Source organism: Ktedonobacter sp. SOSP1-52 (assembly GCF_016587395.1).
On the sequence record NZ_BNJH01000005.1, the window covers coordinates 942744 to 1058086 of the forward strand.

A 115343-nucleotide genomic window follows, 5' to 3' on the forward strand; every position below is an offset into this window, starting at 1 on the left:
TTTTCAAGGGGGAAGAGGTGTTTTGGGACGTCTCATGGGGAATCCTCCTTTGCATCTTTTTTGGCTGGAGCATCCACCTCTAGAGGAGAGATAGAGATCAAGGTTAAATGGAGGTCGCGCACTTTACTGAGCAATCCATGTAGCGCGGCCTGATCGACCACTTCCCCTGTAAGCACTGTTTCCCCGTTCGCCTCATGTATCATCTTCAGTCCACCCAACCAGGACGACCAGCGCTGGTCGAGTTGCTCCTTGAGACGAATCCGGTAGGCTGGCATGGCTCCTCCTTCCGCGAATGACTTACCGCTCCCAGCGGCATGCGATGGGAATGCACATAGTAAGCATAGCCTATCCCTTCTGCATAGCGGGGGACCCAAAAGGAGTATTTTAAGGATTACTTGTTGGGGGAAAATGAGTAAGCTTGGTGGAGCGTATGCTTGCCAAGCTTACTCATTCCCCCATTCATCATGATTGACAGATCTGCTCAGGTTGATGCTTACTTTATATGCAGTATAAAAAGGGAAAGAGGGAGAAAGCGAAATGAGTCGCCAAAACACGGTCCTGGCGCTGGTAAGAAGCCAGGGGAAGTTCTTGTTGGTGAAGCATCATGGGCCGGAGGAGAGTGCCTGGTGGTTGCCCGGTGGGGTTGTCGAGCCAGGGGAGACGCTGTTAGAGGCCTTGCGACGGGAAATGCTTGAGGAGACTGGCCTGCGCATCACAAGCCAGCCATACCTGGCCTTCGTCGTTGAACTCCAGCGTAAGACGGAACAAGGCCTGCAAGAGGCTGGCTTTGGCTTCCATTTTGTCTGCGAGGTCAGCGGCCAGTTTCAGTTTGCTGACCCGGATGGCCTGGTGCAGTCTGCGCACTGGGTCGATGAAGTGGAGGTCGTGCCGCTCCTCAGTGTGCAGACCTGGTACGATTGTGAACCCCTGCGCCGCTGGCTCTCGGGCGAGGCGGGCGCCGGGGCTGTTTATATAACAAGAATCAAGTGACATACGTATGGCTAATGATGTGTGCGCGCTGTCACCTGAGATGATTGTTGGTGACTGGTAGTAGGCGTGAAGAGTGGTTCTTAACACATTCTCGGTGAAGCTAGCCTGGTCATGGGCATGCAGAACTCTCTGGCGCAGCAACTCAAATCCAGCGCGGCCATATCCCATCCTTTTGATACGCTTGAGCTTGTTGACATGATCCTCAACCAATCCGTTCTGGTTTCCCATCGTTCGCGAAGATAGGAGAGGTGGGGATCAACTCCCATCTTGCGCCGAATGGGTTGTCGCTCGGGAAATGCACTATGCCTCAGCCAGCGAAATGGACCCTGACTGAAACCGTTGCCTGGGCCCTTTGCCTGTATATGCCTTGACACGTATATGCTCTGCGGAGTATACTAAGACTATGGAACCTGTGTTCGAAATCATTGCGGAGCCGAACTGCCGCGCGATAAGGAAGATAAGGAGAAAACGACGCGGCCCAAACCGCGAACGTGACAAAGGAGTAACGAAATGAAAATTAAAGTGACCAGCGTATACGTGGACGACCAGGACAAGGCTCTGCGCTTCTATACGGAGGTACTGGGCTTTGCCAAGAAGGCCGATTTTAGTCAGGGCCCATTTCGCTGGCTGACCGTGGCCTCGCCTGAGGAACCGGACGGCACTGAGCTGCAGCTGGCGCTGAACGACAACCCCGCGGCCAAATCGTATCAACAAGCGATCTTTCAACAAGGCCAGCCCGCGGCCATGTTCTTCACCGACGACGTCAAGGGCGACTACGAGCGGATCAAGGCCCGCGGCGCCGAGTTCACGATGCCACCCACCGATGTGACCGGCTCGACCATTGCAATATTGAACGACACCTGCGGCAACCTCATTCAACTTACCCAGTTGGCACGCTATTAAGGGCGGCCGTTCAGCAGGCGCCAGGGCGTGACGCGACAGCTGCCTTTCGGCGGCATGCAGCAGCGGGGGCAGCCCTTGTCCCCGCCTCAACGCTGAAGCGGCCGGAGCGAGCAGCGCTCTGAATAGCACCCGCCAAAAACGCATCGGTCGGTGCATCCCGCACGCTGACTGAAACCGTTGCCTGGGCCCCTGCCTGTATATACCTTGGCAAGCATATGCTCTGTGGAGTATACCAAGATAATGGAATCTGTGTTCGAAATCATTGCGGAGCCGAACCGCCGCGCGATATTGAGCCTCCTGGCCTCGTCACAACAGTCGGTTGGAGAGATCGCGCGTCAGCTTCGTATGTCGCAGCCAACTGTGTCAAAGCACCTGCGAGTGTTGCGCGAGGCTGGTTTTGTGGAATCCACGGTGGACGCCCAGCGCCGTCTCTACCGGCTGAGGCCAGAACCGCTCCAGGAGGTGGATGCCTGGCTGGCTCCGTTCCGCCAGTTCTGGTCCGCTCACGTGGATGCTCTCGAACGCCACCTCGACCACATGGATCAATCAATACCAACGAAAAGGAAGATAAGGAGAAGAAGATGACCGATCGCGAGCAGTACACACCGGGTCCGGCCAGCGGGGCGCAGATAAGAAAGAACGGAGAGAAGTGGACGCTCATTCTCGTCAGAGAACTGCGTCACTCGCCGGAAAAAGTTTGGCAGGCGCTTACCGACCCGGCGCATCTGCGCGAGTGGGCTCCCTTTGAAGCCGATGGAAGCCTAGGTACGGTTGGAACCACGGTGAAGCTCACCAACGTGGGAGCGCCCACGCCGCAGATTTCCGAAACAAGAGTGACGCGAGCCGATGCTCCCAAGGTGCTTGAGTACAATTGGGGCGGCAATGATATCCGGTGGGAACTCAAAGCCTTTGATGGCGGCACGCGCCTGACGCTGTGGCACAACATCGATCGTCGCTTCATCTCAATGGGTGCTGCCGGGTGGCACATTTGTTTCGATGTGCTGGATCACCTTCTCAGCGGAACTCCCATCGGCCGCATTGTTGCTGGCGAGGCGATGAAGTTCGGTTGGCCTCGGCTCAATTCGGAGTACACCCAGCAATTCGGTATCGAAGTTCCGAGCTAGCTCCCAAAGTCTCCCAATCCTGAGGTTGCCTGCCATTGTGTTGTCCAGCACTGCTAGCTGCCTGTGGAAATCATTCCGGCGAAGCCGAACACATTTCCGGGATTGGCCTGAAACCGTTCGGCTTCAGTACGCAAAAAGATGCAAATTAGGTGGGAGATGCTCAAGCATAAATTGGAGCGAGGCGTGAAGCGCCTGCTCGCGAATCACATGATAGTCATCCAGAATCAGGGCAATATCCTGCTCCAGAGCGGCCAGTTCGTTGATAAGTGAAGTGATAGCCCCCGTCAGGAGGGAGGATTGAGAGGAATGCAGAAGCGCTTCCGTGGGCGCGCCTACGGGGGCGCCCGCCTTCCTGAGGGCGGCAATCACATAGGCCCAGAAGCGCATTGGATCGTTATCCTGTTCCTCAAGCGTGAGCCATGCTATCTGCTCCCTATACTGGCTCTGGCTCGCCCAGGCTGAGAGCAGCGTCGTCATCCCGAAGCCAGCGGAGGCTGAGAGAAGGGTCAAAGGGACCTGGGGGCTCTGCTCGAGGAGTGTAAGCAAGTGTGAACGTTGAAGCAACCCTGAACGAACAGGTGGAACCGTAAACTTTGTCACCAGCAAGTCAGGCTCAAGCATCAAAAAGTTTTCTCCCGTCTCAAGCTTTTCATTAAGCATGTGTACATCCCAGGTGGTGTGAGTAATCACGCCCGCAAGGATGATGATTGGCAGGCCGAACAGCAGGTGCCAGAGGCGCATCGCGATATTCGTACCGAGCTGTCCCAGCACCGTAGGCTGGGGTTTCAGCAACTCCTGGCTGAATGTCCCATCATAGATAGCATTAGAGAATGTATGGTTTTCATAAGAGACCGTCATCAACTGGATGGCTAACAGCGCGACATAGTAGGTTGAGATCTGACTATTTCCGGGTAAAGCGACCGACCAAACGGCGAGCCCGATCAGGGGCGCGACCGCCTGGTTGATCATCAGCGTAATCACGAAGGCGCGCCCGGTCAGCCATTGCAGGATTTCACGCTGCGTCGCGATTGCGAGTAAGCAGAGTATGCGCATCATATCCTGCCCTCCTGATAAATTTGATCTATCACCTGCTCCAGAGGGATGATTCCTATAGCCAAATCAACTACAGGAAGTTCGGAGAGCAACCGCGCAGAGAGGGTTGCAAGTTTTTCACGTTGAACACACAGAGTGGCTTTGCCTGGCTCCGCTTCTATGACATCACCATACAGTCCCCACTCCGGGGTCACCTCTTTAGCAATTGTGACTGTCAGTATTCTAGAGGTCGAGAAGGATGTGGAGAGGTCCTCCAACCCTCCATCATATCTCAAGGTTCCGTGGTCAATAAGCACGACACGTTTGCAGAGCTCCTCGACATCGGCCATATAGTGGCTCGTCAAAAGGATGGTTGCCTGCGTCTGCTGGCTATAGTCTGTGATAAAACGGCGCATCATACTGACCGCGGTCACATCCAGGCCTAGCGTCGGCTCATCGAGAAAGAGGATACGTGGCTGATAGATGAGTGCGAGGGCCAGCCCACAGCGCATGCGTTCCCCTAGGCTGAGGGCACGAATCTGGCGCTTAAGCAGCGGCTCCAATTTGAGCATCTCTACCAGAAGGGCCAGGCTATTATGAAAAGCCGTCTCAGGGATTTCGTAGGTGAGTTGCTGGAAACGGAGTGAATCGAGTACCGTCAGTTCGTTTGGGCCACCGATGGGCTGGCTACCACGGATAAAGGCGATGTTCTTTAAGAAAGAGGCTTCCCGACGCCAGGGAGTAAAGCCAAGCACATTGACTGTGCCGCCGGTTGAGTGCAAGATGCCGCTCAGAATCTTCATCGTCGTAGTCTTCCCTGCGCCATTAGGACCAATAAAGCCCACTACCTCACCCGCTTCAAGCTCAAATGAGATATCACGCACAGCCTGTATCTCGCGGTATTTTCGGTGAACAAGCGAGCCTAGCGCGGCGCGCAAACCAGCCTCCCGCACTGGGGCTTTATAGACCATCGAGATATCTTGAACACTGATCACAGAAACCATAGATGCACCTCTCAGAGTGAGTATATCCATCGTTCTGTGCATGCATGCAGTGCCACCCGAGCCGGCCATGCTCTTTTTTTCTGGATAGTAACTATACTGTACGACACTGATGCAAGAATAGAGGGTTGTGTATCTATTGGCAAGAGACAAGTTGTGATATAAAGCCTGAAGATAGCTATATGACATACCAAAAGCCTATATTCGCAATTGAGGTTTTTGCATTAGTAAATGGAACCTTGGGCTCACGGTGTCACGACGCTGGGGACGAGACGCGTGCTATAGCACGCACCAGCTTGGCTCCAACCTGCTCTGGAATGCCTTCAATACGGTTGCCGTCTATTATTATGTGACGAAGCTGCACGTTTCGGGCGTGATTCTCTCCGCCAGCTTGATTGCCTATGGCCTCATCAATGCGGTCTTGAACCTGTTGGCTGGTCATATTAGCGATCGTGCCAATACGCGCTGGGGGCGGCGCGCAAAACTATTTATCAGATCCTGAAACGCTGGGTCGATGAGGGTGTGCGCGGCTTGGAGGACAAATCCCATGCGAATACCAATCGACAACCCACCGTGGATTTACGCACCCGTAGCACCATCCGTAAACTGCAAGCGAACCCGCTCTTGGGCGAGTACCGAAGCAACCTCTATGGGAACCTGAGACCATCGAATGGCACCCTGCACAACGCTTACCAGACTATGCTCCGCGCCATTCCCGTAAGCATCACACACACTATGTGCAACCTCCCTTACTCAACGATGAGCAGGCTGGTCATGGCTAATGGCTGAGTAGTATCTACTATCGTCATTGACTAATGGCGTTACCTATCCGCTGGCGAGATCTCGCGTAGAAGCGCCCCCTGCGAAAGCGAATATGCCCTGATCGATCCAGATGGCGAGTAAACTCTGTCGCAAAGAAGATGCGGGCTAGCATCGGCGCTGGAAGGGTACGCGCTAGTACACCACGCGGCACAGCCCCAGGATGTGCCGCCCGTCCTTGACGGCAACCCGGTACTCATGCAGTACGCCTCTCCCTATCAAACGCACGAGCGGTTCGGTGCTGGCCGAACCGCTCGGACTGCTGTGGGATCGTGCTCGTACAGCTACGAGAGAGGGCTGAGAGTGCAGGGTGTTGGAGCGTTGCCCCACTTTGGCTCTCAAACTCAATTTTTTTAATCAGTAACGTTGCCTAGTATTTCTTCTCGCGAAGGGGATGCACCGCTCAATTGACCTGAAACACGTGTGAAAGTGTCGGGGCGGCGTGTCTCACAATGCTGACAGACACGAAGAAGCATATCCAGGTAGTCTTCAAGCATCATTGGAATCAGGAAATGTTGCTGAACAAAGGCATGAGCTCGTTCGCCCATGCTCGCTTTGTCCTCTGGATGGCGTAGCAGATGAAGCGCATAATAGGCAGAAGTTTCAGTATCATCGGCAATGTAGCCATTCTGCTCATGGATGATCTGTGTGCGTAGGCCAGTGGAAGACGTGCCAATCACGGGCTGATACTTCCACATAGCCTCAGTCGTTGTGAGCCCAAACCCTTCACGCTGCGAGCGCTGGAGAATCACACTTGAGTAGCGCTGGAAGGCGTTGACTTCTAGGTGCCCAATACTCGCCGGATTGTGGAGCAGATGAACATCGGGATCGTCACCTACATATTGCTCTACCTCGTGCATAACCTTGATCGCCTCCATATCGTCGCTTGCCTCCATCGCCCCCACAAGAGCAAGTTGCACATCGGGAATTTGTTGTTTCACCAGGCGATAGATATCCACAGCCTGCCAGGGATTCTTCCAACGGGCAAAACGCGCCACCTGGGTAATGATGGGACGTTGAGGGTCGACACCACAACGGTGTATGCGCTCTCCCCCTTCCTGGTATGAGAGTGGTCGGTTTTTATCTCGAAAAGGGTCGATACCCAGATTGATCACTTGCGTTTTCTCTAGGGGAAGATCGCGCAAGATAGAGGCCGGTGTATTGAAAATGATCAATTCGTATTCAGTCAAAAACCGGCGTATGTAGTGATCGGCATGGGGATTTGGCCGGGCCGTATCCACATGGCAAAACCAGGATGCCGGGCGGAGCCAGGAAAAGAGTTGTGCCAAAGGAACGAGTTGGAAATCGTGGACTACGTAAACATCAGCCTCTAACTCAGGTGTGTGCGAGAGCGCATGACTCAGTTTATCGAGGAAGACACGCGCATCATCCGGTGAGAGATTGCCTGGCTCCTCGTAGTTCTGGAGCAAGTCCACCAGGTGAGTGGTAAAACGGCCTGATATCTCGTCTAACGGAACAACTTTTCGCGTATGGATAATACCCAGCGTATCCGTAATAGGTGTGAGCGCGGAGAGTATTTCGGCTACCCCCCCACCGGTGGCCGTTGTATTCAAATGTAAGACGCGCAAGCCTCGCAAGGATTCGGCTTTCTCATAGAGACGCGTAATGCGTTCGTTACCAACATATGCTCTAAAATTTTCTAACAAAGATGACGCTCGCATAGAATAGCTCCTTCATTTATTGAGATACATAGAGTAGAACTGCATGATAGTGAGTTTCTATTGCTACTGGCACGTAATGAACACCAGAGAAGGATACTCAGCAATAACAAAGAAGCGACGCGAGCCCGAAGAGGGAGGATCAGGTTGTGGAGGTCGGCCATGATCTCCAGCGTCCAGCATTGGCTTCCATCGGGAGCCTTGCTACACGCCAAATGAATCAGTTGAGTTTCTCCCTGCCTGGATGGCAGGGAGAAGCAAGGATTTTTGCAAGCAGAGAGCAGAAAGAGCCTACATCTGAGAGCGAACGCTCTTCTTCTTGTTGCCCAGGCTTTTTATGGCACCGTGAGTCTGCTTCCACATGGCGCAATGGTGCTCCAGCGTGGCGTCGTTGTGCTCCTGTAATTGAGGCGTCAGCCCTGCCTCCAGTTGTGCCCGCTTCTTCGGAAGGCGACCAGGAATCGCTCTGGGGCGTACATGCCCCTCTTCTCGCTGCTGCTTGATGTACCGTTTGAGGGTGGCCAAGGCTTTGTGTCTGTACTCTCCCCACGACCCCGTCGGTCATACGAGTAGACGGTAAAAGCAGGCGCGAGCAGTTCGGCGAGTCCAGCCGAAGCTGCCCGGCTCCCCATCGCCCCTTCAACGAGAATGGCCGCAGAACCTTGGCCTACTGTGTCATAGGCTATGATTGTCCCATCTTTTGATATGACTGTTGGCAGAGAGAACCTCCTCTCAGTTCCATAACTGATCTCGGCTTCAGAGAAATGAATCCGCGATCTCTTTGTGTTGCCAGGTTCCTCACGAACAGCGACATCACCATCTGTGATCTCTCTCGAACCTGTTCTTTGTTGTCCTGTACGAATCCGGTTGCAAAGATAGGGAGAGTCTATCTAAAAAGGCACCTGTCAAAAAAACTGTCCGTGAAGACCTGTTGCCATCGGCAAGGGGCAACAGGGCTTCTCATGCTCTCCTCCCCATGGTTGTTCATCTTCTCATCTGCTTTCTTGCTCATCAATCCCGAATTTCTGTTTTTCACGTTCGAGTAGAGTATCTAGAGCAGAAAAACGCTCTTCCCATCTCTGCCTCATTTGCTGAGCCCATGTTTCAAACTGGGACAGTGTTTGTGGATTGAGGCGGTACAGGTGCTTCTGGGCGCGTTTTTCCATCACCACCAGCTTTGCCTCACGCAAGACCTTGAGGTGCTGCGAGATCGCCTGTGGGCTGACAGAAAAGTGCTCGTAGATCTCAGTCGCAGTGAGCTCACCGCGGCTGGCAAGGATCTCTAAAATGGCCCGTCGTGTCGGATCGGAAAGCGCAACAAATATATCCATGGATATATTATAAAGCATTAGCTTAATTAAGTATTTACTTAACTAAATGTTTTCCAGGATGATCTAAAACTCGCGCGCCTACGGTGCGCACAAAAAGTGGAGCCGTTGTGGAAGAAGGACCACTTGACGTGGCCCTGGTGTCAATCATGGAATGAAAGGGGTGGGCACAATGTAGGCAAAGAAGGAAGAGATAAATGAAAGCTCAATGTTTAAGCACGCTGCTGTAAGAAGATCGCGGGAGCTGTCGTCGAGTGTTGAAAAGTTGAAAGGAGCTTGTCCTTCTATATGAAGCGAAAACGTGTGCGCGATCCTTAGTGCGCCTGGTGGCTAATGTTGAAGGATATGGAATGCGGGAGGCGCAGCGTTGCGTTGAGGAGTGGCTGCTGTCTGGGGATGAAAGTGTTGAAGCGTTGGCCGATAGTCTTGCATATGTCTATGATGGGGAACAACCGGCGAATGGGCCCAGGGATCTTCGGTTGACTCCTCTGCTGGTGGCGCGGCAAATCCAAGGACGATTGATGGGGCTCAAGGCACTGTCTGCAGGTCGCACGTTTTCTGACCAATGGTGGTGGTGGGCGCGTCACGCGCACCTGCAAAGCGCGGCTGGCTTCTTTGCCCACCGAGGCCTATACGAGCGGGAAACGGTGGGGACGGAAGCGGCCAGGCTCTACTTTGTAGAGACCATCGTGCAGGCGTGTCCCTCGGCATGCCTGCACCTTGTGACGGTGCTTGGGTTGAGGTTGCTTCTGGTGTTGAGCCGTGGGCACCAATCACGAGGCGATTATTTGAGGCAGTCCAGGCCACGTTCTTCTTTGCCAACTACTAGGGATATATTATTTTCTGGCGCGGTCTTAGCAAGGGCTTGAGCAGCGCGATCAAAGATATAATCAGCGCGACCAGGCTGAGGCCGCCAAGAACACCCGTAATAATGTAGGCTACGACTGCTTCCGCATCCGTAATCATAGAGGTAGGATCGTCGGGCATATACCAGATAGTCACTTCGTCGCCATTTTCAAAAACATTGGTGCAAAAGTTCGGGTTAGCAACGCTATGCTTTTTCCCATGTGTATCGGTGAAATCATATTTAAAACTAAAGGAACCAGGTGAGTCCTCAGTTTTCTCACAGTATACATACTTATGCGCGATGGCGCGCGTCTGATTTCCGTTCAGGCGTACCTGCCACGTTGATGCAGCCAGCCAGTAAATCAACGCGCCCAGGAACAAGGCAATCAATAAACAAATCCCTGCCAAAATCAGTCTTCCACTCCAACTGGTCTTTTTTTGCTGCCGATAAGCTATCATGTCTACCCCAAAAACAACGCTTCTTTGAAAAGCACACTATGTGCTCATCCAAACATTCTCTGCCGCGAATAATCCATGAGCATTTCTCTCGCTGCATTTGCTATGCTACTCGTTGTTATCTTTCTTTCTTCACTTCAAGTATATCCTGCGGCGATTCGCGCCTACAATGCACGACCTCACTCGTTTCTTGTGAACCAGGACCATTGTTTCCTCAAGCGTTTCTGGCTGTATTCTCCTGGTCTGGTGTCTCGGTTCTGACAGAACCCTCGGAATGGTTCACAGTGCGTCTATGTCTCTTGAACAAAATTTAGAAGGGAGGTTTTTGATCTAGCGCCGAGATACGTGTAAAAGTAGTGCCGCGTTGCAAAGAGTCAGTTGATCTGTTAAGGTTGATAAAAAAGAAGAAAAAAGAGAGTCAGTCATGACAGAGCAGCATCCCTTCAAATGGCGTCACTACGAAGCGGAGATTATCCTGCTCCGCGTACATTGGTATTTGCGCTATGCACTCAGTTACCGAGACCTAGAGGAAATCATGACGGAGCGAGGACTCTCGGTGGACCATACGACCATCTACCATTGGGTGCAGCGGTACGCGCCCGAACTGGAGAAGCGTTGCCGACCGCATCTCAAAGGGGCGACTGATTCATGGCGCGTCGACGAAACGTATGTGAAGAGGAAAGGGGTCTGGATGTACCTTTACCGTGCAGTGGACTCTCAAGGGAACACCCTGGAGTTTCTGTTAAGCGCTCCTCGTGACGCCCAAGCTGCGAAGCGCTTTTTCGCGAAAGCGCTCGAAGCCTCCCATGCAGTGACTCCGCGTGTTATCACCGTTGACAAAAATGCGGCGTACCCCAAAGCGCTCAAGGAGCTCAAAGCAGAGGGACACCTCCCCCAGGCGTGTGAACTCCGGCAGAGCAAATACCTCAACAACCTGGTTGAACAGGACCACCGCTTTATCAAAAGGCTGGTGAAACCAGGAATAGGTTTCTTTTCGTTGAGACTGCCTAGCGAACATTGTAGGGATATGAAGTAATACACATGATAAGAAAAGAACAGATGCAAAGCGCGAGCAAAGGAGACAGCTTGAGACAGGTGACGTTCATCGCAGAACTGTTCGGAGTGGCTATCTAAATGCAGCAGAAGGACGGCGAAGGTCCGTTTTTTGTGGCCCTCTTCGCATTTTTGTAACACAGCCTTATATGCAGATAGCAATAGGATCCCTAGTCTGAGGCGGAATCTCCGAGCAGGTAGGTGACGTGCTCAAGCAGAATGTCTACGTCAAAGGGTTTTTTGAGCGCAATGACGTTTTGATGCCTGGGTAGGTATGCAGGCAAGGAACCGCTGATCAGGACAACAGGAATCTGTTCGCTTTCAATGGAGGTGCGCAAGTGAGCAAGAAAGGCTAAACCATCCATCTGGGGAAGGTGATAGTCCAACAAAACGAGATCGGTGAGCACAAGGCGAATCATTTTGAGCGCCTGCAAAGCATCCGTGGCAAAATCACTTTGCAGGAAAACTCCTCTTTGAGCGCCTGGGCGAGCATATAGCCTACGTGAAGATCATCCTCAATAACTAAAATAGTTGTGGCTGCTTGCATCTTCGCCTGTTTTTCAACATGGAAAGATGGTGCATCGTTTGTTGCCTCTCCTCTGCTAGAAAGGTGTCATTTCTCTTCAAAATATACCACGACGCTGGTATAATACCAAAGGAACGACCACCTCTTAACCTCGAAAGGCCGATGAATAGAGCTGCGCCCTCGCTGTATGCCTGACTCTTAGCTTTGGAGTACCTTGAGGTATATCGCCGCATGAGATAGCGATAGCTTTCCTTGTTTCCATACAGACGAAGAAGGTGCCTGCCTGTATTTCACTGCTTCTCTTGTGGTGCCATGGGCAACGTGAACCAGAAGGTCGCCCCCTGACCAGGTGCACTCTGCACGCCAACACTGCCCGCTTGACTCTCTATGAACGCTCGGCAAAGATAGAGCCCTAACTCTAAACTCAAATCCAGTTCATGCTGGACCGCATATCCCTTCGCACGGTAGAAGCGTTCCCAGAGATGCTTTTGCTCTTCGTAAGGGATGCCTGGCCCAGGTTTTGGACATTGAGAACGAAGATCTCCAGTTCACGGGTTTGCTGGCCCAAACGGTCGCCGTTTTTCACCGTTCCACCGGCGCGCCCGGAGCCCTTCTGAATACTGATGCGGACCTGGTTTCTTTCCAGCACGATCGAGGCCTGCACTTGACCTGTTCCGTCATTGAGGACGGAGTGCTAGGCCGATAGGTGTAGAGAGGATACCACCGACATCTTCCCTTGACTCCAAACAGACGAGCGATTGCACTGGCAACCCGCTAGTAGAGCTTACTTATTGCTCGAATATCGCACATCATGTGAGTATCCTTGCTTTCGCTCCGAACAGAAAGAGGTCTTTCAGGCCGTATGAAACAGAACAGCGCTTGCGCCATGGCACAACTGGAGCCTATCGCTGGTTCCTGATGCAAGCAATGCCGCTGAAAGATGCGCAAAGCACGGTCCTGAAATATGTTGACACCTGCACTGACATCGAGGCCCGGAAACAGACGGAGCAGCGCCTCAAAGAAAGCGAGGAGCACTGGCATGCGCTGGCCGAAACCATGCCACAAATCGTGTGGATAGGGGAACCGGGCGGTTCGAAAGAGTACTTCAATCAGCGCTGGTTTGACTATATACATGCCACGTTTGAGCACATGCGGGGCGCTGGATGGCTTCAGTTCTTGCACCCCGATGATCATGAGCGAACGCTGGCTCTTGGGCGTCATGCGCTTGTAACAGGTGAACCCTATGAGATCGAAAATCGTTTCAAAGAGGGCAAAACAGGAATGTATCGCTGGTTTTTAAGCCGCGCGCTTCCGGTGCGCGATGAAACCGGTCAGGTCGTCAAGTGGTTTGGCGCCTGCACCGATATTGAGGATCAGAAACGCACCGAGGAAGCCTTGTGCCAGAGTCAGGAATGGGGGCAGGCACTCTGGAATTCCCCGATTATCGGGATCTTCCTTGGCCAGGGAGAAAAAGTAGTGGAAGTCAATGACACCTTTCTTTGTATGACTGGTTATAGCCGGGATGACCTGTGCAACGGGCTGATCGACTGGGGGTGCATGACTCCTCCAGAGTATGCTGTGGTTACCCGGAGCGCGCACGAGGAACTCGCACTTCACCAATCCATGACGTCTTATGAGAAAGGGTATGTCTGTCAAGATGGGAGCCGTTTACCGGTTGTCGTGGGTGGTGTGACCATCCCGTCCAATCCCTTTCAATGCTTCTACTTTGCGCTGGATAATTCAGTGCGCAAGGAGTTGGATCTGCGCAAAGATGCCTTTATCAGCATGGCGAGTCATGAACTGAGAAACCCGCTCACCGCTTTAAAACTCCGGACCTCCCTGCTGCACCGACAACTGGCCAAGCAAGGCATTCCAGCTTCGGCCCTTTCCAGCATGGAGACCCAGATCAATACCGTCATCCGGCTGGTGGATGAGTTGCTGGATGTCTCCAAGATCCAGGCGGGCAGACTGGAGTATGTCCGGGAGGCGGTAGATCTCGACGTCTTGCTGCGAGAGATCGCCGACACCTTGCAACAGACCAGTCCGAGCCATACCCTCGTGCTGCGTGGCACCGTAGGAACCGGCCTGATCGGGGACCGCGACCGACTCGGACAGGTCTTCACCAATCTGATCAGTAATGCCATCAAGTATTCTCCAGATGCTCAGACGGTCGAGATTGACCTAAGCACCTCAAGAGAGACGGTGACGGTCAGTGTCTGCGATCATGGCCTTGGCATCCCACGAGAACAGCGCGACAAGATTTTTGAACGGTTCTATCGGGTCGCTGATCTGAAGCAGAAGGCGATTCCCGGCCTGGGAATGGTTACTTGCCATTTCAAAGGAAAAGAAACCCAATCTCGCTTTGACCAACCACTTGAGAACGCGGTGGTTTTGCTCGATCAGGTTTTTGAGGTATTTGCTTTGCCGAGGCTCACAAGAAGCGGCAAGATCCCCAGCTGCTTGCATTTCCTTGAGGGCTTTGGGATAGGCCGCATTTTTGTCAACGGTGATCACGCGGGGAGTTCCCGTGTGGGAGGCGACAAGGGCTTTTGCGAAGAAACGCTTGGCGGCCTGAGCGTCGCGAGTGGCACTCAGATGGAACTCCAGCGTCTTTCCCTGAGAATCCACTGCATGGTACAGATACATCCACACCCCTTTCACCTTCACAGAGGTCTCATCTACCCGCCACGAGTCGGTCGTCCTTCTCAGATGCGGACGGCAGCGCTTCTCTCACTGGGGTGCGTAGTGCTGCACCCAGCGCTAAATCGTGGTATGGTCCACCAAGAGTCCCCATTCGGCCATGATGCGCTTCCAGATCTCGATAGCTGATGATGCAGGCACAATGGAGATGCCCAGGTTCGCAGCCACCAGTCCAAGCTGCATACGAATGTCAGGAATCTCTTGTGTGATGTGCGGATTGAAGCCGCAGAGCTGAATGATCCGGTCGTAAAAAAATGCGAGGCCTGGCGCTGGCAAAAAAAGAACGATTCATTGCTCAGGGAACGGACCGGGACGGATGTCTGTGCAGCGAGGGATGCTGTAAAGCCATACAAATGCATACCTATGGAGGCCCTGAGGTCTTAGTGTATGAGGAGGTCCCACGTTCCCGAGTTGCACCAGGCGAGGTGCTGATTCGTATCGCTGCTGTGGGTGTCAACCCCAGCGACTGGCGAACACGTACAGGACATGCGGATATTCCAGAGGATCTCCGGCCGCCAAGGCACGCTCTGCCTTTGATCCTGGGCCATGATGTCTCGGGCATCATTGAGGCGGTTGGACCGGAAGTCACGGCGTTCCATGAGGGCAACGCTGTCTATGGGATGATTCACTTTCCCGGTGGTGGTGGGGCCTACGCGGAATATGTAGCGATAGATGCAAAAGACCTGGCTCCCAAACCGGTAACCATCGACCATCTTCAGGCAGCAGCAGTCCCGACGGTGGCGTTAACGGCCTGGCAAGCGCTCTTTGTGCATGCGAACCTGGAGGCTGGACAAACCATTCTGGTGAATGGAGTAGCCGGTGGGGTCGGTCATTTTGCCGTCCAACTGGCGAAGGCCAAAGGAGCGCGGGTCATCGGTGTCGCCTCGGGACGCAATGCGGCATTTCTGCGCGAACTGGGCGTCGATCACTTCATTGACTACACTGCCACTCCCGTGGAAAAAGCCGCGCATGATGTGGATCTGGTCGTGGACACGGTAGGTGGTGAGCAGGGGGACCGCCTGCTGGATGTGCTGGGGCGCGGTGGCAAGTTGATCGCCGTTTTCCTGGGCCAGTACTCTGCTGAACACGCTGCCAAGGCTGGTGTGATCGCACAGCTTTTCCAGGTGCGTCCAAATGCGGCGCACCTGATCGAAATCGGTGGCCTGATCGATGCCGGACGTGTGCGGGTGGCAGTCGAAGCGGTTCTCCCCCTGGCGCAGGCGAGCAAGGCGCATGAACTGAGCGAAAATCACCATGTCCGCGGGAAGATTGTCCTGCGCGTTGCAGAATAACGTCGTTGCGCGAAACGTTTGCCTTACCTTGAATGGCTGTCATGGGAAGTCGATGGCGATGTGCCGCAGGCAGCCTTTTGCGTCTCGATCAGAGATGGAGATGCAACTGGCCACCTTTGCCGAATTGCGTGAGACCAGAGGACGAACCTGTAGTGTCTCAGATGCGAAATTCCGAGAGTTGCAACGCCTGGCTGCGCACAGTATTGGGAGCAAAGATCCTGCTTGCGTCAATGGCTTGGTTTTTGAGCAAAAGCAACTCATCACAGCGCTCAAACCTCTGGGGAGCATCTGGAGCAGCTAGAGCAAGAGATTGTGCAGGTGGTCGAAAGGTCACGCGAGGGGAAGATTCTCACCTCTATTCCTGGTATTGGACCGCAAGCCGCTGCGACGCTCATTGCGACCATTGGGAGCATCGCCAACTTTGAGCGCCCAGCTCAGCTGAAATCCTATTTCGGTTGGGTTCCCAAAATCGCTCAATCAGGATCAACGCTGAATTGGAGCCGTCTTACTACGCGTGGAGTACGTGCATGCGGCAAACAGTGTATTTGATCGTGTGGAGGGCCATTCAGTGGGACGCTGACTGGAAGGAGATCTATGCGCGCTTGGTGGCACACAAGTGCCGTGTGGATGAGAGAACGCGCCGCCTGATTGGACGAGAGAAAGTGATTGGGCGGCTGGCCGGACAAATGACCTCGGTCATCTATGTCTTGCTCAAAAAGGATCAGGAACTGCTTGCGCACCTGGCACCTGGAGCGAGGCCGCCAGAGCCTCAACTGTATGATTCCAATCTGCATCGCAAGCATCGGACGGGATACTATCAATCGTTCAGGCCTGGAGAAAAGTCATCAGGGGAAATTCAGCTTCCCACAAATTAACTCATCAGGCAGAGATTCTACGTGAGTTTTTTAAGATATCGCGCTCCTGCCGTGTCATTTCCAGTTCCCGCTTCAGGCGACGGAGTTCTTCTTCCTGTTGCGTCTGATGACCACTACCTGGGAAGGCTTGAGAACCCTGTCGCGCAAATTCCTTACACCAATGGTGCAACGTACTGTCGGCAATGCCTAGATCGCGGGCAACTTGGGCCTGGGACCTTCCGCTCCTCTCCGCAAATTGCACGGCTTCAAGTTTGAACTCCTTCGTAAAGGTGCGCTGTTCTTTTGAGACATGATGCCCTCCCTGTGGAGACTCTCTTCCAAGTTTATCTCCTCTGGGAAAGTCAGTTAAGCCCACGCAGCCTGCGCCGCATTTTTGGTATGAGAGGAAGAAGAACCCATTGGAGAGGGGAAGCGAACCAGAGTTGCCATGTCGTCAGTATGTGGGGGCCTGGAAGCTTCACGTGAGATTGGAGTATAAGCGGGCAAGGAGTGTTGCTTGTGTGTCTTGACGTCAGCGCTTGTACCTGTAGCAATCCTCATATTCCACGCGTCATCATCATCTGCTGGTAAACAGAGTGACTTCCCGGATCTGATCGAGGGAGAGTTGCCAGAAGCTTGCCTGGATCGCTTTTTCGTCTCGGGTTTGGTTGCCGAGCCAGTCGGGGTGTCCAACGCCATCCAGATCGAAGATGCGTTGCCAGCTCTCGAGAATCCTCTGATGGAACACCGGATCGGAGAGGGGTCCTAATGGCATGTACGTGAGGCCATCCGCCGCTAATTCGGCCTCAAAAGCTTCCTCTTCTGCTTGGCTGAGGGAGAGATATCCATAGTTGAGTGCATGATGCCAGAGCAGAAAATCGGAGAGCAGCATCTGATCGTCGGGGATCTCGCAGGCGAGACGAACTCCCTTTGTGCCTGGAGCAAGATGGCCGGAACTGCGAAGATCTGGCTTGCGATGGGTGACATCTCTCCACTGAAACCAAGCCCACAACGGAGAGATGTTTGGTTTGGGCCTCTTACCAATACCTCTCTCCATCTGCTCGGCAATCCATTGGTAGGCAGTTTGCCATTGCCAAGACTCAGTCACTCGATTGATGAGATCTGGTCCAGGCCCATATATGAAGCCATCTTGTTGGAGTTTTTCCCATACCTGAAGAGATTGAATCGTCCAAACCAGCATCAATGCATTCCCTTTCTTTAGCAGTTTCTTCATAGACTCCAGGCTACCATGAAGGCCATTGCTGACGCAAGTGAGTGACCCAACCTGGGCGTCTCGCTTTGAGATTGGCAGAGTAGATGGAGGAAGGGGGGATCAACTGGGAAGCGTGGATGTGCCAGAACGGGAGAGGGTGGGAGTAGGTGGCTGCCTGAGGGACATCTCTTCTCTGGTCTCCCGTGTTCATGGTTGACTCGATCCTTGAGCATGAGAAAAGAGGTAATGTAGAATAGTACTGGCTAAATGTCCATGATAACTCTCATAAGTTTGTGAAAGGAAGATACGATGGCCACAGCCCTCGCAAAGCAAGTCGCGACCTGCAACCGGCGATCTCGGGAGAGAGGACTGGTAGGCACCCTGACAACACTCGATTGGCAACGGACGCTGAATTTTTTTGATCAACTGTGTGCTGCATATTGCGTTACCGCTGTGGCATGGACCATTGACCAGGTATTGTCAACTTGACGATAGAGCTGAAAAATGTGTTAAAGTAGCTCTATGAAAACAACTCCCATTGCTCCCAATTACAAAGGTTACCGCTTCCCGCCTGAAATCATCAGCCATGCGGTATGGCTCTATTTTCGTTTCTCACTCAGTTTTCGTGATGTCGAAGAGCTTTTGGCACAACGCGGGATCATTGTGAGCTATGAAACGGCCCGGCAATGGTGTTTGAAGTTTGGGCAGATCTATGCCAATGAGTTGCGTCGCTGCCGGCCCTCACTGTGGCGACAAGTGGCATATGGATGAAATGGGACTCACCATTCGTGGCAAGAAACACATTCTCTGGCGAGCAGTGGATCAGGACGGCAATGTGCTCGACATTCTCGCCCAAAATCGACGGAACAAACACGTGACGAAATGCTTCTTCCGGAAGCTCCTCAAGGGGCTCCAATACGTCCCTCGCGTCATTATCACCGATAAACTCAGAAGTTATGAGGCGGCGAAACGCGAGATCCTCCCTAGTGTGGAGCATCGGCAGCACAAACGCTTGAATAATCGAGCGGAAAACTCACACCAATCCACACGACTGCGTGAAAAGAAGATGCGGCGGTTTAAATCAGCCAGACACGCGCAGCGCTTTCTTTCGGCCTTTGGTCCCATTGCCGGACATTTCCAACTACGAAGGCATCATTTGGGAGCCGGGAAATACCGTGTCATTTTGCTGGGCCGATTCCAGCAATGGAATGAGGTAGCTGGAGTCAAACAAGTTGTATAAGTATACAGATCTCGTCACTTCTTATTGCCCTCCAACACTTTTCTCGTTATAGCTCATCAGCATATTCCGTTTGTATACATAAGTTGACAATACCTCCTAGCGATATCGTGGGGCTGCCCAGCCTCCTTGGACATACCTCCCTCGACACCACGAGAAGCTATAGCCAACCAACGATTGAGCAACTTTCGACACGAGCCGAACAATTGCCTCACAATGCCTACAGTGAATAATAATCGAACGAACGCTTTTCACCATTTGCACAAAAAAGCGTTCAGGTCCGTCGTTATGCACTGAACGTGTGTCAGTCTTTGCACTTCCCACCGTTGTGAGGAATCACATCAGGCAAAGACACGCACCGCGCTGAAGAGGAAACACTTGCGTTGGCTGAACAGCGTGGCGATAAAGTTCTCCAACGTGTGGTATACTGTTGGAGAACTTTGGGGAAACAATGGTTCCTCACACCTTGACGAGAAAGATGGAAGCACTATTTGCTCTATGGCACGATCAACCCCTACTGTAAGTGATGCCACGCTTTTTGTGCGTGAAGAAGCACAAGGTATCTCCATAGCGGTTGGATCAGAACGTTGGTTTGAGTGGTTGGAGCAGCAAACGTCCACGATCTTCTCCTTTCAGGCACTCCATGGTTCGTACACCGCACGCAAAGAACGCATTGGCAATCATCGGGGAGGGTGGTATTGGAAAGCCTATCGCAAGTCTGAAGGAAAATTGTATCGGGCGTATCTGGGAAAGTCAGAAGATCTGACTCTGGCACGACTGAGTGAGATTGCCTTGATCTTAGCCACACGCATACACACAGAGACAGCCAAAACGCAGCATCTTTCTCCCCAGTATTCTTCCCACCTGCCTGCTGGTGTCTCGGTGATGCCGCTGCTGGAAACCAAATTGCATCCTCCCCGGCTCCCGGCCCTCCTCATCGAACGTTCTCGTCTGCTGACGCTGCTTGCTGGAGAGCAGAAACTAACGCTGGTGCAGGCGCCAGCAGGCTTTGGCAAAACCACGCTCGCCACTCAATGGGTTACCCAACGCCAAGCCGCTGGCGGCGTCATCGCTTGGCTCTCTCTCGACGCTGGAGATAACGACCCGATCCGTTTCTGGTCCTCCTTGATTACTGCGTGCCAGATCTTCCATGCCCAGGTCGGGCAGATGGCGCTCGCACAGCTTTCTCGGATCTCTCGTTCACCTTTCTCTTCCTCGCCGCTGGAAACAGTGCTGACCTTTCTGCTTAATGATCTAGCAGGATTGGACTCGCCTGGAGTTTTGATTCTGGAGGACTATCACTGTATCGAGCACCCGCGTGTCCACGAAACGCTGACCTTTTTCATCGAGCATCTGCCCAGCGCTCTGCAGGTGGTGCTCCTGACACGCCGTATCCCATCTTTGCCTCTGACGCGTTGGCGAGCTGGTGGCGATCTAAGAGAAGTCACGAGCGGCCAGTTGCGCTTCGATGCTGCGGAAACTGATGCTTTTTTGCAGCAGGTGCTTCACTCGAGGGAGGGATTCGTGCCACCGATCCACATGCCCGAGGCCCTCCTCAGGCTTTCCACCCACCTGGAAGGTTGGGCCGCTGGTCTCCGTTTGCTCGCCCTCAGCGTGCAAAACCACATGGCGGAGCAGACCATCGAGGATGCGCTGACGCAATTTCGCCTGGATGCCGCCACGGATCACGCCCAGCGTTCTATTCAGGAGTATTTTCTGAGTGAGATCCTCGCCGTCCAACCAGAACCGCTCCAACGTTTCTTGCTTCAGACCAGTATCCTCAGCCGCCTCACTGGTTCTCTCTGTGATGTCGTGACTGGCGGACACGAGAGCGCCGAGTGGTTAGCCACGGCTGAGCGTTCGGGCTTCTTTCTGGAGGCGTTGGAGAGCGAGGCATTTCATCATACCGAAGGGGCGCAGGTTGACCGTCCCCAGACCTCGCGGGTGTGGTATCGTTATCATTCCCTCTGGGCTTCAACTATAAGGGCCGAGGCGGCCCGCCACCTGGGTGAGAAAACCATGCATAGCCTAGCCCTCAAAGCCTCCCACTGGTATGAAGCGCACGCCATGTTGGTAGAAGCCATAGACACCGCCCTCTCGGCCCAAGAATTCGAGCGTGCGGCCCTTCTCATCGCCAGATTCAATGAGGACGCCTCTTTCCGCGAGCACCACACGCTGTTGGGTTGGCTGAAACAACTCCCCGATCCGCTCTTGCGAAGCCACCCGACGCTGTGTTTCTGCGCCGCCTATACAGAACTCATGAGTGAAGGCGCCACTTCTCAGCTAGCGCAACATCGGATAGAAGGGTTGTTTCAGACGGCGGAGGAAGGCTGGCGAAAGCGAGGAGATCTGGAGAAGATCGGCATGCTCCTGGCCTTTCGTGCTGCTGTGGCATTGCTTGGCGGGTATCTCGCGCAAGCCGCCGTCTACGCCCGCCAGTCGCTCCACATCCCGTCTCTGGGAGCAGAGGGTGCACCAGTGGGAGATCAGAGCCAGAGCCACCGTCTGGAGTGGGCCGATTGGCGCTGTAGCAGCCTGATGATCCTGGGGATGGAAGCCATGCACAACGGTTTCTTTGAGCCAGCACATTCGTTGCTTGTGCAAGCCTATGCTCTCAGCTTGAAGGGGTCTGACCGCGTGCTCTCAGCCGTTCTCAGTGGATTACTGAGCGAGGTGTGTATCGAACTAGGGGAATTGCATCAAGCCGCCTTCTACTGTCAGCAGACGCCTATGCAGCCTGTTCATCTGGTGGACGTTCAGGATGAGAAGAGAGGGGTTTTACGACATGCCAACGCGACCTGGGGACAGATCCGGCTGGCCTATGAGTGGAATCAGACTGATCAGGCGGAACAACTGGTTCGGGAGGCCTCCTTCGAGCGATCCGGTGGGCCTTTCGCCTCCTGGGAAGAAAGAACACATGTGAAATTCGAGCTTGGGAGACTGCTTGCCTTGCGTCTTGGTGGAGATGACTCTGGGGTGCGAGCCGCTCTGTCCGCACTCCTGGCAGACCTGGCTACCACTCCCAGGGCGTTCCCATTCATCAGCGAAGTTCGCATCTGGCAAACGCGTTGGCACATCTGGGATGGAGACCTGGCTGGAGCCGAACGTACGCTGGCCCTGCTCGCGCAGTCGGAACAAGCGTTGTCATTATTGCAACAAGAGACCTTTCACCTGTTGCATGTCCGCCTGCATCTTGCGCGGGGGGAGGCAGAAGCCGCTCTTCCCCTGCTTGAGCATTCCCTCTCAGATGCACAGGCCCGCCGCCACTTCGCTCGTATCGTAGAAATCCAACTACTCATCGCCCTTGCCTATGCCGCCCGCAAGCAGGGACAGGAGGCCCGACGCCAGATCACGCTGACCCTTGCCCAGACGCGCAACGAGGGCTTTCGGCGCCTCTTTCTGGATGAAGGGGAACCGCTGGCCGTTCTTCTCCGCCAGGTTTTGCCCACTTTGACGGAGAAGCCTCTGCGTACCTATGTCCAGAGCCTTCTCTCCGCATTCACCCACGCCCTGTCTTCCCATGCCAAACATGTGCATACAATAGAGGGTTTGCCGCTCGAACCGCTCTCTACGCAGGAACAGCGAGTGCTCACGCTGCTCGTCGCCGGACGCAGCAACCCGGAGATCGCCGATATCCTGGTCATTTCCGTCAATACCGTCAAGGGGCACGTCAAAAATCTCTACCGCAAACTGGGCGTGAACAACCGCATGCAGGCCAGTGCGGTCGCCCGATGTGCCCGACTTGTCTAGCACCAGTTCCCCCATCTTCCGTACTTCGACCTACTGAAGACAATTGTCAGGAGCCGCTCCCCAACCTCCGAGAACCACCCACAACCACCCACCAAACAACCCACTTGGAGGGTGTGTGCCCACCCTGTTGCCCTCTATACTCAGAGCCGTGATGCATTAAGACGTTCTGAGAGAAGGAAAGGAGTCTCACGTGATACAGATTGCCATTATTATTGGAAGCACTCGTCCAGGTCGCAATGGAGAGGCCGTAGCCCGCTGGGTCCACGAGGTTGCAGCGAGGCGCAGTGATGCTCAGTTTGAGCTTGTGGATCTCAAAGATTTTAATCTGCCGCACCTCGACGAGGTGATGCCAGCAGCTACAGGGCAGTACCGTCAGCCGCACACCAGTGCCTGGTCCAACAAGATTGATCCCTTCGATGCCTATATCTTCGTGACGCCTGAATACAATCATGGGCCGTCAGGCGTGTTGAAGAACGCAGTTGATTATCTCTACAAGGAGTGGAACAACAAGGCGGCAGGATTTGTCGGCTATGGGGCCAATGGCGGAACGCGAGCAGTGGAGCATTTGCGACTGATGATGGGGGGATTGCAAGTTGCCGACGTCAGCGCTCAGGTGAGTCTCTCGATCACAAGCGATTTCGAGGACTATAGGACCTTTCGGCCGCGCCCCCATCAGGAGGCATCGCTTCACGCTATGCTTGATCAGGTGATTGTCTGGGGGAATGCGTTGAAGGTCCTGCGCCAGGCGCCCGCCCAGATTGTGTAATAAACGTACGTCACAAGAAGAGGGATATGGTGAAAAACGATGGAGAAGGCTGAAAAAGATTCGATGAGCCGGGTATGTGCATCGAAGAAGGAGAGAGCTGTATGCGTCGATGGAGTGCTGTGATTGTGCTTGGACTCACGATCTTTATGACGACCGTTGATATGAGCATTGTGACGCTGGCGTTACCAGCGATGGGGCAGACATTTCGGCAGACGGACGAAGCCATGTCGGCTGTCCTCCTCAGCTACTTGATTCCTTCAACGCTGTTGTTGATCCCGTCTGGCTTGGTGGTGACGCGCTGGCAGCCGCTGCCAACGTTTTTAGGTGCAATCGGGGGATTTGCGGGGGCAAGTGTGCTCTGTGCGCTTGCTCCCTCCTTTGAACTCTTACTGATTGGCCGCGCTCTACAGGGGACGATTGGGGCGTTGTTGGGAACACAGGGGTTGCCGGTTGTGGCGGCAGTGATTAAGCCGCAGGAGCGTGGACGAGCGATGGGCATTCTCGGAGCGATGGGGCCGTTGGGCGCGATCACGGGGCCGGGGATTGGGGGTCTCTTGCTCTCAACCTGGGGATGGCCTGTGATCTTCCTAATCAATGTCCCAGTGAGCCTGCTGGCGGCTGGCCTGGCCCTGTATAGTCTTCGCCGCGTGACTCTGAGTACAACCCGCGTCAGTGGTCTGGACCAGATGCGCTCTTTGTTGGGCCAGAGACGCTTTCTTGCTGTCTCTCTGACGCTCCTGGCCTTCAGTTCGGCGAGTGGTGCGCTCTCCTATCTCTTACCGTTTGCCTTGCAGGATATTCATCACCTGAATTCGGCGCTGGCTGGCCTGACATTGCTCGTTCCGTCGCTCGGCATGGCGGTCATGGGTCCACTGGGCGGGTATCTGGTTGACCGTTGTGGCGTTCGCCTGCTCATGCCTGTAGGATGGATGGTGACGCTGCTAGGATTGTTGGCATTGCTGCTTGTCATTGCGACACCTACCAGTGTCTTCAATCTCGATTGGCGCTTACTCCTGATTGGCCTGGGCAATAGCGTGGCCTATATCCCACTGCTGACGCTCTTGATGTCCGTTGGTCCGCGTTCGACGCTAGGATCTGCCAGTGCCCTCTCTGGCGTGACCCGTCAGCTCGGATTTACCTGCGGCCCGCTGCTGGTCAGTGTGCTCTGGTCCTGGCAGATCGCTGCCAGCTCCGCAGAACGGATGAGAAGTAGTATGTTGCTCTTGATAGGGCTTGTTCTTGTGGGTTTCATCAGTACGCTTATTGCGGTACGCGGATTGTCATCGTCACAGCTGTCTATTCCAGATTCAGCAAAAGAACCCGCTTCCAGCGGGCAGCTCTGATCATTGTGCCTTGCGAGGAAGAGCAATCAATGCCCTCCCCCTGAGAGAGGGGAGAGCAAAAACATGTGTATGAAGGAGTCCTCAATGAAACTGTATTGCATGAAACTTGGCTGGATCGTTCCCTTTCATCTTCCCATCACCGGCTATCTTGTCCAGACTGATGACGGTCTCAATATTTTGGTGGATACTGGCATTTCCCGTCATTTCATTGAAACTCACTCGTTTCACGGGCAACCATTCGCGCGTATGGGCGAAGCAGAAGACGTGGTAAACCAGCTTGCCAGGGTAGGACTGGCTCCCCACGACATCCATCTTCTGATCAGCTCACACTTTGATCCTGACCATGCAGGCAATCTGACAGCGTTTTCCAGGGCACACATCGTAGTACAGCGCCGCCAGTATCTTGTGGCGAAAGAAGGAACCATTGTACGTCAGGAAGCGCTTCGTTCTCAGTGGGATGCTCCAGAACTGCGGTATCAATTGGTCGATGGAGATACGACGTTGCTGCCGGGAATCGAACTGATTGAAACCAGCGGGCATTCCCCAGGACACCAGTCGGTCCTCGTGCGCTTACCACAAAAAGGGCCAGTTCTGCTCGCCATTGACGCTATTCCGTCCGCCGGTTGCCTGGACCCAGACACCCGTCCTCTGACCCCGTTTGACATGGATGAAGAAGAGGTGCGAGCCAGTACACGCAAGCTGATTGCTCTTGCCGAAAGAGAGCGTGTGACCTTGATCGTTCACGGGCATGATCGTGAACAGTGGCAACAATTGAAGCTCCTTCCTGAATGCTACACCTAATCGCTCTAGGGGCAGTTCGAGAAGCACTCGTATATTGGTGTCGAAGGGTCTTTTACTGCTCACAAAGCGCGAGCGGGAAATCGCGTTCACCATTGTCTCATGTTAGGCTTCTCTCTCCAATGCTCACGGCAGAATTATTGAAATAATTAAGATGCATGCGCTCCCCTACTTCTTTTACCAATCAGGGCGTATCTTCGCGCAGAACGACATGCGGCTTGTATGCTCCTGGTGACTCTGTTATACTTCCTCCTGTTGGGGGTGTTGGGGGAATACAAACAAAAAGGACACCTGCATGCAGCCAAAGCATTCTTCGTATGTGCTGGCCTGGTCTCCCCAAGACCGCGTCTATGAGCTTCTTCTGAATGGCACACTGCAACAGCGATTTCGCGTAGATGATGAGCAAGCATGGCAGAACTGGTTGAAACCCCAGACCAGTTTTGCTTTTCGAGGGCAACACGGCCATCTTTCTCTCCTGAAAGAAGCCCGCTCGCGTGGTGATGGATACTGGTATGCCTATGCCTATCGAAATCACCACAAACAGAAACGCTATCTTGGCACCACCAGAGCACTGACGCTGGCCCATTTAGAAGAAACGGGCACCACGCTTTGCCACCAGGACACATACTCTCTCATGGCAACTGAGAGCAAAGCTCAAACAGCAAACACTTCAGTTTCGCCCCCCTTTTTCTCGGCTCCTACGCCGTTCCCTGACGTCTTGCTTTTGCCGAAGCTTGTACCACCTCGTTTGCCTTCTACGCTCGTCATGCGTGCGCGTCTCTTCAACTACCTGGAACAAGCCAGGACACATCCGCTCACGCTCCTCTCAGCCTCTGCCGGATCTGGCAAAACGACATTACTTTCGGCATGGGTGGCCCATATTCCATTGCCATTTTCTCGCTTCGCATGGCTTTCGCTAGATGAACGGGATAATGACCCGGCCCATTTTTGGGCCTATATCATCGCGGCCCTACGTGTGCATTCTGGCGTCGCCTCACAGCGTCAGCCAGAACCAGGAGAAACGGCGTTGACCATGCTCTACTCTCCTCAGCCACCAGACTTGCTCGTTATCCTGACATCACTGATTAACGATCTGACGATCAGTCGGGAGAAGATTGTGTTGGTGCTAGATGACTATCACGTCATCGACGATCCCGCTATCATTGACTCACTTCAGTTCTTGCTAGAGCACCTTCCACCAAATCTCCATGTGATTCTGGCGGGGCGCAGTGACCCGCCGCTGCATCTGACGCGTTTGCGCGCACGAGGACAGATGATCGAGATACGAGATCAGGACTTACGCTTTACCCGAACCGAGACCGAGCATTTTCTCGCTCAAACAACGTGCCTTCCTCTGACGGATGCGGAGGTCGATGTACTCGAACAACGTTCTGAAGGCTGGATTGCTGGTTTACAACTGGCGGCACTCGCTATGCGTACACGGAGTGATCGCGCGACGTTTATCCAACAGTTCAACGGCAACCAACGCTTTATTTTGGAGTATATGCAAGAAGAAATTCTGCAGCACCAGCCTCCGGAAGTACAAGATTTTCTCGTGAAGACAGCTATCCTTGCTCGCTTGCATGCTTCGCTCTGTCAACATGTCCTTGGAGGCACTACCGAACTCGCTTGCCAGCACATGCTCACGGCGTTGGAGAAAACCAATCTCTTCCTCACCTCTCTTGATGAGGAACAGCGTTGGTATCGTTTCCATAGCCTCTTTCGAGATGTGCTTCAGGCACGCTTGCAAGCTCTCTACCCCGATTTTGTACCTACCTTACATCAGCGTGCGGCACGATGGTACACCCAACAGGGAGATATATATACGGCGATTGTTCATGCACTTACGGGAAGCGATTACACCTTTGCCGCGACTTTGATGGAGCAGTCTTCTGCGCAAATGTGGCTCAATGGGAAAGGAACCACATTATATACCTGGATTACGCAATTGCCCGACGAAATACTACTTGCTCATGCCAATCTCGCGCTCACATCAGTCCTACATCTTTTTTTTCTGGCCTACTATGCTTCAGATGAACAATGGCATCAGGCTGCTAGCAGAGCAGAGCAGATTACTGAGCGCATTGAAACACTTTTAGAGCGTCAAGACGTGATTCTCTCGCCAGAGGAAGATAGCTTGCTCCATAATCGCCTCGCATTCCTGCATAGCTGGCTCGCCAGCAGAGAGATATATGTCCAGGGAAAGCTCGCTCAAATGCAAGAGCTTATTGTCAGGATGTTGGAGCTTGTCAGAGAAGATGCTGTTGTGTGGCAAATGTTCCCGGTCTCTGCCTTATCTCTTTTTCAGACCAATCAAACGACTTTCATTCCTCTCTATTCCAAATTGCAGCAGCAGGCAGAGCAAGAAAAGCATGGCTATGAAGTGGCCTGGTGCATGTACCTGCTCAGTCGAGCATATCATCAAAATGGGCAACTGCATCTAGCTTATCACATCAACCTGGATGCGTTGCAACGCTTGCAGCAGGTGGGAAAGGCGAGATCGATGTTTGGGTATGTTCATCTGCATCTGGCTCGATTTCATTGGACACGGAATCAACTTGTGGAGGCTCAAAGCCACCTGGAGACTGCATTACAGTTTGCTCAGACCTGGCAACATATAGAATTACAAATTGTGGGCTATTGTCAGCTTATCCCGCTTCTCATTGCCGAGGGGAAACAGGCAGAGGCTGCAAAGGCGCTTATGGAGGCGGAACTTCTCAGCCGACAGGGGTCGTGGAGGTGGCATCGTGTGTGCTTAGGGTTCGCTCAGACCCGCCTCTGGCTTTCTGAAGGCAAGCTAGACGCGGCAAAACGCTGGGTGGCTTACTGCGACCTTGATCCACAGAGCCGCGCATTCTACACCGATCCGGCGTCCATTGAACATTTCATGCTGCCTCTCATACAGGTCTATTTAGCGACAGGGAGAGATAACGACGCTCACGAACTGCTGACTTCATTGCTTCTCCATGTGGAGCGAAACCAGGATACATGGAACGTGATACATATCCTGGCGCTACAAGTCCTCGTGTGGCAGACTTCCGGCGAGTTTGCGCGAGCACAAGAGCGCGCACTCCATCTGCTCCAATTGGCCGAGCCAGCAGACTACCTCCGTGTCTATCTGGATATAGGTGCCCCTATGCAACAGGTGCTTCAGAAAATTTTGCATGACGTTAAGGTGCCACTGAAGCAGCAACACCCCCAGATTTCTCTCGATGCTCTCAAGACCCTCCTGGTGGCCTTCGAGCAACAGATGAATGGTCAGCACATCCTTGCGGGCCAGCCTCCTAGCTCATTTTCCAGGTCATCTCTTGCCACTCTCACCGCTCGCGAACAAGAGGTGTTACATCTACTGGCACAGGGAGCCACCAACCAGGATATTGCTAATGAGCTTGTCATTGCATTGGCAACGGTGAAGAAGCATGTCACGAATATATTGAATAAACTAGGAGCTGAGAATCGCATACAGGCCATCGCTCGTGCTCGCGATTCCAGGCTCCTCTAGCACAATTAACATCGGCATCCCTTCTCCTGCTCTACTTCTTCAGGATTATTATACTTCCACCCCCAACCTTTGGGACATTTACACCTCAAGAGGTATTCTTTCGGCTACCAACGAGCACACAGCTTTTCTCTATACTCTGCATAAGCAAGAACAAAAGTGAACATCTTACGGTTCACTGCTTAGCAGAGCATATTCCTGGTGCATGACGAGAAGCAGAGAGAAGAAGGAAACCATTGTAATGAGATACCGACTTTTAGGAACAAGTGGTTTGCGCGTCTCAGAAGTCTTTCTTGGCGCGATGACCTTTGGCGAGGAATCAGGGCCGGGCGCCTCACTAGAGGAATCCCGCCGGATGCTCAACACTTACGCTGAGGCTGGCGGCAATGTAATTGATACAGCCATCAATTATAGAAACGGCGACAGCGAGCGCTTTGTTGGAGAGCTACTCGAAGGACGCAGAGATCGCTTTGTGCTTGCAAGTAAATACACAGTGACACGCGACCGTGAAGATCCTAATGCCGCTGGCAATCACCGCAAGAATCTTATGCTCTCCCTTGAGACCAGCTTGAAGCGCTTACGTACCGACTACATTGATCTCTACTGGGTGCATATTTGGGATCATCATACTCCCATTGAGGAAACTCTGCGTGCTCTTGATGATGCTGTACGAGCAGGAAAAATCCTCTACGTGGGTATCTCGGACGCGCCAGCCTGGATTGTCTCACGTGCCAACACACTTGCCGAATGGCGCGGTTGGAGTCCGCTTGTTGCTTTGCAGGTTCCCTATCACCTCCTCAAACGCGACATCGAGCGCGAGTTATTGCCTATGGCTGAGGCATGTGGAATGAGTGTCGCCACCTGGGGACCGCTCGCCGATGGCGTGCTTTCAGGGAAATTTACGCGCGCTGGAGGCGTTGAAGGGAGAACACGTTTAGCACCCACTGCGATCAGCGAACGTGACCATACCGTTGTCCGTGTGGTTCAAGATGTGGCATATCAGCTTGGCGTTACCCCCGCTCAAGTAGCTATTTCCTGGATACGCAGCCGTTCACGGGCCATTCACCCTATTCTTGGAGCACGCAGACATGAGCAGTTGGTAGAGAATCTAGGGGCGCTCACAGTTGAAATTCCCCCCGAACTGATGACTCAGCTGGATACTGCCACGGATTTTGACCCTGGTTTCCCTACCAATTTTATCAATGCCACCGCACCTTGGATCTATGGAGATAAGGGGCAACTCGTTGATGGGCGCTTATAAAGAGATTTGTTGACGGGCGTATGACATTCACACGCGCAGAATGAGGCATTGCGCGTCTTGAAGCAGAAAGGAGCATGATTGTGACACAAGCAGAGATACAAGCCACTACCGAAGGGATAGACACCCTCACACCCCATATCGTTGTACGAGACGCAGGGAAAGCCGCTGAATGGTATAAAGAGGTCCTGGGGGCCGAAGAACGGGGGCGAGTTCCTGTTCCGGGTGGTAAGTTTATGCAAATTGAGTTGTGGTTTGGAAACTCAGCGGTGATGCTGGCTGATGAGTTTCTCGATGCGGGTATTTTCTCACCCTTAGCAATCGGGGGAACGCCAGTTGTTCTCCACCTCACAACAAAGAAGGTCGAAGCGCTCTGGCAACGCGCAATAGATGCGGGGGCTGTGATCTTACAGCCATTGCAAGAACAATTCTGGGGCGACCTGCATGGGCAAATCCTTGATCCGTTTGGCTATCGTTGGAACCTCGCGCAACATCTACGAGATGTTCCCTCCGAAGAGATTGCACGTATCGCAGCCAGTATATTCGGTGGTCAAGCATAACAGGGTTGCTTATGATCTCAATGAGAAGAGCGGTCACGTTTTAGGGCGCACACTTGTCTTCTCATTGAGATGCTCAGTAGAGGAAAACACTACCATAGAACAGAGGAGGAGATCGATGTACTACCGCATTCACATTCAGGGGCACCTTGCTTCTGGATTGCAAGACAGTTTTGCGGGATTACGCATCGAGCAGCAGGAGGTGGGTACTACCCTGTTCTCAGGAACACTTCCGGATCAGTCAGCGCTCTATGGAGTGCTCTTACAGTTCATCCGGCTGGGTGTGGTGCTGCTTTCTCTTGTCTCTCTTGAAACGAGTTAGGCAAAAGGTAGCGAGGAGGCAGCACAACACTTGTAAAAGAGGCGTGCCGCCTCTTACAAGCCAAGAGCTGCGCTTGAACCACTTTTGTAGAGACTCAAAAGATGCGAATTACCCCATCAGTGTTTCATAGACAACGGGACTCTTGTAACCCAGTGATGAGTCCCGTCGAATCCGATTGCAGAAGACTTCTGTGTACTCAAAGATGGCCTGCCTGGCCTGAGAACGTATCTGAAAGTGTGCGTGATCCACACATTCTCGTTTGAGGGTCCCAAAGAACGCTTCGCTCACCGCGTTGTCATAACAAATTCCCTTCCGTGATATACTCACGCTGATGCCACATTGAGCCAACAGGCCTTGATAGTGCTGGCCCGTGTATTGAGAACCACAATCACTGTGGTGTAAGAAGCTGGCCTGAGGGCGGCGCTGTAGCAATGCCATGCGCAGTGCCTTCTCCACCAGTTGCTCATCTTGGCGTGCTGCCATCGCCCATCCTATTACTCTGCGTGAAAACACGTCCAGTACTGTTGCCAGATAGAGCCATCCCTTTGTCGTCCAAATGACCTTAATAACATCCGTCCACTTTTCATTGGGACGGCTCGCCGTGAACTGGCGATTCAACGCATTGGCCGCGACTTGTGTTGCTGGATCATTGTGTGTAGTACGTGTTCGATGACGTGGCCGATGGGGTGAGAGCACCATCTCTCGCATCAAGCGTGCCACTCGCCGACGTAAGCAGCTGATCCCTTGCTCGCGTAGTTCAACGTGCAAGCGCGGGCTCCCCATATACCTCTCGGTTGGCCGTGTAGGCTGGTTGGGTCTGTACTGCTAACTCATTATCTTCGTATTGATGTTTGCTCATTGGGCGCTTCTTCCATACATAGTATCCACTGATTGAGACTGAAATTCTCCCGCTTGACTGGAAGGTCTCAAGTGAAAAAGGACTGAGCCTTAGCCTCATCACCTTCGCTCAACGTTTTCAGGCTAAGAACAACCAACGCATTATCGTGGAATAGAACACCATCTGCTTTGCAAAAAACTGCCAAACTTTCTTCAATCCTGTGACGAGCTTCTACTATATCACCATGCTAAAAAAGAGCAAACCTAGTAGATGTCAATCCCCATAATCTATATTACCGCTTCTTCGGCTATCCCATGACGAAGTCTGTTCCGCTCCATCACCCGACGCAAATCACAGACCACGACTCCTTAGATGCCACTTGCCTCTTTAAGGAGCTATTGAATGCTGGGTTTGACACTTTAAGTTAGAAGGCGTTACTCTGGTTTGCCTCTCTGAGCTATCAACTTCATATACTGGTCACATTCCTGGATTGTGTTCCGTCATTGGAATGTAGGGCAAGATTGCTTCGATGTTTAGCTCCCAAAAACGAGGTTTCCCGCTGAAGCCGGACGGAGATAAACATCAATGTAACAAATTCATGGTAATTCTGACAGTCATGTAGATGTAAGAAAGCAGATCATGTTGGGGAACTTCTCCTCGATCCCCAACATGAGAGAAAGAATGTTATGCCTAAACCATCGCGCTCTATGCTCATCTGGTCACAGGAGCATAAGCAGTATGTATTCCAAACCCAAGAACACGCCGTTCACTGGTTTCGCAAAGACGATGAAGCGACCTTCTCGCGCTGGTTAGAAACACACACATCCTTTGCTTTTGTGGGGCAAGCCGGGAGGCTCTCGGTCCTCAAAGAAGCTCGGCCTCGTGGAGGGAGCTATTGGTACGCCTATCGCAAGCAGGGAAGGCAGGCCAGAAAACGCTACCTGGGACATTCGGACCAGGTCACCATCGCCCGCTTGGAGCAAGAGGCGAACGTATTGATGAGTCAGCTTGAGCCATCCTCTTTCTCCCCTGAACCTGGTATGCTGCCATCTGGGTTAATCCTCTCTAGCAAACTCGCTATCCCCCGTCTGCCAACCTCTCTGGTGAAGCGAGAGCGCTTGCTGGCCACCCTCGATGCGGTGCTTGCCACCAGGCTCTCGCTCGTCTGCGCCCCAGCAGGCTTTGGAAAAACCACCTTGCTTGCCGCCTGGGCGCACCGGCAAAAAGAGGCACAGGTGGCCTGGCTCTCGCTGGATGACCTGGACACGACGCCGACTCGCTTCTGGACTACGCTGATCGCTGCCCTGCGCCGTTGCCCCAGCTTCTCCCCAAACTTTGGAGCAAGCTCGATGGCGCTGCTGCAATCCCCCCAGTCGCCACCGCTTTCCACCATACTCACGGTGTTGCTCCAGGAACTAGAAAACGGTGAGGGGCAAACTGCCCCCATCGTAGTGATTGTGGACAATTATCAGGTGATCGACGAGCCAGCTATCCACGAGGGCATATGCTTCTTCCTTGAACATCTTCCTGAATATGTCCATCTGATCCTCTCCAGCCGCGTGGACCCAGATCTGGCCCTGGCGCGGCTTCGGGTGCTCGGACACCTGACAGAGATCCGTGCAGACGAGCTGCGCTTTGAAGAGGGAGAGGCGAGCCAGTATCTAGGCCAGTTACTCTCCCCTCCGCTCGAAGCCGGAGAGGTGCGCAAGCTGGTGAGCCGGACCGAGGGCTGGATCGTTGGCTTGCAGCTGGCCGCGCTCACCCTTCAGAAACGCGAAGATCGCGCGGCCTATCTTGAGGCATTGACCGGCAACCAGAGATATCTCCTGGATTATGTACAGGAAGAGATTCTAGCCCGTCTGCCTGAGAACGTACGCGACTTTCTACTTTACAGCGCTCTCCTCTCGCAAATGTCAGCCGCTGCGTGTCATGCCATCACCGCTGCCCCCACAAGAGCAGCCAGCCAACAGATGCTCATCTTCCTGGAGCGAGCCAACCTTTTTGTCGTGCCTCTGGATGAGGAGCGCCACAACTATCGCCTGCACGACCTCTTCCGGGAAGCGCTACTCTCAGTTCTGCATACTCGCCAGCCAGAGAAGGTGCCGCTTTTGCACCGCCGGGCCGCCGCCTTTTATGAGGCAGAAGGTGATGTTCACGAAGCAATGAGTCACGCTCTCCAGGGGGCTGACGCCTCTATGGCAGCCAATCTCATGGAGCAGGTGGTCGAGGAGTTCTGGCTGTGTGGAGAGATAGAGGCGATGGCTCATTGGGCACTGATACTGCCAGAGCAGACGGCACGTGAGCACGCATACCTTTTGCTCACGATAGCACTCTATCTGCTCTCTACAGTGACTCAGACCAGCCGGGAACGGCGTAACAGAATCTCTCAGGAGGCTCGGCGGCTCATGGCACGGGTGCAAACGCTTCTGCGGCTGCCTGGTGATGTGATCGATCAGGAGATCTCGGCCACAGGAGAAGGCGTCCTCCCTCTTCCTAGAGGTCAAGAAGCCCGGCCTGACAAAGACATCCTGTGGCGGCGCTTGCGCCTGCTCCAGATCCATCTGACCTTTTGGGAAGCCGTGGTCCACGGGGATGATGAGCACCTGAGGAGCATGGAGCAGGAGATCGAGGAGGCGCTTGAGCGCGAGGAGGAGGTGATCTGGCAGCTCGTGCCGCTCGCCTGTAGCTTCCTCCTTCACCACGTAGTCCGGCAAGAGGGCGCAAGCCTGGTGCCGCGGCTGCTCTCTGCAAAAAATCAGGCGAACTGGTCGTATGCAACCTGCAAGGTTGGGCAATGGGTGGCAATGGCGGCGTTGGAGGCGGGACAACTGCACCTGGCATACGAGGAGAGCCGGGAGGGTCTTGATCTGATCGGGCAAACCACAGGCTATGCTCTGCTCAAAGGCTACTTCGAAGTCGTGCTGGCACGGGTGTACTATCAATGGAATCGCCTGGAAGAAGCACGCGGCTTGCTGGCTACGGTTGTTCAGGATGCCACTAGATTGCTGCACCTGGATGTGCTCGCGGAAGGCTACTTCGAGGGTGTCAGCGTTGCACTTGCGAGAGGCGTATGGTCGGAGGCTGAGTTCGCACTGCATGAACTGGAGCGGTGGACGCAACGCGAGCGTTCGGCAGTATTCTCCGGCTGGTTCCCCATCGCGCGAGCGCAGTGGTGGCTGGCGCAAGGACAGCTCAAGGAGGCATCTGACTGGGTGAGTGGAGTCCATTTTTCAGAGGGGCCATGGGATCGGAGGCTGTATGATGCCTTCCCAACTGTGATCCGCGTGTATTTCGCTCAGCGGCGCTTTCGGGAGGCGTTGGATTTGCTGGAACGTTGGAGCGGACACCTGGATCGACCGACCAATGTCAGGATCACTATGACATACCTGTCTCAGTTGCTGGTAGCGCTGCACCAAACTGGACAGCACGAGCAGATCCGCGAGATCGCTGAGCGCCTCTTTGCTCTCACAGAGCCAGAGGGCTACCTGCGCGTGTACCTGGCTGAGGGCGAGCTCATGAAGGAGGCGCTTCAGGCACTGCTCTCCACATATGTCGGGAAGGACGAGGTGACTACTGCGACCAGAGCCTCCATCACCAAGCTGCTCGTTGCCTTCGGGCAGGAGCCATCAGGTGCGAGCAGATCGCTCGAGGGGGCGAACCCATCCGAGCCTGCGCTTTCCTTGGCTCGACAGCTATCGGTTACTTCCTCTATGCCAGAGATTTCATTAACCCGGCGCGAACAGGAAGTCCTGCGCTTGCTGGCAACCGGAGCTTCCAATCAGGACATCGCCCAGGCCCTGGTGATTTCTCTGGATACCGTCAAGAAGCATGTCAGTAATCTGCTTAGCAAGCTGGGAGCGAGCAGCCGTACGCAGACGGTAGCCCTGGCGCGAGCCTACTCGCTTCTCTAGTGTCTCTTTCTTCCCAGCAGGTCGCCTTCCTGCCTTGCAAAACTACTCCTTTTCTTCCACTTTTGAGGACTGTGTTGGAGGGCATACCCCATCTATACTTTCCTCATGATCAGAGCACTCTACTGCAATTGAAGGAGAAGACCGATGCACTACCGCATTCACATCCAGGGGCACCTTGATTCTGGGTGGCAAGACCGCTTTGCAGGATTACGCATCGAGCAGCAGGAGGGAGGCACCACACTGCTTGTAGGGACGCTGCCGGATCAGGCCGCGCTCTATGGAGTGCTCTTACAGCTCATCTGGATGAGTCTGGTACTGCTCTCACTCGAAACGAACCAGGCGGAGGGTGACGAGGAGGCCGCACAACGCTCTTGAAGGGTATGCGCCTTCCGCCAGAAACCAGGGGCATATGTTCTGCGCGCCGCACCAAATTTCAACATAAGGGATGGTGCGCATTTGGGTCGCAAACAAGCAGTTTCTTGGCAGGTATTCTATTGATCAAAAGATGCACTTCTTTACAGGTGACGTTTTTGGAGGAAACTATGACAGTTGAAGACAACAAGAAAAACGATGAAGCCGAAATCAAAAGGGTCATCGAGGGTGGAGTCGAGGCGATTCGCGCGAAGGATCTCGATGGGGTGATGGCCATGTACGCACCCGAACTGGTGTCGTTCGACATCGTGCCCCCGTTGCAATACGTGGGAGCAGATGCATACAGGAAACATTGGGGAGATGGGATCTCGTCGATTCCAGGCCCAATCAACTATGAAATTGTTGACCTGTCTATCACAGTGGGCGATAACGTGGCATTCGCCCATAGCTTCAACCGGCTAACCGCAACCATGCCCAATGGGCAGAAGATTGGTAACTGGTTGCGTTGGACTGCCTGCTTCCAAAAGATCGATGACAAATGGCTGATCGTACATATGCAGGCTTCGGTACCTGTCGATATGGCAACGGGCAAAGCGGTGCTCGACCTCAAACCATAGCCATTCCCTGGGATTTTTCGGTAAAAGCTTGCAAGAACATGAGAGAGCGTGCCCAGAATGGTCGGCGCATGATGCCGCGATGTAATAACGCGTGAACTACCTAGACAAGTAAGGAAAGCAATGAGCAATTTAGAGAGCATTGTTGATCGCTTCGAGATCGAGGCGCTAGCAGTGAGTTCACCGACGCAGGTATGATGTACGACTACTATCGCCTCGCGCCGCTGTTCACTGAGGACGGCGTGTATCGAATTCCCGATGTCAACATCGAACAAGTGGGCCGAGAACAGATCCGCGCCGGGAGCGAGCGACTGAAGGGCCAGTGGGACTACTTCGTGCAAACCACACACCCCGGCACGATCCAACTTCAGGGCGATACCGCAGTTGGCCGGGCCTATGTCTCAGAACTCATCCGCCTGCGCGACGGCAGCTCGTATCTGAACTACGCCGTGTTTCACGACCGCTACCAACGTACCGAGGGCGGCTGGAAGTTCGCCGAGCGCGTCTTCGAGGTCAGATACCTCGACACCACGCCGCTTGCCGGCTCTGCGCCCCAGGCAGCGGACGCGAAAGCTCAAGCGCAGAACGATCCCACGTCTTCGCCGAAATGAAGGGACATCACAGGATGAACTAGCGTTCCCGCAGTTCACGTGAAAACTCGCACCTAGTGAATAGACATTTGGAGGTGAATCTGGACAGATGCCAGACTTTCTTCTGTTGCTGAACGTTTTTTGCAGCAACAAGAGGGCCGGACATCCATAACCTTCCACCAGATTCATCTCAAGATGTACAAAAGACAAGAAAGTGAGAACAATCTCAATGGCTACCAATTTATCACATTCCGAATTCACGCAACTGGCATCAGAATCGCAGATCGAGAAGACTGTCCAGGCGCTACAAGCGCACGGCATACAAACTGTCGTCTTTGAGACTGGCGAAGAAGCAAGCAAGTATGTGCTCGACCTGATCCCCGATGGCGCAGAGGTTTATGATTCGCCCTCACGCACCTTTGAGGCGATTGGCCTGACAGAGCAGATCGAACACGCAAACCGCTTTCAAGCGGTGCGCGCTCGGTTATCTCTGCTTGATTACGTAGCCCAGCGCGACGAGAGGCGCAAATTGGTCGCGACCCCCGATATCCTGGTGGGTAGCATCCACGCGATCACCGAACAGGGCGAGGTGCTTATTGCATCAGGCACTGGAAGCCAGTTAGGTTCCGCTGCATATGGTGCAAGCAGGGCGATCTGGGTAGTTAGTACACAAAAGCTCGTGCCCACGCTGGAAGATGGACTTCGTCGTATCCGCGAACATTGCCTTCCCTTAGAGAGTGCGCGAGCCCAGCAGATATATGGCCAGCCCAGCGCCATCAATAAACTGCTGATCGTCAATGCGGAGCACGAGGCCGGTCGTATCACGATTGTCCTGGTCAAGCAGCAGCTCGGCTTCTAGGAAATGTGGGAAAGCGAAAGGGACTTTCTCATGGAATAGAGCCATCCATACTGCGGTTCGTAAACACACCTTTCGCTTTGCTATCATCTCGCTGGCCCCGTTTTCAGTCTGGTGCATGTGTCAGTTTCAGGAAGCTAAAAACGTACCATGTTTCTCATCAAGTCATGCACAAATGGAATGATTGGGGATGGCTTGATGCAACACGCTTGCTTGAGAGCATGGTGAGACGCTATATTGCCTATGTGTATTAGAAGGAGAGTGAGGGTGCTTGAGCAGACGATTTCTTCTCGAAGTGAGATTTCCCAATGGCGAGCGCATGTGCAAGCACTCTTTGATGGCATATAGCAGCAGCTTTTATGCCTCAAATGAGGCTGACAACGCTTTTCCAGCTCCGGGGCATAGTGCTGCACCCAGCGATAGATGGTGGTGTGATCGACGCAGAGTCTGCGTTCGACCATCATCTCTTCCAGATCGCGATAGCTGAGCGAGTATCGTAAGTACCAGCGCACGCACAGGAGAATAATCTCGGCCTGGAAATGACGCCATTTGAACGGATTCTGCTCGGTCATGGGGTCCTCATTTGCTTTTTTCGCTTCACTTTAGCAGATCAGCTTACTTCTTGCAACACAGCCTATGAAGCGGCTACGAAAGCGGCGACCCCACTGCCTCAGCCAACGGAACCTCTTGCCTGGACGATTGAGGCCCTCGATGTTTCTGCTCAGCAGTTGCAAGAGATTCGTGCCTATCTGCTCAGCCAGCAGGTGACCGATCTGCGACCCGTGGTGACCTCCTGGCTCCTGCATGAAGCGGAGAAGATGAAACAGGAGGGGCCACACTTTGCCGCCATGCCCACGTCTCAGCTTTCGCGCTATCGGCAGGAAGGGGCGACCAAGGAACGTCTGCGCCGCGCGATCTCTGCCATTATGCAGTGGAATCGCGCCAACGAACCCAGACGACGGTGGTTTCTCAATGTCAGCTTAGTGAAAGCCCTGGCAGGTGGTCGCAAGGACCTCATCGGCGTGGTGTTGAAGGAGCATCAGGCTGACGTCGACCAGCATCATCAAGAGCCCAATATTCCACGCGGGTATAACAAACATACCGAGCTGGTACAGGAGGATATTCAGTTGCCTGAGGAGCCAGAGGCCTATCCCTGGAATCGGCCGAAATAGCAGAGAGTTCTCCTGTTCGGAGAAGAGAGGTCACCATGAAGATGCATGAAGCGAGCCAGTGGCGCTATGACTTTGTCCAAGGACTCGCTCCGCCGTATGCAACGCACCCCAAGGTGGAGGCCGCCTTTGTCGGAGGGTCTGTTTCCCGCGACTGAGCTGATTGGTTCTCCGATATTGAACTCGGTATTTGTTGGAATGAGCCCCCCTCGGATGCGGAACGTCGTCTCCTTCTCGAAGCCGCAGGAGGGAAAGTGAGAACCTTGCGTCCCTACGATCCAAGAAAACAGGTCTGGGAGGATACCTGTCTCATGAGAGGTATGGAACTAGATGTGTGTCATATGACGGTTTCCTCGATAGAGCAGATCCTCCGAGATGTGGTAGACCATGCTGACCCTGATATTCTCAAGCAATACCCGATTTCTGCCATTCTTCATGCCCTCCCTCTCTTTGGGGAGGCACAACTTACGAACTGGCGCGATCATGCTCTTCCTTATCCTGATGCACTGCGCGCCGCTGTCATCCGAGACTGGCTCCTTTTCACACCTGCTTGGCAACGTTCAGTCTTGGCCGAGCGGGGCGATCTGCTGGTGCTCTATGACTCCTATTGCTTGGCCCAAAAGAGAATCCTCACGCTTCTGCTCGCAGTCAACCGGGTCTATCATCCTGGCTTCAAGTGGTTGGATGCTCTGTGAGCCTCTAGCCATGAATGGCTGACGTGGAGTCAAGGTGGAGCGCCTGGCCCACTTTCATGAGTAGGTTTCTCCACCGTGCTCCCTCAAACTGAGCGGACCCCTTTCGGAGTACTCAGCTTTCCCTGTTGACTCTTACTTTGTTGCTGTTGATGAGTTCGTGCCAGATGACAAGTATGGCACAATCCCACTTTGGTTGCTGCATATCCAGACTGACTCGCATTGACTTTCTTGCTGAGGGCATTTCGATGGTGAACTTCTGTGATGGTTGCTCTGCATTGAGCACACCGTCCTTGTTGGTCCGCTTTGATTTCCGCTCGTTGCCAGGGACTTCGACCAACCGAGGCTGAGTAATTCATCCAAGGATGCTTTCGTGTGTCCACATCAACCTGATCGCATTTGAGCTTGTAGAGCGATTTCCGACCGGTTGAGCGAACCAGCGAGATTTGTCGTCCTGTGAGCGGCGAGGTGTAGACCAGCGTTTTCTTGCCTTTGACCGTCCCGTAGTAGTGCCGCATCACTTTCTTTGCTCCTCGTTGCTTCTTTCGCTTGTTCAGATAGCGAACGAGGCACCAGAAGGCGTGGTGCAGAACTCTGGCAATGACACGATGGGGATTGGTGGCGTAGCAATAGTAGTTCATCCACCCCTTCAAGACAAGGTTGACGGAGTCGATCATATCCCCTGGGTCGATGAAGTTTTGACGGGTCAGTTTCGCGACTGTGTGCTTGACTCGTTCCTCGGTGTCATGAGGAATGATGAGTCTGGGGGCACGTCTGGCTCCATTGTCATGAGATTTGATCCCTCGCAGTTCAAAACCCAGAAAGCTCACCCTGTCCGTCCAGTGAGTAATCAGCGTTTTCTCTGGGCTTAACGTGAGCTTGAGCGTGGTCTTGAGCCACTCGGCAATCTGTGCTTTCACGGCTCTGGCTTCGTCTTTGGAGTGCTCATACAGCAAAATTACCCAGTCATCGGCATACCGAATGAACGTCAGCCGCTTGGCTGGCTTCCTGCTGGGGATTCGTTTCCGCTCCTCTTGCAGGCAGTGAAGTTGTCGAAGCATCGTTGCTCGTTTTTCTTGATCGGTCTCTCGTGCGATGCGATGACTGAGGCGGTTAATCTTCAGATTCACCCGGTTGTAGGCAGGATTTTTGGCGGCATGTCCTCGCTCTGAGGGCCGATTGGTTCCCCACGTTTCTTCCATATACTGGTCGAATTCGTGGAGCATCACATTGGACAGCAATGGTGAGAGCACTGAACCTTGAGGGGCTCCACTCCACGTTTCGTGCCAATGCCAGTTTTCCAGGTATCCTGCTTTCAAAAATTTGTGGATGAGATCGAGAAGACGTTCGTCGGCGATCTTCTTGCGAAGGAGGGTCAGGAGGACTCCATGATCCATCATGTCGAAGTAGCTTTTCAAATCCCCTTCGATCGTCCAGGTCGGGGTCCCACTTCGCAGGTAGGCACGAAGAGCCGTCTGGCAACTTCGCTCTGGTCGGAACCCATGAGAACAGTCTCGGAAGACACATTCGTAAATGGGTTCGAGAACGAGCTTAATAGCGCTCTGCACGACTTTATCTTCAGCCGAGGGGAGTCCGAGAGGACGCAACTTCCCGGTACGCTTGGGGATGTATATTCGCCTCACTGGAGTCGGTTGATACGTTCCATTGCGTAATTTCTCAGCGAGTTGCTCAATCTGGTTCCGGTCGAGATCTTCCCCCCGTATTCCATCCGGGCCTGGGGTGTTAAAGCCTTTGTTGGCACGGATGGCATCGAGAGCTTTCATGAGCCATTCCGGTTGACAGATGAGTCGATAGAGTCTGCGAAAGCGTTTGTCTGGATCGCTTGCAGCAAGTTTCGCAAGGTGTGTTTGTTCCTGTTTGACGTTGTTCAAGGGTCTAGTTCCCTCGTCTTTTGGTACTAAAACACCGTCAACGCTACCGCCCTTCCCCGTGTTCGCGGCTCTCCCGCGCTCAGAGTACTACGGCGGTTCCGCCCCATATGTCCTCTTCGGTGTCCTCACCACCTATCCTTCAAAAAAAACAACCTTTGAAGGAGTGAGCGGCATATGGTTCTCCGGTAGCGCCAGATCACTTTACCCACTGATTGTAGGTAGGACAACCACATGCGTAGCCTTTGCTACGCTGAGATCATTCCTGCTTTGGTGATGATGAAGCCTCTACAGCACTCGCAGAGCGAGGGAACAGCTACGACCAACGAGTAGCCTGTTCGTCTGATCTCATCGGCCCTTCAGTCGTCCTGAGCCGGGTGTGCTATTTTAGTGGCTCTATCCTTCGCAGATTCGACCTGCTTACCATAGTCAGCTCTCCTCGCAGCACATGCCTCTTGGTACGACGACTTCCCGCACATGCGCCGCATGTCCCTCTCCGGGCTAACCGGTACGCACAGCGCTTATCTGCTTCGTCATCTGCGCCCCCTGCCGAGTGAGATCGACAGGGCGGGAGAGGTTAGGAACGGGCAGCTTCATCCTGTCCGTAGGCTGTTCACAGCCTGGTCATCTGGCACCCGAACGGACGCCCTCCGTCAAAGCACGCCTTGATGTCTCCTTCGAGCACCCACTGTGCTGAATACTTGTGGCTCAGCACAGTGAAGCACTGTTCGATGGCATCGGCTGTGGACCTCTCTGGTCGGAACCCATATGAGTTCCGATCTCCTGTTGTTTCGGCAATAGGACTGAGCGCCAACAAGTAGAGCACTTGCATGGCCCTATCCGACATACACGGAATGGAGAGGGGTCTCAGTTGGTTGTTGCTTTTGGAATATACACCCGCTTCAGCGGTTGAGGATGATAGCCTCGTTGCTTGAGCGATTGTATGGCTTTTGCCTTCTTTTCTGGAGTATTCCAGATGTCTTTGTCTACTCCAGGGGTGTTCTTGCCTTGGTTTTCCGTCACTCGTCTGACAGCAAGCGCTTTGCCACTGAACGAGTGGGTTAACAAGCGTTGCAGGGCTTTCACCTTGCCCCGTTTGCCTTCCTGTGTTGCCTTGACGATACGCGCTTGGAGCCGACGCACATTGCGGTGAGCGGCTGACCAATTGATCTGGTGCCATTTCATCTCGCTGTGGGAAGCTGCACCAGCAAACATGTTCGCTGTCATCTGCTTTGCCTCCTGTGTCTGTTCGTCAAGTTTTCTCGTCAAGAAAGACCAAACGGAAGTCTGCTCGCTTTCGCGCGGGATCATGTTGTCTCTCGACGTCATCCCTATCCACCTCATTACAGGCGGCTTTCGCTTTCTCCGTTTTCCTTTGCCCGCATTCCCATAGGCCGTCCTTGCGGTTGGCTGTCCCTTTCGGGAGGACTACGGGTTTACCACGTTCCGTATGCATACCCGGATCGAGTAGGTTCTGCCTCTGCGCCGGTGGATACAGCGTCTGCGCCAGGGTAAAGGGGCACACCCTGGACCGATCCACACTGCCTTTTGGCTCAAGCCTGTCAGCATCTTTGGCTTGTTTTCGGTGACGACGTTTTGGGCAGTTCACATCTGTTAACCATACGATCCAACCCTAGTTCCCGACCGCTTTGATGCTAGCAGTCGTAGTGAACTCCTCGCGGGTTCACTACCGCTTTTGCAAGCGAGGCATCCATTGTCCCAAGAGCTTCACACCGCCGGATTACTCCAACCGCATGTCTTGGTAGGGTACTGGGGGCAGAACCCCAGGTGAGATCTTGTTCATTCAAATCTCACAGCTATTCATACAGCTTCGTGTCGCACCCCCTGCTCCGAACCGTGCTTGCACCGTTAAATGCACACGGCTCTCCAGTTTCCCGCATACTCTCGCATGTTTCCTGGCGCATCACGCGCCAACATGCGTTTCCCTACGGTGCTTCCCCCTGTATTGAGCTTTCCTCAACGCCTTGGTCGGACGTGACTCCGACGAGTACTACCACCGTTCCGTGGCCCTTCTGCTCGCGCAGGGAGGGCCATCCCGAATTCCGTTCGTGCGATACGTCTCTAGTGAGTGTAGGTGTCCTGTTCGCTGCCTTCATTGAGCTCATTGCTCAACGCCCTTTCCCGTCGAAGAGTATCTCAGTCCTACAGAATTACCAAGATAGACGGAGGAACCGCTTCAAGCGTGCTGCGGTTGGCGTTCCATTGCGCCACTGGCAACTAGGCTTCAGGGTGTTTACCTTTCACCATGCTCACAGGTCTTGCGGCGCGTCGTACTACACGCTTTCGTCCGTCGCCGCTTTCCGGATATGCTCTTTTCCCCTTTGTGTTTCCACGCCAGGTAGACCCGGTGACCTCTAGAATCCCTCTTCAATTCTAGGCCGATGTTCGGCCATACCGCACTACGTTAGACGGCGCACCTGTAAGTGAAAACGATCAACGACTTGGCTGGCCTGTGGAGCGCCGTTCGTAGCAGCTTCGCGAAAGATTTTGCCACGATCTCGTGAGACCAGGTCAATTTCAGGGTGTGTACGCAACCAGGCTGTACTTGTTTCTTCCGAACGCTCTGCTAACAACTGCACCACCCGTCGCTTTTGCAGGTCCACGAGAATGGTTCCATAGCGCCGACCTTTCTTCCACGCCCACTCGTCTATTCCCACCTTTACTACCTTGCCTTCGCTGGGTAAGGGAAGCTGCAAGACACGACGAATGATGGTTTTGGCAGTGGTGGGCATGCCAAGGGACGAGGCGATCCGCGCTGCATCGGCTCCATTGGTGGTCACTCCTAGTGCCTGAAGGGCCTTGACGAGCCGATCCGTCATCCGTGCGTAGCGCTGGACCAACTCTGGAAAGCGCTCAGCAAAGACGTGTTGGGGACAGGATGTCTCGCGACAGATCCACTTGCGCACCTGTAACTTGAGCACAAGGCATCGCCCACCAAAGGCGACATCGGCAATGGTACGTACATAGCGGCTATGAACCCGAGAGCCTAGCGTCCCCACACCGTGGGCAAAGTGCACTTGCCGAGATGGCATGAAGATGGACAATGATGGTCTGATTCTGGACCTCGATAGTCTCAAGACGCGCCATTGAAGGAAATGCAAAAACAGGGGAGAGATCGATGGGAATGCCTCCAGATGACTTAAATGATGAGAACTGATGCTATTCTAGCACAAAATTACGCGACGGGCACACCGAAAGTGTCCCAGAGCCTAAATGAGTCAAAAAAACGAAGTTATATTCGACAATCAACAAAGAGCAAGGTTCTTTTTCTCTTTGTGTACTCTGCTGAGGTGCGTGGAGGGGAGGGATAAGGGGTCTCGTCGTGATTGCATCTGAGCCGTAGAATGGAGAGCGCGCAGATCCTCTCCAGATCCTCTCTACCGAGTAGAGAACTGGAGCATCACCAGAGGGGGACAAAAGAGGGATGCCTGGCAGCGCCGCCGGGCATTTTTTTCTAGGATCGTAAACTTGTCTTAGAAAGTTGTTTCTCCAGACCAGCCAAGTAGGCGAGAGGATCTTTGCGAAAGCGAAGCTGTTTGCAGCGAGCCTCTTGCCGAAAGGCGATTTCTGCTCGGATTTGCCGCCAGTGAGCCAGATTCGAGGGAATGAGGTCCTCTGCACTGAACAGACGCAAGCGGGTGGCAAGTGCTGCTGTCAAGCGAACAGCTCCCCGCACCACTAGAGCCGGAACGGCTCCTTTGCGTCCAGTCGCTCGGCGCTCCCTTTGGCGAACGGCCCCAAAGGCTTGTTCCAGGTCATTGTTGGTTTTTGGAACATCGGCTACCTGGTAGCAGCAAAAGAGATGAGGCCCATAGCTCTGGGTGACCTTCAAGAAGTGCGAGAGGGCCTCTCGACTTACCTGATGCTGCTCCGCGTGCTCTCGCATGCGCGTGAGTTCCCTCTCACAGCGCTCGTGGACCTCTTGTGCTGCTTGCTGCTCGTGATTGCTGAGCACCTGGGCCACGGCCCAGACATGAGCAAAGAGCGGATGAACGACGGCAAACAGTACCTCAGTGGCCTGTAATCCCTTGTCGAGCAGTTGCTTCAATCGTCCAAGCTCTCGGGGAAGCCCCTTTTTTGAGCCACGCGATCCAACGACTCACTGATGGCTTGCAATCGTTTCTGTAAACGCAGGCCCGATGCTGAGAGGGGTGGCAACCCATCATCGGTGAGACTACTGCGAACCGCCAGGCAGTAATCATGAATCACCTGAGCCTCCTCATCGGTTCTCCCTTCAACCGCTCGCTCGATGGGCCGTACCCCGCGAACCTGCTTTTTGAGCTCCTTTTTGGCATGCCGATCTGCCTCGTACATAGCTTGGCTGCTTCACGCAAGTAGTGAAAGTGACACAGTTGATGGGGGACCTCGGGAAAGACCTTCGCGACGGCACCACGAATGGAAAGCTGTCCATCAGAAACCACCGCCATGAGAGGAACAACCAGGAGGTCTTTGACCTCGGTGAGCAGACCCGCCAGATCCTCTTGACTTGAGCTGAGAAGGGCTCGGGCCAGCACGATCTCTCCAGAGAGGACCTCGCGGATGACCCCAGATACCCCGAGAGCACCTCATGACCTACATCCGGTTGCAACCCATCGATGGCCACAATCACACGTCCTTGGGAGGCGAAGCATTCTTGCAGCCGGTGTCGACTGCACAGATGCAGGCTTACCAATTCCTCATAGCGATGCATCAAATGCTCAACGGTGCGCTCACAGACCGGCACGCCTCGCTCCTGCAACATACGCTGGATATGAGGAGCAGAACGATGCTCTCGATACCGCAGATACCCCACGTATGCAATGAGATCCAGGCCACATTCCCCGTGAGGAAGCGCCCATCGACCTTCTTCTTCGGCTCGATACGGCTGTTTGTACGCCTGACAGGTGGAATTGGAGCAACGGCGAACGACGATGCGTAGCCCAACCAACCCCTGCATCGTGAGTACCTTGCGTGTTCCATGATAGGCCACTGGCATCCAGTGGCCACACGAGCGACAGTGCTGCTCCTGGGGCTCCAAACGGACGTGCTGCTCTGCTTGGGGGCGAGGCACTCTTCTTCCTCTCATCTGCTCTTTCTCCTCATTCACCTCTTTCTCTTTCGTATACTCTTCTCTTCAAGCTCAGTTTACGATCCTAGTTTTTTTCTGCCTTGTGAACATGGTGGTGCTCCATGCGATGAGGCCGTGGATGTGCGGAAGGCATTTGCAGGCGTGTTTGCAGGCGTTGCAGGGCGTTTGGGAAGGCGTTTACGGGCGTTGCAGGGCCGGAGGATGTGCGCAGGGCTTGTTGGGGGCGTGTGGAGGGCGTGTGAGCAGAGGTGAGACAGTCTGTTGGTCGGGTCATGCTCGTTATCGTCTTCGCCGTGGATGTGCGGAAGGAGTTAGAGGGGGTTGGTGGCCGAACGTGTGCTTGGTGGCCGTTATTATCCTATAGCCAGTGAACGTCTGCCTGGGAGCAAGTGTGGAGAGGGGGTGTGCCTCAAGATGTGGTGTGGTGGAGGTGCCCCGTGTACGCCAGGGGATGAGGAGGGAGACGAGATGAGGTACAATAGAGGCATATTTTGGGCAGAAGGAAGAGGCGCACACGTCATGCGATTGAGAAAGATGGCCGAGGGGAGAACGTTTGCCTCGACGGTATCCTGGGAGATGAAGTCCCTGGTGGTGCTGGTAGAGCGGGGAAGTGAGTGGGTTCCTCTCTTCCCCTGGTATGGATACAAGGAAGGATCACCCAAGTCATGCGATTGAGGAAGATGCACGCGGGCGTGATGGTGCAGTCGATCTTGCCCTGGGAGGAGGAACATTTGGCGTCGCTGGCAGCGCAGGGAAGCGCGTGGGTGCCTCTTTCGAGTATAGGCGCGCAGGGGCAGGTGCTCGGTGAGATCAACAGCCGGACCTACGCTATTCGGTTGCGTCCTGGGGTGGAGATTGTGGATCGGCAGGTGGTGGTGTTGAGTCCGCCGGAGGTGCCCAGGCGGTAGATAGAACGTCTCCAGGGGAGGAAGCGAGAGCCGAGCGACCGGCGATGTTCTCGCTTCCTCCCCTGTTTTTCTCTGGAATGTTTCCAGTGGTATCCCTGGTGCTGGCGCGACGGCGTGTGGAACCACGTCATGGACCTTCACGAGCAGCAGGTGGCGCGATACCTGGGGCGTTTTCGTTCATAGGTCGCAGCAATATGAGTCGTGTCGTTGTGAGCGCTTCTTGCTGTGTTTCCTGCTGCCTGATTGACAGAAGCGCAGGCTGTGCGCTATGCTCATCACAGGTCCGATGAGAGGACACCTGCATTGGAACGTTTCTCAGGCGCGGGACCAATGCAGGTGGGGGTTGGGGAAAGGACCCGCTGGTGGCGAGTGCTGCCAGCGGGTGTGCTTCTCATGGTGGTCGGGGTGTGGAGAAGGTGAGGGTGGCAAGAGGATGTCGTGTGCATGTGGAGAGAGCCTTGCCTGGCGTATGGAGAGCGAGGCAAGGCCTGATTGTGATGGAGGAGAAATGGGTATGACGGTTGGGCAAGCCTCTAGCGAGTTGCTTTCAGCGCAGGAGCGCAAGGCGCTTGCTGCTGGATGCGATGTGTTGATTGACCAGGTGTTTGATGCCTTGCAAGAGATCAAGGAGCCGCAGGATGTAGCGCACAGGGTCTGTCAAGTATTTTGTGGACTTTCAGCTAATTGGTAGGAAAACGATCAGCGAATTCGATGGCAAAGCGGTTGAGGGCGGCTTTCCAATCACGCAGCGGCATGGTCCATTTCTTGGAGACGGTTTGGACAGCCAGGTACATGATCTTGAACACGGACTCATCCGAAGGGAAAATACGGCGATTGCGCGTCATTTTGCGCAGGGTCATATTGAGTGATTCAATGGCATTGGTCGTGTAGATGATCTTGCGAATGTCTTCGGGAAAGGCAAAGAGCGGGATCACGTTGGTCCAGTGTGCTCTCCAAGAGGCACTGATGGTAGGATACTGCTGATCCCATTTCTCAGCGAAGAGTTCCAGGTTGAACTCAGCTTCCATTTGGGTACTCGCCGTGTAGATCGCCCGCAGGTCAGCGGCTACCTCTCGGCTGTGCTTGTAGGCAACAAAACGCAAGGAATTGCGCACCAAATGGACCATGCACAGTTGCACCTGGGTACGAGGAAAGACCGTTTCGATGGCCTCTGGCAGACCGGTGAGGCCATCAACACAGGCAATGAAGATATCTTTGAGCCCTCGATTGTGCAGTTCTGTAAACACGGAGAGCCAGAATTTGGCGCCCTCTGTCTGTGAGATCCACATCCCCAAAAGGTCTTTCTGTCCTTGCATCGTGATGCCGAGCACCAGATACAAGGCTTTGTTGATCACCCGTTGGCTCTCACGGACCTTGACGACCAGACAATCGACGTAGACGATGGGATAGAGAGCATCAAGAGGACGGGTTTGCCATTGATGCACCTCATCGATGACGGCATCGGTCACATTGGCGATCAAGGTGGGTGAGACCTCCACTCCATACATCTCCTGCAATTGGGCCTGAATATCACGGGTGGTTTGTCCGTGAGCATAGAGGGTGAGGATCTTCTGCTCGAGACCTTCCAAACGGCTCTGATGCTTTCTCACGAGCTGGGGTTCAAAGCTGCCTTCTCGGTCACGAGGAACACTGATCTCAACAGGTCCTTGCTCGCTTTGGAGCAGTTTCCGGCTTTTCCCGTTGCGAGCATTGCTGCTTCCTTCGGCTTTGGGAGCGTATTTGGCATAGCCCAGATGCTGCTCAAGTTCCGTCTCCAAGCAGCGCTCAATGACGGCTTTGGTCAGTTGCTTGAGGAGACCACCTTCGGCGAGAATATCCTTGGGGTCAGCGTAATCCTTGAGAAGTTCGTCAAGTATCTCTTTGCGTATGGTCATGGGATGATTCCTTTCTGCTGCTACTGCTCTCTCTATTCAGTATGACCTCTACACAAAATACTTTACAGTACCAGCGCACACGACGTTGGGGCTCTGTTTGCCTCCACGCTACCTGTATAAGTACACGCCTTTCTTTTGCAGGCGCTTTTTGGTGTGTCTTCTTACCGTTGCCTGGAAACTTGCTCAACCGAAGCGCATGTTGCTCGGGCTGATCCTCGAGGGCGAGGGCATTGCTGCCGGCGTACTCGAAAGCTTTGATATCAGCCTGGAAAAAGTGCGTACACAGACTATTCAGGTACTTAGCCTAAAGAGATAATAAAATAGCTGCATACTGCTCTTGCGAAAAAAGTGCTCCAAGTATAACGGGAATGATCGAAGGTGTAAACGCGTTGAAACAAGTAAAAGCATCCCAGGTCGGTTTCTATCCCATATGGGAGGAAAAATAGGTGAATCATTAGGCACTGGTGACTGGCTAGGTGCACTTCTAGGTGGTGCAGTTACCTGGCTCACGGCCAGCGATTCTATTCGTGAAGAAACCTCTTATGAAGTATGGGAATGTCCAGGCTGTCACTGCGAAGTTCTATACCGAACAATCAGAGAAGAAGGACCCACGAAAACTAGCAAGTTGATCGAAATCTCTGACTGCAAAAACGGTAAAACATGCAACTGGTGACTGCAAAAGGGATATTAAGAGCATATGAATAATAGGAAAGTGTTTTGTCTTAAAATGCTCGTTAGGCTGATTGATTGTTTAGAACGTCATAAATTTCGTTGGTAGGTCAATCAGAAAGTGGTTCGTTCATGAACCTCAAGGCGGTGAAAGTCATGAATCTCCATGAAATCAGATACAGACAAGGGTACTCGGTGAAACGTAGTATAGTGCTTTTGCCTGTTCTATTCTTCTTTATCGCTATAGTACTCAGTTCTTGTGGTGTTTCAGATAACGGTAAAAAATTAGATAACTTTTATTTTTACCAAAACAATCAAAAAATCCAATGTATATTTACTAGCACAGGCAATTCCCTCAACCCAAATAAAGATTACTGCTCCAATACCACTGGTGACTATTACGAAAGTGAGTTCAATGGAATCTTTCTCTGTAAAGAGCATAGCACTTCAGATGTTCCCACCTGTGATCTACAAAAAAGCGATAATAACTGGGCTCCACCTTATACTTATAGACAAATAGGAATTCTATCATTAGTGCTTTTTGCCTTCCTTATTCTCTTTTGTACGTCGTCCTTAACAAGAGCTGTCTACTTCATAATTCAAGTATGTGCCTATCTTGTTGGTTGGTTTGTCTCCTTCATTGTAGGCTCCACCATAGGCTTAGGAACCAATGCAATGATGAGCAATTACATTATATGGTTTTTTTTACTTGATGTTGTAGTTCTTTTTGGTTTTTTTTCATTACCCATCAAACATTTGTTCGGAGATACGTGGTACAACAAATTTGCGTTAATAGCAGAAATTGTGGCGATAGTAGCCATTATTTTGATTACGCTTTTGGGTTGGCTGATAGCAACTGCTTAGGATGATCGCCTAAATAACTTGACAAGAGAGGGCTTTAGCCCGCCGCAAGCCACGGTTCTTGAGACCGTGGTGAGGCGTGTTATAGGGCTTTAGCCCTTGTACAATAGAGTACTATATAGAACGAACGTTTGACAATTTCACATCAGCCTAGTACTCTCTAAGAGAGATACCATATATTTTGCGAGAGGAGGTACTGAACATGGCAAAAGCCACGAAAACCATCAGGCAGGCGTTACACTATCCACCGCAGTATGCGGTTCTATTGCAAACAAAGAACTCTTCTGATAGGATAGTGCCAAATGAAAAGAAGATGGTTCTGACAATGCAAAACGTGTTCAAATGACGTCATGCGCGAGGCAGAGATCATTTTGCTCTGCGTTCGCTGGTATCTGCGGTATTCGCTCAGCTATCGCGATCTCGAAGAGATCATGGGAGAACGAGGGCTGCATGTCGATCATACAACGATCTATCGCTGGGTCCAACGGTATGCCCCCGAACTGGAGAAGCGTTGCCGTCCGCATCTCAAAACGACAATGGACTCGTGGCGCGTGGATGAGATCTATGTAAAGATCAAAGGAGTGTGGATGTACCTCTATCGAGCTGTGGACTCCCAAGGGAACACGCTCGAGTTCTTCTTGAGTGCTGCTCGCGACTCCCAAGCAGCGAAACACTTTTTGAGAAAAGCGCTCAATGCTTCCCATACCGTCTCTCCTCGGGTCGTTACGGTGGAGAAAAACGCAGCGTATCCTAAAGCGCTTCAGGAAATGAAAGCTAGCGAGCCTGGGCTTGCCTCTTGCGAACTGCGGCAGAGCAAATATCTGAACAATCTGATTGAACAAGACCATCGCTTTCTCAAACGACTGGTCAAGCCAGGGCTGGGTTTCTTTTCGTTCGAGACGGCATGGCGAACGCTCCAGGGATATGAGGTCATGCACATGTTCAGGAAAAGGCAAGTGCGAGGCGTGAGCGAGGAAGATGTACGAAGCCAAGCGGCATTCATCGCTGAATTGGGCATTGTCAACTTATTCATAAAAACGAGAGATACTGATGCGTTAGAGGGGGAAAGCATGGAAGGTCAACGGGATGTGGGGCAGTTTGTGTGATTATGCGACCTGTTTGATCCCAGTCACCTCATTCCATCGCTGGAATCGTCCCTGCAAAATAGCACGATATTCTCCGGCACGCAAGCGGTGGCGTCGCGGCTGGAAATGCCCTGAGATGGGACCAAAGGCCGAAAGAAAGCGTTGCGCCTGTTTGGCTGATGTGAACCTTCGCATCTTCTTTTCGCGCAGTCGAGTAGGTGGTGCGAATTTTTCGCCCGATTGTTTCGCCCTTTGTGCTGTCGATGTTGCACACCAGGCAGGATCTCACGTTTCGCCGCACCATAGCTCCTGAGCTTGTCTGTAATGATGACGCGCGGCACGTATTGAAGTCCTTTGAGGCGCTTACGAAAGAAGCGTTTTGCCGCGTTCTTGTTCCGTCGGCTCTGAACCAATATATCGAGCACGTTGCCATCCTGATCCACCGCTCGCCACAGGGAGTACGTTTTCCCATTGATCTTCAGGTAGACTTCATCCAGATGCCATGTGTCGCCACAACAAGGACGGCGACGGCGCAGTTCATTGGCGTAGGTCTGTCCAAACTTCAAACACCATTGCCGGACCGTTTCATAGCTCACGACGATCCCGTGCTGCGCCAGAAGCTCTTCCACATCACGAAAACTGAGCGAGAAACGGAAATAGAACCACACAGCGTGGCTGATGATTGCAGGCGGGAAGCGGAAACCTTTGTAATCGGGAGGAATGCTGTTTGTTTTCATAAAGGTATTTAAGCATATTGTTCAGCTCTATTGTCAAGTTGACAATACCATATTTTCGGGTGAGGAGTGATCAAGCGGCGCGAAGAGTGATCAGTTTAACTATTGCCGGAGGAAAACCCGCTTGAGAGGCGGGTCGCCTTAGACCGTTTCTGTAAATTCGCGCGTGAATTTGCCTGTTATAGGTAGTCTTCAGTAGCAAGCTGTCCTAGCGAGACTTGCTTCTTTCAACCCAAAATCTGGGCCGAAGGAGAGGAACTTCTGCTTACAATTCAGGCAAATTTTGCTTATGAATTTACATTGCTGAAAGTAGTCAGCGTGCTCGCAGAGCCATGTTTCTAGAAAGAAGGGTTGAGTGCTCACTCTTCGCGCCGCTTAATCACTCTTCACCCGAAAATCTATCAGCTCTTAGCACTTACTACCAAGTGTGCTTACGAGGTGGAGGGCCTAATTAAAATAATAGGCATCACATGCAACTAAAGGTTGCATATATGTGTTATACTATGTAATAGTTGGTTGCGTTAAATAATATCAGGAGTATTTCTATGACCGATAAGATTGAGAGAGAAATCAGCATTCAGGCACCGATAGCAACAGTATGGGAAGTCATCACAAAGCCTGAATACATCAGCCAGTGGTTTGGGAGCCAGGTCGAAATAGACGTGCGACGAGGAGGAAAGGGCAAACTGATCTGGGGCGAGGACTTTGAAGCCCCCCTGGAAATTGTAGAGGTAGAGAGACCGCATCTTTTCTCATTTCTGTGGGTTGCACCCGATGAGGAAACGAAATCGACCCATCAGCAAACCCTGGTTGCGTTCAGGCTGACAGAGGATGGTGCAGAGACAAAGGTACGCTTTACAGAAAGCGGTTTCGAGAAACTCGAGATGACCGCAGAACAGAAGGCCAACCTGATGGCCAAACATACCCCTGGCTGGGGTGACTTTCTGTCCAGCTTGCAGCGTTGTGCCCAGAATATCCCAACAAAGGCGTAGCTATGTCATCACCTGCTCCTTTTAATGAAAAGCTCTGGTTTGCCATTGCTGAACCGAGCCGACGGAAGCTCATCGAGGTTTTGCTTCTCAAAGGTGAAGCCACTGCAAGCAGGCTGGCGGATGACGTGCCGTTTAGCCGCCAGGCGGTGAGTAAACACCTGGCTGTTCTGAAAAGGGCAGGTCTCGTCAAAGAGTGCAAAACGGGCAAAGAGGTACGTTTTAGCATTGAGCCAGAAGGACTCAGTGTTGCAGCCCAGGAGCTGTCACGGGCTGCAACGCTCTGGGATGAACGGCTACAAAAGATAAAACACATTGCTGAAACGCTTCATCGAGAAGGAAAGAGTACAAATGGAGACAAAAACAATTAGAAAAGAACAATTCATTAAGGCGACACCAGAACGAATTTTTAAAGCGCTTACCGAAAAGCAAGAATTAGAACGCTGGTTTGTACAAGAAGCTGATATCGAATTGAAACCCGGAGGAACAATTCATACAAATTGGGCACCTGGTGTGGGAGAGCATGGAAAAGTAAAAGAAGTGAAGCCATCTCAGTTGTTCAGTTTTACTTGGGAAGGTGCATTTTCTCCTACTCCAACAACCCTTACTTTTGAGTTAGCAAAAGAAAAAGACGGTACGTTGGTAACATTTATCCATAGCGGTGTTGGTGAAGGAGAAGGATGGGATGCTTATACGAATATCAGCAAAGCGTGGGATGCTCATCTCAAAGATTTAACGTCTTGGATTGAAATAGGGACATGTCCACCACCAGGACCAAGAGGATAAGACAAGTAACCGCCAAAAGGGTCAGAATCGTCATTTACACTATGAGGTTTCAGCACGAAGCATGATCAAGCGGCGCGAAGGGTGAGTAGCTCATCAATTGACAAAGGGAGAAACCTTCAGCAACGGAGCGTCCTCTATCGTTTCTGTAAATTCAGTTTTCGTTTTGCGGCGTTTGCTCATTCTCTGTATGCAAAGAGTTGAGCCAGATCCGGCGAGGCTACCCGTTTTGGGTCCAGTTGCAACCTGAAAGATCTGGTTTTCTGTCTACAATTCAAGCAATTGCTGCTAGTGAAGGTAAATGCCCTACGAAGTGAGCGAATCTGGCCCTCAATCATGAGCACTGGTAGAAATGTTCGTGGGCGAAGTGCTCCACAAGAGGTTTCTTCCATCTGCACTTTGGAAATTGGAATGCATTGGGAAGTGCAGAACGGCTGTACATTGAGTGAGGAATGGCATGTGCTGCGCAGCTTCAAAAGAAGAAATCTCTTACCAAAAACAGACACTGTCTGAGAATAGTTGTGTTGGCTACTTGGAATATCTGTTCATAAGATCGGAAAATTGGTCCAGGATACGCTCTCGTCTTCCACATTGCTTTCACAAAGAGGCGCACCGGCAAGCAAGGGGAGGCCTTTGCTTTATGAGCAGAGAAGCACCGATCTCGGTAATGAAGCGGAGAAATAACCTGTTCTTTTGTCCGATGAGGGAAAACGGGCAAGGAACGTTCAGATACTCCATCTGATATTTTACGGGTTGCACCTGCTTCTTGGGGTATATGCTTGCCATTGTTTAAGCTGCTCTGCGGTAGTTGTGGTGTAAGCCACTCAACACAGGAATGGCGCTCACCTGGTTCGGTGGGTTCGGGAGAGGAGTAGATGGAATCGATGGATCAGGAATTCGCTGCCCCAGCCCTTGATGCGGTCGAGCCTGGTTGAAGTACACGACATACGCTTTGAGAAGGCGGTACAGCTGCTTTTCCTGGAAGATCAGGAAGTGATCCAGGCATTCTCGTCTCACACTTTCCAGAAAGCGTTCACAGATGGCATTCGCTTGTGGGGTTCGGTACGGCGTTCGAAGGACTTTGATGCGGCTTGTGGTTGCTACTCATGCGAATTCCGGCCCGAATTTGCGATCATTCTCCCGGATCAGATATTTTGGCGCGTGTCCATAGGGAGTTGCTTCTCGTAACTGTTGCGCTACCCAGGGATCGCTGGGAGAGCGCGTCACATTGACATGAATGACCTTTCGCGATTGCAACTCGATGATGAAGAAGGCAAAAAGCGGGCGGAAGAAGAGGTCAGGGACCTGAAGGAAATCGCAAGCCCATATTTCTGCCGCATGGTTGCGCAGGAACGTTTTCCAGGTCTGTCCACTCAGCCTTTTGCGGCGGATGGGTCTCATATAGTTCTGAATCGTGCGTTTACTCACCCGAATATCGAGCTTGAGAAGCTCACCGCGAATACGTTCCGCTCCCCAGAGCCGATTGTTTGCGGCCATCTCCTTGATCAAGCTGATCGTCTCGGACGAGAGCTTCGGCTTTCTCTCATGCCCCTTCGATGTGCGCTTCCAGAACAGACGGAAAAGCTCGCGGTGCCAGCGGAGGAGCGTCTCTGGCTGGACAAGGAAAAGCGCTTGTTTCCAGGTTCGGACCATCCTGGCAAGGAGCACGAAAAGAAGCCGATCCGTCTTGCGATAGGTTGGTCGCTTGACCTGTCGATGCAGAATGATCAGTTGTTGTCGCAAGAGCGCATTTTCAGCCAAAAGTTCGGCTTTGCTGCGCGTCAGATCGGCGAACGTGCCGAGTACAAAGGAAGTTGTCGACGGTTTAATCCAACGCAAAACATGTTCTTGAAGCGTATGGAAGCAAAAAGAGACACGTTGCGTGATCGAGGAAAAGAGACGCAGCACAAATAGAAACCTCTTCTTTGTGAGAACGGCGTATGGTCGGAGGGCATACGTAGAATGGCCCCTGTTGATTGTACACGCATCTCACGTGCTTTGACAAGAAAGCTCACTCCATCATACATAACAGTCCGATGTATCGAACAGATGTCCCACGTAGCCAGTTACAGCACTTTTCGATGTTTGTGGATGTGGTGAGGACGCTCAATCCTGGGGAGGCACTGTGTCTGGAATGTGTCTTGAATCCGCAGCTTCGCGCCTGGTGTCGAGGGCATGGCTGGATTGAGGAACCGAAAGAACACGCCCGCTCCTTTACCAATCCTTCGTTTTACTGGGTCAAGGAGGGAGCGCAGGGCATTGGGAGTGTCGAGGCGTGGTATGCGGGCCAGGAGGAGAACGGCAAGCGTGGACTGAACTGGGATACCTGGACGTTGCGGGAATTGCGGTCATATGAGGAGTGGAGAGCCAGGCGCCGGAATCGTCCAGTTCTCCAGGTGGAACCAGGGCGAGTGAGTGGAGAGGAATGACCTGGCCGAGGAGGATGGGGGAAAACGATTCCGTAACGGTGCGAGGGTGTCACGGTCACAGGGTGAGGTCAGAAGAGATACTTCCTCGCCCCAGGTTGACGCGACGCTCGGCCATCTCCTTGCTGGCTGCTGTGTGTGGAGCCAACGGCTCTTGTGTGTTCCAGGGGAGAGGGACGTCAGGGAGGTGCTGCGAGTGAGAGCGGGTAGGGAGATGGTTGATGGAGAGGTCAAAGGTAGTGTGGGCTTCGAGCGCAACCGCTCATAAAGCTGTTTGTACAGTGGGATGGATGCGTTCTGGTCGAGAGTGATTTCCGGCCTTTCGGCATACGGTATTTGCGTTCCTGAACGTCTTGACACGGATTGAAATCTTTCTTCAATGGCCCCTTTAGCCTACCTGAAAATGGCTCTTTTGACAAGATCATTATTGGAGTATGCTTCTCGTGTCAGGAAAAGAAAGTTTCTTCAAGAAGCAGATAAAGGAGATGTCCAGAGGGAGCGAGCATGAATAGTCGTGTTGCAAAAAAAATTGGGCTGAGAAAGTGGTGCAGGTAATGTGGCTCTACCCAATGTGCTGAGCTTTACATTTTTTGCAACACGACCTCATTTGTTCACACTCGTCTCATCATATCCTGGCAGGAAGCAGCGTACGGAGAGAAAGTCTCTCCGTTTGAAAGAATCCGCCTGACTTCTCTAGGAGACATATGTAACGTTGGTAGAACGAAAAGAAAAAAAGAATTGTGAAAGGACAAGGGACAACATATGCAAGCTATCGCCATTACCGCCTTTGGCGGGCCTGATCGTCTCACGCTCATGGACCTGCCTGCGCCAACCTGTGGCCCGGACCAGGTCATTATTCACGTTCAGGCAGCAGGTGTTGGAATGTGGGATGTGAAGGCGCGGGAGGGGAGCCTGACGCTGGAAGGACAACAGTTTCCGCTCATTCTTGGTTGGGAATCAGCAGGGTTCATTGAACAGGTAGGGGCTGCGGTGACCGGGCTGAAGGTAGGAACCCGCGTGATCTCTACGACGTATCAGGTCGGCATTGGTCATTATGCCCAGTCTGTCGCTGTTCCTGCGCATCTCGTCGCGCCAGCTCCATCCTCTCTCGATGCCTTGCACGCAGCCGCGCTTCCTATCGGCGGGCTTACCGCTTACCAGGCAATCTATGAAGTGCTGAAGATGCAGAGAGGAGAAACGCTCCTGATTACCGGTGCGGCTGGAGGAACAGGCACGCTTGCCGTTCAGCTTGCTGCTCATGTAGGAGTCCACGTCATTGCCACTGCGAGCAGTAAGAACCATCCATACCTTCAGCAGCTTGGAGCCAGTGAACTCATTGATTACGCACAGACGGACTTCGCGAGCGTGGTCCAGGGGGCTCATCCCAAGGGTATCGATGCAGTTCTGGACTGTGTTGGTGGAGAGACGGCTGCAAGAAGTCTGAAGGTTGTGCGTGATGGTGGGCGGTTCGTCACGATTGTTGATCTTGAGCAGGTAACACCTACCCGTCACATTGATACGCAATTGCTCTACTACCGCCCCGATGGGCAACAATTGGCCGAACTAACGAAGCTCGTCGATGCCGGTCAGTTGACGGTCCACCTCGACCAGGTGTTTCCTTTGGAAAAGGCCAGCCAAGCTCACGAGCGCTTGGAGACACGGCACCACCAGGGGAAAATTGTGCTTAGCCTGGAAGGGTGAACGTAATCTCATCTTCCGGTATTGTCAACTCAGCCAAAGTTGTAGAGCTTCCATGCCAAAAATGGCCGCAACGTGGAGAGAGCTCTCTATCTCTGACCTGATAGTCAGGAGAACCCTGGCGAAAATAACGTCGGAGCTGTGAGAGCTCGTCAACAATTTTGGAAGTTGACAAGACCTCTTTGGACGCCTGCGTCTCACGGGATGTGCAACAAGGTTTAGCTCATCAGTGATATGACGTGAGACTGTTCTTCGTCGTTGTCCCCGGGAATAACTGCTCAGGTGGGTAGTGGTTAGGTGGTAAGTGATGAGATAGAATTGGGGTTATGATTCAAGAAACGATGATACACGTTTGCCGTGTCTGTAGAAGGCTGAATGGCAATCTTCGCATGAGGCGAGCGTGAAACTGTCGCTTTTTCTCCTGAAAATGAGCGTAGCTCAAGGCAAGATTGCCATTCAGCGTAGAAGTACAAATATTGCCAAAAATGGAGCCAATCGTTGTGGAAATGCTCAATACCACTGCAAGGACTGTGGCACCTATCGTGTTCTCACGCCAGCAAGCGTCTTCAGAAACTGAGCAACAAACCGTGCTGCGGGCTTATCTGGAACGGTATAGCCTACGTGGAGTGGCACGAATCTTTGCCATGGCACGGTCAACCATTGCGGGGTGGCTCAAAGCGCACGTCCAGAACTCGCCTGATGTCAAAGAAACCCTTCCGCCTGCGACCCCAGATGATGTGCTCGAACTCGATGAAATGTGGAGTTTTGTGCGCAAAAAAGACCAGGCGCGGTGGTTGTAGACGGCAATGTGCCGCCGAACCCGCCAAATCGTTGCCTTTGCTATTGGAGACCGAAGCAAAGCAACCTGTCTTCGGCTTTGGCAAGCCATCCCGCATGAATACAAACACTGCCATACCTTCAGTGATTTTTGGCATGCCTATCAGTACGTGTTCCCAACTGAAACCCATCATTGTGTTGGGAAGGAAACTGGGGAGACTGCGCATATGGAACGCTGGAACAACACCTTGCGTCAACGAGTAGGCTGCTACGTTCGACAAACGTTGTCCTTTTCCAAATCTGACGAATCTCATGAAATGGTTACCAAGTGGTTTATTGTTCAGTATAATTTGGGCTTATCACTTACCATCTAACCGCTACCGTATCGTCGAGGGCGCTCTCAGACTCAAACTTAACAAGAACGGCTACCGGAGCCGATGTATCCTTAGCCCTGGCAGCCTCACCAGAAGGAGATAAACACAAATGACTTCGACAAACTATGATGTAATTGTGATCGGCGCCAGTAAGGGCGGTAGATTCTTCCCAATCGATTTTGCAAAAGCAGGCCGGAAAGTGGCGCTCATCGAGCGCGACCAGATAGGCGGTGTCTGTGTGAACTTCGGCTGTACCCCGACAAAAACGATGGTCGCCAGCGCACGCCTCGCCTATCAGGCAAGACGTGGGGCCGAGTACGGTGTTCACGCCGGCCCCATTTCGGTCGATCTGCGGACCGTCCGCCAGCGCAAACAAGGCATAGTCGAGGGTGTTCGCAACAGCCACGAGAGCCGCCTGACAGCGCTGCAAGGACGGGGTCTCGATCTGCTAATGGGCGAGGCCCATTTTATCGCTCCAAAGACGCTTGAGATCTCTCTCAAGGACGGCGAGAGGCGAGAAATCACCGCGCCACTGATTTTTATCGATACCGGGGACCGACCAGAACAACTCACGATCAAAGGCGCCGAGAGTGTCCCTGTGCTCAATTCCACCACGATCATGGAACTGGATACGCTCCCCGAACATTTGCTCATCACTGGTGGCGGCTATATCGGGCTGGAGTTCGGGCAGATGTTTCGCCGCTTTGGCAGCCAGGTCACGATCATTCATCCTCGTCCACGCTTACTCATGAACGAGGATGAAGATGTCTCTAACGAAATCACGAAGATTTTGCGCGAGGAAGGGATCACGGTCTTGACCGAAACAATGCCGCAACAGATTGAGCCACTGGACGGTGGGCGCATGCGGTTGACCGTACGCACGCCTCAGGGAAAACAGCAGCTTACCGGCTCGCATCTGCTGGCGGCAACCGGTCGTGTCCCCAACACGGAAGCGCTCACCCCTGAAGCTGCTGGCATACGCCTCGACAAAGATGGCTACATCCAGGTCAATGAGCGCCTGGAAACGAACGTTCCTGGCATCTACGCGCTGGGAGATGTCAAAGGTGGGCCTGCTTTCACCCACGTCTCTTTAGATGATTTCCGCATTGTGCGCACCAACCTGCTTGAGCAGGGCAACGCCAGCACACGAGGTCGCCTGGTCCCCCATACCATCTTCATCGATCCCCAGCTTGGGTGTGTTGGTCTGACCGAAAACCAGGCCAGAAAACAGGGTCGCAACATCCGGGTGGCCAAATTGCCCATGAACGCCGTGTCCCGTGCCGTAGAAACCGGCGAGACGCGTGGCTTCATGAAGGCCATCGTCGATGCCGATACCCAACAAATTTTGGGCTGTGCCATCCTGGGAGCAGAAGGCGGGGAGATTATGACCATCATCCAGGTAGCGATGATGGGCAAGCTGCCCTACATCGCCTTGAGAGATGGCATTTTCACGCATCCCACCCTGGCTGAAGGGCTCAAAGCACTGTTTATGACGCTCGACTCTTAGGGTTACGTTGATACTACCTTTTTGTTATGAGTCATCCCGGATTTTTGAGCTTCCCATAGAACCACCAGAGTGATGAGGAACTCAAAAAAACAAAAAAGCCTCCTACGCTAAACTGTAGAAAACAAACGAAACAGAGAGCGTAAGGAGGCTTTTCTCATCGATGCAGCCCAAGTATGACACCCTTCAAACAAACGAACAAGATCCTCAGCAAATTTCGCAGGCCATAGCGCAAGAACTTGAAATATTCCTTTCACCTCTTTTAATCACCCTCGATAAGTTGTTAGATAAGCGTCTTGTACGAACAGTGTTGCAGGTTTGCGTTGCGACCTTGCGATTCAGGGATCAGAAGCAGGGGCTTTTACTGAGTGAATTAGGGTCTTATCTCGTTCATGATGAAGGAAAACTGGGTATCCGTCTTTCCGGGGGAAGGATGAGCTTTTTTCAGCAGAAACGAGCAAGCAGAGAAAGGCAACGGCTTGTCAACGTTTTTATCTCGAGCAATTTGAGCTTGAAATGCTGCTCTTTCATGGGCTTAAAACAAGACAAAATCCCGAACCAACAAAGTACCGTTATGTGGATCACGAGAAAACGTCGAAGTTCATCATGTCCATAAACTTGCAGACCTTAGAAAAAGGAAGAAGGAACGACCCCGTTGGGTGAAAGTTATGATAGCCCGGCGGAGAAAGACTCTGGTGGTTTGTTACATCTGTCATCAGGCGATCCACGCAGGACGACCTACACGACAGAGAACAAGAGACACATCTCGGAAGGAACAACTGGAAAGCGCAGTGCCGTGAAAGTGGCATGCTGTGTTTGGCGGAGGGGCCGACAGAAAAGGATTGCAACCGCAGTACCTCGCTGGCGGCCTACTCTACGACGGAAACTGGGTTGTGGACGCGGGGTAAGACCAAAAAGACCAGCTGGTCTTGAGGCACCTACGATGAAGCAGCAACAACGAAAGACGCAGGAAGGCGATGCTTGCATACGTTTTCCTCCATTAATCGGAGCAGGTCAATGCCAGAATCTTCTCGTACCCTTTCTGAAAGACGTACGAGAAGATTCTCGTTGTTACTTTACGGCTGATGACAATCACCTTAATTCTACCCTTACACTCAGGTCAGCCGGGCGCAAACATGGGAAAAGCTCAAACTGTTCAAGGGATAGCAAAGGCTTGCAGAGGGTTCCATCTCGACACACAGATGAGCGCGAAGACGGGCCTTGCGAGCCTGATACGCTCCATATAGTTCGCCATCTCTCCGTAAGTCGCGACCATTGCAAGCAGACTACCAGGTTCTGCTCCTGCCAGATCCACTTGATGCCAGGAAAGGAGCTGCATACCTCTTCCCGTTGGGGCAGAACCATGAGCTTGCAATGCGTCAACTCTCCTCATTCAGAGAAGCTCTCACAGGGATTTTCTGTCCTCTTAGAGAACTAGGTGTATCCAGATGTGCTCCTTCGTCTACTCCTACCCCCAGACGATCTACCAGTTCACCACCAAGCCAGGAGGTGATGAGTGCCAGTACGACGCCAACAACCGAAAGAGCATATGCCAGCACGGAGGGGTTCGTCTGTGTGTTCATTCGCAGCAGCCAACTCACAATGAAGAGCACGACGATGACAACATTGCCCACACCATGAAACATCCCAACAGTTTTTGCTCGTGTGCCTGAAGGGATTATCAGCCAATCAATCAGACCAAAAATGGCCGCGAGTAGCCCTCCGATCACCCCTGCTGCAATCATCCAAAATGCCACGTGCGAGAAGAAGCCGTTGCCAGTGATCCAATGCACGATGTCGAAAACCAGCGATGTCGCCAGTAACCCCAGTGGGAAGGCAATGAGCATCGGATGGATCGGGTGCCCAAACAACTTGACTTTACTTTCCATGATTTCCTCCTTGCTCTGTGCGCCACCAACAATGGCGCACAGAGCCGAATATGGTCTCATCTTTTCGCGTATCGAAGCGCTCATGCTTGTTTTTTTGCTGGCGGCCAACCACGTCCCCTTGCCTCCTCTCACCCTCTGATCCTCGATGAGGAGTGCTCATCTTTGTCATGGCTGCGGGGGCGGAAGTCGCATCCGTAGACCAGGCACGTAACATCCCAGAGGGAACAGCCGGACGGCATTGGGCAGCCATCTGACCGACAGCGCCAGATGCCCAGACTGGATATGTGCAAGCTGGACGCGCGGCGTCTCTTCCAGGAGCGCATGGATGCTACAGCCGCTGGGGAAACGCACCGGACACGTCCATCTGGGCAGCCATCTGGAGATGAGTCTGGCTATACCTTTGCCTGAACCCAGCAGTCGTGCTCGGATACAACTCTGCTGCGCGCCATCTCTCACGTGAGAAGAGAACCACTTCTCGCCCACCTGAACCTGCATGTCGGTCGGCTGTTTTGGCATCCCATAGCCGTGCCCAAGCTGAATAGTCAGATCACTCGTGGCATAGATGGCAGGCGCAAAGAGCATCGACCCGCGCAGAAATGCCACCACGTTCAGTTCATCGTACTCCGCTGCGCCACTCAAACAGTGCTGCTCTCCTCTCGGATCAGAGTAGCACACCCTACTGACATGGCTGAACCAGAGCAGCAGCGGCGTTTTCCCGGCAAGTGACAGAAAGGATACGTCCTCAAACACCTGAGAAAGCGCTCTGCTCGGACACCATGCCAGCACAAAGAGCATATCCGAAGTCAGATCGAAGGGCGGTCTATACTCTGCAAAGAGACTGGTTGAAGTCGTCGCGCCCCAACCGGGTTTCATCATCATATCTGCTCCTTCTTATCTGCTGAAGAGGCGTTTCCCCAGCCAGATTCCGCCTGCCACCAGACCGATGACGCCAGCTACCAGAGCCGAGAGTTGCAGTGCATAGAGCGGAACGGTTATGGGGTGCGCTGGTCGATCTCCTCGTGGTCCTTGTGTGCGTCGAATACGCCATAAGGTCCCGGTTCCCATCTGCATGCGCACCCCGCCACGTTCTGGCGCAATATCGATCTTTCCCCAATCCACCACGTAGAGGGCCCCGTCTGGACCAAACTGGCAATGCGAAGGTCGCTCAAAGCCCTCGTGTGGTAGTTTGGAGGCTGGACCCGCAATCTTGTTCACGGCAAAGTCCACAATCTGCTGGGTCTGCATCTCCACGCGTACTACCTTAAAGCCTGCTGGATTCGTTAGCCGTGGGGTGGTGATGGGAGCCAGGTCGCCAAAAAGCGCCACAAACGCATCCCCGGCAAAGCCGAAAGCCGCATCGTGGCAGAAATCAGCTCCATTAGCTCCGGCATGTGGTTCAAAACTGACAAAGGGTCTAGGTGGCTGTGGATCGGGATGCTCAGCCAGGACGGGCTCACGCCCCTGACCGCCTTTGCCCCAGTGCGGATCATCCAGCCGGATGCCTGAGGCAAAGTCCGGCCAGCCATACCATGCCCCCTGCTTGATCTCATAGAAATCATCGGGGTCGCCCACAATATAGCGTCCACTGCGCTCGTCGATGCCATGCTCCGTCGCAAAGAGCCGACCGTCTGGATGGAAAGCCGTTCCATAGGGATTGCGCAATCCCCAGGCCACTACTTCCAGGTTGCTGCCATCGAGATTGCACCGCAGGATGGCCCTGGTGCATTTCGTGTTCCCTGCAATCACCTGCCCTGGCCTGGTTTGGGCCCCAAAGGGCACATAGGCCCCGGAATGGACCGTTTCCGTGATCGTTCCCAGAACATTTTGGTACTCGTAGTTGTGCCCGACAAGTCGAATAGCTTGAGCAGGCACATCATGGAACTGGGGAAATTTGGGCAACCACTCGTAGGCGAAATTGTCGGCTCCCACCACTCCAGTGTTCGTAGCGCTGCCCATCCCGAAATAGAGCTTGCCATCTGGCCCAACGATGGGATAATTGGCCTGATGGTCCCCCAGCCCTGGCAGATCGGTCAGAATCGCCTCTGCACTGCCATCTGAACTGATGCGCAAGAGCGTATCGGTGTTCATCACATAAAGATATCCCTGGTACCAACAGGCTCCAGTCACCGCTCCTGTCTTGTTCCACTGCGACTGGGGCAGTTCAAAAAAAGTCTCCTGTTCACCAGTCTGGACGTTGACTTTGAGAATACGCGGTGCAGCCTCCACCTTGTGTCCCCCTTCTATCACATAGCAGAAGCCTCGCTCATCGAAACAACAATGCACTGGAGTGTTGAAGCCAGTGGCGATGACCTCGGCCTGGTAGCCCTGGGGAAGGAGAATATCTTTAGGGTCGTGCCCGCGCGGGCCACGACGCATGATTTTGATCCATTTGAGATAGGGCAGAATCGGAGCATAGAGATAGGCAAGCCGACTGGGTAGGTCCAGAGCCTTCCCAGATGTTGCCGACACTGGCGCATGTGTTGTTCTGGTTTTCAGTTGAGTTGACATATGACTACACCTTTCTGCCAGGAGTTGGCAGTCACCGCAGAAGAAACGTCTTAAAGAGGATCACGAGAAAGCGTGAGCCGGAAGACACTGCCACTGCGCGCCAGGGCCTCCACTCCCTGCTTGGCACGCATCTCAAAGTGCCCAAAGTCCAGGATGTAGAGGGACTTTCCCGAAGGATCGAAACGCACATCAATTGGACGAGCCAGTGGTCCCTGAACGAGAGGGTGCAGACTCCAATCGGTAGGATCAATGCGGACGACCGAGCGCCCGACACGTGGTCCTGGTGGAACTGTCATCGGGACTTCGTCTCCGAAGAGGGTAACGACCATCTGCCCAGCCCACGCTGGCACAGAGCTTGGGGCCACAGCAAATTTTACGGCAGCACTATGAGGCGGGAAGCGTAGCAGGGGACGTTGTGGAGGTGGAAGATTGTCGTGATTGGCAAGGACGAAACTGGAGGCCGGTCCTCGCTGTGGTCGAAACTGGGGGGCGGTGATGGGATCGCCGCCAATGAAATCCGGCCAGCCATACCAAGCCCCCCTGCTCACTTCAAAGGGATATGTCAGAACTGAGAATGTGAGAGGCGATAAAGTTGTGCTTGATACAGCGATCCCGCTCCTTCTCTGTGTTTAGGTTATTACAACGATAGCCTTCAAGGTATCCAATCTCTGACAGAACAAGCGACGTTGGTCTGCGAGGGAAACGTGTTGTTTCATGGTCGTGCAGAAGCGAAAGAACTGACGCATCTCATCGAAGGCACGACAAAAACGCGCTGCTGAAGAGAAGTTTCCGAAGCCTCGCATAGGATAGTACCGCTGCTTGATACCCCGGTGATCTTGCTCCAATCGATTGTTCAGATAGGGATTACAGCGATGCGTGACCGTGCTACCAAAGGTTTCGCGAATAGCACGAGGATAGGAGTCATGCCCATCGCTCGTGACGCGCTCAGGCGCATGGCCAACCATCTCGAGTGCTTGCTGAAAAAAGCGCTTGGCGGCCTCCATATTTCGCTTCTCACTCAGCCGCGAATCAACCAGGTTGCCATCTGCATCAATGGCACGATAGAGGGAACACCACTTTCCCCTGACCTTGACGTACGTTTCATCGACATACCAGGACAACCCTGCTTGTCCGCTTCGCTTGGCCCGCAGATGCTCTGCTATCAGTGGTGAGAACCGTGTTTCCCACTCCCGAACCGCTTCATGCGTAAACTCCCAGCCGCGCTCCAGGAACATTTCTGCCAGATCTCGCAAGCTCAACTTATAGCGGAGTCGCCACAGCACAACGAGCAGAACGACATCGGTGGGATATTCCAGAAAGTTGAATGGTGTTCCTGTCCGCTCGTTAAAAGCTTGCTTACAATCTGAGCAGCGGAACGTCTGATATCCGAGCGCGGTTTTCTTGGTCTGTTCCCTCGTGGTAGCTGAAGCACAGTGCGGGCAGTTCATGAACTCCTCCTCATGAGGTGAGACTTTGCCATCAGCATACCTCATCAACTATTCCCAAGCCAAATCTTCGTCTGAATTCTGACGCTTCCGGCGCATCAGCATCGAAGACGCCGAGATGCTTCATGGTCGCAAAAGTCGTAGTGTGCGCGTGGATGGGTACAAGCGGCACGTGCTCCACGATCTGGATACCGGCCTCATCCGAGCAGTGGGAGTCACGTCGGCAAATGTGCCCGAAGCCAGTGTGACCGAAGCGATCAGCGCGGATCTAGCTCAGCAAGCGGCTTCCTTGAAGGAGCTACATATCGACCGAGCCTATTTGAGCAGTCATCTGGTTCGTGAACACGCTCCGACCTGAAAGTGTACTGCAAAGCCTAGCCAGTTCGCACCGGCAAACTCTTTCACAAACAAGCCTTTCTTCTGGATTGGGAGCGACAGACTATTCAGTGTCCTGCCAAGCAGGAGATGCCCTTTATTCCCTGCGGTGTGGTTCATTTCCCCAGAGAGACGTGTGCGGCGTGCCCTCTGAAAACGCAATGCACCGCCAGTTCCGAGGGACGTAGCGTGAGCATTCTTCCTGATGAAGCCTTGCTCATCGAGTTACGAGAATTCCAACAGACCGTGCAGGGGCGTGCCAAATTGCGCGAACGAGTGGCCGTTGAGCATACACTTGCTCATGTTGGTCGATGGCAGGGGCGACGCGCTCGGTATCGCGGAGTGCGCAAGAATCTTTTCGATCTGCGCCGTTGCGCTGTCGTCCACAATTTGCACGTCCTGGCTCGCTCCCAGCAGCTTTCTGCTGAGCTTCACAATATTGCTTGAATTACTTGACCGGTGCTCTAAACTTGCGGAAATGAGAACAGGCGAATATACCGTGACAGCAAGTAAGTAGTGGCACGTCAGAGCATAATTGTCACCGGGACTATTGGGTATAACTTTCTACTTTTTGTTTGCAAGATTGGCCTGAACGTCTGCCATGTGCTCTGTAATGCGCTGTGCCGCGTCTGCTGGCGAGATGGTACTTACGTCAATCTTAACGGTATCAAGCTCATCATAGAGTGGTATCCGAGCCGTGCTACGCTCTATGATGTCACGCTCGCGTTTTCCTGCTGATATGTCACGGTTCAGCCTTTCGGATAAAGCCTGTTTGTTGCTAACAAGCGAAAAACTATATGTTGTATAGTTATCGAGGTTGAGTTTGGCAATGAGATTGTCTAGTATCTTTTGCTCATGAAGCACCCAACAAAAAATAATGTTCTCAAACTCCGAACAAGCCAGGAAGCTATTGAGCAGATGAGTGATGTTACCCTCCACCATCGCTATTGTTTCGTCTGTCACCACAAATGGGTGCATATCCCAGCACCAGTCGCCATCAAGAAAGACGTTCCGTGGAAGTATTTTCTGCAGTTCGCGGCAGGTGGCAGTTTTGCCAACGCCCATGGTGCCGCCTACGATGATAAGGTTTTTCATGAGATTTATTATCTCATAGACAATTATGCGTAGCTACTAGTGTTACTTGCCGTCATGGGATACTCGTCTGAGAACATTTTTAAATATGCTTTTTGTTTCTGCACGAGCTACCTAGTCGCGCCAAACTCAGGCAAGATGAGTTGCTCTGCCAAGACCACGACCTTGCCTGGCTTCGGACGCGCAACCGGCTCTGGCCTGCGTAGCGCCAACAGCCATTTCATCCTGTACTCACGAGAAGTTTGCGACTCTCGCATGGGATCGGATATGATCGAGCGCTTTGAACACGGCTGGCAAGATCGCGCGTGATGTATGTACACTATTCTGACTTCTATCGAAGGTAGTGGCAAAAAAGAGAGTGATGCCCTTCCCTTCTCTATCATTCCCTCTCCTAACTCGGTGTTGAGCGTCAATACGTCAATATAAGATCAGTAAAATGATTACCAAAGTGGCATAAAATCCTGTAAAATTCTGGTATAATCACGAGAAAACGATAGGATTTGGGAAACCATGATCTCTCGTCGAATACTCATAAAACGTCTTGCCACGCTCTTTCTCGGAAGCACCGCCTTAAGTGCTTGCACAACAGGGCAGACTCTCCTGGATCCAAAGACTATTGCCCAACAAGTGGCCAAACATTACGGTGAATCCTCACCTGCGATTGTCTCCGTCAAGAAGACGGAGACGGATAGTCCTCCGAACGGCCCCATGTTATATATAATAGGACTCGCAGGACACTTCCAGAAAGGCGGCCTGGTGGCTACCTCTCTCGGTTTCTCTGCCTTGGCCGACGGAAGGTATGTCTGACATATTCATGCTTATAAAGCAACTGGGCAAGAAGTCTGGATGGATATGGAGCTCCCAGCTTAATTCGTTCTCCCTATCCAACACGATGCAAGCGCCTGAAGCTGATAGCTCGCTCAACATTGCACCGATGGAGAAAGATCTTCAGACAAGCCTCGTGCATCACCAGCGATTTGGAGAAAGACAGCGTTTTGCGGACAAAGCGCGCCAGGCGTTGTCGGAGGGTATTATTCCACCGTTCCACATGGGCTGTTTCACCGGTTTCCTTTCCGGCAGCTATATGCTGCTCTTCTGGGATCACCGCCTGGTATGCTCCCCAAAAATCGGTGAAGCAGTGCCCTGTACGATAGGCGGGTGGGATAGCCTGCCATAAACGGCGACAGGTGGCTTGGCTGCGCGTCATCTTTTTGCAATGGATTTGGGACGACAAGTCAACGCACGTTTCCAGGGATGAGAGGCTGAAGGGCAAGATCGCACGCCGTTGTGTGATCTTGCCCTTTGGAGCCCTTCGCCTGATGAGTGAGCATCTTCCAGCTGCTTGACCGGCTCATGGGCAATCCTTTAGAGTAGGGAACAAAGGGGGAGACAACATGAATTTTCACGAGGAGGACAAATTTCATGAAATGCGAAAGCGGGCGGGCATTCTTTCGCCATTCTCCTTTCTCGGTTCAGATCAGGTTCTCCGCTATCGAAAAATCGTAGAGGCGCTGACACAGCGAGAACATTACATCGAGGTGTTGGAAGCGGTATTGGATGTTCTCGGAAAAAATTTGCGAGGAAACCTAGAACAGTTTAGAGATATACTTCCGACGGTATTTGAGGGAGCAGAGATAGCAGATTTCGAGTCTCGACGTTATTATGTCCGAGTGCTGAAGGCTCTGTTGACAAGCGTTGAGGATAGGATACCTGAAGAGACACGCTTCCCTGATTTCGAAACGCTTTCAGACGATGTCTATCTTCTGCCTCTCAATACGCCTGAGGGTAGAGATCAATGCGCGCTATTCGATCGGATTTCCAAGCAATTTGACGCTCGAGACAGCCATATCCGCTTGTTACAAAGAATGGTGAAGGAAAAAGTGCGGAAAGAATTTTGACTGGTGTAAAGTACCCGATACTATAGTTCTCGTTGTCTGCGTGCCCGTGTTCTATGAGCTACTTCGCTTAAGAAGGCTTCCACATGACTATCAAGGTTCTCATCTGCTTTGGAGTGTGATCGGTGCGGCGAGTGTGGCGTCTGTGTAGTTGTCCCGGTTTGGATGAAACAGTAAACTGGAAGTGGACGGTCGTAGAAGAAGTGAGGAAAGCATGGCAACGGGACAAACATACGATAAGACCTTTAAGCGAGAAGCTGTGAATTTAGTCCACACAAGCGGAAAATCGCAGAGGCAGGTAGCAGAAGACTTAGGGATTGCGATGAGCACACTGAGTCGCTGGTGCTCTGAGCTGGCGGCCAACGGAGAACGAGCGTTTGTTGGCAGTGGAAATCTCCAGCCAGAAGCTGAGGAGCTGCGCCGCTTACGGCGGGAAAATGACGTGTTGCGACAGGAGCGTGACATCCTAAAAAAGGCGCTGACCATCTTCTCGCATCCGTAGAAGACCGTTTCGGCTTTATTGAGCACCACCGAGGGCAGTTTGAGGTTCGGATCATGTGCCGCGTGCTCTCGGTTTCGGTCGGCGGGTTCTATGCCTGGATAAAGCGCCCTCCCTCGCAGAGGGAGCGAGAAGATGGCGAAATCAGCAAAGAGATCGTGAAAATCTCTCATCAGCACCGGGGACGCTATGGCAGTCCGCGCATTCATGTGCAACTGCGCGATGAAGGCGTTCGTGTGGGCCGCAAACGCGTGGTGCGTCTCATGAAGCAGGCCCAGCTCGCTGCCCATCACACGACCCATCGTGTGCTGACGACCCATGCCGATCCTGCTGCAACGCCAGCCGAAAATGTACTTGATCGTGCTTTTGAGGCCGAGCGCCCGAACGAAAAATGGGTCACAGATGTGACATATATTGCGACAGCAAACGGCTGGATGTACTTGGCAGCGGTCTTGGATCTCTACTCGCGGCGCATTGTTGGCTGGGCCATGGCAGCCAAACAAGATGAGGCTTTGGTCGAGCAAGCGATGGCCATGGCGATCAGGCATCGCAAGCCAGAGGCGGGATGGTATTGTCAACTTGGCAATAGAACTGAACAACATGCTAGAATGGCTTTATGAAAACAAACAGCATTGCTCCTGCATACAAAGGTTACCGCTTCCCACCCGAAATTATCAGTCACACTGTATGGGTATATTTCCGTTTCTCGCTCAGTTTTCGTGATGTCGAAGAGCTTTTGGCACAACGTGGGATCATTGTGAGCTATGAAACGATCCGGCAATGGTGTTTGACGTTTGGGCAGACCTATGCGAATGAATTGCGACGTCGTCGCCCTCGCTGTGGCGACACGTGGCATCTGGACGAAGTTTTCCTCACCATCAGGGGCAAGAAGCATTCCCTCTGGCGAGCAGTAGATCAGCATGGTAATGTGCTGGATATCCTCGTGCAGAGCCAGCGCAACAAAAAGGCGGCCAAACGATTCTTCCGCAAACTGCTTAAAGGGCTACTCTCTGTTCCACGCGTGATCATCACCGATAAACTCAAAAGCTATAGCGCAGCCAAACGCGAGGTCTTGCCAAGCGTAGAGCATCGGCAGCACAAAGGACTGAACAATCGAGCCGAGAACTCCCACCAACCCACGAGACTGCGTGAAAAGAAGATGCGGCGCTTCAAATCGACCAAACATGCCCAACGCTTCCTCTCCGCCTTCGGTGTCATTGCTGGGCATTTCCAGACTCGACGCCACCGTTTACGTGCCGGAGAATATCGTACCATGTTACGGGACCGATTCCAGCAATGGAATGAGGTGACTGAGGTGAAAATGGCCTCATAACCCCAGAGACATTCCCATCTTTCCCCACACTTCAACGCCTCACCTCGTTCTAGCACATCAATATGTTTTATCCCTGCGAATAAGTTGACAATATCCCATGATCAACTGCTCCTCCAAATTCGCGGAGCTGTGTCCGAGTATGAACGGAATTTGATTGCAGAGCGGATGAGGCGAGGCCGACGGCAGAAGTATTTGGCAGGTGGACTGCTTCCCTGGACCCGTGCGCCCTATGGCTATCGAGTTGATCCTGCCCACCCCCGTGATCCGGCGGGGGTTCGCCTTGAAGCAACAGAGGTGGCAGTCGTGGCAGAATTGTTCTCTAACTATCTGCAAGAGGGGAAGAGCTTAAAGGCCGAGACCCAACGTCTGACGAGCCTGGGCGTTGCCAGTCCTGCAGGGAGAACACGATGGAACCAGGCAACCGTCCGAGGCATTCTCACCAATCCTGTCTATACCGGAACGGTCTACATCGGGCGCAGCCGCCCTACGGAAGCCCGGGGACGACATTCAGCCCTGGTTCCCATTGGCCGAGGCCGGGGAGGCCATGCCCAGACGAGCCAGGAGGAATGGACTGCTGTCACTCAGGTTCCAGCAGTCATCACCCAGGAGCAATTTGATCTGGTCCAGCAAAAACTTGCTCACAATCAGCAATTTGCCCGCCGCAACAACACCGCCTACCCCTACCTCCTGCGTGCCATGGTCAGTTGTGGCATGTGTCGGCTTGGCTGTATTGGTCGCGCGTAGCCGCGGAGGCTATGCCTACTACGTCTGTGTAGGCAAAAGCCATGGAACCATCTCGCACCGGGATGAAAAATGTTCAGCACGCTCGGTTCCTACCGACCAACTCGATGAACTGGTCTGGCAAGATGTCTGCGAGATGCTGACGCATCCCGGCGCCATTGCCACTGCGCTCTATCATGCTCAAGGTGGGCTGTGGCTTCCTCAAGAACTGCAAGCTCGCCGGGAGAATCTACGCAAGGCACGAGTCAGCTTGGAGCAGCAGATAGAACGGTTAACCGATGCGTACCTAGCCAATGTGCTTCAGCTTGAAGAATACAAGAGGCGCAGACTTGAATTGGAACAGCGTTTGTTCGTGATTGCTGAACAAAAACGGCAATTGGAAGCGAATGTGGGGCATCACGATCAACTTGCAGGGATAGTCCAATCGATTGAAGCATTCTGCCAGCGCGTCCAACAAGGGCTCAATGAGGCCACTTTTGAACAAAAACGCCAACTTATCGAGCTGTTAGTTGACCGTGTCGTGGTCACCGGGGAAGAGGTGGAGATCCGCTATGTGATCCCCCTCTCTCCCACGAGTGAGCAGACTCGTTTTTGTCATTTGCGATTAGACTATTTCGATTCCCCAATGGCTTCGGACAGCCAGAGCAAACTGCTGAACCGAGGAGAAGCTGAGCAAATAGTAGCGCGTTTCTTGGCTCATCTCTTGATAGATGTATCGTTTGGAACGGACCATACCGATGGCCTGCAAGCCTTTCCATTTCTTTTGCGGGTCCAAATACTCCAAGATTTCGCGATCACAAATCGTCGAGTACTCTCTGACCTCTAGCCGCCCATGTCCCTTTTCTACAAATCGTTCTGAGCCAGCCTCGACCAACGTCGAGGCTTCTTTCTCGGCCAGTGCAAATGTCGCCTTGACCTCTTCGTACAAGTAGCCTTGGTTGTCTTTCAGGGCCAGAGCATAGCCTCCCTCTTGCTCGATGATTTGCTCGGCAATCTTGATTTGGGTTCCCATGGCATCAATGGTCACGATACATCCTTTAAGGACTAATTGCTTTAATAACAGAGCGATGGCGGTGATTTCATTGGATTTCTGTTCGGTGGCCAACTGTGCCAGGACTAGGCGGTTTTCGACGGACCAAGCGCTCACTAGATGCAGCGCTTTCTTGCCTGCTCCCCGATCATGAGAGCGTCGCAGTGTCTTGCCATCAATGGCCACTACTCCCTTAACCGTCCTGCTGATCCCTTGAACCCACTGCACAAAGCTGGCTTCAAACTGCTTGGGATCTATGAGACCAAAGACTCGGCCAAAGGTGTCATGAGAGGGGATTCCATTCGGTAAATCGAGCAATTCCTGAAAAAAGGCGGCCTTCGCCTTTCCGAACTCTTCGATTTCCACCCATCCATCTGCTCCACAGATCGTGCCACAGATGGCTATGATCAGAATATCTCGCAACCGATGCCGTTTTGTTCGGTCGATGCGTGGATCCTCCACTCGAGCAAAGATCGTTTCCAGTGCCTGCACGTCTTCCATCTCCCCTCCTCCTGGTTTTTAGGCTTTATTTTATCATCCCTCATTAGGGCGCTTGCGCTGTTGTGCGTGCTAGTTTGCTCCGCAATCACCTTTCATACAACCGTATGAGCAAAGAGCACGTGAAAAAGAAGAGGAGAGATTCTTTTCAAGAGATCCCTCCTTGATGCATCTAGCATTCTCTTTGGATGAGATGTGTGGGGATATATCCCCAGTAGAAAGAGGCAATTGTATGTTCGAGGGATTCCAACTATCGATGATTGATACCGGTGAAGCAGTGATCAGGGTACGATATGCAGGACATGGCCCTGGACTACTGCTTTTGCATGGTCATCCCCAAACCCATGTCATGTGGCATAAAATTGCGCCTCGCCTCGCTCAACATTTTACCGTAGTTGCCGCCAATTTGCGCGGCTATGGAGAGAGTAGCAAGCCTCCGACGACACCCGATCACGAGCCATACTCAAAACGAGCCATGGCACGCGACCAGGTCGAAGTCATGCGACAACTAGGTTTTGAGCAATTCAGTGTCGCCGGACATGATCGAGGTGGTTATTGTGCTTACCGGATAGCCCTTGATCATCCTCAGCGTGTGTCCAGGTTGGCTTTGTTTGACAACATCCCTATTGGGGAGGCATTTCGACGAACCACCAGAGAGTTTGCACTTGGGTGGTACCACTGGTTCTTCTTTGCGCAACCTGATTTGCCAGGGCGACTGATTCTAGAGAATCCTGACAATTTCTATCGCTGGGGAAAGCGCATGCGAGCAGAACTGCCAGCCTACTTTACACCAGAAGCCGTAGAAGATTATCGGCGCTGTGTCTACAACCCTGACACCATCTGTGCGATGATTGAAGAGTATCGTGCTGGTGCTACCTATGATTTTGCACTCGATAAGGCTGATCTTGGCAAGAAACGCATTTCCTGCCCAATGCTCGTCCTGACGTGCCTGAAGGATGATCTCAAAGACTACTTCGATATAGAGGCTATTTGGCGGGAGTGGGCCGATGATGTACGGTTTGAGTCTCTAGATGCTGGTCATTGCGCTGCTGAAGAACGCCCAGAGGAAACATATCGAGCATTGTTTACTTTCTTCACAGCACCATAATGAGGGGAATGAGCTTGATACCCAAAAATCGCCTCTCCCGCTTTGGCATCCCCTGAAAAGGGGATGCCCCTCAGACTGTAGTCAACAAGTTGCTACCGTCGGCGTCCTCGCTCTTGGCATGAATTTTGATGAGTACTGAGAAGTCAAAAAGGTTGAATTCTAGGTTCATTAGATGCGATTGCCCTGGTAGGGGGCCACATCTTTTGCGTCTAGTCTGTTTAGGGCGCAATCTGCTACTTATGCGGCTTGTTGCCAGGATTCTGTCTCACGCAAAAAACCTTGCCACACCCCCGGCTGAGGTCTGCATGACGATTGCTCGCGTTTTCTCCACAATTCCTGCACATCGGTCTGGATAACTTCGTGGATAAATGGGTTGTGCGCTGCCCTATAGTTCAGGTATGCTTCGTAGGAAAGAACGTTCTTTCCTCTCCTGAGACTACTCAGGCCCCTCTATTTCTGGTGTGCTTTTGTTGTGCTTCTCAAGGATAAGGAGGGAATCAGTATGCCTGCAACCATCGAGGGGGAGGAGCAGCGTCTCGCCCCACGCAGCCTTGTTGTGCGTCGCCGCCCGAGGTCCTCGCCAGGAAAAGCGCCAGCGGTCCAGACCGTGCGTGCTTCTCAGTTCGCCAAACCGCGAGCGCAGCGCACCACCACAACCGAAGAAGTGCCGGAATTCTCGCGTCCGTCAGCTCCAGCGCGATCCTCACGTCGAGGAGGATGCCCCTTGGGCTAGGGATGTTGTGTGCTCTGCTGCTTGCCCTGGGTGGATCGGTGATTATGAGCTGGAGCAGTCGATTCATTGACGACATTCACTATGGCTACCCCAGGACCACGCAGGTCGACCACATTGTGGGCCACGAGGTCGATCCGCACCTACAAACCCACTTTACAGCTATCAACCTCAAGGGCCAAGTGTTGATTTTTGAGGTGCCCAGCGGCGATCCAGCCCATGTGCGACTCCTGCAAGGCCCTCGCCTTGTTGGTCCTGGCGCTGACCTAGCGCCAGTTACGCTCACCTTCTCGGGCGATGCACGCCATCCGGACCTGGTGGTAACGGTAAACGATCTCCAAGTAGTCTTCCATAACACCGGAACGAGTTATGCGCCGATGCGATAAAAGCAAGAAGCCTTCATCAAATACGCCACTGCTGACCAGGCTATAATGGTTGCTCTCCGTCTCTAGTATGGAACTGAAACAGAGTAGGAATCTGGCATCAGGCCTCTACTCTGTTTTGCTTCCGTTTGATTCTTAAGAGACCAATTGGTTATTTCAACAGCACGTTTTCCAATTTTCTCTTCAACAGGAAGAAGAGTATAATTAACGAAAATGCATTTACGCATTTAAATTGTTAAAAGTGTAGGAGAAAGGGCAATCCTTGAAAGCAACAGAACGAACACTTCACGAAATTATTAACTCACCGGATCATTATATGATCCCTGTTTTTCAACGCTACTACTCTTGGAAAGAAGAAAATTGGGAACGGCTTTGGAACGACCTCTATGCACTCGTAGAAGCAATGTCTGAGCCAAAGAGTAAAAGACCTCGAACGCACTTCCTTGGTGTCATTGTTTGTACATCTGATGAGCTCGAACCTGGAAAGCTGCCGAATTATCAGGTTATTGATGGGCAACAGCGATTGCTGACCTTATCTATCTTGTTGTGTGCTATTCGTGCAGTTGCCAAATCCCACCATCTAGATAATACTGCTGCTGAGATTACAGAAACCCTGCTGATTCATAAATTTGAAATGAAAGGGAAGCATTACCGGATCTATCCTCGCCTGCATGATCGCCAGATCTATAAAGACCTCATCGATGAGCGGGAACCTCATCGGAATGTTGCGGCAAGCGAAAGTCAAATCTTGAAGGCGTATGTCCCCACGGGATGCGCAACGAGATGTATCTTCGGCTGAGGTGGCTCCGTAAGCCCATTCAATGTTCTCACTTTTTTCTAGCAAGGACTCAAAAATACCTCTGCCTTATAGAGGCAGCTAAGCAATGAGAGACGCTTTCAAGCCAATTTACTGATGAGGTAAAACTCGTTGCGCATCCCGTGGGTATGTCTACTTCCAAGAACAAATTACTAAGGATTTTTCCTCACCAGAGGAGCTTACTACGTTGTTTAGCATCATGAAAACACAGCTGAACTTTGTGCTCATCACCATTACCAGAGAAACTCCCGAAAACCCCTACCTCATTTTTCGATCACTCAATTCCACTGGCCAAGATCTGACCCAATGGGATTTAGTACGCAACTATGTGTTTATGCATGTGCCAGAACAACAGCAAGAGATGTTTGACCATGATGAATGGACCTCGCTTGAGCAGCGCTTTGAGCAAAAAGCCAAACGGTTAGCAGCGAAGAAAAAAGAGGGGAAGAAAAAGACAGCAGGCGAACTCCTTACCAGTTTTTTCCGCGATGTTCTCATGAGTAAAGGCAACTATATTCCGGAGGGGGAAGTTTTTGAAACCTTCGAACTTATCTACTCTGGTAATGGAAATACTCTGGATCCTTCTGACTTTGTCAGTGAACTTGAGATTCAAGCGACTGGCTATGACATAATTGATGGAACGTCCACACATTCAAACCCAGAAGTGCAACGAGCATTCCAAATGGTTCGCGAGTTTGATATTAGTGCATCCTATCCTCTTATCCTTGCCCTCCTAGATAAACAACGGGAAGGGGTTCTCAGCGATGAAGAACTCGCTCAGGCTCTTGTTGCAATCGTTAGCTTTGTTGTTCGCCGATCCATCTGTCGAGAGAGTACACGCTCCCATGGACCCCTCTTCTGTGAGGCTTGCAAAAAATTGGAGAGCCGTCCCCTGGTAAATTTACTTGCCTACTTGAGCAAAAATTGGCCAGATGATAGTCGATTTATTCCTGCGCTCCAAACTGCCAAACTTTACAAAACCTTGTATGGTAAAGATATTCTTTGCTGGATCGAACGAACCCTTCAACGTAAAAGTGAGCCTGTCCATCTCGACCGCTGCGATATTGAGCGGATTATGCCAGAAAATCTGACAGCGAGCTGGCAACATGTTCTTGGACCAGAAGCACAGCAAATTCATGCCCAGTATGTTAGTACTCTCGGCAATCTAACGTTGCTTGGTAGTAATGAAAATAGAAAAATCAAAGATAAAGCTTTTCAGGAAAAGAAACCTGTTTATATCGCAAGCAGACTTTCATTAAATGACTACTTTCACGATTCTAACCTGGATCAATGGGGTGAAAAAGAGATTCTAGCTCGCGCTGCAAAACTCGCTAAGATTGCGGCCCAAATTTGGACGTGCCCGCCTAGTTCTGACGAGTCGACACGAATTGCCGTCCAACCGCTACGACTTTTGTAGCGTATGGTAGAGCCGATTTTGTTAGACCTCATTTGATTGATGCGCATCAATTCACCTTGTCGTGGGCTTCAGGTCGTATCTCACAACACAGGAACGAGCTATGCGCCGATGCGATAAAACAAGAAACCTTCATCGCGATGATTCAAGAAGAAAAGAGCAATCGTCATCCCTCTGGCAGCTGGGTGTGACAAGTTTTTTTGCGTCGAGCTCATCCAGACTAGACGATGGCTCTCAAACGGGAAAATCGAGGAAAAAATATGCCGGGACCCCAGATTGATTTGCTACGTTACTGCGTTCTAACGTGCTCAAGTAATGTATGGGGTCATTTTGGCAGTCAGTGCACTGACTGCCAAATGGTTTCTTCTGTCTAATTAGATGCCATCCTTTTTGCAGGAAGCCGTAATGAGTAGCGATTTGCACCATCCATATCCTCTATCGAGCAGGAAACCAATTTGCCTCACGAATACGTCGCGCGTAGGCATCAGCCAAGGGTTGTCCAGATCTGTGGATAGCTGCAATGGTCTCTTCATTATTAGACGAAACACGCTGATGGGAGATGAACCACTCCTCCCCATCCCATTGCGCTAAGGCGTAAGCAGCTTGCGGATTGCCATCAAAAGGAAAGCCAACCGATCCAATAGACATCACTCGTTGCCCGCGAATAGTGCCCGATGAACAGTAGTGGATATGCCCGTAGACGATCAAGTTGGCCTGTTCCCCTCTCAGCATTGCAGCCGCTTCTTCTTCAGGTGTGATCCTGGTAAATGTGGTTCCTAACGGGTGTGGTTCGAGGATCAATACGTCTTCAACACTGCGAGGAGTGGCATGAACAACCAATAAATCATCCTTTGGAGATTGCCCCTCAGGAGGCGTGACGCGGTAAGAGAGTGGTAACTGTTTCAGATAAGTGAGATCATCCCCCCTCAGTTGTTGCTGAGTCCACCAGCTATTGGGATGTGACGGATCTGCCTGTATGGTCTCTACATCCATATTGCCATAAAGCGTCGGGACGCGTAGATTGCGTACACATGTCATGACTTCTGCTGGCTTTGGTCCATTCATTACGAGATCGCCCGCAATGACCATCAGGTCATACTGCTGCTTCGCCAAATCGGTGAGCACGGCTTCTAATGCATCAAAATTACTGTGGATATCGGCCAAAATGGCAACACGGTAAGGGCTCTCCATTCATCTTCTCCTTCTATAACTTCCGTTTGCAATGTGGACCTCCAGCAATATCAGCTTCACGCGATCATCCCCTCCAGAAGGCTCGCAACGCATTGATGCCATGTGTTGGGCTCTGTGCTGAACAAACTCGGAATTATGCAAAAAACTTGCCGCACCCCCGATGAACCGATGGCATGAGCGAGAGGTTTTGGAGAGCAATCGTCACAACGGCCGATTTTCTCTCGCATATCACTCCTCCAGGAGCGCGGCATCGTCGATGGGATAATCCCATTGCATGCCAGTGAAGTTGGCTCCTGGTTGCAGCATGAGGTCCTTAACGATCAGCCAGGGGATCCCACGCAGGTTGGCTCCCTGGAGGTCCGCACCGCTCACCTGGACCTGTTTCAGATTGGCTCCCTGCAAGAGGGCCTTGACGAGCTTTGCCTCGTTGAGGTTCGCCTCGCTCAGGTCCGTCCTGCTCAGATCAGTTCCACTCAGGTTAGCCTGGTTCAAGTTTACTTTGCTGAGATTGGCCCCGCTGAGATGAGCGTTACTGAGATCGGCCCATTCTAACTTGGCCCCACTGAGATTGGCTCGGCTCAGGGTGGCTTTGTTCAACCTGGCCCGCTTCAGGTCCACATAATTGATGTCAGCTGCGCTGAGATCGGCCTCACTGAGATCGGCTTCGATTAACTCTGCCCACCCTAAGCGAGCCATACATAGGTTCGCCCGGATCAGCTTAGCGTGATTGAGACAGCTTTCTTCGAGGTCAACCTGGGTCAGCTTGGCGTCGCAGAGGGTAGCGTTACGAAGATCGGCCCATCTCAGACAGGCTCGGTCCAATCTGGCTCGGTCCAATCTGGCTGTGTTCAGACTAGCTCCAGCAAGGTTCGCCTGATTCAGATCGGCTTTGTGCAGCCTAGCCCCGTTTAATCGAGCGTCGTACAGAGAGGCCCTGTAGAGGAGAGCCTTGTGCAATTTGGCCTCGCTGAGATCGGCCTCACTGAGATCGGCCCGGCTCAGGCAGGTCTCATACAGGTTGGCCTGAATCAACCTGGCCTTGCTCAGATTGGCCCCGCTGAGATCGGCCTTGCTCAGATTCATGCCAGAGAGGTCAGCCCCTCCCAGATTCACCTCTCTGAGATCAGGCCGCACATCTGGAGCGTCCCGTCGCCATTGGTTCCACGCTACTGTTCCCTGGCTCAATCGAGCCAGGTGCTCCTGATTCGCCATCGGTGCTTTTTCTCCTTGTTACCTTTTCTGTCGAGAGTATACTGGTACGTTCGTTGCAAGACAAGTGGGAAGAGAAGGCAGTACCTGTGCTAGTGGAGCCGAAGAAGACGCAACTCGAGAGGCCTTTCGTAGAAGGAAACGATGGCATAGAGGCAAAGGGTCTCCATGCGCAAACATTCTTGCCACACCCCTGGCAGCTGGCGGGTGCGGCAAGTTTTTTTGCAAGGTTCCAGAGAGGAGTTGATGATGTGGGCCTGGCCATGACGATTGCTGTCTTGACGTCTGTCAACCCTCCCTAGTAGTAAAAAACTCTCACGCGTTATGAGGAGACGAGTGAGAGTTCGGTCAGCACAGGATAATGATCGCTGGGATAGATAGGAGGAGTCGCGTCGCGCAGGATCTCGCAGGAGTGAACCTTGAAGGAGCCTGTCCCATTCCTCGTCAGAATCCAGTCGCAACGGCATGCCGGTGAGAAGTGTTCTCCTTCAAATGCATGATACGTCAGGGCCGTCTTTGTCTCTTGCTTGCCGGAAGCATGATACGTATCCACAAAACCCTGGCCAAGAAAGAAGCAATAGCAGGCATTGGTGATGCAAGGTTCAAGGGTGAGGAGCTGTGCATCAGGAACCTCAGTAGGAACATTAAAATCACCTGTGACCAGCAGAGGAAGATGATCGAGATGGAAGGCTTCAAGTTGCCGAAGGATCAGAGAACATGCTTGCTGCCGCGCTTCTTCGCTGACTGAATCCAGCTGTACGTTCATGTGGCAGAATTCTCTCCTTGTCTCACGATGACGAAACTTCGCCCAGGTCGCAGCACGAACATAGGCGCTTCCCCATCCAAGAGACCACTGCTCAGGCGTTGGACTGAGCCAGAAGCCGCCAGTGTTGAGGAGATCCAGGAGAGAAGGTTTCCAGAAAATCGCGTTATAGTTGATCCGTGTTTCTCTCATCGTTTCCGGCCCCAGGACCCACTGATACTCGTGAAACTGCTCTCGGTACGTCTCCAGGTTTTCGCGCATGAGTTCCTGGAATCCAATGATGTCAGGAGACGTACATTTCATAACGGCAGTGTTGAGCAGTGCGCGGTGTTCCCAGGCATTCATGCCATCCCGACCGGGAACAGCTCCACGGATATTGAAAGTCATGACTCGAAATGTCATCAAAAAGTCCTCCGCTTGTTGCAATTAAAGAAACACCTGCTTGTCGCAGGCTCACCGATCAATGGTGCGAAGACGTTTCCCCCGCAAATACCTATGTTCATCTATTTGACCCAAGACCGAGATACGTGCAAAAACAGAGCAGAGATGTGAGATGTTATACCTTATGCCTATGTCCTGTTTTTGCACGTATCTCGGTCTTGGGTCAGTCGGTTTGGTCCTGCTCAATTGAGTGCCTTCTGAAAGAAAGTGACGATACGCTGGACGTATTCGCTTCTATCTTGTACGATGCCGCTGACATGTGCCATGCCGGGTAGTGTCCACGTCTGTACGTGAGCATCATGGCCTTTGCGTGCGGCAGCGGCCAATTGGAGCATGTTTTCAAAAGGAACCAGGTCATCGGCGGTACCGTGAATGAGCAGCAAGGGGCGCGGCGCGATCTTCGCCACAACGTCGACTGGCCCTACCTGATCATAATCGATGCCATAGAGCAGTTTTGCTGCCAGCAAACACTCTGGCAGCAAAATGCCAGGGACGCCCGACTTCTCGCGAATAAGAGACGAAGCCTCAGCAAAGGCACTGTCGGTGACGACTGCCTGGATGGCCGGTTCTTGAGCGGCGGCAAGCAAGAGCGTCGCTCCCCGAGAGAATCACCCCAGCCTTCGATGCTGCGTGGACGCCCCAGGTTGGCATAGGGCAATGTTCCCGAACGCAGGAAATCAACAGCCCCAAGGACATCACGTTGCTCATAGTATCCCAGAGAAAGCCGCGCAGGAGCCGATTCACCATTCCCACGGAGATCGAAGGCTAGCACAGCAAAACCATGCTGCGCTAGTGCTATGCTTGCATCCATTGAGGGGGAGTAGGAACGATTCGCATGCAGGCCATGAACGACAATGATAGCATGCTGTGTGGTGAGATGACCATCAGCGAGGACACCGGGAATGAACCAGCCCTGTAACTGTAGGTGATCCTCACGACTGAAAATGCTGACACGTTGATAGCGTAAGCCAAAATCAGCAGGTGTACTGATAAGGGCGGATGCTGAGGGCTGGGTCAAAAGGGTGGCAAGAGCAATGGATAGAATACTATAGAGGGCAAGGAACAAGATCAGAAGAATGACAAAGATTTTTTTGCGCAAAAAAACGCGGCGCAAGCTTCCCTGAAATGGTGGCTGCAAAGATTTTGGTGACGAAGAACGTTTCAAGGACATACACAAACCTCTATCGTTATTCATCAAGATGTTGAAACACTGATTGTGATGGTGTAACCAGTGTAGTCGATGGATGTCGGCTCCTCCATGGGTCATTTGACCCATTTTTGACACGAGCCTGTCCCTCTCATGCTGTACGTTCCGTTGAAAAACCGCAGAGGACAGGGATACTGCTGCTAATAGAGGGTAGCAGCACAAAAAGAGTCAAAAAGCAGGCTTTTTCATCTGCTAAGGTTCTCCAGAACCTAGCCTGGATACTGCTGCTAAGGTTCCAACGTTCACCGATGCATCGGAAATGAGAGAGAAAAAGCAGATAATACTCGTTTTATCTTTCTTACCTATGTCCTAGTTTTACACGTACTTCGGCTCTAGGTCTATTTTCTTTTGTATGAAAGTTGCCAGATCTCATTTGTGACAAATTTCATGTTGATTTTTCCCTGACTTCACTGTTTGCAAAAAAACTTGCCGCACCCCACCCAACTGGCCAGGCTGTGACGATTGCTTCGGCTTTCTCCACAATTCGTGCACACCCTCTGAGGATAAGTTCGTGGAAAAATGGGTTGTGCGCGCCCCTCTGATTCAGGTATGCTTCGTAAGAGCAAGCGCTTTCTCCTCTGCCCTGCCCCCTCTCAGCAGGCTCCTCTATTTCTCGTGTCTTGATGTGCTTTTATAGCCAAGGGAGGGAATCGTTATGCCTGCAATCATCGAGGGAGAGGAGCCTCGTCTGGCTCCACGCAGCCTTGTTGTGCGTCGCTGCCCGAGGACCGAGCCAGGGAAAGCGCCAGCGGTCCAGACGGCGCGCGCGTCTCAATTCGCCAAACCACGAGCGCAGCGCCCTGTAACGACTGAAGAGGTGCAGGAATTTTCGCGGCTGTCAGCTCCACAGTCGAAAACGTTCCGAGGTGGGAGTTGGCTCCTGCCCCTTGGGCTGGGGATGTTTTGCGCCCTGCTCCTCGCCCTCGCTGGGTCTGTGGTGTTCACCTGGAGTAGCACGCTCATGGACGGGGTACGCTATGGCTATCCAAGGACGACGCAAGTAGAACACATGGTGGGCCATGAGCGAGATCCACGAGTCCCAACGCACTTTACCGCTCTCAATCTCAAGGGGCAAGTACTGATCTTTGAGGTGCCCGGCGGCGATCCCGGGCATGCGCGACTCCTGCAAGGCCCTCACCTGGTTGGAACTGGCGCGGATCTGGCCCCGGTCATGCTGACCTTCTCAGGCGATGCAAAGCATCCTGATCTGGTGGTGACGGTCAATGGGCTGCAGGTGCTGTTTCACAACAGAGGAACGAGCTATGCGCCAATGCGGTAAAGGCCAAAGGGGCAATTGTCATCGCGGCCACCACTATGGGTGCCCCACACTTTTTTGCATTGAGTCTGTCCCAGGTAGCAGGGCATCACCACAGGCGGCGTCAACGTGCTGAGAGCCTCATTGGGGGAGAATCGCGCGAAGTTGGTAATCCGTAGGAGGCCCACACGCAAAATCGCGTTCTAGTGCGATTGACATCTCGATGCGAAATCACCAAAAAGAGGGCGGTGGTGGAAAACAGCGTGACCAGAAAGAAAAGAGGGAAAGACAGGATGATATAAGGACAGACACACATACATGCATTTAAGGAGGATTGGACGATCTGAGAAGTCCTCTTAAGCGACAGCGTTCAGGGCCTCAATATACCCTTGGTAAAGAAAAAGGAGTGACGCGCTGGAGGATGGCCGTTGTTGATCTCCTCCAGCGCGTCTCGATCGTTCGCGGCTCGATCGTTACTACTTCCCGAAGAAGTCCCGGTCCGCGGCGGCACACCTCTCCTGATACGTCTTGAAGAGTTGCGAGCGCCTCTCCTGGAACTCCTGATTAATATCGGTGAGCTTCCGGCGTTCCTGCATGGGCTTCCGGAGCTCGGCCTCTTTCGCCTCCTTGAGCGACTTGACGCCGTCCTGGAAGTCCTGGTAGTACTGTTTTTTCTGAGCCACGTACCGCTTGTACTTCTTGGACTGTGACACGATTCCTCCCGGAATCTTTGTCGGGTTCCCTCTAGCGGTTGCTAGGGGATCAATCGGAGAGGTTCTTGCTTCCTCTGTCCACCCTCCGCGCAAGCGCGATCTGAGCAAACATTAGCACCACCACTCCTTGGTCTCCTTCACACACTGCACCTTCTGCAGCTTGCGGCGCGAACCCTTGCAGCTGAATGAGACCTCTCTTGTTGCCAAGTAGTATACCATGCCAGGCACAATCTGGGTATGCATCTCTCTCTACACGAATATGACCCGGTTGCTAGGAGCTTCATTGAGAGAGAGATCATACGAACTCATACTGCGGGAAGATCCGCACCCCCAGGCCAACGAACCCTCACTCCTTTCCTCCCATATGATTCAGGCCGTACGCTCACGATAGGCACGTTGACGACAACGCCCAGAACAGTACGCTTTCTGTCGCCCTCCACGTTGACGACCGCACGATTGCACCAGTTCTGCTCCACAGAAGAGACAGGTTTTCCCCTTCACCCCGCCTGAACGGTGAAAGGAACGCTTCGCTCGCTTGGGTGCATCGTTCGCGCCCCTTTTCTGCTGATGACGCTTCCAGGGGCGCGTGGGACCGGAGCGCGGTATTGGAAACATCGGAGTCAAAGGTGCACTGGATCGCCTAGCTTGTGCCTTTCGGCTTCGATAGGCTCGTTGGCGACACCGACCAGAACAGTACTGTTTTGGTCGGTGCCCTCTCATGCGCTTGAGAGGGGTTCCACATGGGCAAGTCTCTCGACCCAGATGACGTGATGAAGATGCCGTGTGAGAGCGTCTTGGATGACATGAGCGCTCTGTGGAAGGCAGATAGGCATCAGGAGAGGCTAGTACAGGAGAGGTTGCCAACGAGGACGAGGCTAGAGGTGCGATCTCTTGAGGGGCTGCAGATGAGAGAGGAGAAGGAGAAGAGGGAGCAGACAGACAGGAGCGATCCCTGCGACGAAACAAGAGCGATCGAGGCTGTGGCTGGCTTTCACCATGAGATTCCTTTTGAGTATGTGCCTGTGTGAGCGCCTTGCCCCACATCTCTTGCCATCGCTCATTACACACAGCGTTGCGTAAGGCCAGCATGGGGTTGACGTGCTGGCGTTGCCAATGCATACCCGAGCCTTTGAGACGTGCTTGTACCACCAGTTTATTGGCACTCTCGACCATGCCCGAGCCAATGGGCCAGCCTCGCGCTCGAAAGGCGGGATACTGCATCAAGGATTCTCGCTTGCGCAGATAGTCCAGGTGCTCCTGAATCCCCTTCTGTTGGATCAGATCGCTTCCCAAGTGATTGGCCATAAGCAGCAGAGGATGGGGACCACGATGTTTGAGCACATGCAAACACCGCTCAAGCATCTGGGAGGGGATGGACATGCCTGCATCTTTGACCGCTTCGAGCAGGTGCGTGATGTGTTCGACCGCATGAGGAAAATCCAGAATGCGAACGGCATCAGGCCGATGCCTCTGGATGAAGGCTTGGCACCAGTCTGCTCCATCGGTAACGGCACAAACATGCTGAGCCTCTCCTACGCGGCGGCGACGTATCTCGGCTTGAGCTAGACACGTAAAACTCGAGGCGTCAGCCAGACGCGAAAAATATGAGAGCTGATCGACATGGATCTCCGCTTCGCCAGCAGTGCCGCGCCGCTCTTGGGGTTGACCGATAGCGAGGGTGCGTACTTCGACCCACTGTTTGTGGAGCAGAGAGACCATGGTTCCATCGGTGCTGAGGACACAGCGTTGAGGCGGTAACTGATCTGCGAGTGCTGCTGGTTCTGAGGCCGCAGTCATCTCAGCTTCCGCCGTTTGCGCCGCTTCCATGCATGCCCCCATCCGCTCAGTGAGTCGGCGTGCGGTTTCGGCACTACACTTCACACCAAGAAGCGTGGTAAGCATCCCGGACGCCTGCTCAAAAGGCATCCAACTGGCGAGGTGGACTAGATGCTCCTGCTGGCGGGGGGCCAGTGTTCCTGGCAGTAAGCCAAGCTCCTCATCGAGGGGGAAAAAGACTGTTCCCGCACATGGGACACCATCCGTAGGTTCGCTCCAGCTGGACGCATTCTCCTCCATTGCCCTGCAGGGTTCGCTGGCGCCTGCCTCGTGCCTGCAGGGGAACGGCGCAGGTGGGGCACAAGGGCGCTGGCTGTTCTGACAGTTTCCCCCACTCGCGGCTCGCACTCGCCTGGGCAGCCTCTTGCAAGACCTGCGCCTCCAGTTCCATCATGCGTCGATGCACCTCGTCTTCGATCTCCACAAAGGTGGCTTTGGGATGGGCCTGCCGCCATGTTTTGATGTCCGTCAGGATCTCGGTGCTCTTGTGAAGCCAAGCGTGTTCGTCCATTCCTCTTCTGCTCGCTCCTTTTTCTTTCAGATCCGACTATCGTAGCATCTTTCCTTTGGCCTGAACAGACTCGACGCAAAAAGTTGTGGCGCACCCCACCACTATAATCCATTCATCACCTTCATGCTACTTGATGAGGTCCAGTTGCTCCGTTTTGACTTCGCCACCGGTATCACGGTTGCGTATGAGCCACTTGAGAGTCACACTGGCAAACTGTAACCACTGTTGTGAGCACAAAAAGATCGCTTTCAAGATTCAGTTACAAACTAGAAATCCCTTTCATGTGTTGTATCTCCCTTCGCTTCGTTCTATACTTTAGAGAGCACGGTAGATTGAAATGTTTGAGGAGTATGGTATGCTGTCCGAATCTCACTCACCACGAGGGGTGGTCCTTCTCCGATGGATACGCTCTTTCCAGCGGTGCTGGAAACCCCTGACCTGGATTTGGGGAGGTCTCCTTTTTGGGGTATTTATCAATATTGGCTCTTCCTGGCTGACAACCAAAAATTTTGATCTGAGTGGGACGCCTCTCGGCTGGGGAATAGATCATCTCTGGATCACGCTGCCACCCCTACTTCTCCTCATGCTGCTTACCCTGCTGGCTAGACTGGCTTCATTGCAGGAACAGCTTGTCTCACCGGCATCCTCTCTCACGCTGACTCCCAGGCAACGCCTGCAATTCATTCGGGGGTTTCAACAAGAGTATACAAGTCGATTGGCCTCTTCTTTGCAAGGGCAGGTGACACTTGAGTTGCACCTGCAAGAGCGAGCCGATGTCATTGCTTCTTCGGCCAGCCTCGTCTTTCATCAGCTAGAGACAGGCGAAGCCTCTCCTCTGCCATTGGAAACTTCGATTATCGAGGCTTATGATCGTGCTCAGCGCGGTCTCCTCCTTCTTGGCGCACCTGGCTCTGGCAAAACCACGCTACTGCTGCAACTGGCGCGGGAATTGTTGCAACGAGCGGAAAACGACCCGGATCAGCCTCTGGCGATCATTCTCAACCTTTCTAGTTGGGCTAGAACCCAGCTTCCTCTTGCGCAATGGCTTGGCGAGCAGTGTTCGTTGGTCTATGGCATTCCGTCGCAACTCACTGCCACATGGATCGCGCAGGAACAGGTACAGTTCTTGCTCGATGGCCTTGATGAAATGGGAGTCGCTGCACGAACGACCTGTATCGAGGCCATCAATACCTATCGGCAAGCGCATCTGGCCCCTTTGGTGATATGTTCGCGCAGTCAAGAGTATCATTCTCAGCCAGCACGCCTGATCCTTCCTGGGGCTGTGGAGATTCAGCCATTGGAACCGAGGCAGGTCTGGCAGGTGCTCAAGGGATCTGGCAAATCTCTAGCGGCAGTCCGAGCCGCGTTGCGGAGCAATGCGATTCTCAGAGACTTGCTCATCACGCCATTGATGCTGAGTATCGTCATCTTAACCTATCGTGACAAAATGGCCAAAGAGCTTCCCCAGAGAGGCTCGTCATCAGAGCAGCAACGAGAGATTTTCGAGCAGTATGTTCAGCGCATGTTGCAACGATACCGGCAGCACCGAAGCTTCCCGCAGGCACAAACAATCTCCTCGCTATCCTGGTTAGCGCACCAGATGCAACAACACCATTTGACCGAGTTTTACCTGGAAGCGTTCCATCCAGACTGGCTGAGCACGACTGATGTTCCCATTACCTATCTACTCGTCTCGTGGCTGCTTAACGGGCTACCCTTCGGGTTGATCGGCGGGCTAATCTTCGGGCTGATGGGCTGGTCGTTCGACGGGCCGGTTCACGGGCTGTTTATCGGGCTGTTTATCGGGGGGTGTTTCGGGCTGATGGGCGCGCTGACCGGCTCGCAAGACAGCAAGCAGGACCGGGCAATCAATATCGAACTTGTTGAAAAACTCGTCTGGTCATGGAAAGTGTGTGGCAAAGGGTTGCTCGTCGGACTGCTCCTCGGGCTGATCTTCGGGCTGCTCGTCGGACTGTTCGGCGGGCTGCTCCTCGGTTTGTACATCGAGCTGATCTTCGGGCTGTTTTTCGGGCTGCTCGGCGGGTTATCAGGTGCTCCTCTGACCGGGAACGTGCGTCTCCAACCGAACCAGGGAATATACACTTCAGGGTGGAATGCCTTGCGTCTTGGTCTTGTTTTTTTCCGTCAGGGCAGAGATACCGACTGAGTAGCCTCGGTCCAGCGTGATTCGAGCGAGGCCAGCACGGAAGAACGCTTGTGACGGAAACGAAACCGCGTGAGCTGCTCCTGCTGGGCACGGGTCGTCTGCTGGCGCAGTTCTCTCCACCGGCCCCGGTCAAGCTGAGCAATCTGGCGCTGCAAGTGGTGGCGGTGGGTCTCATCTTGCTCCCACCAGGGCGCATAGGCCACGCAGCGCCCATAGCGCAACAGATACGCATTCCAATTCTTGCGCCCGCTCACCCGGCGATACTGCGTTTTGAGCGCGCGAATGCTGCGCTCCATGTCATTGTTGGTGCGCGGAAAGTCCTCCCGCTCATAACACTGCACCAGGTACGGGCGCAGATTCGAAAGCACCTGCAGCAGCTCCCGTAGGCTCTCCTGTTCCAACTCCGAGAGGGGGGACGTTTCCAGAAGTTGGACCATCTGCTCGCGCCACGCGTCCAGGCGTCGTCCCACGCTCTCATTGCTCACGGGTTCTGCGAGCGTGCGTGCCGCTTCTTTCACCAGGATCGCTTCGACCTCACAGAGCCAGCCATACATCCGCTTGACCTGTCTCAGGTGCTCTGCCCAGGTTGCCCGTTCTGTCACAATTGCCTGCAGACGGGTGAGCTTCTGTTCACACCGCCGACTCACGGCGCCCCCTTTTTGAGCAAGTGCTGGAGACTGGCTTCGATCTCCTCCAGCATCTGGCTTGCCTCGACCGTCGCAAAAGTCAGCGGCTGCACGCCGTCGATATTGAGCGCGGTCAAGATCCCAGTGGCGTACGCATCCAGCACGCGGAGCTGCTCGGCCTCCTGAGGCGAGGCGGTCACGAGGGCCTTCTTGATCTGTTTGCGCACCGCACGAACCTTCGGCTGTAAGCGTTTGCGGATCGCCGTTTTCGCCGCTTTGTCTGCTTCAAAGGCGGTCTTGGAGGCATCGCGCAGCGCATGGAACTGACACACCTGATGAGGGACCTCCGGCCAGAGCTCCTGGAGTGCCAGCAGCTCACTTTCCTGGGCATCGCTGATCGTGCCCAGCACCTTCACCCCCAGCTCAACCACCGGAGTCAAGAGTGCTTTCATGACGGCAGTCTCCGAGGAGAGCACATTCTCGGCCACCAGGACCCGCCCAGTCAGCGCATCGCGGACCAGGTACACTGTCTCGTTCCCTTTGTCAGGCTGAATGCCGTCGATGGCAACAATGATGCCCCCGTTCTTCTCGACTTGGGCCAACCACTCCTGGTCCTCGTTGGCCGCACTCGCTGCCCGCAGCAACGTGCAGTACGCATCAAACAGGTAGAGCACTTCTCGGCGCGCGATCTTGACTCCCAACGGGGCCAACCGGGCCAGTAACTCGCGATGGATCTCGTCGACGGTTTGGTGCTCGACCAATCGCAGCCGCCCCACCAACAGCACCACATCCACCCCATACGTGAAGTGGGGCAGGGCCAGCGCATCCGCTCGCGCACTGCGATACGTCCGCTGATGGCCCACACACTGCGCATCGGAACAGCGGTAGCCCGCATGCACCAGTTTGATCACCTCCTGCAACGTGACCACCGTGCGTTCCGACAAGGTGACGGCCCGCCGGAGTCGCTTCTGGCAGTCGGCACAGTGTGTCACTTCGGGACGGTAAAAACGTCGGCTGACCTGGGAAAATGTCCGCGCAGGTTTCATGCGTTTCTCTCCTGGCTGTTTCTGAGATCCTTTCCTGGTGGAGAGTGTACCACATGGGCTCAGTCGGCATCTCTGCCCCTACGGTTTTTTTTCTGGTCTTCGGGCTAATCATCGGGCTGGTCTTCAACCCGCTCGCCGGATTGCTCATCGGGCTTGGCTTCGGACTGTTCTTCGGGCTGTCCAACGGCGGAAGAGCCTATTTCCAACATTATATGCTCCGATTGTTGCTCACGCAGAGTCGCGCCCTCCCCTGGAGGACTGTCCCCTTCCTGGAAGAGATGACGGGTTGCATCCTGCTTCAGCGCGTGGGTAGTGGATATCGGTTTATCCATCCCCTGTTACAAGAGTATTTTGCATCCCTGACACACTCCCCCGCCACAGAGAAGTAGTTTGCGCGAGCGGCGAGAACTTGCTTTCCAATTTTTCCTTCGCTATACTAACGTGACTGATACCATGAGAGATTTGTTGGAAAGGATTTCATCTATGCAATCATCTGGCATGCGCACATCTCTACCTCAAGCTCAACCCGGTCCCTCCTGGATTGTTCTTCGCGTTGTCTCTGTCTTCATCAAGATTGTCGCGATCCTGCTTTTGTTGGGCGACCTGGCTCTCGGTTTGCTTGTTCTCGTCGCCATAGCAAATCAGGCTACGGGCATTAACCTTCAGCCCGGCATGGAAACCCCGCCGCTCGTGCTTGGTCTCATTTCAATTGTGGATATTGTCGGCTCCCTCTTCCTGTACGCGTTTGCTGATCTCATTCTGCTTTTTGTTGCCATTGAGAAGAATACCCGCTCTAGAGGTTAGATCGCCGCTTCAGTTCTTGAGAGGCGAGGGAGCGGAGGGCGACTCGCGCTCTCTCCGCCTCTCGCTGGCTAGCGAAGCTGGCGTATAGGCGAGAAGAAGAGCCAGCCAAAGGCCAGGCTTACACCGATGGCACCAAGCAGCAGCGTTGGTCTCACTCCGACCAGGGTTCCCAGCAAGCCGCCCACGAGCGAGCCGAGCGGTGCTGACCCGCCAGCCAGAAAGCGGATAGTCGCGTTTACACGCCCTTGCAGGGTTGTAGGCGTGGTCGATTGGCGCAAACTGATCTGATTGACGTTGTAAATGGTTGCTGAAATCCCCTCAAGGAAACGCCCGGCTATGAGCATGGAGAGCGCCACCAGTAAGGGACCATGTGCCAGGGGCGTCAGCAGCGCGCCCGCGCTGGCTAGTAGAGCCGTGGCGAGGAGGGCAGGCCCTAGACCACGCCAGCGGGCAAAACGTTCGGCAATCATCGCGCCCAGCAGACCGCCCAGGCTGCCAACGCCAAGCGCGATACCCAGCAGCGTGGACGAAAGGTGGAGTTCATTGACCGCGTAGAGCGTATAGACCGTGGAGATGATGGACCAGCAGAAATTGAGCGTACTGGAATAGGCCGCGATAGCTCGTAGGAGCGGGTGCTTGAGGATAGTCTGTAAGCCCTCGGCGATCTGTTTCCAGATAGAAGGTCGCTCTTTGCTAGCCATAGGAGCGGCTTGTATCCTGATCCATTTCAAGCAGATGGCGGACATCAGGAAGGATGCCGCGTCAATAAACAGGGCGAGCGGCGCTGAGAGCACCTGAACGATCACGCCTGCCAGCGATGGCCCCGCGATCTCGTCGACCGCCCGACTTGCCTCCAACTTGCTATTCCCTTCGAGCAAGTCTTCACCCTTCACCAGTTCAGGTAGGAAGGATTGGTACGCCACGCCAAAGACAACGGCGAAGCAACCAGCCAGAAAAGCGACGGCGTAGAGATACTCGATACGCAGGAGTCCTAGCAGGAAGGCGACCGGAACCGAGCCCATAAGCGCAGCCTGCCCAATGTCGGAGATGAGGAGCAGGAGCCGACGCGGCAAACGATCTACCCAGACTCCCGCGAACAGGCTTAAAAGCAGCAACGGAGCGTATTCAGCCGCGCCCAGCAACCCCAGTTGCGCGGCATTGGCGTGTAAAGTAAGCACAGCGGTTAGTTGGAGCGCGAGCATCGAAACCTGGCTCCCAACGAGAGAGACGCTCTCGCCAAACCAGAGCTTCAGGAAGTCTCGATGAGACCATAGCCCGGAGAAGCGCCTAGACATACAGCGAGTCCATTCTATGTTAATAGAAGCGCTATAAATAAGCTATAGCGCGTAATGCACTTAAAGAGGTAGAGTATGTGGATAAGAATGAAGCGCTGTAGAGATCAATCTGGCATGACTATGACGGGAGAAGGGGCTACCCAGGAGCCAGGAAGCAGGCTTGTTGAGGATAAGGGGAAGCGTGTTATGCTGGAAGGTTGAGCGGTAAACATCACAGTGCTGATACGCATGCTCATCGTGCTCGTCCTTTCCTATAGCTTCGCTACCCGTTATTGCTGCCAAGTATACTGGCGAGCGGTGAATACGTCAAGCCTGGAGCAAAGATCGGGTGCGGCAAGTTTATTTGCGTGAGACAGAGTCCAGTGTTACCACAAGCGGCATCGATGCGCTAGAAGCCTCCTTGAGGGGATGATCTCTGGAAGCTGATACATCCCTACTTACAATTTTGTTCTAGCACGATTGGTTTCTGGATGCGAAACCACCAACGAGAGAAGCTTGCAACTCTGTATAATGTGGGCATAATCAACTCATAGCAGTGTCGTTAGAGGGGAATGGTGGAAGAAATGTCTTCTACCATCATCTCAGTATATAAAAGTATATATAGAAAATATCTACGTTAGGATGATTCCATGCATTACTTTGCCATCGTTCTTATCAAAGGTGATACGCCGAAAGAGAAGATTGAAGATACTGTTGAAGATGTGCTTGCCAGGAGCTGTTCTACTCAGAAGTCCATCTGCACGGCGGCCCAGCACCGGTGCGCCGCTTCCTGCCTGACCTCATTGACCGGATCTGGAAGGGCCAGATACACCCTGGCAAAGTCTTCGACCTGGAACTGCCCTTGGAGCAGGTGGCGGAGGGCTACCGCGCTATGGATGAGCGCCGTGCGATCAAGACGCTGTTGCGTCCGTAAGGCGCTTGCCGTCTCTTGATGCAATGGGACCTGGATAACCTCATCACACGCACCGATATGGTGCCAGCGGTGAATCACGTTGAGTTGCATCTGTTCTTCATCCAGCGCGAGGCGTGTGCTGCAGACGCGTGCCACAATGTCGTCATGCCGTCGTGGTTGCTCCTCGGGAGCTGAGAAAGGCAAGAACTGGCAGCCATCTCCGCGCTTGATAGGGGTGTTCGTCTGGACTGGATCCAGATCCTGACACATGCGACTGGGAAGAAGAGAGAGGAGAACATTATGTACCGTCAGACAAAGGAGGCCCTGCCATGACGAACTGGACACAGAAGGAGCTTGAACGCATTGGAGCTGCAGATGAACTACAGCTTGCATCTTTCAAGCAGGATGGCACGCTTCACAAGCCCGTCACGATCTGGGTCGTTCGCGTCGGTGATGACCTGTACGTGCGAGCATACCGTGGCCGTGAAACTGCCTGGTTCCGACAGACACGACGGCGGCCCGAAGGACGTATTGGTGCTGGTGGAGTGACGAAGGACGTGGCGTTTGTAGATGCAAGCACCGATGAGGTGCTCAATCACGAGATAGACGCTGCTTATCAATCGAAGTACCGCAGATACAGCGCAACGTATGTTGGCCCGATGATCGCCCCACAAGCACGTGCGACCACATTGAAACTGGAGCTAGTCTAGCGTAAAGGATGAAAGGAGGAACGCATGCCCAATTCAGATAAAGAAAGCACTATCAAGAAGACCTACGGTGACTTTGTGCCGAAACTCGTCTCGCTGACCGATGATGTCTTGTTTGGAGACATTTGGGAACGAAAGGAACTCTCGCCACGCGACCGCAGTCTCATTACCGTGGCGGCACTTATTGCTGGCGGGAACAGCGAACAACTGTCGTTCCATCTGGGCAAGGCGAAGGAAAATGGTCTGGCAGAAACGGAACTCAAAGAGGTCATTACGCACCTCGCGTTCTACTCTGGCTGGCCGAAAGCCATGTCCGCTCTGACAGTCGCCAAGCAGGTCTTCAAAAACGAGCCTTGAGATTGTACACAGAATGAGGAAGATCACATGGAATACACGAAGCTAGGACACACCGGAATGGATGTGTCTCACATCTGCCTGGGTTGCATGGGGTTAGGAGACGCAGAACATTGGATGCATAAATGGGTGCTGAACGAAGAAAACAGCCGACCGATCATCAAGAAAGCCCTGGAGCTGGGGATCAATTTCTTCGATACCGCCAATGTCTATTCCATTGGCAAGAGTGAGGAGATCCTCGGACGCGCTTTGAAGGATTTCGCGAAGCGCGACGAGGTCGTCATCGCCACCAAGGTGCATGGCAAAATGCATGAGGGACCCAATGGTGCCGGGCTCTCGCGCAAGGCGATCCTGGGCGAGATCGACCATAGCCTCAAGCGGCTTGGGACGGATTACGTGGACCTCTACCAGATCCATCGCTGGGATTACCAGACCCCGATCGAGGAGACGATGGAGGCACTGCATGACGTGGTGAGGGCTGGCAAGGCCCGCTATCTCGGTGCCTCCGCCATGTTCGCCTGGCAGTTCCAAAAGGCGCTCTACGTGGCCGAGAAGCATGGGTGGACCAGCTTCGTCTCGATGCAGAATCATCTCAACCTTCTCTACCGTGAAGAGGAGCGGGAGATGCTGCCGCTGTGCCGCGAGGAGAAGATTGGGGTGATCCCGTACAGCCCACTCGCCTCCGGCAGATTGACGCGTGACTGGTCAGCGACAAGCACGCTTCGTGCCGAAACCGATCAAATCGCCAAAAGCAAGTACGATGCGACCGCCCAAACCGATCAACAGGTCGTTTCGCGGGTGGCAGACCTCGCGCAACAACATGGAGTTCCGCGCGTGCATATTGCGCTGGCTTGGCTGTTACAGAAGCAGCCGGTGACAGCGCCGATCATCGGGGCAACGAAGATCACGCATCTGGAAGATGCCGTCGGCGCGCTGGACGTTCACCTGACACAGGAAGAGGTCGCCTACCTGCAAGAGCCGTATGTGCCGCATCCCATCGTCAGTCATCAGTAAACCGGAAGGCAGGAGAGCGCCCGTCCATCTTTTGTGAAAGAGAAGTCCATGATCACAACACCAACTCAACAAACCATTCAACAGACAAAAACACAGACGATGATGCCACTGCTGGCGCTCTGTCTTGGCTACTTCATGACGATTCTCGATGTCACCATCGTCAATGTGGCCCTGGTCGATATCAAGGAACACCTGAGCGCGAATGTGACAGGACTGCAATGGATTGTGGATGGCTATGCCCTCGTCTTCGCCAGTTTGCTGCTGACTGGCGGAGCGCTGGGCGACAGAAGAGGAAGCAGAACCATTTTTTTGGTTGGGTTTGCCCTCTTCACGCTGGCATCTACGCTATGTAGTCTGGCACCAACACTGCTCGTCTTACAGATCGCCCGCGCCTTCCAGGGGCTTGGGGCAGCCCTGCTGGTCCCCAATTCACTCGCCCTCTTAAATACCCTCTCGACTTCCGCACACAAACGGGCGCAAGCCATTGGCATCTGGGCCGCAGTCGCAAGCATTGGGGCCCTGTCTGGTCCTCTGCTTGGGGGGTTTTTGGTCAACGCGTTTGGGTGGCGCAGCATCTTCCTGATCAATCTGCCCATCGGCATCCTCGGCTTTCTGCTCACCCTCCGTTCGATTGCACCTTCGACGCCAAAGACGAGACGCAGTCTGGATCTTCCGGGGCAAGTAGCAGGGATGCTGGCTCTGGGGCTGTTGACCTTCGCCTTGATTGAAGGCAATAGCCTGGGCATCCTGTCTTTGCCCATTCTTGTGGCATACGCTGCAAGTGCGCTCTTCTTCCTGCTCTTCCTGTGGAGAGAAAAAATCATCAGCCATCCCATGCTTCCCTTGAATCTGTTTCACGAACGAACGTTCTCTGCAACCAATGTGGTCGCCCTGTGCCAGACCTTCACGTTTACGGGCTTCATTTTTGTCATCAGTCTCTACCTACAAGAGGTGCAACACTACTCACCGTCGCTCACGGGACTGGCCCTGCTGCCGTCCTTTGGCTGTGCCCTGCTGGCAACATCGTTCTCAGGCATGCTCATGGCCCGCATCGGGACAAAACGTGTGATGGTCATGGGTCTGATCTTCGCCGCGCTTGGCTGTTTTGGGGTAGTGCTGCTGGTCCAAGCGCACACCACGTACCTGCTGCTAGCATGTCTGATTACTGTTCTGGGAGGAGGGTTGGCACTGGTCTTACCGGCTATGACCAATGCTGCGATGTCACACGCCCCAAGATCCCAATCGGGGATTGCATCGGCCATGCTCAATGTGAGCAGACAAGTGGGTGGGGTCATCGGGGTCGCGATCCTGGGAACGTTGGTGGGCAATCAGCAGAGTTTCGTCTCAGGGATGCATCTTGCCTTTGTCATTGCCGGAGGCGTCCTCGTCCTCGGGCTGGTGGTAGCATGGAGGCTTGTCTCGGAACAAGCCAAGAGATATCCTCAAAGTGATGAAATTGCGGGAAAACCAGGGACGATCACGGAATTGACCAGGGATGCACTACATGAACAGCGTTGAGGTGTTTGTATGGATCTCTTAGGTATCCTCAGAGGTTGGCTGAGAGGGCAAGCGAGAGAGCAGATCGTTGCGCGAACTATTTGCTCCCTCGTTGCAATCGAATGGTGCACGTGTCCTGGGTCTCCCTCACAAAGATGTTTTCCCGCTTTTACCTAACCCTTGTGCATAGGTACCAAAATCGCTAGGATAGTAGCTTACCCTCAACAGAGTGCCGACTTCTTCATTGGAAAGTGAACTTCATTCCTTTTGGCTATTTTTCCCTTTGCACCTTGTGCTCATGGATGTATCTTACTATACTCAACTGTGAGTGGAGAGTGCCGACTCTACTGATTATCTACAGTCCAATTTTGCCAGAGCAAGAAGGAAGCCAGTTCTTACGTCATTAACGTTTTTAACGGGGTGCAGCAAGTTTTTTTGCGCGAGGCGATTGTTCAGGAAAAAGCTCCGTGCTCCTCTGCTGGTGAACCATTCTATCAGGTACGTAGCATTTTCTCAGAGCGAGCGCGAAGATGGTGGCTATGTCCCGCCTGAGCCTACTATGCAATAGCTACCAAGATGATACGCAATAGCTACCAAGATGATATGAATTTGCTATCCATCTTTCCCTGCTAATACCACTATACTTGCACTATCGAAGGAAAAAGAAATATCTAGCAGTAAGATCGTCTCGCTTATGAGGCGTAAGAACACTGTTGAGAGTAGTTTCCTCAGGGGTGATATGTGTGTTTGAGAAGCTCTCGTTGCTTTCTTGCTTCTAAGAAGCAAAGTTCAACGGAGCCAACGTGATCTGTTGTCGGACATGAACACATGAAAGGATGGATTCATGCGATATCCTTCGTTCCGCCTCCTTTGTAGCACAATGTTGGCCTGTCTTCTTGCTTGTCTTGCCTTATTGACCACAACCCTTCCCTCCTACGCCTCGTCTTCGCCTTCTGCCAAAAAGGCGACCGCCACATGCCATCAGCTCTTGGTGCAACTGCATGGAAGTGCCCCTGCCACTTCCCAGTGTCTCGATCAGCGTTCCAGTGGAAGCACAAAGACCAGTGTGAAGCCAGCTATAACAACTGATAATGTCTGTTCAACCTATACCGGCGCGCTCAAGATCTATTCGGATGCCAATTATGAAGGGAGTATGATCTGCTTCATCGGCACGGGTTGGGCTGATATGACGCAATATTGGATCTTCTGGCCTGGAAACTGGAATGATCAGGCAAGTAGTTTCTATGGCGGCTGCAATAGCGGTACATTTTATCAGAACGTCAACACATCGACACATACTGGCTGGGGAAATTCCCAGAATTTCAGTGGGGTATATAGTGGGGAAGGCAACTTTGACGGCCTCAATGGACATCTTCCCAACGATTCCCTGTCGGCGATCTACATCTCAAGCTCCTGTAATTATTAGATACGCTGCATCCGCTTGAGGAACATCCTTCGAGGTACGACAATCGCACAAACATGTTCAGGGAGCAGGACTTGGCGGCGGCCCCACTTGAAGGAAGACTTCTCTGGGGCACTGCCAGAGGCTCCTTGACCCCAGCGGTAGAAATAAAGCTTTGAGTATTCACAGAGAGGAAGTATCTTTCCTCTCTGTTGTCTTTTAAACTCCTTAGAGCATTTGAGAGGGGAAAAACGTAGTTAGGCCCATTGTGACACGAAGCCTTTTCCTGAACGCTACCTTGCGCAAAAAAACTTGCCGCACCCTTTTTAACGTAGTATGTATCGTACTGTAAAGAGCAATATCGGACGGCTTGAGAAGCCGAAACGCACAACGTTAACGTTCTTTGTCAGGAGATTTTCAACTACGAACGAAAACGTTAGCACTTATACGTCGTTGACGGTCTATTTGGACCCTCAGATAATAGAGAGAGTCAGAACTTGCAGCTTCTTCATGAATAGAACGAAGAACAGCAATGAGCACAACAACAGATGCTCCTCATAGGCAAAATGGGGTCAAGTTCCTTTCCGATAAAAAATCAGGAACAAGCAATGAACAACTATACAGCTTACGCGTGTGGTAACCGCTCCTCTGCCCTTCATGACAGCGTACGTAGCGCCAGGCCTTATAAATGCGCCATCGCGTAGTCGCCTGGTACAAAGGGCGGCAAAGTATTATCTCATGATTGTCGAAATATTCCGTTGCATCCGTGAAACGACAACGGGCGCCTCCTCGTTCCCGGTGGGGAGGAGGGGGTGCCCGTTGCGTGGTGCGATGTTGCCTCAGGACGTCAGACCGGAGCCTTCAATCCTGTTGGTGACCAGGTCGGCTAGGCCGACTTGATCTCCGCGTTCTCCAGCCGTCCGACCTTGACGATGTCGTGGTCGGTCAACCTGCTCAGGCCGCGGTCGAGCTGCTCGAAGAAGTCGATCGGGATCGCGTTCTCGTCACCGACCAGCAGGAAGGTGATGTTGAACGGGTACCCGTCCTCGTTCCCCTGCTTGCCCGCCTGCGCGCCGACCTCGTTCGCGATGCGGACGATGGTCGCCTGGAGGGCCTTCAGGTCCGTCTCGCCATCGGTGACGACGGTGAGGCGGAACTTCTTGTTGTAGCCGCCGGCCGCCACCTTGCGCTGGTAGAGCTGGTAGCCCCACTCCACCGCGAGGTGGGTCGCCGTGCCGCCGCCGGGACGGTTGCTGCGCAGCGTCTGCGCGATCGCCCCGGACGTCTGGCTCTCGTAGATCCTGATGCCGTGGTTGAAGACCGCGAAGTCGATGCCGTCGTGGTCGAACCGCTCCGCCTGCTGCGCGAGCTCGATGGAGCGCTCGACGGTGTAGGCCCACCGGGTGGTGGTGCCGGAGAAGCGGCCGCCGGTGCGGACGTCCTTCGTGCTCATCGAGCCGGAGCCGTCGTCCGCGAGCGCGTGGTCGACATTGTCCTTGGTGAGGATCACGATCTTGGCCTTGATGACCTTGGTCCGGAAGTCGGACATTGCAGATCCTTCCGTTCGGAGTGCTTTTGCACTCGCTGATGGGGCCTTGCAGAACATCGCGTTGGAGGGTTCTTGCGTCCTCTGTTCGCCCTCCGCGCTCTCGCTGCGATCTGAGCCAACAGTAGCAACACCTCTCCATAGTCTCCTTCTCACACTGCACTTTCTGCGAACCATGCGGTGAGAACACGTGCAGGTGGATGGAAACCGATCTTGCTGTTAAGCAGTATAGGCCATGTCATGCACAATGTCTAGTACTCGACACAACCTGGCTATGCATCTCGGCCTGGCGTACGTACGCTGTCATGAAGGGCAGAGGAGCGGTTACCACATGCGTAGCTGTATAGTTGTTCATTGCTTGTTCCTGATTTTGTTGTTATCTACAGTCACGAAGAAAGAACGTAGCGCTGGAGCAGCAAGAAACGTCATAGACATGTCCATAAAGAAGCTCGCAAGAAATGCGCAAAGGCTCATCTGAGAGGGGCTAGTGGGACATTACCAAAGAGAATCACCTGTTAATTCCAACCCATGGCCTGAGATGCGGTTTGCTGGCACTCCTCGCAGAAAAAAAAGACTGCGGAAGCCATCACCATATTCACGGAGCGAACTAGCAACGGTACATACATGGAACATCAATTTTTTACATATCGGGCAACAAGGATTCTCGTTCAATCCCAGAGGAGGACCTCCCACATCCCCATGCACGCCTTTCGTGAGTTGGGTATGACCATTGCGGTACACTAATTGGTCATCATATGGCAGGAGGAGAAGCTCTCCCCTTCCATCGTTTTGATCGTCAAGAGCCTGTCTCTGGAGTTCCTCAATCACCTCGGGATCTTCATCCTCAGATGTACTCAGTTTTGCCTGTGTATAGAGATTCCGCGGTGAAAGAGTACCAAAGGGTTCTGTCAGAATTCAGAGAAAGGCTTGCCTGAAAGATCATTTGCAAGGTATGCTGAGAGCAACAAATTCTCTAATACGGAGTGCTTCATGAACTGCCCACATTGCGTCTCGACCAGCACCAAAGAACAAACCCAGAAGACAGCGCTCGGCTACCGGACGTTCCGTTGTTCAGCTTGCAAACACCTCTTCAATGAGCGCACAGGAACACCGTTCAACTTCCTGGAATATCCTACCGATGTGGTCCTTCTGGTTGTCCTGTGGCGACTTCGGTACAAGTTGAGCCTGCGAGATCGCGCTGAGATGTTTCTGGAACGTGGCTGGGAGTTCAGCTATGAGGCGGTCCGGGAGTGGGAAGAGCGATTTGCTCCACTCATTACAGAGCAATTGCGGACCAAACGGCGTGGACAAGCAGGCCAGTCCTGGTACGTAGATGAAACCTACATCAAGGTCCACGGAAAGTGGTGTTATCTGTATCGAGCCATTGATACGGATGGCAACCTGGTTGATTCACGACTGAGTGAGAAGCGAGATATGGAAGCCGCCCAACCGTTTTTCAAGCAGGCTCTCACGGTTCTGTCAGAACTCAAACTCCATCTGGGCATGAGGGTGACACTTCTGATATGCTGGTGCTATTATTTTGACGGAATGAGGAACGTTGACCGATGAACTGCCCCAAATGCGCCACAGCTGAGACCAGGGAAAGATCAAAGAAAACCAAATGTGGTTATGCCACGTTCTTCTGCCCTCACTGTCAATCTACGTTCAATGAGCGAACTGGCACTCCCTTTCACCATCTCGAATTCCCCACTGATATCGTCCTGCTGGCTGTCTTGTGGCGATTGCGCTACAAATTGAGCCTGCGTGACGTTGCTGAGATGTTTTTAGCGCGTGGATTTTCGTTCACTCACGAAGCCATCCGAGACTGGGAAGCGCGGTTTGCACCTTTGATAACAGATCAGTGACGCGTCAAGCGGCAAGGGAAGGCCGGAAAATCCTGGTACGTGGATGAGACGTACGTCAAAGTGCATGGGAAGTGGTGCTATTTGTATCGAGCGATCGACCACGAGGGCCATCTCGTTGATTCCATGTTGAGCGAGAAGCGAAATATGGAATCAGCTCAGGCGTTTTTCAAACAGGCGGTTACTGTGGTCGGCTCTGTTCCCGATCAGGTCACGACGGATGGCCATGCTTCCTATCCCCGTGCCATACGCGAGACGATGGGATGTGAAGTCATACATCGGACGAATACATACCTCAATAATCGGCTAGAGCAAGACCATCGTGGGATCAAACAACAACGATACTATCCCATGTGTGGTTTCGGAAGCTTCACATCAGCAGTGCGATTCTGTTGTGCCTTCGACGAATTGCGCAACTATCTCCGTCCTCGCCGCACCATGGGCGAAGTGGTCTCACTCCTGGAACAACGGCAGGCTTTTCTCCAACGTCTAGCTGCTCTCCAGAGAATGATACAAGCAACCTCATAAGTTAACGAGCGAGAGGCGAGCATTCTATTCGTCTGAGAAGCTTTTCTGTGATCTCAGTTCTGACAGAACCAGAGCACACATGGGAGTTATCCCATTCCAACATTCTGTTTTGCGTTGCCGTAGACCTGTACTCTCCACCGGACTTGACATGAGTGAGCATGAAGTCAGTCCGAAAGACTTCACGCATGGCGATGGGGTCATCGCGGTCAGTACCTTTTTGGTCAAGCCTCTTATCCTCCGTAGGCTTGGTCCCGTTAACGATGGGGCACCGCGTACATTCGTCTCCTGGTCATAGCAACTAGCTGGAAGAGCTTTGTATGAGGCTTACATTGCGCTCCCCTATGCTCCCTCGCTTCGTTCGATTGATGTCCAGTCGCACCAACGGAGGGATGCTGTCCGCGCTCACTTCGCGGGTAGGGAATCTCGCCCTACGCCAAAACGTTAGTTATCGGGTCGCACTTGGGCTAACGGGTCGCACAATCTAGAAATGAGTGTACTCGAATTGTTTTGCGATGTCGATGATTTTCTGCTGAACTTTGCGCCATATCTCAAAGCCACTCAGATCGCAGCAGGCCTGCTCGCCTCCGGTGCAAGCCATGTTAAGGGATGAGGTCTGGTTGCTTCTGGATCTGGGCGCCTACCCTCGGGGCGATCAGTTCCTTCACGCATTACGTTCATCTGCTCCTTTGCTCAATAACCTTCAACACTGTGTGCTCATCATACTTATAGCTCAACGTCTGATAAATCGTGGTTAGCGCGGAAGGTGCCCAGGGTGCGCCGCGTGACTGCACAAAGTCAATCACCGTTTCCAGCTGTGTGGGTACAAAGTCCAGGTGCGATGCCTCCCAGGCATCGGCCGCTCCTGCGCGATGGCCAGCAATCTCTCCCGACTCCAGCTTCAACCTGGCATAGCCCAGTATCCCCCAGCTGGTATAGCTCCTATCAATGCCCAGGCCCAGGCACGTCAGCTCCTCTATCTGCTTCTCCGCGATCCCATACTCCTCAAAAATGCCGCGCCGGCCGCAGCCCGCTAGGTCCGGCCCCCGGCCATCAACCCCATCCACCAGCGAAAGCCCCTCCGAAAGCGAGATATTGTAATAACCAGCATAGACTCCGACCCGCTGGCTGCGCTGAGCGAAGATCAGGTGCTGATCCCGCGTCTCTATCAACAGGCTCACGCCGAACGTATTGCTACAATAGCGTAGCCTCTCTCGCTCATCGGTGACCTCACGATACAATTCGTGCAGAGCTAGCCGCGTGTAGTAATCGGTCGCGCCAAAACAAAGTTCCGGCGCATCCTCACCCTGCGTCAGGCTCAACAACTTATAGTTGGCCTCGTTCCAATAATAGAGCTCCCCGCGCGCTCGCTTCTCCTCCTCGCGCCGCTCGATCTCAGCCCTTCTCTCAGCCACCAGGGGAGAAAGCGGTTCAACCTGTGACTCACATGTGTGTGGAACAGTCTGCCCGCTCCATACCCCAATCCAGGAGGAGGGCTGGTAAAATGTTGTGCCGTCGCACCGGTCTTGCGGTTGCTTGTGCCATGTGTCCTCGATTACCTGGCTCGCCTTGACCGGCTGACCTAGCGGAAGATAGTACGCCTGTGATCCTGCTGAAATTGATTTCTTAATGATTTCTATTTCCCTTCTTCATCAGTAATATAATGTGAGTTCTGGATAAGCAGATCCTCCTTCAATGAGTTAGGAGAGGGGCAAACAAGCAACTTCTATCCATTATTGGAGGGATCTGACTATGAGTCTACTCGAATTGTTCTGTGATGTCGATACTTCATGTTGAGTGTTGAGCCATACTGGAAAGCCAGCCGGTTCTGTCAGAACTCAATACTCCCTTGGTAGAGCACTCACACTTCTGTTATGCGAATTCCACTCCCGGGGAGGGAGCAGGAGCGAAGGCGTTTGCAGCGAGCGATTGAATCTGGTGCGTTCTCACGTGATGGCGCGGAGGAGCTTCCATCTGGGAATATTGTGCCGTTGTTTCGGGAGAGAGGAGCAGGAGGAGCGTGATAGGTCCTAGGGAGCTAGCCCCTGTCAGACGCGTTGTTATATACTATTGATGTTACCCCGCGAGTAAAGAGTTTCATCCATGGTATGAGCGCGAAAGAGCGAGTCCTGACGGCCCGCTCTTTTTTTGCGGGTTGCGAGCCGGCGGGAATGCGAGAGCGCGTCTGTTGTGGGAAAGGGCGTGTATTTGAGGGCACTGGCGGCCTCGTTCCAAAGCTCAGCCGTGATCCGTGTCGAGGTATCCCACCCAAAATCCTGGGCCAAGCGGCGGGCGAATTGTGCAGACGTTTCTTGTTTTTTGGCGAGAATGTGATGGGCGGTGATTGCTGGCGAGGTCTTCTGTGTGGAAAGGGAGGTGAGCCATTCTTGCACGAGGAGCATTTTGCCACTACCTGGCGGTCCTTCGAGAACCAACATCCCTGGAAGTGGAGCCGGGTACAACTGAAGAAGCGTTGTGATCCAGTTGTGAAAGTTGGTGATACGCGCCATTATCCCTTCCTTCCCAAGATTTCTCTTGTCGCCCTTTGGCACAAAGCCCCGCAGATACCATTGCAAGCACTACTCTCCCTTTCTACAGTATACATATGCCTGCAAGCATTATGTAGATTTAAAAATTAGATGAGGCATAGTTTTGCGCAGTATGTGAGGTCGAACACCCGATCACGTCGTTCCCCCGCATGTGATGCAACTGGCTTCACACGCCCTCCCCACCGTGCTTGGTCTTGATGGTCAAGCACAGCTTGTTTCCTCATTGATTGGAGAAAAAAGAGCGCCAAAAAGCGCTGAAATTGAGAGTGCGCCTTTCTTCTGCTTGTAAGGTTGCTGCAGGGAGCGGGGAAGAATGTTCTTTCTTGCCCTGTTATTCTTATAGCCATATGCCATGATGGTCTGGTTGGCCCACGCATGTGTGCAGAGGAGGGGGAAAGCGGGGGAGCGGCCTCTTCATCCCACTGGGCGCACGCACCCACCTGGTCAGAGAAGCGTGGCGCTGGGTAGGTTCCAGCCCATGCGGTGCGGAGGGCGGCTGCGTAGAAAGAGCGGTGGCAGGCGACTGGCACCTCCCGCTTTTCCTGGTATATTCGTTTATTTCTATCTAAAATGAGATAAAGTAAAATTTCTCTTGTTTATATGGATTTTTCTTCTTTTGCACAGTATAGTTGTATCTATGGATGGAAACCCTGATGGAGAACATCGTCTTTGTGGAGGAGGGAGTAAGCGGATGGCGAGCATGGAGGACCAGCGCCTACAGGCATTACAACGTTTTGAGATCATTCGTCCTCATGTTGAGGAAGGGGTGTGTCAAACCGAGATCGCGCGGGTGTCTGGTATCCCGCTGAAAACAGTGCAACGTTGGATTCGTTCGTATCGTGGGGCTGGGTTGAGTGGATTGGCAAGGAAGGTCCGCTCGGATGCCGGTCAGCCTCGTGGGCTTCCGCAGGACCTGGTGCTGCTGGTTGAGGGCCTGGCGCTGCAGTCGCTTCGACGGCCATTGACGAGCATTCATATGTTGGTGAGCCAGGTGGCCCAGGAGCACAACTGGCCCCTTCCCAGCTATGCCCAGGTGTATCGGATTGTCGGGCAGTTGCCCGATGATCTCGTGACGCTGGGACGAGGCGCGGAGCGGCGGCGTATCGGGAAGCCTTTGATCTCCTGTTGCGTCGCGAGGCCAGATGTGCCAATGCCATCTGGCAAGCCGATCACTGCCAGTTGCGCATCTTCGGCGAGAAATGAGCAGGGGAAAGCGCAGATGCCGCTGTTGACGGCGATCGAGGACGATTATAGCCGCTGTCTTGCCGGGTATCGGCTCAGTTGGAGCGCTCCTTCGGCCCTGCAAACGGCCTTAACGTTGCGAGGGGCCATCCGGGTTAAAGAGGATCCATGCTGGCCCATTCATGGGGTGCCTGAGTGTTTGTATACGGATCACGGAAGCGATTTTACTTCGAAGCATATGGAGGCTGTCGGCGTCGACCTCAAAATGTCGTTGATCTTTTCCCAGGTTGGGCGACCGCGTGGACGAGGGAAGGTCGAGCGTTTTTTTCGCACCGTGAGAGAGGAGGTCTTAGCGCGTCTTCCAGGGTATGCGCCCAAGGTGAAGGATGATCTGAGGCGCCAGCGCGAGCTAGAAGCCGAAGCGAGGGACATTGCGTGCCTGTCCCTCTCGGAGTTTGAGGGAATTTTTCGCGACTGGCTCTTGAAGACGTATCACCGCAGAATACACACAGAGACGAATGCTGCGCCCTCTGAGCGCTGGCTCGACTCGGGGGTGATACCGGATTTGCCAGAAGATGATGCGCAGTTGGATCTGCTCCTGCTGCAACCGCGGCGGCGATGTCTCGTGCATCAGGAAGGGATCACCTTCAAAGGGGCGTGGTACATGCACGAATTGCTTGCGGGCCATGTGAAAGAGGCGGTGATCATTCGCTATGATCCGATGGATCTGGCCAGCATACGGGTGTACGAGGGAGAAAAAGAGGAGCGATTTCTCTGTCAGGCTTCCTGTGTGGAACGTGGGGGACCGGCGGTGAGTCTGCAGGCGATTCAAGCTTCCCGAACAAAACGACGCCAGGTGGTTGGAAACGCCTTGCGTGAGCGCAAGGGGGTGGTGGCTCGCTATGCATCGCCGGAGCACCGGAAGATGCGTGCGCTCTCAGAGGGAGCTGCGACGCTGGTTCCTGCGCACAGCGACGAGGGAGGCAGCGCAGATGAAGCTGAGAACGTGTCGGCATTGAGTGGACGACCCAAGAAGCCGTCCAAGATACGGTGGTATGACGATGAGTGAGAGCGAGAAACAGCGTGAGAGACAGCTGCAGGAGAACCGCTCCTTGTCTCCAACTGAGCAGCGATCGATGAGGGAGAGGGAACAGAGCCAGCTTGAGCTCCCGTTCTCCTCGTTTGTGCAGACAAAGGAATATCGCCGTTTTGTCCAGGTGTGTGAGGCGAGTCGGCGTTATCGCTACATCGTGGTGTGTGTGGGGGAGAGGGGGGTGGGGAAGACACGTGCAGCGCGTGAATATGCGAAAGTCGGGAGGTCTTTGAACCGTTGTTGTCGGCTCATGGCGTGACCTTTTCAGCGGAGGGTCCGATGCCGCGAACGGCCTTCTATACATCCAAACCGACGGCAACGCCAAAGAGCATCGAGCAAGATCTGGCCTTGTTGTTGTGGGGCCTGCAAATGCTTGCCGATCATGCGAGTACCGTGGCGCAAGAGACCAGGGCGATGCCCGTCGCGATCCGCCCAGAGGTGGTGGACCTGCTGATTGTGGATGAGGTTGATGGCCTGTTGTGGGAGAGCCTGGAGGTGTTGCGGGATCTCTCTGATCGCAGTCGTCTGGGGCTGGTTTTGTTGGGTCGTCCACGGAGCGCAGAACGGTTAGTGAAGCTGTCGGCTTTGTCCTCTCGGGCGGGTGTGTTGCACGCATTTGCAGCCCTTGGGAAACAGGATACCCGTACCCTCCTCGAACAGCAGGTGCAGCGGTTGGGTTTGCCAGTTGAGGATGAGGCTGTCGAGATGGTTGTGCAGAAGACGCAGGGGAATTTGCAGGTGATGTTCCTGGTGTGCTGTCATCTTGACTATTTGCTCAGTCGTTATGGGGTGTTTACGGTGACGAAGGATGTGGTGGGAGAAGCGATGGATCGCCTCTTCACCCAAAGAAACGTGCAGCGGTTGCGTGAGAAGCGCTAGCGATTCCACCAGGTCTGTTTGGTGGCGGAGAGGAAAGGCGTGTGAGGGCCCAGGTCGCGCAAGTGGTTGCAAGAGCGCTGGGAGCGGTTGTTGCCGATGCTCGCGCCTCTGGGGTGTGCGCAGGAGGAGGAGATCAAGCGCATCTGCGAAGCGGAACTGGAGTTGTGGCGGCGCCGACCCAGCCTCAAGCGTGCAAGTTCGTTGCAGAAACCATTAACAGAAACGCGTCATCGTATTCGGGAAACCTTTCCCCTCACTCAGGAGAATTGTTGGTGCAATCCCAAATCAGGCCAAAAGGAGCATCTGTCGCTCAAATATCTGAACTTTTCGACGCAGGAATGGAGACAGATGGCCGCAGCGAGCGAGAGGGAGGTGCAGGAGCGGCGAGAGCATCCTCTGCCGCTTGCGCGTCCCTGGGAACTGATTGGAAAAGTGGAGCACCTGTTGCAGAGCAATGTGTGGCCGCAGCTGGTGGTCGGAATCGGATTGGCGACTGGTCGAGGCCTCGTCGAGATTCTGCACACCGGACACTTTACGAAGAAAAGCGCCTACTCCCTGCTGGTTGCCGCGCCAATGACGGTCTATGAAGTCATGAGTGACCCGTTTGAGGTGCCGACCCTGGTGGAGGCGTCGCAGGTGCTTGCGGCAGTGCATCGGGTGCGCCAGTTCTTTGGGAATCATTTTCAAGGATTGCGACGGCGTGATGTCAGCCAACAATGTCTGAGCCACATTCAGGAAGCCGCCTATAAGCAGGTCGGGAACCTGGTACCCCTGCGCCCGCTGGCACGCAACATGTACACGTCCCTGGCTCATGGTGTCTATCCTCGATTGGCAGCCTGGCTCTATTGTCCGCTCACCGTTGACACCTGGTATTACGCTGCGACTATTCAGCATCATCAGAAGTTTCTGGAGGCAACGTCGGCAGAGGAACGCTCCACGCTGGCTCAGATGGCATTGTACGACGAGTACGTGGTGCTTGACGAGCACGGGAGCATTGACGAGCGTCGAGGCATTCGGCTTGGAGAGCCAGGAGTGGAAGTGTTGGAGGTGTTCAAACAGACAGATGGGCGTGTGCATGGAGTGCCGCAGGAGAAGCGAGCCCGCGCACAGGAAGAGATGCAACGTGATGATGGACAGGAGCGTGAGGATGGGAAAGGCAGAGCGCAGAGAGATCGAGAGAGGAGGTCGCAGGTGCGAGCCGGAGAGAAAGAAGGAAAAACGCTGGCTTTGCAATGGCTCGAAGCGCGTTGGCACTGGTTAATTGCTGAGATGGCAGAGTATGTGGTGGATGAGGGTGGGGGCGACGAGGAAGAAGAGATTTGGGCGATCTGTGAGGCTGAGATGGCGCAATGGAGGGCGTATTGTCGGCAGAACCAGAGCATGTCGTATCAAGAGATGATGATGCGCACACGGCTCGTCTTGCGGACGTGTCTGCCTGCTCCCTGGAATGAGCGGTGGAACGAGGAGGCAGGTGAGTGGGAGCATATCGGCCTCAAATATTTGAGATGTCGAGAAGACGAGTGGGAGCAGATGAGGCAGGACTGGCAGGATCGTCGTGTGCTTCTGCCTGATCCCGAATTGATCGTCGCGAGGGCGAAAGGATTGCTCTCGAGGGGGGTGATGGAGGCAGAGGCGTGGCCTGACTTGGTGGTAGGGATTGCTGTGCTGACCGGTCAAGGGCTGATGGCCATTCTGAAGAATGGGAGTTTCTCACAGAAGACGGCGTATTCCCTCCTGTTCCGAGATGCAGTCCATGACAATCCTTTTTTTCCTGGTCCCTTTGCGCATCCCGACGCTCGTGCGAGCGGACCTCGTCGTAGAAGCCTGGGAGCGGGTGAGAGAACGTGTCGATGGTACCCAGGTCGATGAGCAAGTACTGCGTGAGCAGTATGGCCCCCGCGTGTGTGCAAGCGCAACGGAGTCTTTTCGTGACCTGGTTCCGTTGCCTGCCGGAGAGAGAGAGCTCTTTCCCGCGCTTCATGGCAGTGTCTATCCCTGTCTTGCAACGCACTACTACTGTCCACCTTCTGTGGAGAGCGTCGACTATCTGGCAACGATTTGTCATGATCCTGTGTTGCTAGCAGATTCTTCACCAGGAGCACGTTTTGCCTGTGCTGCTGTTTGTAACTATATGGAATACCGACTGGAGGATGAGCGCAAAGGAATCTGGCTTGAGCGGCCAGGAGTCCCAATCATTGAGCCTGGTTGGGTGGCAAGAGAAAGGGAGGGGGCTGCTGGTCACGCGGTTATTGAGGTGGAGTTCGATGAGGAGGAGATCGCTGCTCTCGATGAGATTCGGCAGCAGATGGGATTTGGTTTTGCCGCCGTTAGGATGACGGATCGAGGTGAAAACGAAGGTGATGCTGCACCAGGGGGAGCTGCAGGCACGCTGCATCTCTCCATGTGCCTGCGCAATCAAGGACTCTCGCCAGTTTTGTATGAGTTTATCCGGCGTGGCTTGAAGCATCTTCGCGGCAGTGTGGCGGAATTTGTCACGGTGTGCTTACGGGAGGAAATGCTGGAGGGATTGAAACTGCAGCAACCGTTTGAGACCATGGCGTCCTCTGAATTGAGGGCAGGTGATCCCCCACAAGTGACGCGTCAGAGACCTCACGAGTAAGGCCGTAGGCCCGGTGAGACGAGTGTGAGGGAGGTTCTCTGCGAACAGCAGCGCGCGCGAGGGTTGTGCTGCTGGAGGAGGGGAGGGTGTGCGCGGAGGTGATGACCCTGGAATCGGGTGTCCCGGCTGTTGCTGGTCCTGCTGCGCGCCGGTTCACGCGAGGAGGGCGAAAAGCCGTGCGTCGCGCAAAAAGAGCATGGGAGGGGGTGTTCTCGCGCAGGGAGAGGAAAAAAAAGAGAGACCCACATGGTCTCTCAAAAAAGCTTACCTATAAAGTATACCTGAGTATCGCGAAAAAATCAAGGGGGCGGTGAAACTCGGGTGTGATTCATTTTTTTGCATTTTGCCAAGAAGGTGCTTTGTGAGAAAAGGTCATGCGCCCCCAACGCCTTTGGCCTTCGGTGCGACCTTTGCGGGGAGCCGATTGAGCCTTGATCTTGGGGCACACGGACAGGAGTAAGAGATGGATGACTTGTTCTTCCAGCGCATGCTCTAACTGAGCTCGTCTCTGTTGGCTGCGCTGCTCTCGGCGAGCAAGACGATCTTCTTTTTGCCGCTGTTGCTGCTGGTGCCAGACTTCTGCCCAGCGCTGATTACAGAGGGCATCACGCAGGGCGAGCATGGGATTGACGTTGCTTGGCTCCCAATGCATCCCCGCTCGTTTGAGCCGAGCCTGCATGACCACCTTGTTCGCGCTTTCCACCATTCCTGACCCAATGGGCCACCCTTGGGCCTGAAACTGAGGATAGTGCATCTGAGGGAGGCGTTTGCCAAAATACCGTAGCGCATCTGTGATGGCTGGGATATCCCTGCGCTGGCTGAGCCAGTGCAAGTGCTCCAGCATGCGCACTGGACCGTGATATTTCAGCTGATGGAGCAGCACGCTCACCCAGCGTGCTGGCAAGCGCTGCCCTGTTTGCTGGGCCTGCTCGTGGATCTTGCCTACATACTCAGCAGCATGCGCAAAGTCGAGAATGCGAATGGCATCATGGCGATGGCTTTGCACAAAGCCTTGAAGCCATTCGGCTCCATCTTGCACTGCACAGACCTGCTCCGCGCTCTCGATACCTCGTCGCGCGATCTCCACTGAAGCCAGATCCGCAAACATCGTCGCATCAGCCAGTCGCGAAAAGTACGAATGGTTGGTGGTCCGTCGGCTGGCCTGCTCTGTGCTCTCTGGCTGCGAAGGAAGCACCTCTGCAATGACCACGGTTTTGACTTCTGCCCAGGTTCCTCCACGCAAGGGAACCATCGCTCCGTCTCCGCTCATGGCCAGGCGTGAGGGGAGAGGTTGGGGAGAGGAAGACCCACACGAAGAGGCATGCGAGATGTTGGCTTGCTCGGTTTGAATGGCTTGAACGCTTGCCCCCACTTGTAACGTCTGCCGGCGTACGCGTGAGTCACTCACCTCGATGCCCAGCAGGGCGTGCAGTTCGCTGGCTGCTTCCTCAAAAGAGAGGCGTGCTCCCAGACGGACCAGGCTTTGGTGAGCATGAGGCATCAACCCGCTTGCAGGCAGATCCAACTGCTCATCGAGGGGGAAAAAAGCTGTAGCCGCACTGCGGACAGCTCTGATACTCACGCGTGAGGGTGACCTCTTGCCCCCCTTGGGTTTGCAATCGCCGTTGCCGCTTGCCACGCCCTTGCATGCGGTTTCCACATTGAGGACATTTCACCGGCTGGCGCTGACCCGCTGCCTGCTCAGGTGGGCTCGTGTGAGCCACTTCCTCGATCATTCTGGCTCGCAGCTGGTTCATCTGCTCATCAACGGCACGCTCAATCTCAGCTAAGGTGGCTTGGGGATGCGTTCGCCGCCATTCTTGCATCGCCTGGTCAACGTCCTGACTTCTTTGCTGCCACGACGGAGGTCTCTCTTCCTGGCTCATATCCTCTCCTCTCGTTTTTCTTGCTTTTCTCCTCCTTAGTCTACCATCTTTGTCTCATTGCAAAAAAATGAATCACACCCGTGAAACTCTAGAGCCGTCGAATTTCACGCAGCATGGAGGGACGGGGGCAGAACGCTTGCTGTGTTCTCTGGTGCTTTTGGGGGCAAGGCGCGGATCCGGGGAAAGGGCAAAAGGGATGCTCGACATGATCAAGTGCTGGCCTGATCAGCCGTGTCTGGTACAGGGCTGACGAGAGAATGCTTCTGCCTCTCTCGTCAGCTCCATGTCTGTTTGCGGGTATATATCTGTCCCCTTGGAAAATGGCGCCTGCTTCCTTTGACGCCTGGGGCAGGCATTCACACCATGGACGAATGCCTCTTTTCATCTTGAACTGTAGCATGAATTACAGCAATTTGCAATGCCCTAGATGCGCAAGAGGTACATG

The 115343-nt window shown here is 53.4% G+C and carries 106 protein-coding genes and 16 pseudogenes; 73 read left to right on the top strand and 49 right to left on the bottom strand.

Annotated elements, in window-relative coordinates:
• Positions 1–32: 32 nt before the first annotated feature.
• Positions 33–275 (bottom strand): hypothetical protein, encoded by a 243-nt coding sequence (locus tag JMJ16_RS44590; protein ID WP_201374400.1) that lies wholly within the window; start codon positions 273–275, stop codon positions 33–35.
• A gap of 262 nt (positions 276–537) precedes the next feature.
• Between JMJ16_RS44590 and JMJ16_RS44595 the strand changes: the two genes are divergently transcribed.
• The 4 genes from JMJ16_RS44595 (at position 538) to JMJ16_RS44615 (ending at position 3017) form a co-directional block, all read left to right on the top strand.
• Positions 538–990, top strand: a complete 453-nt coding sequence (locus tag JMJ16_RS44595; protein ID WP_201392129.1) for an NUDIX hydrolase — start codon at positions 538–540, stop codon at positions 988–990.
• Positions 991–1500: 510 nt separating this feature from the next.
• Positions 1501–1893 carry a VOC family protein gene (locus tag JMJ16_RS44605; protein WP_201392132.1) on the top strand — a complete coding sequence of 131 codons (393 nt, stop codon included), beginning with the start codon at positions 1501–1503 and terminating at the stop codon, positions 1891–1893.
• 240 nt (positions 1894–2133) lie between these two features.
• A complete protein-coding gene (locus JMJ16_RS44610; protein ID WP_201392134.1) occupies positions 2134–2478 on the top strand; it encodes a helix-turn-helix transcriptional regulator in 345 nt (114 codons plus the stop codon).
• Positions 2475–3017: an SRPBCC family protein gene (locus JMJ16_RS44615; RefSeq protein ID WP_201392136.1), complete on the top strand. Its 543-nt coding sequence runs from the start codon at positions 2475–2477 to the stop codon at positions 3015–3017. Before JMJ16_RS44610 ends, JMJ16_RS44615 begins: the two co-directional genes overlap by 4 nt.
• 123 nt (positions 3018–3140) lie before the next feature.
• On the opposite strand, the gene JMJ16_RS44620 is transcribed toward JMJ16_RS44615, so the two are convergent.
• Both JMJ16_RS44620 and JMJ16_RS44625 read right to left on the bottom strand, forming a co-directional pair.
• Positions 3141–4073, bottom strand: a complete 933-nt coding sequence (locus JMJ16_RS44620) for a hypothetical protein (RefSeq protein ID WP_201392138.1) — start codon at positions 4071–4073, stop codon at positions 3141–3143.
• Positions 4070–5053, bottom strand: a complete 984-nt coding sequence (locus tag JMJ16_RS44625; RefSeq protein WP_201392140.1) for an ATP-binding cassette domain-containing protein — start codon at positions 5051–5053, stop codon at positions 4070–4072. The genes JMJ16_RS44620 and JMJ16_RS44625 overlap by 4 nt, the downstream gene beginning before the upstream one ends.
• A 247-nt stretch (positions 5054–5300) precedes the next feature.
• Between JMJ16_RS44625 and JMJ16_RS44630 the strand changes: the two genes are divergently transcribed.
• On the top strand, positions 5301–5552 hold the full coding sequence (locus JMJ16_RS44630) for an MFS transporter (protein ID WP_236601975.1): 252 nt from the start codon (positions 5301–5303) through the stop codon (positions 5550–5552).
• A gap of 29 nt (positions 5553–5581) precedes the next feature.
• Complete coding sequence (locus tag JMJ16_RS44635) at positions 5582–5839, top strand: hypothetical protein (RefSeq protein WP_201392142.1); 258 nt, start codon at positions 5582–5584, stop codon at positions 5837–5839.
• A gap of 383 nt (positions 5840–6222) precedes the next feature.
• Here JMJ16_RS44635 and JMJ16_RS44640 read toward each other — a convergent pair whose 3' ends face one another.
• From JMJ16_RS44640 to JMJ16_RS44650, 3 genes are all read right to left on the bottom strand, one after another.
• On the bottom strand, positions 6223–7551 hold the full coding sequence (locus JMJ16_RS44640) for a glycosyltransferase (protein ID WP_201392144.1): 1329 nt from the start codon (positions 7549–7551) through the stop codon (positions 6223–6225).
• Positions 7552–7839: 288 nt separating this feature from the next.
• Positions 7840–8073 carry a hypothetical protein gene (locus JMJ16_RS44645; RefSeq protein ID WP_201392145.1) on the bottom strand — a complete coding sequence of 78 codons (234 nt, stop codon included), beginning with the start codon at positions 8071–8073 and terminating at the stop codon, positions 7840–7842.
• Between the two features lie 467 nt (positions 8074–8540).
• Positions 8541–8879, bottom strand: coding sequence for a helix-turn-helix transcriptional regulator (locus JMJ16_RS44650; protein ID WP_236601976.1), 339 nt, complete (start codon positions 8877–8879; stop codon positions 8541–8543).
• A gap of 347 nt (positions 8880–9226) precedes the next feature.
• Between JMJ16_RS44650 and JMJ16_RS44655 the strand changes: the two genes are divergently transcribed.
• Positions 9227–9745 carry a hypothetical protein gene (locus JMJ16_RS44655; RefSeq protein WP_201392149.1) on the top strand — a complete coding sequence of 173 codons (519 nt, stop codon included), beginning with the start codon at positions 9227–9229 and terminating at the stop codon, positions 9743–9745.
• On the opposite strand, the gene JMJ16_RS44660 is transcribed toward JMJ16_RS44655, so the two are convergent.
• On the bottom strand, positions 9702–10181 hold the full coding sequence (locus tag JMJ16_RS44660; RefSeq protein WP_374229165.1) for a DUF3592 domain-containing protein: 480 nt from the start codon (positions 10179–10181) through the stop codon (positions 9702–9704). The two genes, JMJ16_RS44655 and JMJ16_RS44660, sit on opposite strands and share 44 nt — an antisense overlap.
• 421 nt (positions 10182–10602) lie before the next feature.
• On the opposite strand from JMJ16_RS44660, the pseudogene JMJ16_RS44665 reads away from it, so the two are divergent.
• Positions 10603–11312 (top strand): annotated as a pseudogene (locus tag JMJ16_RS44665) (IS6 family transposase).
• Between the two features lie 89 nt (positions 11313–11401).
• Here JMJ16_RS44665 and JMJ16_RS44670 read toward each other — a convergent pair.
• On the bottom strand, positions 11402–11692 hold the full coding sequence (locus tag JMJ16_RS44670) for a response regulator (protein WP_255553310.1): 291 nt from the start codon (positions 11690–11692) through the stop codon (positions 11402–11404).
• 355 nt (positions 11693–12047) lie between these two features.
• Positions 12048–12272 (bottom strand): annotated as a pseudogene (locus JMJ16_RS44675) (sensor histidine kinase); the annotation flags it as partial.
• 5 nt (positions 12273–12277) lie between these two features.
• Between JMJ16_RS44675 and JMJ16_RS44680 the strand changes: the two are divergent.
• Both JMJ16_RS44680 and JMJ16_RS44685 read left to right on the top strand, forming a co-directional pair.
• Positions 12278–12463, top strand: coding sequence for a hypothetical protein (locus tag JMJ16_RS44680; RefSeq protein ID WP_201392155.1), 186 nt, complete (start codon positions 12278–12280; stop codon positions 12461–12463).
• Between the two features lie 173 nt (positions 12464–12636).
• Positions 12637–14079: pseudogene (locus JMJ16_RS44685) on the top strand (PAS domain S-box protein); the annotation flags it as partial.
• 51 nt (positions 14080–14130) lie between these two features.
• Here JMJ16_RS44685 and JMJ16_RS56555 read toward each other — a convergent pair.
• A pseudogene (locus tag JMJ16_RS56555) lies at positions 14131–14424 on the bottom strand (DDE-type integrase/transposase/recombinase); the annotation flags it as partial.
• A 386-nt stretch (positions 14425–14810) separates the two neighbouring features.
• On the opposite strand from JMJ16_RS56555, the gene JMJ16_RS44690 reads away from it, so the two are divergent.
• From JMJ16_RS44690 to JMJ16_RS44705, 4 genes are all read left to right on the top strand, one after another.
• Positions 14811–15749: an NADP-dependent oxidoreductase gene (locus JMJ16_RS44690; RefSeq protein WP_201392157.1), complete on the top strand. Its 939-nt coding sequence runs from the start codon at positions 14811–14813 to the stop codon at positions 15747–15749.
• A 100-nt stretch (positions 15750–15849) separates the two neighbouring features.
• Complete coding sequence (locus JMJ16_RS44695) at positions 15850–16050, top strand: hypothetical protein (protein WP_201392158.1); 201 nt, start codon at positions 15850–15852, stop codon at positions 16048–16050.
• Positions 16051–16067: 17 nt separating this feature from the next.
• The gene (locus JMJ16_RS44700) at positions 16068–16298 is read left to right on the top strand and encodes a transposase (protein ID WP_201392160.1); all 231 of its coding nucleotides are present in this window, start codon (positions 16068–16070) and stop codon (positions 16296–16298) included.
• A complete protein-coding gene (locus JMJ16_RS44705) occupies positions 16277–16624 on the top strand; it encodes a hypothetical protein (protein WP_201392161.1) in 348 nt (115 codons plus the stop codon). Before JMJ16_RS44700 ends, JMJ16_RS44705 begins: the two co-directional genes overlap by 22 nt.
• Positions 16625–16628: 4 nt before the next feature.
• Here JMJ16_RS44705 and JMJ16_RS57590 read toward each other — a convergent pair whose 3' ends face one another.
• Positions 16629–16979, bottom strand: a complete 351-nt coding sequence (locus JMJ16_RS57590) for a transposase (RefSeq protein WP_374229166.1) — start codon at positions 16977–16979, stop codon at positions 16629–16631.
• Positions 16980–17180: 201 nt separating this feature from the next.
• Positions 17181–17837, bottom strand: coding sequence for a DUF3841 domain-containing protein (locus JMJ16_RS44715; protein WP_201392163.1), 657 nt, complete (start codon positions 17835–17837; stop codon positions 17181–17183).
• A gap of 288 nt (positions 17838–18125) precedes the next feature.
• Between JMJ16_RS44715 and JMJ16_RS44720 the strand changes: the two genes are divergently transcribed.
• The 10 genes and pseudogenes from JMJ16_RS44720 to JMJ16_RS44765 all read left to right on the top strand — a co-directional run bounded on the left by JMJ16_RS44720 (position 18126) and on the right by JMJ16_RS44765 (position 31346).
• Positions 18126–18305, top strand: a complete 180-nt coding sequence (locus JMJ16_RS44720) for a hypothetical protein (RefSeq protein ID WP_201392164.1) — start codon at positions 18126–18128, stop codon at positions 18303–18305.
• A 33-nt stretch (positions 18306–18338) separates the two neighbouring features.
• Positions 18339–19056, top strand: a pseudogene (locus JMJ16_RS44725) (IS6 family transposase).
• A 495-nt stretch (positions 19057–19551) separates the two neighbouring features.
• Positions 19552–22803: a LuxR C-terminal-related transcriptional regulator gene (locus JMJ16_RS44730; RefSeq protein ID WP_201392165.1), complete on the top strand. Its 3252-nt coding sequence runs from the start codon at positions 19552–19554 to the stop codon at positions 22801–22803.
• A gap of 190 nt (positions 22804–22993) precedes the next feature.
• On the top strand, positions 22994–23569 hold the full coding sequence (locus JMJ16_RS44735; protein ID WP_201392166.1) for an NADPH-dependent FMN reductase: 576 nt from the start codon (positions 22994–22996) through the stop codon (positions 23567–23569).
• A 101-nt stretch (positions 23570–23670) separates the two neighbouring features.
• Complete coding sequence (locus tag JMJ16_RS44740) at positions 23671–24912, top strand: MFS transporter (RefSeq protein WP_201392167.1); 1242 nt, start codon at positions 23671–23673, stop codon at positions 24910–24912.
• Positions 24913–24996: 84 nt separating this feature from the next.
• Entirely contained in the window at positions 24997–25713 is a 717-nt protein-coding gene (locus tag JMJ16_RS44745) for an N-acyl homoserine lactonase family protein (protein ID WP_236601977.1), read from the top strand.
• Positions 25714–26005: 292 nt separating this feature from the next.
• Positions 26006–29212: a LuxR C-terminal-related transcriptional regulator gene (locus tag JMJ16_RS44750; RefSeq protein WP_201392168.1), complete on the top strand. Its 3207-nt coding sequence runs from the start codon at positions 26006–26008 to the stop codon at positions 29210–29212.
• Between the two features lie 238 nt (positions 29213–29450).
• The gene (locus JMJ16_RS44755; protein ID WP_201392169.1) at positions 29451–30470 is read left to right on the top strand and encodes an aldo/keto reductase; all 1020 of its coding nucleotides are present in this window, start codon (positions 29451–29453) and stop codon (positions 30468–30470) included.
• 80 nt (positions 30471–30550) lie between these two features.
• A complete protein-coding gene (locus tag JMJ16_RS44760) occupies positions 30551–31027 on the top strand; it encodes a VOC family protein (protein WP_201392171.1) in 477 nt (158 codons plus the stop codon).
• A 115-nt stretch (positions 31028–31142) separates the two neighbouring features.
• On the top strand, positions 31143–31346 hold the full coding sequence (locus JMJ16_RS44765; RefSeq protein WP_201392173.1) for a hypothetical protein: 204 nt from the start codon (positions 31143–31145) through the stop codon (positions 31344–31346).
• A 108-nt stretch (positions 31347–31454) separates the two neighbouring features.
• On the opposite strand, the gene JMJ16_RS44770 is transcribed toward JMJ16_RS44765, so the two are convergent.
• On the bottom strand, positions 31455–32114 hold the full coding sequence (locus JMJ16_RS44770) for an IS3 family transposase (protein WP_201392175.1): 660 nt from the start codon (positions 32112–32114) through the stop codon (positions 31455–31457).
• 756 nt (positions 32115–32870) lie between these two features.
• Between JMJ16_RS44770 and JMJ16_RS56455 the strand changes: the two genes are divergently transcribed.
• The 5 genes from JMJ16_RS56455 to JMJ16_RS44795 all read left to right on the top strand — a co-directional run bounded on the left by JMJ16_RS56455 (position 32871) and on the right by JMJ16_RS44795 (position 38530).
• The gene (locus JMJ16_RS56455; RefSeq protein WP_305068377.1) at positions 32871–36095 is read left to right on the top strand and encodes a LuxR C-terminal-related transcriptional regulator; all 3225 of its coding nucleotides are present in this window, start codon (positions 32871–32873) and stop codon (positions 36093–36095) included.
• 144 nt (positions 36096–36239) lie between these two features.
• Positions 36240–36470, top strand: a complete 231-nt coding sequence (locus JMJ16_RS44780; RefSeq protein WP_201392177.1) for a hypothetical protein — start codon at positions 36240–36242, stop codon at positions 36468–36470.
• A gap of 167 nt (positions 36471–36637) precedes the next feature.
• A complete protein-coding gene (locus JMJ16_RS44785) occupies positions 36638–37084 on the top strand; it encodes a nuclear transport factor 2 family protein (RefSeq protein ID WP_201392179.1) in 447 nt (148 codons plus the stop codon).
• Positions 37085–37275: 191 nt separating this feature from the next.
• Positions 37276–37692 carry a nuclear transport factor 2 family protein gene (locus JMJ16_RS44790; RefSeq protein ID WP_201392181.1) on the top strand — a complete coding sequence of 139 codons (417 nt, stop codon included), beginning with the start codon at positions 37276–37278 and terminating at the stop codon, positions 37690–37692.
• A 208-nt stretch (positions 37693–37900) separates the two neighbouring features.
• A complete protein-coding gene (locus JMJ16_RS44795; protein WP_201392183.1) occupies positions 37901–38530 on the top strand; it encodes an LUD domain-containing protein in 630 nt (209 codons plus the stop codon).
• A gap of 361 nt (positions 38531–38891) precedes the next feature.
• On the opposite strand, the pseudogene JMJ16_RS44800 reads toward JMJ16_RS44795, so the two are convergent.
• A pseudogene (locus JMJ16_RS44800) lies at positions 38892–39099 on the bottom strand (IS6 family transposase); the annotation flags it as partial.
• Between JMJ16_RS44800 and JMJ16_RS44805 the strand changes: the two are divergent.
• Positions 39067–39699 (top strand): hypothetical protein, encoded by a 633-nt coding sequence (locus tag JMJ16_RS44805; RefSeq protein WP_201392185.1) that lies wholly within the window; start codon positions 39067–39069, stop codon positions 39697–39699. The pseudogene JMJ16_RS44800 and the gene JMJ16_RS44805 sit on opposite strands and share 33 nt — an antisense overlap.
• A 308-nt stretch (positions 39700–40007) precedes the next feature.
• Positions 40008–40391: a DUF4037 domain-containing protein gene (locus JMJ16_RS44810; RefSeq protein ID WP_201392187.1), complete on the top strand. Its 384-nt coding sequence runs from the start codon at positions 40008–40010 to the stop codon at positions 40389–40391.
• 83 nt (positions 40392–40474) lie between these two features.
• On the opposite strand, the gene ltrA is transcribed toward JMJ16_RS44810, so the two are convergent.
• The 6 genes and pseudogenes from ltrA to JMJ16_RS44840 form a co-directional block, all read right to left on the bottom strand.
• The gene (gene ltrA / locus JMJ16_RS44815) at positions 40475–42280 is read right to left on the bottom strand and encodes a group II intron reverse transcriptase/maturase (protein ID WP_201388598.1); all 1806 of its coding nucleotides are present in this window, start codon (positions 42278–42280) and stop codon (positions 40475–40477) included.
• A gap of 649 nt (positions 42281–42929) precedes the next feature.
• Positions 42930–43504, bottom strand: a pseudogene (locus JMJ16_RS57595) (reverse transcriptase N-terminal domain-containing protein); the annotation flags it as partial.
• 25 nt (positions 43505–43529) lie between these two features.
• Positions 43530–43886, bottom strand: a complete 357-nt coding sequence (locus JMJ16_RS44825) for a hypothetical protein (RefSeq protein ID WP_201380739.1) — start codon at positions 43884–43886, stop codon at positions 43530–43532.
• An 811-nt stretch (positions 43887–44697) separates the two neighbouring features.
• Positions 44698–45342 carry an ISL3 family transposase gene (locus JMJ16_RS44830; protein WP_236601980.1) on the bottom strand — a complete coding sequence of 215 codons (645 nt, stop codon included), beginning with the start codon at positions 45340–45342 and terminating at the stop codon, positions 44698–44700.
• Positions 45343–45752: 410 nt separating this feature from the next.
• Positions 45753–47273, bottom strand: a pseudogene (locus tag JMJ16_RS44835) (transposase).
• Between the two features lie 157 nt (positions 47274–47430).
• Positions 47431–47640: a hypothetical protein gene (locus tag JMJ16_RS44840; protein ID WP_201392189.1), complete on the bottom strand. Its 210-nt coding sequence runs from the start codon at positions 47638–47640 to the stop codon at positions 47431–47433.
• Positions 47641–47885: 245 nt separating this feature from the next.
• Between JMJ16_RS44840 and JMJ16_RS44845 the strand changes: the two genes are divergently transcribed.
• The 3 genes from JMJ16_RS44845 (at position 47886) to JMJ16_RS44855 (ending at position 48965) form a co-directional block, all read left to right on the top strand.
• Positions 47886–48041: a hypothetical protein gene (locus JMJ16_RS44845; RefSeq protein WP_201392191.1), complete on the top strand. Its 156-nt coding sequence runs from the start codon at positions 47886–47888 to the stop codon at positions 48039–48041.
• Entirely contained in the window at positions 48032–48274 is a 243-nt protein-coding gene (locus JMJ16_RS44850) for a transcriptional regulator (protein ID WP_201392193.1), read from the top strand. The genes JMJ16_RS44845 and JMJ16_RS44850 overlap by 10 nt, the downstream gene beginning before the upstream one ends.
• A gap of 514 nt (positions 48275–48788) precedes the next feature.
• The gene (locus tag JMJ16_RS44855; protein ID WP_201392195.1) at positions 48789–48965 is read left to right on the top strand and encodes a hypothetical protein; all 177 of its coding nucleotides are present in this window, start codon (positions 48789–48791) and stop codon (positions 48963–48965) included.
• Here the strand turns inward: JMJ16_RS44855 and JMJ16_RS44860 are convergent.
• Complete coding sequence (locus tag JMJ16_RS44860; protein WP_201381603.1) at positions 48955–50169, bottom strand: IS256 family transposase; 1215 nt, start codon at positions 50167–50169, stop codon at positions 48955–48957. The two genes, JMJ16_RS44855 and JMJ16_RS44860, sit on opposite strands and share 11 nt — an antisense overlap.
• 196 nt (positions 50170–50365) lie before the next feature.
• Between JMJ16_RS44860 and JMJ16_RS57600 the strand changes: the two genes are divergently transcribed.
• The 3 genes from JMJ16_RS57600 to JMJ16_RS44875 all read left to right on the top strand — a co-directional run bounded on the left by JMJ16_RS57600 (position 50366) and on the right by JMJ16_RS44875 (position 52805).
• Positions 50366–50485: a Clp protease N-terminal domain-containing protein gene (locus tag JMJ16_RS57600; protein ID WP_374229174.1), complete on the top strand. Its 120-nt coding sequence runs from the start codon at positions 50366–50368 to the stop codon at positions 50483–50485.
• A gap of 485 nt (positions 50486–50970) precedes the next feature.
• Positions 50971–51702, top strand: coding sequence for a hypothetical protein (locus JMJ16_RS44870; protein WP_201392199.1), 732 nt, complete (start codon positions 50971–50973; stop codon positions 51700–51702).
• Between the two features lie 347 nt (positions 51703–52049).
• Positions 52050–52805 (top strand): IS6 family transposase, encoded by a 756-nt coding sequence (locus JMJ16_RS44875; protein WP_374229167.1) that lies wholly within the window; start codon positions 52050–52052, stop codon positions 52803–52805.
• On the opposite strand, the pseudogene JMJ16_RS44880 reads toward JMJ16_RS44875, so the two are convergent.
• Positions 52806–53521, bottom strand: a pseudogene (locus JMJ16_RS44880) (IS6 family transposase).
• Between the two features lie 542 nt (positions 53522–54063).
• Here JMJ16_RS44880 and JMJ16_RS44885 point away from each other — a divergent pair.
• Genes JMJ16_RS44885 through JMJ16_RS44895 form a run of 3 tightly spaced genes read left to right on the top strand, consistent with a single transcriptional unit; the run spans position 54064 to position 55293 of the window.
• Complete coding sequence (locus JMJ16_RS44885; protein ID WP_201392201.1) at positions 54064–54510, top strand: SRPBCC domain-containing protein; 447 nt, start codon at positions 54064–54066, stop codon at positions 54508–54510.
• A gap of 2 nt (positions 54511–54512) precedes the next feature.
• Positions 54513–54878 carry a helix-turn-helix transcriptional regulator gene (locus JMJ16_RS44890; RefSeq protein WP_201392204.1) on the top strand — a complete coding sequence of 122 codons (366 nt, stop codon included), beginning with the start codon at positions 54513–54515 and terminating at the stop codon, positions 54876–54878.
• A complete protein-coding gene (locus JMJ16_RS44895) occupies positions 54859–55293 on the top strand; it encodes an SRPBCC domain-containing protein (protein WP_201392206.1) in 435 nt (144 codons plus the stop codon). Before JMJ16_RS44890 ends, JMJ16_RS44895 begins: the two co-directional genes overlap by 20 nt.
• 786 nt (positions 55294–56079) lie before the next feature.
• On the opposite strand, the gene JMJ16_RS55205 is transcribed toward JMJ16_RS44895, so the two are convergent.
• Together JMJ16_RS55205 and JMJ16_RS44900 are read right to left on the bottom strand one after the other, a co-directional pair.
• Positions 56080–56376 carry an integrase core domain-containing protein gene (locus JMJ16_RS55205; RefSeq protein ID WP_307813397.1) on the bottom strand — a complete coding sequence of 99 codons (297 nt, stop codon included), beginning with the start codon at positions 56374–56376 and terminating at the stop codon, positions 56080–56082.
• Positions 56377–56394: 18 nt separating this feature from the next.
• The gene (locus JMJ16_RS44900; protein WP_236601981.1) at positions 56395–57198 is read right to left on the bottom strand and encodes a helix-turn-helix domain-containing protein; all 804 of its coding nucleotides are present in this window, start codon (positions 57196–57198) and stop codon (positions 56395–56397) included.
• Positions 57199–57326: 128 nt separating this feature from the next.
• On the opposite strand from JMJ16_RS44900, the gene JMJ16_RS44905 reads away from it, so the two are divergent.
• The 6 genes and pseudogenes from JMJ16_RS44905 to JMJ16_RS57610 all read left to right on the top strand — a co-directional run.
• Positions 57327–57719, top strand: a complete 393-nt coding sequence (locus JMJ16_RS44905; RefSeq protein ID WP_201392208.1) for a hypothetical protein — start codon at positions 57327–57329, stop codon at positions 57717–57719.
• A gap of 759 nt (positions 57720–58478) precedes the next feature.
• Entirely contained in the window at positions 58479–59417 is a 939-nt protein-coding gene (locus JMJ16_RS44910; RefSeq protein WP_201392210.1) for an NADP-dependent oxidoreductase, read from the top strand.
• 424 nt (positions 59418–59841) lie between these two features.
• Positions 59842–60565: pseudogene (locus JMJ16_RS57605) on the top strand (IS1 family transposase).
• 109 nt (positions 60566–60674) lie between these two features.
• Positions 60675–62072: a mercuric reductase gene (locus tag JMJ16_RS44925; RefSeq protein WP_201392216.1), complete on the top strand. Its 1398-nt coding sequence runs from the start codon at positions 60675–60677 to the stop codon at positions 62070–62072.
• A 160-nt stretch (positions 62073–62232) separates the two neighbouring features.
• Complete coding sequence (locus tag JMJ16_RS44930; RefSeq protein ID WP_201392217.1) at positions 62233–62685, top strand: hypothetical protein; 453 nt, start codon at positions 62233–62235, stop codon at positions 62683–62685.
• A pseudogene (locus tag JMJ16_RS57610) lies at positions 62642–62869 on the top strand (maturase); the annotation flags it as partial. The gene JMJ16_RS44930 and the pseudogene JMJ16_RS57610, both read left to right, overlap by 44 nt.
• Before the next feature lie 356 nt (positions 62870–63225).
• Here JMJ16_RS57610 and JMJ16_RS44935 read toward each other — a convergent pair.
• The 6 genes from JMJ16_RS44935 to JMJ16_RS44960 form a co-directional block, all read right to left on the bottom strand.
• Entirely contained in the window at positions 63226–63444 is a 219-nt protein-coding gene (locus tag JMJ16_RS44935) for a hypothetical protein (RefSeq protein ID WP_201392219.1), read from the bottom strand.
• Between the two features lie 4 nt (positions 63445–63448).
• On the bottom strand, positions 63449–63958 hold the full coding sequence (locus JMJ16_RS44940; protein ID WP_201392221.1) for a DUF2231 domain-containing protein: 510 nt from the start codon (positions 63956–63958) through the stop codon (positions 63449–63451).
• Positions 63959–64123: 165 nt separating this feature from the next.
• Positions 64124–64837 carry a hypothetical protein gene (locus tag JMJ16_RS44945; protein ID WP_201392223.1) on the bottom strand — a complete coding sequence of 238 codons (714 nt, stop codon included), beginning with the start codon at positions 64835–64837 and terminating at the stop codon, positions 64124–64126.
• A gap of 12 nt (positions 64838–64849) precedes the next feature.
• Positions 64850–66466: a sorbosone dehydrogenase family protein gene (locus tag JMJ16_RS44950; RefSeq protein ID WP_201392225.1), complete on the bottom strand. Its 1617-nt coding sequence runs from the start codon at positions 66464–66466 to the stop codon at positions 64850–64852.
• Positions 66467–66516: 50 nt separating this feature from the next.
• Positions 66517–67014 carry a hypothetical protein gene (locus tag JMJ16_RS44955; protein ID WP_201392227.1) on the bottom strand — a complete coding sequence of 166 codons (498 nt, stop codon included), beginning with the start codon at positions 67012–67014 and terminating at the stop codon, positions 66517–66519.
• A gap of 81 nt (positions 67015–67095) precedes the next feature.
• The gene (locus JMJ16_RS44960; RefSeq protein ID WP_201392228.1) at positions 67096–67914 is read right to left on the bottom strand and encodes an IS6 family transposase; all 819 of its coding nucleotides are present in this window, start codon (positions 67912–67914) and stop codon (positions 67096–67098) included.
• 82 nt (positions 67915–67996) lie between these two features.
• On the opposite strand from JMJ16_RS44960, the pseudogene JMJ16_RS55210 reads away from it, so the two are divergent.
• A pseudogene (locus tag JMJ16_RS55210) lies at positions 67997–68733 on the top strand (transposase); the annotation flags it as partial.
• 117 nt (positions 68734–68850) lie between these two features.
• On the opposite strand, the gene JMJ16_RS44975 reads toward JMJ16_RS55210, so the two are convergent.
• Both JMJ16_RS44975 and JMJ16_RS44980 read right to left on the bottom strand, forming a co-directional pair.
• Positions 68851–69381 carry an AAA family ATPase gene (locus tag JMJ16_RS44975; protein ID WP_007920348.1) on the bottom strand — a complete coding sequence of 177 codons (531 nt, stop codon included), beginning with the start codon at positions 69379–69381 and terminating at the stop codon, positions 68851–68853.
• An 877-nt stretch (positions 69382–70258) separates the two neighbouring features.
• On the bottom strand, positions 70259–70585 hold the full coding sequence (locus JMJ16_RS44980) for an IS1 family transposase (RefSeq protein WP_201392234.1): 327 nt from the start codon (positions 70583–70585) through the stop codon (positions 70259–70261).
• 187 nt (positions 70586–70772) lie between these two features.
• Between JMJ16_RS44980 and JMJ16_RS44985 the strand changes: the two genes are divergently transcribed.
• The 6 genes and pseudogenes from JMJ16_RS44985 to JMJ16_RS55220 form a co-directional block, all read left to right on the top strand.
• Positions 70773–71276 carry a hypothetical protein gene (locus tag JMJ16_RS44985; RefSeq protein ID WP_201392236.1) on the top strand — a complete coding sequence of 168 codons (504 nt, stop codon included), beginning with the start codon at positions 70773–70775 and terminating at the stop codon, positions 71274–71276.
• Positions 71277–71487: 211 nt separating this feature from the next.
• Positions 71488–71775, top strand: coding sequence for a transposase (locus JMJ16_RS44990; RefSeq protein ID WP_201392238.1), 288 nt, complete (start codon positions 71488–71490; stop codon positions 71773–71775).
• 17 nt (positions 71776–71792) lie between these two features.
• The gene (locus JMJ16_RS44995) at positions 71793–72392 is read left to right on the top strand and encodes an IS3 family transposase (protein ID WP_236602007.1); all 600 of its coding nucleotides are present in this window, start codon (positions 71793–71795) and stop codon (positions 72390–72392) included.
• Complete coding sequence (locus JMJ16_RS45000; protein WP_201392239.1) at positions 72389–73105, top strand: IS6 family transposase; 717 nt, start codon at positions 72389–72391, stop codon at positions 73103–73105. Before JMJ16_RS44995 ends, JMJ16_RS45000 begins: the two co-directional genes overlap by 4 nt.
• A gap of 129 nt (positions 73106–73234) precedes the next feature.
• The gene (locus JMJ16_RS55215) at positions 73235–73849 is read left to right on the top strand and encodes a recombinase family protein (protein WP_236601982.1); all 615 of its coding nucleotides are present in this window, start codon (positions 73235–73237) and stop codon (positions 73847–73849) included.
• Positions 73812–73922, top strand: a pseudogene (locus JMJ16_RS55220) (hypothetical protein); the annotation flags it as partial. The gene JMJ16_RS55215 and the pseudogene JMJ16_RS55220, both read left to right, overlap by 38 nt.
• Before the next feature lie 528 nt (positions 73923–74450).
• Here the strand turns inward: JMJ16_RS55220 and JMJ16_RS45010 are convergent.
• On the bottom strand, positions 74451–75377 hold the full coding sequence (locus tag JMJ16_RS45010) for an ISAs1 family transposase (protein ID WP_236601983.1): 927 nt from the start codon (positions 75375–75377) through the stop codon (positions 74451–74453).
• A gap of 229 nt (positions 75378–75606) precedes the next feature.
• Between JMJ16_RS45010 and JMJ16_RS45015 the strand changes: the two genes are divergently transcribed.
• From JMJ16_RS45015 to JMJ16_RS45030, 5 genes are all read left to right on the top strand, one after another.
• The gene (locus JMJ16_RS45015; RefSeq protein WP_201392240.1) at positions 75607–76482 is read left to right on the top strand and encodes an alpha/beta fold hydrolase; all 876 of its coding nucleotides are present in this window, start codon (positions 75607–75609) and stop codon (positions 76480–76482) included.
• 502 nt (positions 76483–76984) lie between these two features.
• Positions 76985–77215, top strand: coding sequence for a hypothetical protein (locus JMJ16_RS55225; RefSeq protein WP_236601984.1), 231 nt, complete (start codon positions 76985–76987; stop codon positions 77213–77215).
• Positions 77200–77598, top strand: a complete 399-nt coding sequence (locus JMJ16_RS55230) for a hypothetical protein (protein WP_236601985.1) — start codon at positions 77200–77202, stop codon at positions 77596–77598. The genes JMJ16_RS55225 and JMJ16_RS55230 overlap by 16 nt, the downstream gene beginning before the upstream one ends.
• A 259-nt stretch (positions 77599–77857) precedes the next feature.
• Entirely contained in the window at positions 77858–78394 is a 537-nt protein-coding gene (locus JMJ16_RS45025; protein WP_201392241.1) for a DUF262 domain-containing protein, read from the top strand.
• A gap of 205 nt (positions 78395–78599) precedes the next feature.
• The gene (locus JMJ16_RS45030; protein WP_201392242.1) at positions 78600–79829 is read left to right on the top strand and encodes an HNH endonuclease family protein; all 1230 of its coding nucleotides are present in this window, start codon (positions 78600–78602) and stop codon (positions 79827–79829) included.
• 432 nt (positions 79830–80261) lie between these two features.
• Here JMJ16_RS45030 and JMJ16_RS45035 read toward each other — a convergent pair whose 3' ends face one another.
• The 4 genes from JMJ16_RS45035 to JMJ16_RS45050 all read right to left on the bottom strand — a co-directional run bounded on the left by JMJ16_RS45035 (position 80262) and on the right by JMJ16_RS45050 (position 84017).
• Positions 80262–81017, bottom strand: coding sequence for a metallophosphoesterase (locus tag JMJ16_RS45035; protein ID WP_201392243.1), 756 nt, complete (start codon positions 81015–81017; stop codon positions 80262–80264).
• Between the two features lie 228 nt (positions 81018–81245).
• Complete coding sequence (locus tag JMJ16_RS45040; protein ID WP_201392244.1) at positions 81246–82229, bottom strand: pentapeptide repeat-containing protein; 984 nt, start codon at positions 82227–82229, stop codon at positions 81246–81248.
• Between the two features lie 319 nt (positions 82230–82548).
• On the bottom strand, positions 82549–83391 hold the full coding sequence (locus JMJ16_RS45045) for an endonuclease/exonuclease/phosphatase family protein (RefSeq protein WP_201392245.1): 843 nt from the start codon (positions 83389–83391) through the stop codon (positions 82549–82551).
• 221 nt (positions 83392–83612) lie between these two features.
• A complete protein-coding gene (locus JMJ16_RS45050; protein ID WP_201392246.1) occupies positions 83613–84017 on the bottom strand; it encodes an alpha/beta hydrolase in 405 nt (134 codons plus the stop codon).
• Between the two features lie 1275 nt (positions 84018–85292).
• Between JMJ16_RS45050 and JMJ16_RS45055 the strand changes: the two genes are divergently transcribed.
• A complete protein-coding gene (locus tag JMJ16_RS45055) occupies positions 85293–85916 on the top strand; it encodes a hypothetical protein (protein ID WP_201392248.1) in 624 nt (207 codons plus the stop codon).
• Positions 85917–86368: 452 nt separating this feature from the next.
• Here JMJ16_RS45055 and JMJ16_RS45060 read toward each other — a convergent pair whose 3' ends face one another.
• From JMJ16_RS45060 to JMJ16_RS45070, 3 genes are all read right to left on the bottom strand, one after another.
• A complete protein-coding gene (locus tag JMJ16_RS45060) occupies positions 86369–86605 on the bottom strand; it encodes a hypothetical protein (protein ID WP_201392263.1) in 237 nt (78 codons plus the stop codon).
• A gap of 369 nt (positions 86606–86974) precedes the next feature.
• Positions 86975–88681 (bottom strand): ISKra4 family transposase, encoded by a 1707-nt coding sequence (locus JMJ16_RS45065; RefSeq protein WP_201392265.1) that lies wholly within the window; start codon positions 88679–88681, stop codon positions 86975–86977.
• Complete coding sequence (locus tag JMJ16_RS45070; protein ID WP_201392267.1) at positions 88602–88952, bottom strand: hypothetical protein; 351 nt, start codon at positions 88950–88952, stop codon at positions 88602–88604. Before JMJ16_RS45070 ends, JMJ16_RS45065 begins: the two co-directional genes overlap by 80 nt.
• Positions 88953–89307: 355 nt before the next feature.
• Here JMJ16_RS45070 and JMJ16_RS45075 point away from each other — a divergent pair, with 355 nt between their 5' ends.
• Positions 89308–91119, top strand: coding sequence for an NACHT domain-containing NTPase (locus tag JMJ16_RS45075; RefSeq protein ID WP_201392269.1), 1812 nt, complete (start codon positions 89308–89310; stop codon positions 91117–91119).
• Here JMJ16_RS45075 and JMJ16_RS45080 read toward each other — a convergent pair.
• The 3 genes from JMJ16_RS45080 to JMJ16_RS45090 all read right to left on the bottom strand — a co-directional run bounded on the left by JMJ16_RS45080 (position 91098) and on the right by JMJ16_RS45090 (position 93123).
• Positions 91098–91766 carry a transposase gene (locus tag JMJ16_RS45080; protein WP_201377911.1) on the bottom strand — a complete coding sequence of 223 codons (669 nt, stop codon included), beginning with the start codon at positions 91764–91766 and terminating at the stop codon, positions 91098–91100. The genes JMJ16_RS45075 and JMJ16_RS45080 overlap by 22 nt on opposite strands.
• Entirely contained in the window at positions 91763–92791 is a 1029-nt protein-coding gene (locus JMJ16_RS45085) for a hypothetical protein (protein ID WP_201377840.1), read from the bottom strand. Before JMJ16_RS45085 ends, JMJ16_RS45080 begins: the two co-directional genes overlap by 4 nt.
• Before the next feature lie 104 nt (positions 92792–92895).
• Positions 92896–93123, bottom strand: coding sequence for a hypothetical protein (locus tag JMJ16_RS45090; protein WP_201392271.1), 228 nt, complete (start codon positions 93121–93123; stop codon positions 92896–92898).
• 151 nt (positions 93124–93274) lie between these two features.
• On the opposite strand from JMJ16_RS45090, the gene JMJ16_RS45095 reads away from it, so the two are divergent.
• Positions 93275–93595: a hypothetical protein gene (locus JMJ16_RS45095; protein ID WP_201392273.1), complete on the top strand. Its 321-nt coding sequence runs from the start codon at positions 93275–93277 to the stop codon at positions 93593–93595.
• Between the two features lie 68 nt (positions 93596–93663).
• Here the strand turns inward: JMJ16_RS45095 and JMJ16_RS45100 are convergent, their stop codons facing one another.
• A complete protein-coding gene (locus JMJ16_RS45100; protein WP_201392274.1) occupies positions 93664–94890 on the bottom strand; it encodes an MFS transporter in 1227 nt (408 codons plus the stop codon).
• Between the two features lie 709 nt (positions 94891–95599).
• Here JMJ16_RS45100 and JMJ16_RS57615 point away from each other — a divergent pair.
• The 6 genes and pseudogenes from JMJ16_RS57615 to JMJ16_RS45130 form a co-directional block, all read left to right on the top strand.
• A pseudogene (locus JMJ16_RS57615) lies at positions 95600–95803 on the top strand (IMP dehydrogenase); the annotation flags it as partial.
• Between the two features lie 308 nt (positions 95804–96111).
• Positions 96112–96492 (top strand): DUF2255 family protein, encoded by a 381-nt coding sequence (locus JMJ16_RS45110; protein ID WP_201392279.1) that lies wholly within the window; start codon positions 96112–96114, stop codon positions 96490–96492.
• A 24-nt stretch (positions 96493–96516) separates the two neighbouring features.
• Positions 96517–96846 carry a carboxymuconolactone decarboxylase family protein gene (locus JMJ16_RS45115; RefSeq protein WP_201392281.1) on the top strand — a complete coding sequence of 110 codons (330 nt, stop codon included), beginning with the start codon at positions 96517–96519 and terminating at the stop codon, positions 96844–96846.
• Positions 96847–96873: 27 nt separating this feature from the next.
• Positions 96874–97857, top strand: a complete 984-nt coding sequence (locus tag JMJ16_RS45120) for an aldo/keto reductase (RefSeq protein ID WP_201392283.1) — start codon at positions 96874–96876, stop codon at positions 97855–97857.
• 48 nt (positions 97858–97905) lie between these two features.
• Positions 97906–99375, top strand: a complete 1470-nt coding sequence (locus JMJ16_RS45125; RefSeq protein ID WP_201392285.1) for an MFS transporter — start codon at positions 97906–97908, stop codon at positions 99373–99375.
• A gap of 823 nt (positions 99376–100198) precedes the next feature.
• A complete protein-coding gene (locus JMJ16_RS45130; RefSeq protein WP_201392287.1) occupies positions 100199–100780 on the top strand; it encodes a hypothetical protein in 582 nt (193 codons plus the stop codon).
• A gap of 862 nt (positions 100781–101642) precedes the next feature.
• On the opposite strand, the gene JMJ16_RS45135 is transcribed toward JMJ16_RS45130, so the two are convergent.
• Positions 101643–102305 (bottom strand): hypothetical protein, encoded by a 663-nt coding sequence (locus tag JMJ16_RS45135; RefSeq protein ID WP_201392289.1) that lies wholly within the window; start codon positions 102303–102305, stop codon positions 101643–101645.
• Positions 102306–103292: 987 nt separating this feature from the next.
• Between JMJ16_RS45135 and JMJ16_RS45140 the strand changes: the two are divergent.
• A pseudogene (locus JMJ16_RS45140) lies at positions 103293–103790 on the top strand (IS6 family transposase); the annotation flags it as partial.
• Between the two features lie 77 nt (positions 103791–103867).
• Positions 103868–104692 (top strand): annotated as a pseudogene (locus tag JMJ16_RS45145) (IS6 family transposase).
• 674 nt (positions 104693–105366) lie between these two features.
• Here JMJ16_RS45145 and JMJ16_RS45150 read toward each other — a convergent pair.
• On the bottom strand, positions 105367–106104 hold the full coding sequence (locus JMJ16_RS45150) for a hypothetical protein (RefSeq protein WP_201392291.1): 738 nt from the start codon (positions 106102–106104) through the stop codon (positions 105367–105369).
• A 645-nt stretch (positions 106105–106749) separates the two neighbouring features.
• Positions 106750–107199, bottom strand: coding sequence for a hypothetical protein (locus JMJ16_RS45155; protein WP_201392294.1), 450 nt, complete (start codon positions 107197–107199; stop codon positions 106750–106752).
• Between the two features lie 730 nt (positions 107200–107929).
• On the opposite strand from JMJ16_RS45155, the gene JMJ16_RS45160 reads away from it, so the two are divergent.
• The 4 genes from JMJ16_RS45160 (at position 107930) to JMJ16_RS45175 (ending at position 113012) form a co-directional block, all read left to right on the top strand.
• Positions 107930–109489 (top strand): Mu transposase C-terminal domain-containing protein, encoded by a 1560-nt coding sequence (locus JMJ16_RS45160; protein ID WP_201392296.1) that lies wholly within the window; start codon positions 107930–107932, stop codon positions 109487–109489.
• Between the two features lie 303 nt (positions 109490–109792).
• Positions 109793–110392, top strand: coding sequence for a hypothetical protein (locus tag JMJ16_RS45165; protein ID WP_201392298.1), 600 nt, complete (start codon positions 109793–109795; stop codon positions 110390–110392).
• Positions 110393–110458: 66 nt separating this feature from the next.
• Positions 110459–112261 (top strand): protelomerase family protein, encoded by a 1803-nt coding sequence (locus JMJ16_RS45170; protein WP_201392300.1) that lies wholly within the window; start codon positions 110459–110461, stop codon positions 112259–112261.
• A complete protein-coding gene (locus JMJ16_RS45175) occupies positions 112227–113012 on the top strand; it encodes a hypothetical protein (RefSeq protein WP_201392302.1) in 786 nt (261 codons plus the stop codon). The genes JMJ16_RS45170 and JMJ16_RS45175 overlap by 35 nt, the downstream gene beginning before the upstream one ends.
• A 328-nt stretch (positions 113013–113340) precedes the next feature.
• On the opposite strand, the gene JMJ16_RS45180 is transcribed toward JMJ16_RS45175, so the two are convergent.
• Together JMJ16_RS45180 and JMJ16_RS45185 are read right to left on the bottom strand one after the other, a co-directional pair.
• Positions 113341–114594, bottom strand: a complete 1254-nt coding sequence (locus tag JMJ16_RS45180; protein ID WP_201389126.1) for an ISKra4 family transposase — start codon at positions 114592–114594, stop codon at positions 113341–113343.
• The gene (locus tag JMJ16_RS45185; RefSeq protein WP_201389128.1) at positions 114542–114898 is read right to left on the bottom strand and encodes a hypothetical protein; all 357 of its coding nucleotides are present in this window, start codon (positions 114896–114898) and stop codon (positions 114542–114544) included. Before JMJ16_RS45185 ends, JMJ16_RS45180 begins: the two co-directional genes overlap by 53 nt.
• Between the last annotated feature and the right edge of the window lie 445 nt (positions 114899–115343).

Coding starts and splice junctions, on each gene's coding strand:
- JMJ16_RS44990 (WP_201392238.1), top strand. CDS start 71,488: ATGGCAACGGGACAAACATACGATAAGACCTTTAAGCGAGAAGCTGTG.
- JMJ16_RS44655 (WP_201392149.1), top strand. CDS start 9,227: ATGCGGGAGGCGCAGCGTTGCGTTGAGGAGTGGCTGCTGTCTGGGGAT.
- JMJ16_RS45125 (WP_201392285.1), top strand. CDS start 97,906: ATGATCACAACACCAACTCAACAAACCATTCAACAGACAAAAACACAG.
- JMJ16_RS45040 (WP_201392244.1), bottom strand. CDS start 82,229: ATGGCGAATCAGGAGCACCTGGCTCGATTGAGCCAGGGAACAGTAGCG.
- JMJ16_RS45115 (WP_201392281.1), top strand. CDS start 96,517: ATGCCCAATTCAGATAAAGAAAGCACTATCAAGAAGACCTACGGTGAC.
- JMJ16_RS56455 (WP_305068377.1), top strand. CDS start 32,871: ATGCCTAAACCATCGCGCTCTATGCTCATCTGGTCACAGGAGCATAAG.
- JMJ16_RS45135 (WP_201392289.1), bottom strand. CDS start 102,305: ATGTCCGACTTCCGGACCAAGGTCATCAAGGCCAAGATCGTGATCCTC.
- JMJ16_RS45160 (WP_201392296.1), top strand. CDS start 107,930: ATGGCGAGCATGGAGGACCAGCGCCTACAGGCATTACAACGTTTTGAG.
- JMJ16_RS44650 (WP_236601976.1), bottom strand. CDS start 8,879: ATGGATATATTTGTTGCGCTTTCCGATCCGACACGACGGGCCATTTTA.
- JMJ16_RS45095 (WP_201392273.1), top strand. CDS start 93,275: ATGCAATCATCTGGCATGCGCACATCTCTACCTCAAGCTCAACCCGGT.
- JMJ16_RS55225 (WP_236601984.1), top strand. CDS start 76,985: ATGCCTGCAACCATCGAGGGGGAGGAGCAGCGTCTCGCCCCACGCAGC.
- JMJ16_RS44625 (WP_201392140.1), bottom strand. CDS start 5,053: ATGGTTTCTGTGATCAGTGTTCAAGATATCTCGATGGTCTATAAAGCC.
- JMJ16_RS57600 (WP_374229174.1), top strand. CDS start 50,366: ATGTTGCTCGGGCTGATCCTCGAGGGCGAGGGCATTGCTGCCGGCGTA.
- JMJ16_RS44720 (WP_201392164.1), top strand. CDS start 18,126: ATGGCCACAGCCCTCGCAAAGCAAGTCGCGACCTGCAACCGGCGATCT.
- JMJ16_RS44690 (WP_201392157.1), top strand. CDS start 14,811: ATGCATACCTATGGAGGCCCTGAGGTCTTAGTGTATGAGGAGGTCCCA.
- JMJ16_RS44845 (WP_201392191.1), top strand. CDS start 47,886: ATGCGATTGAGAAAGATGGCCGAGGGGAGAACGTTTGCCTCGACGGTA.
- JMJ16_RS44940 (WP_201392221.1), bottom strand. CDS start 63,958: ATGGAAAGTAAAGTCAAGTTGTTTGGGCACCCGATCCATCCGATGCTC.
- JMJ16_RS45035 (WP_201392243.1), bottom strand. CDS start 81,017: ATGGAGAGCCCTTACCGTGTTGCCATTTTGGCCGATATCCACAGTAAT.
- JMJ16_RS44890 (WP_201392204.1), top strand. CDS start 54,513: ATGTCATCACCTGCTCCTTTTAATGAAAAGCTCTGGTTTGCCATTGCT.
- JMJ16_RS44980 (WP_201392234.1), bottom strand. CDS start 70,585: ATGACGCGCAGCCAAGCCACCTGTCGCCGTTTATGGCAGGCTATCCCA.
- JMJ16_RS44785 (WP_201392179.1), top strand. CDS start 36,638: ATGACAGTTGAAGACAACAAGAAAAACGATGAAGCCGAAATCAAAAGG.
- JMJ16_RS44730 (WP_201392165.1), top strand. CDS start 19,552: ATGGCACGATCAACCCCTACTGTAAGTGATGCCACGCTTTTTGTGCGT.
- JMJ16_RS44660 (WP_374229165.1), bottom strand. CDS start 10,181: ATGATAGCTTATCGGCAGCAAAAAAAGACCAGTTGGAGTGGAAGACTG.
- JMJ16_RS44885 (WP_201392201.1), top strand. CDS start 54,064: ATGACCGATAAGATTGAGAGAGAAATCAGCATTCAGGCACCGATAGCA.
- JMJ16_RS44985 (WP_201392236.1), top strand. CDS start 70,773: ATGAATTTTCACGAGGAGGACAAATTTCATGAAATGCGAAAGCGGGCG.
- JMJ16_RS44910 (WP_201392210.1), top strand. CDS start 58,479: ATGCAAGCTATCGCCATTACCGCCTTTGGCGGGCCTGATCGTCTCACG.
- JMJ16_RS44750 (WP_201392168.1), top strand. CDS start 26,006: ATGCAGCCAAAGCATTCTTCGTATGTGCTGGCCTGGTCTCCCCAAGAC.
- JMJ16_RS44590 (WP_201374400.1), bottom strand. CDS start 275: ATGCCAGCCTACCGGATTCGTCTCAAGGAGCAACTCGACCAGCGCTGG.
- JMJ16_RS45070 (WP_201392267.1), bottom strand. CDS start 88,952: ATGGACGAACACGCTTGGCTTCACAAGAGCACCGAGATCCTGACGGAC.
- JMJ16_RS45100 (WP_201392274.1), bottom strand. CDS start 94,890: ATGTCTAGGCGCTTCTCCGGGCTATGGTCTCATCGAGACTTCCTGAAG.
- JMJ16_RS44605 (WP_201392132.1), top strand. CDS start 1,501: ATGAAAATTAAAGTGACCAGCGTATACGTGGACGACCAGGACAAGGCT.
- JMJ16_RS44960 (WP_201392228.1), bottom strand. CDS start 67,914: ATGAACTGCCCGCACTGTGCTTCAGCTACCACGAGGGAACAGACCAAG.
- JMJ16_RS44945 (WP_201392223.1), bottom strand. CDS start 64,837: ATGATGATGAAACCCGGTTGGGGCGCGACGACTTCAACCAGTCTCTTT.
- JMJ16_RS44905 (WP_201392208.1), top strand. CDS start 57,327: ATGTATCGAACAGATGTCCCACGTAGCCAGTTACAGCACTTTTCGATG.
- JMJ16_RS44740 (WP_201392167.1), top strand. CDS start 23,671: ATGCGTCGATGGAGTGCTGTGATTGTGCTTGGACTCACGATCTTTATG.
- JMJ16_RS55230 (WP_236601985.1), top strand. CDS start 77,200: ATGCCCCTTGGGCTAGGGATGTTGTGTGCTCTGCTGCTTGCCCTGGGT.
- JMJ16_RS44855 (WP_201392195.1), top strand. CDS start 48,789: ATGACGGTTGGGCAAGCCTCTAGCGAGTTGCTTTCAGCGCAGGAGCGC.
- JMJ16_RS45155 (WP_201392294.1), bottom strand. CDS start 107,199: ATGGCGCGTATCACCAACTTTCACAACTGGATCACAACGCTTCTTCAG.
- JMJ16_RS45165 (WP_201392298.1), top strand. CDS start 109,793: ATGCCGCGAACGGCCTTCTATACATCCAAACCGACGGCAACGCCAAAG.
- JMJ16_RS45120 (WP_201392283.1), top strand. CDS start 96,874: ATGGAATACACGAAGCTAGGACACACCGGAATGGATGTGTCTCACATC.
- JMJ16_RS45185 (WP_201389128.1), bottom strand. CDS start 114,898: ATGAGCCAGGAAGAGAGACCTCCGTCGTGGCAGCAAAGAAGTCAGGAC.
- JMJ16_RS44795 (WP_201392183.1), top strand. CDS start 37,901: ATGGCTACCAATTTATCACATTCCGAATTCACGCAACTGGCATCAGAA.
- JMJ16_RS45015 (WP_201392240.1), top strand. CDS start 75,607: ATGTTCGAGGGATTCCAACTATCGATGATTGATACCGGTGAAGCAGTG.
- JMJ16_RS45010 (WP_236601983.1), bottom strand. CDS start 75,377: ATGGAAGACGTGCAGGCACTGGAAACGATCTTTGCTCGAGTGGAGGAT.
- JMJ16_RS44930 (WP_201392217.1), top strand. CDS start 62,233: ATGCAGCCCAAGTATGACACCCTTCAAACAAACGAACAAGATCCTCAG.
- JMJ16_RS45045 (WP_201392245.1), bottom strand. CDS start 83,391: ATGACATTTCGAGTCATGACTTTCAATATCCGTGGAGCTGTTCCCGGT.
- JMJ16_RS45000 (WP_201392239.1), top strand. CDS start 72,389: ATGAAAACAAACAGCATTGCTCCTGCATACAAAGGTTACCGCTTCCCA.
- JMJ16_RS44950 (WP_201392225.1), bottom strand. CDS start 66,466: ATGTCAACTCAACTGAAAACCAGAACAACACATGCGCCAGTGTCGGCA.
- JMJ16_RS45055 (WP_201392248.1), top strand. CDS start 85,293: ATGCCTGCAATCATCGAGGGAGAGGAGCCTCGTCTGGCTCCACGCAGC.
- JMJ16_RS45085 (WP_201377840.1), bottom strand. CDS start 92,791: ATGAAACCTGCGCGGACATTTTCCCAGGTCAGCCGACGTTTTTACCGT.
- JMJ16_RS44765 (WP_201392173.1), top strand. CDS start 31,143: ATGTACTACCGCATTCACATTCAGGGGCACCTTGCTTCTGGATTGCAA.
- JMJ16_RS45075 (WP_201392269.1), top strand. CDS start 89,308: ATGCTGTCCGAATCTCACTCACCACGAGGGGTGGTCCTTCTCCGATGG.
- JMJ16_RS44840 (WP_201392189.1), bottom strand. CDS start 47,640: ATGACCCGACCAACAGACTGTCTCACCTCTGCTCACACGCCCTCCACA.
- JMJ16_RS44875 (WP_374229167.1), top strand. CDS start 52,050: ATGCGCGAGGCAGAGATCATTTTGCTCTGCGTTCGCTGGTATCTGCGG.
- JMJ16_RS44595 (WP_201392129.1), top strand. CDS start 538: ATGAGTCGCCAAAACACGGTCCTGGCGCTGGTAAGAAGCCAGGGGAAG.
- JMJ16_RS44755 (WP_201392169.1), top strand. CDS start 29,451: ATGAGATACCGACTTTTAGGAACAAGTGGTTTGCGCGTCTCAGAAGTC.
- JMJ16_RS44610 (WP_201392134.1), top strand. CDS start 2,134: ATGGAATCTGTGTTCGAAATCATTGCGGAGCCGAACCGCCGCGCGATA.
- JMJ16_RS44810 (WP_201392187.1), top strand. CDS start 40,008: ATGAGAGGTATGGAACTAGATGTGTGTCATATGACGGTTTCCTCGATA.
- JMJ16_RS45090 (WP_201392271.1), bottom strand. CDS start 93,123: ATGGATAAACCGATATCCACTACCCACGCGCTGAAGCAGGATGCAACC.
- JMJ16_RS44870 (WP_201392199.1), top strand. CDS start 50,971: ATGAACCTCAAGGCGGTGAAAGTCATGAATCTCCATGAAATCAGATAC.
- JMJ16_RS44975 (WP_007920348.1), bottom strand. CDS start 69,381: ATGAAAAACCTTATCATCGTAGGCGGCACCATGGGCGTTGGCAAAACT.
- JMJ16_RS44850 (WP_201392193.1), top strand. CDS start 48,032: ATGCGATTGAGGAAGATGCACGCGGGCGTGATGGTGCAGTCGATCTTG.
- JMJ16_RS45110 (WP_201392279.1), top strand. CDS start 96,112: ATGACGAACTGGACACAGAAGGAGCTTGAACGCATTGGAGCTGCAGAT.
- JMJ16_RS44695 (WP_201392158.1), top strand. CDS start 15,850: ATGCAACTGGCCACCTTTGCCGAATTGCGTGAGACCAGAGGACGAACC.
- JMJ16_RS44615 (WP_201392136.1), top strand. CDS start 2,475: ATGACCGATCGCGAGCAGTACACACCGGGTCCGGCCAGCGGGGCGCAG.
- JMJ16_RS45130 (WP_201392287.1), top strand. CDS start 100,199: ATGCGATATCCTTCGTTCCGCCTCCTTTGTAGCACAATGTTGGCCTGT.
- JMJ16_RS44640 (WP_201392144.1), bottom strand. CDS start 7,551: ATGCGAGCGTCATCTTTGTTAGAAAATTTTAGAGCATATGTTGGTAAC.
- JMJ16_RS44895 (WP_201392206.1), top strand. CDS start 54,859: ATGGAGACAAAAACAATTAGAAAAGAACAATTCATTAAGGCGACACCA.
- JMJ16_RS44715 (WP_201392163.1), bottom strand. CDS start 17,837: ATGAAGAAACTGCTAAAGAAAGGGAATGCATTGATGCTGGTTTGGACG.
- JMJ16_RS44745 (WP_236601977.1), top strand. CDS start 24,997: ATGAAACTGTATTGCATGAAACTTGGCTGGATCGTTCCCTTTCATCTT.
- JMJ16_RS44620 (WP_201392138.1), bottom strand. CDS start 4,073: ATGATGCGCATACTCTGCTTACTCGCAATCGCGACGCAGCGTGAAATC.
- JMJ16_RS44780 (WP_201392177.1), top strand. CDS start 36,240: ATGCACTACCGCATTCACATCCAGGGGCACCTTGATTCTGGGTGGCAA.
- JMJ16_RS44705 (WP_201392161.1), top strand. CDS start 16,277: ATGCGGCAAACAGTGTATTTGATCGTGTGGAGGGCCATTCAGTGGGAC.
- JMJ16_RS45065 (WP_201392265.1), bottom strand. CDS start 88,681: ATGGAGGAGAATGCGTCCAGCTGGAGCGAACCTACGGATGGTGTCCCA.
- JMJ16_RS44860 (WP_201381603.1), bottom strand. CDS start 50,169: ATGACCATACGCAAAGAGATACTTGACGAACTTCTCAAGGATTACGCT.
- JMJ16_RS44925 (WP_201392216.1), top strand. CDS start 60,675: ATGACTTCGACAAACTATGATGTAATTGTGATCGGCGCCAGTAAGGGC.
- JMJ16_RS44805 (WP_201392185.1), top strand. CDS start 39,067: ATGACGCCATTTGAACGGATTCTGCTCGGTCATGGGGTCCTCATTTGC.
- JMJ16_RS44790 (WP_201392181.1), top strand. CDS start 37,276: ATGATGTACGACTACTATCGCCTCGCGCCGCTGTTCACTGAGGACGGC.